At 50.2% G+C, this 115343-nt stretch carries 82 protein-coding genes, 1 tRNA gene and 5 pseudogenes (2 of these 88 cut by a window edge); 61 read left to right on the top strand and 27 right to left on the bottom strand.

The genetic code is table 11. The features are described 5' to 3' along the window. From ACY1JZ_RS16325 to ACY1JZ_RS16280, 10 genes are all read left to right on the top strand, one after another. A protein-coding gene (locus ACY1JZ_RS16325; RefSeq protein WP_462630138.1) for a hypothetical protein crosses the window boundary here: on the top strand, window positions 1-234 show its 3' portion. The gene continues 216 nt to the left of window position 1, outside the view; the window shows 234 of its 450 coding nt (coding positions 217-450); the start codon falls outside the window, past its left edge; its stop codon occupies window positions 232-234. 16 nt (window positions 235-250) lie between these two features. Next, a complete protein-coding gene (locus ACY1JZ_RS16320) occupies window positions 251-1093 on the top strand; it encodes a hypothetical protein (protein WP_462630137.1) in 843 nt (280 codons plus the stop codon). Next, on the top strand, window positions 1090-2322 hold the full coding sequence (locus ACY1JZ_RS16315; RefSeq protein WP_462630136.1) for a WD40 repeat domain-containing protein: 1233 nt from the start codon (window positions 1090-1092) through the stop codon (window positions 2320-2322). Before ACY1JZ_RS16320 ends, ACY1JZ_RS16315 begins: the two co-directional genes overlap by 4 nt. Before the next feature lie 15 nt (window positions 2323-2337). Beyond that, window positions 2338-3573: a WD40 repeat domain-containing protein gene (locus tag ACY1JZ_RS16310; protein WP_462630135.1), complete on the top strand. Its 1236-nt coding sequence runs from the start codon at window positions 2338-2340 to the stop codon at window positions 3571-3573. A gap of 30 nt (window positions 3574-3603) precedes the next feature. Continuing rightward, window positions 3604-5181 (top strand): hypothetical protein, encoded by a 1578-nt coding sequence (locus ACY1JZ_RS16305; RefSeq protein ID WP_462630134.1) that lies wholly within the window; start codon window positions 3604-3606, stop codon window positions 5179-5181. 33 nt (window positions 5182-5214) lie between these two features. After that, the gene (locus tag ACY1JZ_RS16300; protein ID WP_462630133.1) at window positions 5215-7257 is read left to right on the top strand and encodes a DNRLRE domain-containing protein; all 2043 of its coding nucleotides are present in this window, start codon (window positions 5215-5217) and stop codon (window positions 7255-7257) included. A 334-nt stretch (window positions 7258-7591) separates the two neighbouring features. Beyond that, the gene (locus ACY1JZ_RS16295) at window positions 7592-8584 is read left to right on the top strand and encodes a helix-turn-helix domain-containing protein (protein WP_462630132.1); all 993 of its coding nucleotides are present in this window, start codon (window positions 7592-7594) and stop codon (window positions 8582-8584) included. Window positions 8585-8761: 177 nt separating this feature from the next. Further along, window positions 8762-9178 carry a hypothetical protein gene (locus ACY1JZ_RS16290; RefSeq protein WP_462630131.1) on the top strand — a complete coding sequence of 139 codons (417 nt, stop codon included), beginning with the start codon at window positions 8762-8764 and terminating at the stop codon, window positions 9176-9178. Between the two features lies 1 nt (window position 9179). Continuing rightward, on the top strand, window positions 9180-11027 hold the full coding sequence (locus ACY1JZ_RS16285; RefSeq protein WP_462630130.1) for an ABC transporter ATP-binding protein: 1848 nt from the start codon (window positions 9180-9182) through the stop codon (window positions 11025-11027). After that, window positions 11020-12762, top strand: coding sequence for an ABC transporter ATP-binding protein (locus ACY1JZ_RS16280; RefSeq protein WP_462630128.1), 1743 nt, complete (start codon window positions 11020-11022; stop codon window positions 12760-12762). Before ACY1JZ_RS16285 ends, ACY1JZ_RS16280 begins: the two co-directional genes overlap by 8 nt. A 101-nt stretch (window positions 12763-12863) precedes the next feature. Here the strand turns inward: ACY1JZ_RS16280 and ACY1JZ_RS16275 are convergent, their stop codons facing one another. Both ACY1JZ_RS16275 and ACY1JZ_RS16270 read right to left on the bottom strand, forming a co-directional pair. Further along, window positions 12864-13628: an ABC transporter ATP-binding protein gene (locus tag ACY1JZ_RS16275; protein ID WP_270169799.1), complete on the bottom strand. Its 765-nt coding sequence runs from the start codon at window positions 13626-13628 to the stop codon at window positions 12864-12866. A gap of 2 nt (window positions 13629-13630) precedes the next feature. Further along, the gene (locus ACY1JZ_RS16270) at window positions 13631-14734 is read right to left on the bottom strand and encodes a FecCD family ABC transporter permease (RefSeq protein ID WP_270169800.1); all 1104 of its coding nucleotides are present in this window, start codon (window positions 14732-14734) and stop codon (window positions 13631-13633) included. A gap of 183 nt (window positions 14735-14917) precedes the next feature. Here ACY1JZ_RS16270 and ACY1JZ_RS16265 point away from each other — a divergent pair, with 183 nt between their 5' ends. After that, window positions 14918-15997, top strand: a complete 1080-nt coding sequence (locus tag ACY1JZ_RS16265; protein ID WP_462630127.1) for an ABC transporter substrate-binding protein — start codon at window positions 14918-14920, stop codon at window positions 15995-15997. 357 nt (window positions 15998-16354) lie between these two features. Then, complete coding sequence (locus tag ACY1JZ_RS16260; RefSeq protein WP_462630126.1) at window positions 16355-17518, top strand: DUF4317 domain-containing protein; 1164 nt, start codon at window positions 16355-16357, stop codon at window positions 17516-17518. Between the two features lie 218 nt (window positions 17519-17736). On the opposite strand, the gene ACY1JZ_RS16255 is transcribed toward ACY1JZ_RS16260, so the two are convergent. Both ACY1JZ_RS16255 and ACY1JZ_RS16250 read right to left on the bottom strand, forming a co-directional pair. Further along, window positions 17737-19158, bottom strand: a complete 1422-nt coding sequence (locus ACY1JZ_RS16255) for a family 43 glycosylhydrolase (RefSeq protein ID WP_462630125.1) — start codon at window positions 19156-19158, stop codon at window positions 17737-17739. Between the two features lie 131 nt (window positions 19159-19289). Further along, complete coding sequence (locus ACY1JZ_RS16250; protein ID WP_462630124.1) at window positions 19290-21365, bottom strand: sugar-binding protein; 2076 nt, start codon at window positions 21363-21365, stop codon at window positions 19290-19292. Between the two features lie 202 nt (window positions 21366-21567). Between ACY1JZ_RS16250 and ACY1JZ_RS16245 the strand changes: the two genes are divergently transcribed. The 6 genes from ACY1JZ_RS16245 (at window position 21568) to ACY1JZ_RS16220 (ending at window position 27115) form a co-directional block, all read left to right on the top strand. Next, window positions 21568-22605: a LacI family DNA-binding transcriptional regulator gene (locus ACY1JZ_RS16245; RefSeq protein ID WP_462630123.1), complete on the top strand. Its 1038-nt coding sequence runs from the start codon at window positions 21568-21570 to the stop codon at window positions 22603-22605. A 175-nt stretch (window positions 22606-22780) separates the two neighbouring features. After that, a complete protein-coding gene (locus tag ACY1JZ_RS16240) occupies window positions 22781-23221 on the top strand; it encodes a hypothetical protein (RefSeq protein WP_462630121.1) in 441 nt (146 codons plus the stop codon). Window positions 23222-23651: 430 nt separating this feature from the next. After that, window positions 23652-23727: transfer RNA gene (locus tag ACY1JZ_RS16235), tRNA-Ala, on the top strand. Window positions 23728-24167: 440 nt separating this feature from the next. Further along, window positions 24168-24719: a hypothetical protein gene (locus ACY1JZ_RS16230; protein ID WP_462630120.1), complete on the top strand. Its 552-nt coding sequence runs from the start codon at window positions 24168-24170 to the stop codon at window positions 24717-24719. A 239-nt stretch (window positions 24720-24958) separates the two neighbouring features. Beyond that, a complete protein-coding gene (locus tag ACY1JZ_RS16225) occupies window positions 24959-26548 on the top strand; it encodes a stalk domain-containing protein (protein WP_462630119.1) in 1590 nt (529 codons plus the stop codon). 165 nt (window positions 26549-26713) lie between these two features. Beyond that, window positions 26714-27115: a hypothetical protein gene (locus ACY1JZ_RS16220; protein WP_462630118.1), complete on the top strand. Its 402-nt coding sequence runs from the start codon at window positions 26714-26716 to the stop codon at window positions 27113-27115. Window positions 27116-27153: 38 nt separating this feature from the next. Here ACY1JZ_RS16220 and ACY1JZ_RS16215 read toward each other — a convergent pair whose 3' ends face one another. Then, window positions 27154-28050 (bottom strand): IS3 family transposase, encoded by an 897-nt coding sequence (locus tag ACY1JZ_RS16215; protein ID WP_462630210.1) that lies wholly within the window; start codon window positions 28048-28050, stop codon window positions 27154-27156. Between the two features lie 35 nt (window positions 28051-28085). Continuing rightward, window positions 28086-28412, bottom strand: coding sequence for a transposase (locus ACY1JZ_RS16210; RefSeq protein ID WP_462630117.1), 327 nt, complete (start codon window positions 28410-28412; stop codon window positions 28086-28088). Between the two features lie 457 nt (window positions 28413-28869). Here ACY1JZ_RS16210 and ACY1JZ_RS16205 point away from each other — a divergent pair. The 11 genes and pseudogenes from ACY1JZ_RS16205 to ACY1JZ_RS16155 form a co-directional block, all read left to right on the top strand. Beyond that, window positions 28870-29055: pseudogene (locus ACY1JZ_RS16205) on the top strand (hypothetical protein); the annotation flags it as partial. A gap of 18 nt (window positions 29056-29073) precedes the next feature. Next, the gene (locus ACY1JZ_RS16200) at window positions 29074-29424 is read left to right on the top strand and encodes a hypothetical protein (RefSeq protein WP_462630116.1); all 351 of its coding nucleotides are present in this window, start codon (window positions 29074-29076) and stop codon (window positions 29422-29424) included. A 121-nt stretch (window positions 29425-29545) separates the two neighbouring features. Further along, window positions 29546-31015, top strand: coding sequence for a DUF8370 family protein (locus ACY1JZ_RS16195; protein ID WP_462630115.1), 1470 nt, complete (start codon window positions 29546-29548; stop codon window positions 31013-31015). A 279-nt stretch (window positions 31016-31294) separates the two neighbouring features. Then, window positions 31295-32839 (top strand): hypothetical protein, encoded by a 1545-nt coding sequence (locus tag ACY1JZ_RS16190; RefSeq protein ID WP_462630114.1) that lies wholly within the window; start codon window positions 31295-31297, stop codon window positions 32837-32839. Window positions 32840-32856: 17 nt separating this feature from the next. Beyond that, window positions 32857-33891, top strand: a complete 1035-nt coding sequence (locus tag ACY1JZ_RS16185; protein WP_462630112.1) for a hypothetical protein — start codon at window positions 32857-32859, stop codon at window positions 33889-33891. 2 nt (window positions 33892-33893) lie between these two features. Then, window positions 33894-34064 (top strand): annotated as a pseudogene (locus tag ACY1JZ_RS16180) (YkgJ family cysteine cluster protein); the annotation flags it as partial. Window positions 34065-34154: 90 nt separating this feature from the next. After that, window positions 34155-34595 (top strand): hypothetical protein, encoded by a 441-nt coding sequence (locus ACY1JZ_RS16175; protein ID WP_462630213.1) that lies wholly within the window; start codon window positions 34155-34157, stop codon window positions 34593-34595. 80 nt (window positions 34596-34675) lie between these two features. Then, window positions 34676-34882 carry a hypothetical protein gene (locus ACY1JZ_RS16170; protein ID WP_462630111.1) on the top strand — a complete coding sequence of 69 codons (207 nt, stop codon included), beginning with the start codon at window positions 34676-34678 and terminating at the stop codon, window positions 34880-34882. A 258-nt stretch (window positions 34883-35140) separates the two neighbouring features. After that, window positions 35141-36331, top strand: coding sequence for an IS110 family RNA-guided transposase (locus ACY1JZ_RS16165; protein WP_462630110.1), 1191 nt, complete (start codon window positions 35141-35143; stop codon window positions 36329-36331). Window positions 36332-36922: 591 nt separating this feature from the next. After that, complete coding sequence (locus tag ACY1JZ_RS16160; RefSeq protein ID WP_462630109.1) at window positions 36923-37540, top strand: TetR/AcrR family transcriptional regulator; 618 nt, start codon at window positions 36923-36925, stop codon at window positions 37538-37540. Window positions 37541-37618: 78 nt separating this feature from the next. Continuing rightward, complete coding sequence (locus ACY1JZ_RS16155) at window positions 37619-39451, top strand: alpha/beta fold hydrolase (protein WP_462630108.1); 1833 nt, start codon at window positions 37619-37621, stop codon at window positions 39449-39451. Window positions 39452-40168: 717 nt separating this feature from the next. On the opposite strand, the gene ACY1JZ_RS16150 is transcribed toward ACY1JZ_RS16155, so the two are convergent. The 4 genes from ACY1JZ_RS16150 to ACY1JZ_RS16135 form a co-directional block, all read right to left on the bottom strand. After that, on the bottom strand, window positions 40169-41017 hold the full coding sequence (locus tag ACY1JZ_RS16150) for an Rpn family recombination-promoting nuclease/putative transposase (RefSeq protein WP_270169817.1): 849 nt from the start codon (window positions 41015-41017) through the stop codon (window positions 40169-40171). A gap of 168 nt (window positions 41018-41185) precedes the next feature. Continuing rightward, window positions 41186-44797, bottom strand: a complete 3612-nt coding sequence (locus tag ACY1JZ_RS16145; RefSeq protein ID WP_462630106.1) for an S-layer homology domain-containing protein — start codon at window positions 44795-44797, stop codon at window positions 41186-41188. A gap of 224 nt (window positions 44798-45021) precedes the next feature. Then, entirely contained in the window at window positions 45022-45552 is a 531-nt protein-coding gene (locus tag ACY1JZ_RS16140) for a hypothetical protein (protein ID WP_462630105.1), read from the bottom strand. A gap of 73 nt (window positions 45553-45625) precedes the next feature. Continuing rightward, the gene (locus tag ACY1JZ_RS16135; RefSeq protein WP_462630104.1) at window positions 45626-46456 is read right to left on the bottom strand and encodes a hypothetical protein; all 831 of its coding nucleotides are present in this window, start codon (window positions 46454-46456) and stop codon (window positions 45626-45628) included. A gap of 635 nt (window positions 46457-47091) precedes the next feature. Between ACY1JZ_RS16135 and ACY1JZ_RS16125 the strand changes: the two genes are divergently transcribed. From ACY1JZ_RS16125 to ACY1JZ_RS16090, 8 genes and pseudogenes are all read left to right on the top strand, one after another. Continuing rightward, complete coding sequence (locus ACY1JZ_RS16125; RefSeq protein ID WP_462630102.1) at window positions 47092-48882, top strand: sensor histidine kinase; 1791 nt, start codon at window positions 47092-47094, stop codon at window positions 48880-48882. A gap of 14 nt (window positions 48883-48896) precedes the next feature. Beyond that, window positions 48897-49760, top strand: a pseudogene (locus tag ACY1JZ_RS16120) (response regulator); the annotation flags it as partial. A 207-nt stretch (window positions 49761-49967) separates the two neighbouring features. Then, entirely contained in the window at window positions 49968-50510 is a 543-nt protein-coding gene (locus ACY1JZ_RS16115) for a helix-turn-helix transcriptional regulator (RefSeq protein ID WP_462630209.1), read from the top strand. A 233-nt stretch (window positions 50511-50743) separates the two neighbouring features. Beyond that, a complete protein-coding gene (locus ACY1JZ_RS16110) occupies window positions 50744-52093 on the top strand; it encodes an ABC transporter substrate-binding protein (RefSeq protein ID WP_270169831.1) in 1350 nt (449 codons plus the stop codon). A gap of 91 nt (window positions 52094-52184) precedes the next feature. Further along, a complete protein-coding gene (locus ACY1JZ_RS16105) occupies window positions 52185-53072 on the top strand; it encodes a carbohydrate ABC transporter permease (RefSeq protein ID WP_270169833.1) in 888 nt (295 codons plus the stop codon). Window positions 53073-53085: 13 nt separating this feature from the next. Next, complete coding sequence (locus tag ACY1JZ_RS16100) at window positions 53086-53898, top strand: carbohydrate ABC transporter permease (RefSeq protein ID WP_270169836.1); 813 nt, start codon at window positions 53086-53088, stop codon at window positions 53896-53898. A gap of 151 nt (window positions 53899-54049) precedes the next feature. Further along, a complete protein-coding gene (locus tag ACY1JZ_RS16095) occupies window positions 54050-59167 on the top strand; it encodes a DUF4972 domain-containing protein (protein WP_462630101.1) in 5118 nt (1705 codons plus the stop codon). Window positions 59168-59281: 114 nt separating this feature from the next. Next, the gene (locus tag ACY1JZ_RS16090; protein WP_462630100.1) at window positions 59282-60310 is read left to right on the top strand and encodes an S-layer homology domain-containing protein; all 1029 of its coding nucleotides are present in this window, start codon (window positions 59282-59284) and stop codon (window positions 60308-60310) included. 200 nt (window positions 60311-60510) lie between these two features. On the opposite strand, the gene ACY1JZ_RS16085 is transcribed toward ACY1JZ_RS16090, so the two are convergent. The 3 genes from ACY1JZ_RS16085 to ACY1JZ_RS16075 all read right to left on the bottom strand — a co-directional run bounded on the left by ACY1JZ_RS16085 (window position 60511) and on the right by ACY1JZ_RS16075 (window position 65310). After that, entirely contained in the window at window positions 60511-62295 is a 1785-nt protein-coding gene (locus tag ACY1JZ_RS16085; RefSeq protein WP_462630099.1) for an IS1182 family transposase, read from the bottom strand. Between the two features lie 180 nt (window positions 62296-62475). Beyond that, a complete protein-coding gene (locus tag ACY1JZ_RS16080; protein WP_462630098.1) occupies window positions 62476-64440 on the bottom strand; it encodes a cellulase family glycosylhydrolase in 1965 nt (654 codons plus the stop codon). A 390-nt stretch (window positions 64441-64830) separates the two neighbouring features. After that, window positions 64831-65310, bottom strand: coding sequence for a hypothetical protein (locus ACY1JZ_RS16075; protein ID WP_462630097.1), 480 nt, complete (start codon window positions 65308-65310; stop codon window positions 64831-64833). Window positions 65311-65684: 374 nt separating this feature from the next. Here ACY1JZ_RS16075 and ACY1JZ_RS16070 point away from each other — a divergent pair, with 374 nt between their 5' ends. After that, window positions 65685-66494: an alpha/beta hydrolase gene (locus ACY1JZ_RS16070; RefSeq protein ID WP_462630096.1), complete on the top strand. Its 810-nt coding sequence runs from the start codon at window positions 65685-65687 to the stop codon at window positions 66492-66494. A gap of 46 nt (window positions 66495-66540) precedes the next feature. Continuing rightward, complete coding sequence (locus ACY1JZ_RS16065; RefSeq protein ID WP_462630095.1) at window positions 66541-67056, top strand: MarR family winged helix-turn-helix transcriptional regulator; 516 nt, start codon at window positions 66541-66543, stop codon at window positions 67054-67056. A gap of 264 nt (window positions 67057-67320) precedes the next feature. Here ACY1JZ_RS16065 and ACY1JZ_RS16060 read toward each other — a convergent pair. Continuing rightward, a pseudogene (locus ACY1JZ_RS16060) lies at window positions 67321-67866 on the bottom strand (Rpn family recombination-promoting nuclease/putative transposase); the annotation flags it as partial. A gap of 99 nt (window positions 67867-67965) precedes the next feature. On the opposite strand from ACY1JZ_RS16060, the gene ACY1JZ_RS16055 reads away from it, so the two are divergent. Further along, window positions 67966-68769 carry an HNH endonuclease gene (locus ACY1JZ_RS16055; protein WP_462630094.1) on the top strand — a complete coding sequence of 268 codons (804 nt, stop codon included), beginning with the start codon at window positions 67966-67968 and terminating at the stop codon, window positions 68767-68769. A gap of 125 nt (window positions 68770-68894) precedes the next feature. Here ACY1JZ_RS16055 and ACY1JZ_RS16050 read toward each other — a convergent pair whose 3' ends face one another. Continuing rightward, complete coding sequence (locus ACY1JZ_RS16050; RefSeq protein ID WP_462630093.1) at window positions 68895-69101, bottom strand: helix-turn-helix transcriptional regulator; 207 nt, start codon at window positions 69099-69101, stop codon at window positions 68895-68897. Continuing rightward, window positions 69094-69549, bottom strand: coding sequence for a hypothetical protein (locus tag ACY1JZ_RS16045; RefSeq protein ID WP_462630092.1), 456 nt, complete (start codon window positions 69547-69549; stop codon window positions 69094-69096). The genes ACY1JZ_RS16050 and ACY1JZ_RS16045 overlap by 8 nt, the downstream gene beginning before the upstream one ends. A gap of 408 nt (window positions 69550-69957) precedes the next feature. Here ACY1JZ_RS16045 and ACY1JZ_RS16040 point away from each other — a divergent pair, with 408 nt between their 5' ends. The 3 genes and pseudogenes from ACY1JZ_RS16040 to ACY1JZ_RS16030 form a co-directional block, all read left to right on the top strand. Then, on the top strand, window positions 69958-78519 hold the full coding sequence (locus ACY1JZ_RS16040; RefSeq protein ID WP_462630091.1) for a non-ribosomal peptide synthetase: 8562 nt from the start codon (window positions 69958-69960) through the stop codon (window positions 78517-78519). 18 nt (window positions 78520-78537) lie between these two features. Continuing rightward, on the top strand, window positions 78538-79428 hold the full coding sequence (locus ACY1JZ_RS16035) for a glycosyltransferase family 17 protein (protein ID WP_462630089.1): 891 nt from the start codon (window positions 78538-78540) through the stop codon (window positions 79426-79428). A gap of 65 nt (window positions 79429-79493) precedes the next feature. Then, window positions 79494-82823: pseudogene (locus tag ACY1JZ_RS16030) on the top strand (amino acid adenylation domain-containing protein); the annotation flags it as partial. A 79-nt stretch (window positions 82824-82902) separates the two neighbouring features. On the opposite strand, the gene ACY1JZ_RS16025 reads toward ACY1JZ_RS16030, so the two are convergent. Further along, window positions 82903-83823, bottom strand: coding sequence for an NAD(P)-dependent oxidoreductase (locus ACY1JZ_RS16025; protein ID WP_462630087.1), 921 nt, complete (start codon window positions 83821-83823; stop codon window positions 82903-82905). A gap of 123 nt (window positions 83824-83946) precedes the next feature. On the opposite strand from ACY1JZ_RS16025, the gene ACY1JZ_RS16020 reads away from it, so the two are divergent. The 3 genes from ACY1JZ_RS16020 to ACY1JZ_RS16010 all read left to right on the top strand — a co-directional run bounded on the left by ACY1JZ_RS16020 (window position 83947) and on the right by ACY1JZ_RS16010 (window position 85737). After that, window positions 83947-84909: a helix-turn-helix transcriptional regulator gene (locus ACY1JZ_RS16020; protein ID WP_462630085.1), complete on the top strand. Its 963-nt coding sequence runs from the start codon at window positions 83947-83949 to the stop codon at window positions 84907-84909. 115 nt (window positions 84910-85024) lie between these two features. Further along, window positions 85025-85381, top strand: a complete 357-nt coding sequence (locus tag ACY1JZ_RS16015) for a HesB/IscA family protein (RefSeq protein ID WP_462630084.1) — start codon at window positions 85025-85027, stop codon at window positions 85379-85381. Between the two features lie 71 nt (window positions 85382-85452). Beyond that, window positions 85453-85737 carry a HesB/YadR/YfhF family protein gene (locus ACY1JZ_RS16010; RefSeq protein WP_462630083.1) on the top strand — a complete coding sequence of 95 codons (285 nt, stop codon included), beginning with the start codon at window positions 85453-85455 and terminating at the stop codon, window positions 85735-85737. Window positions 85738-85896: 159 nt separating this feature from the next. Here the strand turns inward: ACY1JZ_RS16010 and ACY1JZ_RS16005 are convergent, their stop codons facing one another. Both ACY1JZ_RS16005 and ACY1JZ_RS16000 read right to left on the bottom strand, forming a co-directional pair. Beyond that, complete coding sequence (locus ACY1JZ_RS16005; protein ID WP_462630082.1) at window positions 85897-87174, bottom strand: MFS transporter; 1278 nt, start codon at window positions 87172-87174, stop codon at window positions 85897-85899. After that, a complete protein-coding gene (locus tag ACY1JZ_RS16000; RefSeq protein WP_462630081.1) occupies window positions 87171-87890 on the bottom strand; it encodes a TetR/AcrR family transcriptional regulator in 720 nt (239 codons plus the stop codon). Before ACY1JZ_RS16000 ends, ACY1JZ_RS16005 begins: the two co-directional genes overlap by 4 nt. Before the next feature lie 243 nt (window positions 87891-88133). Here ACY1JZ_RS16000 and bglS point away from each other — a divergent pair, with 243 nt between their 5' ends. Together bglS and ACY1JZ_RS15990 are read left to right on the top strand one after the other, a co-directional pair. After that, window positions 88134-88844, top strand: a complete 711-nt coding sequence (bglS, locus tag ACY1JZ_RS15995; protein WP_462630079.1) for a beta-glucanase — start codon at window positions 88134-88136, stop codon at window positions 88842-88844. Window positions 88845-89086: 242 nt separating this feature from the next. Next, a complete protein-coding gene (locus ACY1JZ_RS15990; RefSeq protein WP_462630078.1) occupies window positions 89087-90832 on the top strand; it encodes an extracellular solute-binding protein in 1746 nt (581 codons plus the stop codon). 101 nt (window positions 90833-90933) lie between these two features. On the opposite strand, the gene ACY1JZ_RS15985 is transcribed toward ACY1JZ_RS15990, so the two are convergent. Both ACY1JZ_RS15985 and ACY1JZ_RS15980 read right to left on the bottom strand, forming a co-directional pair. After that, complete coding sequence (locus ACY1JZ_RS15985; protein WP_462630076.1) at window positions 90934-92553, bottom strand: response regulator; 1620 nt, start codon at window positions 92551-92553, stop codon at window positions 90934-90936. Window positions 92554-92562: 9 nt separating this feature from the next. Further along, window positions 92563-94275 (bottom strand): sensor histidine kinase, encoded by a 1713-nt coding sequence (locus tag ACY1JZ_RS15980; protein WP_462630075.1) that lies wholly within the window; start codon window positions 94273-94275, stop codon window positions 92563-92565. A gap of 131 nt (window positions 94276-94406) precedes the next feature. On the opposite strand from ACY1JZ_RS15980, the gene ACY1JZ_RS15975 reads away from it, so the two are divergent. From ACY1JZ_RS15975 to ACY1JZ_RS15965, 3 genes are read left to right on the top strand one after another with little or no spacing between them, the layout of a single operon-like run. Next, entirely contained in the window at window positions 94407-95375 is a 969-nt protein-coding gene (locus ACY1JZ_RS15975; RefSeq protein ID WP_442954875.1) for an ABC transporter permease, read from the top strand. A gap of 15 nt (window positions 95376-95390) precedes the next feature. Further along, window positions 95391-96269 (top strand): carbohydrate ABC transporter permease, encoded by an 879-nt coding sequence (locus ACY1JZ_RS15970; protein WP_270169881.1) that lies wholly within the window; start codon window positions 95391-95393, stop codon window positions 96267-96269. A gap of 44 nt (window positions 96270-96313) precedes the next feature. Continuing rightward, window positions 96314-100711 carry a carbohydrate binding domain-containing protein gene (locus ACY1JZ_RS15965; RefSeq protein ID WP_462630073.1) on the top strand — a complete coding sequence of 1466 codons (4398 nt, stop codon included), beginning with the start codon at window positions 96314-96316 and terminating at the stop codon, window positions 100709-100711. Window positions 100712-100938: 227 nt separating this feature from the next. On the opposite strand, the gene ACY1JZ_RS15960 is transcribed toward ACY1JZ_RS15965, so the two are convergent. Together ACY1JZ_RS15960 and ACY1JZ_RS15955 are read right to left on the bottom strand one after the other, a co-directional pair. Next, window positions 100939-101514 carry a hypothetical protein gene (locus ACY1JZ_RS15960; RefSeq protein ID WP_270169883.1) on the bottom strand — a complete coding sequence of 192 codons (576 nt, stop codon included), beginning with the start codon at window positions 101512-101514 and terminating at the stop codon, window positions 100939-100941. Between the two features lie 15 nt (window positions 101515-101529). Next, window positions 101530-102063 (bottom strand): MauE/DoxX family redox-associated membrane protein, encoded by a 534-nt coding sequence (locus tag ACY1JZ_RS15955; protein WP_462630072.1) that lies wholly within the window; start codon window positions 102061-102063, stop codon window positions 101530-101532. A gap of 801 nt (window positions 102064-102864) precedes the next feature. Here ACY1JZ_RS15955 and ACY1JZ_RS15950 point away from each other — a divergent pair. After that, window positions 102865-104397: an ABC transporter ATP-binding protein gene (locus ACY1JZ_RS15950; RefSeq protein WP_462630070.1), complete on the top strand. Its 1533-nt coding sequence runs from the start codon at window positions 102865-102867 to the stop codon at window positions 104395-104397. A gap of 142 nt (window positions 104398-104539) precedes the next feature. On the opposite strand, the gene ACY1JZ_RS15945 is transcribed toward ACY1JZ_RS15950, so the two are convergent. Further along, window positions 104540-105031, bottom strand: coding sequence for an RNA polymerase sigma factor (locus tag ACY1JZ_RS15945; protein WP_462630069.1), 492 nt, complete (start codon window positions 105029-105031; stop codon window positions 104540-104542). Between the two features lie 290 nt (window positions 105032-105321). On the opposite strand from ACY1JZ_RS15945, the gene ACY1JZ_RS15940 reads away from it, so the two are divergent. The 7 genes from ACY1JZ_RS15940 (at window position 105322) to ACY1JZ_RS15910 (ending at window position 112332) form a co-directional block, all read left to right on the top strand. After that, the gene (locus tag ACY1JZ_RS15940) at window positions 105322-106041 is read left to right on the top strand and encodes an SDR family NAD(P)-dependent oxidoreductase (RefSeq protein WP_270169887.1); all 720 of its coding nucleotides are present in this window, start codon (window positions 105322-105324) and stop codon (window positions 106039-106041) included. Between the two features lie 221 nt (window positions 106042-106262). Further along, entirely contained in the window at window positions 106263-106967 is a 705-nt protein-coding gene (locus ACY1JZ_RS15935) for a DNA alkylation repair protein (RefSeq protein WP_462630067.1), read from the top strand. A gap of 227 nt (window positions 106968-107194) precedes the next feature. Further along, window positions 107195-107524, top strand: a complete 330-nt coding sequence (locus ACY1JZ_RS15930; protein ID WP_270169891.1) for an ArsR/SmtB family transcription factor — start codon at window positions 107195-107197, stop codon at window positions 107522-107524. Next, entirely contained in the window at window positions 107521-107937 is a 417-nt protein-coding gene (locus ACY1JZ_RS15925) for an SRPBCC family protein (RefSeq protein ID WP_462630066.1), read from the top strand. Before ACY1JZ_RS15930 ends, ACY1JZ_RS15925 begins: the two co-directional genes overlap by 4 nt. A gap of 71 nt (window positions 107938-108008) precedes the next feature. Then, window positions 108009-108482: a DUF8821 family protein gene (locus ACY1JZ_RS15920; RefSeq protein ID WP_270169895.1), complete on the top strand. Its 474-nt coding sequence runs from the start codon at window positions 108009-108011 to the stop codon at window positions 108480-108482. 183 nt (window positions 108483-108665) lie between these two features. Further along, window positions 108666-110522 carry an ABC transporter ATP-binding protein gene (locus tag ACY1JZ_RS15915; RefSeq protein ID WP_462630065.1) on the top strand — a complete coding sequence of 619 codons (1857 nt, stop codon included), beginning with the start codon at window positions 108666-108668 and terminating at the stop codon, window positions 110520-110522. Then, window positions 110512-112332: an ABC transporter ATP-binding protein gene (locus tag ACY1JZ_RS15910; protein ID WP_462630064.1), complete on the top strand. Its 1821-nt coding sequence runs from the start codon at window positions 110512-110514 to the stop codon at window positions 112330-112332. The genes ACY1JZ_RS15915 and ACY1JZ_RS15910 overlap by 11 nt, the downstream gene beginning before the upstream one ends. 156 nt (window positions 112333-112488) lie before the next feature. Here the strand turns inward: ACY1JZ_RS15910 and ACY1JZ_RS15905 are convergent, their stop codons facing one another. The 3 genes from ACY1JZ_RS15905 to ACY1JZ_RS15895 are packed head-to-tail and all read right to left on the bottom strand — an operon-like array spanning window position 112489 to window position 114416. After that, window positions 112489-113169, bottom strand: a complete 681-nt coding sequence (locus ACY1JZ_RS15905) for a hypothetical protein (protein ID WP_462630063.1) — start codon at window positions 113167-113169, stop codon at window positions 112489-112491. Then, the gene (locus tag ACY1JZ_RS15900; protein WP_462630062.1) at window positions 113147-114040 is read right to left on the bottom strand and encodes an ATP-binding cassette domain-containing protein; all 894 of its coding nucleotides are present in this window, start codon (window positions 114038-114040) and stop codon (window positions 113147-113149) included. The genes ACY1JZ_RS15905 and ACY1JZ_RS15900 overlap by 23 nt, the downstream gene beginning before the upstream one ends. 7 nt (window positions 114041-114047) lie before the next feature. Beyond that, window positions 114048-114416 carry a GntR family transcriptional regulator gene (locus tag ACY1JZ_RS15895; protein WP_462630060.1) on the bottom strand — a complete coding sequence of 123 codons (369 nt, stop codon included), beginning with the start codon at window positions 114414-114416 and terminating at the stop codon, window positions 114048-114050. A gap of 188 nt (window positions 114417-114604) precedes the next feature. On the opposite strand from ACY1JZ_RS15895, the gene ACY1JZ_RS15890 reads away from it, so the two are divergent. Both ACY1JZ_RS15890 and ACY1JZ_RS15885 read left to right on the top strand, forming a co-directional pair. Further along, window positions 114605-115309, top strand: coding sequence for an ABC transporter ATP-binding protein (locus ACY1JZ_RS15890; protein WP_270169907.1), 705 nt, complete (start codon window positions 114605-114607; stop codon window positions 115307-115309). Between the two features lie 2 nt (window positions 115310-115311). Then, window positions 115312-115343, top strand: partial view of an ABC transporter permease gene (locus ACY1JZ_RS15885; protein WP_462630058.1) — the 5' end (the start) only. 2293 nt of this gene lie beyond the right edge of the window; 32 of the gene's 2325 nt are visible here — the first part of the coding sequence; it begins with the start codon at window positions 115312-115314; its stop codon lies off the right edge, out of view.

Here is a 115343-nt window from a genome sequence, read left to right as displayed (position 1 = left end):
AGGTCATACGAGCTAAGGGTACCGCCGGGGAGCTACCATACGGAATATGTACAGAACCGTTCGGAGCTCGTGGAGAAGCTGCAGGAGCTGGCGCAGGGGGCGGCGCTTCCGGTGGATTTCCGTGTCGGGGGATACCACCAGGATGAGAAATACAATGTCATTGTGCTGCAAATGCAGGGTGGTGAGACATTGACAGGGTTGTCGGGCACATTTGCCGAGGCGTGGATGGTGTAGAGAGGAGGGAATGGCTATGGCGGAAGTGCGGGAGCTCGGGCTGGAGCTGGATTTGAGCAGGGGGACATTTTACAGGACGGAGTACCGGGATGGAGCATTGCAACTGGCTCAGGTGGGCGTCAGCGATGCCGGGCATGAGATTTATTATGAGTCTGGCTACTGGGAGTCGGAGGATTCGTTCTTGAAGGACCGGGTAGCGTCATTTAGCAAGGTAAGCAAGAGCAGTGTCGTGGTCCAAAACGGAACGTTCAAGGTGATGACCGCCTCCTCCCCTGATCGGGTGACATGGACGGAATGGCAGGAGGTTGCTGCGGATACCGGAGAGATCCAGTCGCCTGTGAACACGTATGCTAAGGTGCGCATCGAGCTGCGGTCTGCGAAGACGGTGGAGAGCTTTACGGTGGATGATTTCAAGGATGCGGCGAAGTATAGCAACCCCTATCTGGACTATTCCAATGGAAGCTTGAGCTCGAAAAGGGAATATCCATCCACCATGAATGTAGATTCAAGCTGGACGGGCAGTGGCAAGGTCTATCGCGGGAGTGTAGACAGAGTGAATCTGAGTAGAGTGGATCGATTAGCCGTGGATACGGATGGAATGCGTCACTTCATTAAGGTGGATGGGCAATACATCTCGTATAAGGATGGGGTGAAGCAAATAGTGGCAAGCCCGTCCCAGGCGGATTATATGAATATGGGGATGGATGACTTGAGTGTGCTGGATCGGAAACGCACGGTGATGGAATTTGCGATGAGCAGTGACGGGAGCGTTGGAAATGGGAGGGTGTTTAGGAGGACGGTGGATTTAGGTGAGTTTTTGCAGATTAAACATATGAAGATATTGGGGGGAGGGCGATGAGTAGTTTTAAGATAGAAAAATTAAATGATCCATCTACATTACCGACTGGAGTAGGAAGAAGTTGCTCTTTTTCTCCTGATGGGGTTTATTTAGCAGTCGGTCATCAAAATAGTCCTTATATTGCGATTTATAAACGCTCAGGAGATATGTTTACTAGGTTGTCTACCCCAACAACTTTACCAGTATCCAAGGTTACAAGCTGCTCTTTCTCACCAGATGGAGTTTATCTTGCAGTTGCTGACAGTTTGCTAACGATCTATAAGCGTAGCGGTGATACATTCACTAAACTACCTAATCCGTCAACATTGCCACCAGAAAGCAGTTTGAGCTGTTCTTTCTCGCCAGATGGAGTGTACTTGGCAATAGGGAGTAACAGAAGTCCCTATATAACAATATATAAGAGGAATGGAGATACATTTACCAAGTTAAGTAATCCAACATCATTACCTACAAATAGTTGTTTGGACTGCTGCTTTTCACCAGATGGAAACTATTTAGCTGTGGCTCATTATTCGAGTCCTTTTATAACGATTTATAAAAGAACTGGAGATGTTTTTGCTAAATTATCCAATCCGACATCGCTACCTACAGGGGGAGGCAGGGGGTGTTCTTTTTCTTCTGATGGTAATTATTTAGCAGTTGCGTATGAGAGTTCCCCTTATATAACGATATATAAACGTTCAGGGGATATATTCACTAAATTGCCCGATCTTGTAGATTTACCCACATCAATAGGCATAGACAGTTCCTTTTCACTAGATGGAAATTATTTGGTAGTTACACAGAATAATTCACCTTTCATCACAATCTATAAACGCTCAGGTGATGGTTTTAGTAAGTTAAATAATCCTAGTATTTTGCCAAGTGGTACAGGTTACGGTTGTTCCTTTTCACCAGATGGAACGTATTTAGCCGTTGCTCATGCTTTTAATCCCTTTATCACGATATATAAAATTCAGTACAGTGAGACTAAAATTTTACTTTCATCCATAGATGGAACAGAAATTTACTCAATTGATACTACGAATGGACAAATTATTAAATTGAAAAATGGTTCAGAGGCGAATTTTTTAAACTACGGTATTGATAATGAAACAGAAATTGATTTAACACAGGCATTTCAAGAAGTCGTAATGATTGCTCAATCGTCAGTAAACCTTGGTTCAGGAAGAATATACGAGCATGAATTAGATATATCAAAAAGAAGAGTGGGGAAAATAAAATTATAGAAAGGAGAGTATATATTGGGGAAACTAGAGGTAGATCAGTTGAGTGATCCGAGTAGTTTACCGATTGGAGCAGGATTCAGTTGTTCCTTTTCACCAGATGGAAATTATTTGGCTGTAACTCATGGTACAAGTCCTTATATAACTATTTATAAAAGATCAGGAGATACGTTTACTAAGTTATCTAATCCGAGCAGTTTGCCTACGGGGTCAGGGTTGGGCTGTTCCTTTTCACCAGATGGAAATTATCTGGCTATAGTTCACTCAACCTCCCCTTATATAACCATTTATAAAAGAAGTGGAGATATATTTACTAAGTTGGTTAACCCAAGTATTTCAATTGCGAGTACAGGAAGAGGTTGTTCCTTTTCACCAGATGGATATTATTTAGCAGTTACTCATAGTGGTAGTCCTTATTTAACTACTTATGAACGTAATGGAGATACATTTACTCAGTTAGAAAATAAGGATATTTTACTTAAGAGTGTAGCTTATGGTTGTTCCTTTTCGCCAGATGGAAATTATTTGGCCGTAGCTCATGGTACAAGTCCTTATATAACTATTTATAAAAGATCAGGAGATACGTTTACTCAGTTATCTAATCCAAATAGCTTCCCTACAGGTACAAGCAGAGGCTGTTCTTTTTCACCAGATGGAAATTATTTGGCCATAGCTCATGGTACAAGTCCTAATATAACTATTTATAAAAGATCAGGAAATACATTTATTAAGTTAAGTGACCCGAACAGTTTGCCTACGGGTTCAGGATTAGGTTGTTCTTTTTCACCAGATGGAAATTATTTAGCTGTAGCTCATAATACAAGTCCTTATATAACTATTTATAAAAGATCAGGAGATACATTTACTAAGTTAGCCAATCCGAGTAGTTTACCTACAGGTCAGGGAAATGGTTGCTCATTTTCTCCTGATGGAAATTATCTAGTTGTCGTTTATACTACCTCACCGTATATCACAATCTATAAGTGTTCTTATATCAATAATAAATTCTTACTTATCTCTAGTGACAACAAAGTATACTCAATAGAAAATCAAGAGTTAAAAGAATTGTCATCAGTAGATGAATCTATTTATTTAACTTATGGTATGGAACAAGGTATCACCATTGATTTGAACTCACCGTTGACGACTCGCACATTTATAACGCAGGATTCAGTGACATTAGGTTCAGGCAAGGTGCTAAAACAAAAAATAGATACATCTAAAATAAAGATAAAAAGTGTAAAAATACAATGAAAGACTAGATGAGAAAGGCGGGTGAGAACAATGATTAAAGTTTTGATTTTGCATAATGGTCAGTATAAAAGATACGTATCGGATTCATGGATAACTGTGACAAGTGGAGCACCTACAGAAACAGATTATTCTAATGGGAATACTTTAGAAGAAATCACAAATATTTTAGAATCAGAATGGTCAATATTAGATGGAGAGATTGAATTTTGCTATTACAGTGATGATAGTGAAATAACTAATTTGACTGTAAAAATCGGAACGGATTCATTCTTATTAGAAGATGTTCTTAAAGATGATACAATAAATATTCGAGAGTATTCTAATGATATAACACAGACAACTTCTGTAGTTACAGTGGACAGTGAACCATTCCTGATTTATGACGAACTTGGCAATAGTATGAATGTTTTATACTACACAGATGATGCGAGTGTAACTAGTCCAAGTTTAGAAGTCACTACGAATCACTCTTTATTGGATAGCATAGAAGATAGTTACCAATTGTACAGTTGGTCTAGTGATGATAGTATTGACAATCCATTATTGACTACTACAGGCATTCCAGTTAAACAGGCACTGTTTCAGCCAAAAGAATTTGAATTACATGGAGATTTGGCAAATATTATTGCTAATCAGACGGGCAGCTTAGGCAAATTCAGAACTGTCATCTCATTTGACGATGGAAATACATGGGAAGCTTTCAAGTGGGATGAGTGGATCACTATAAACCTATCTAATCTTGCTGATGTTAGAAGCAAAGGAATGTCTGCTTATGATTTGTCTAAGTTGACTAAAGAAGTGTTTTTGGATAAAGGAGAACGGCTAAAGCTTGCTTATTATCTAGAAGACAGTATTCATACAGATGAAAAAATTCAAATAGCCGATGTCAAACTTGAAATTAATTCTCCGATAGGAAATGTGAAATTTCACACTTTAGCTTTTTACATCTTAAATACAACAGCCACGATTTCAGTAACATTTGCAGGGAATAAATTAAAAGGTGAAATTGACGATGATGACAAAGGAAAAGTTCAATACAGAGTTATTTTAAACGGCGATCCTTATTTCCCTATTGATGGTTCCTACACTGCGCTTTCTCGAACGCCGATTGATATTAATGTAAGTGTTGATGAAAGAAGTGTCCTCATTAATCAAAATAACACCCTCAGAGTTGAATTTAAAGACGCCTGGGGCGTAGAGGATGCTTGGGAAACGGTCTTTGTTGGGTCGTACTCTGGATTGATGTTTAAAAATTCGACTGGAGATTATCTAACCAACTCCCTAGGCGAGCTGCTCAAGCATCTGGATTTTGGCGTGGTGATCGCGGGTCAGACGACGCTGGAGCAGCAGGTAGTGGTAAGGAATCAGCTTGGTGAACGGGTGCAAAATCTCCAACTGGAGGTGGCGCAGGACAAGCTGTCTGAGGGGGTCGCCGTACAGCTCTCCCGCACAGCCTCGCCATTCCGCGCGGAGAAGTCGCTGCTGTTCAATCAGATCGTGGAGCCGGAGGAGGAGCTGACCTTCTATGTCCGGCTGTCCACCCAAATACATGCGCCGGCGGCACCCGCCGGGCAGTTCGAGATTCGGGCCAATGCCGATGCATTATAACTCTCAATGCAATGAGACAGGATGTGAGGAAGGATGGAGCAAACGGAGGAGCTTCAGAGTACATTAACGGTGAAAACCGCCAGAGCCAACCGGATGCAAGGAGCCTTTGTCTTGTATCGACCGGGACTGGAGGAGCAGGAGGCGGAGGTCACTGTCCGTCAGCTTAACACAGGCAGCCTGCAAGCACAGCTCGCTGTCCGAACGTTCCGTTCGCAGGAGTGGGTAGCGACACTAGGGGTCAACTACCGCGGGCAGAGCAGCCTGCAAGCGAAGCTTACGGCGATGCCGCTGGCTCAACTGGATGCGAGTCTGGAGGTTCGGCCGCATAACCGGATGCTGGGCTCCTTCGAGCTGCTGGAGGCGCCACGCAAGGAGGCTGCTGTAACCGCGATTGCGGATGCCAGCACGCGGAGTCTGGAGCGGCTGCGGACGATCAACTATGGCGATGCCCGCAGTATGCTGACAGGCCGCAATACGGATGAGGCGTTTGAGGCATTTGTACGATTTGCCGATCTGGATACGGTGATCCCGGATATTCATGTGATCGAGCAAGCGGTGCTGCGCCTCTACTACGTGCAGTTCCCGGCAGGGAGTCGGCTGGAGCTGCATCAGCCAGATGCGTTATGGCGGGAGATGGGCATCACGGATGCCAATAAGCCGCTCTCCAGCGAGCTGCTGACGCATGAATACCATGTCCATCCCGCAGAGCGGTGCGTGGATATAGATGTGCTGGCGATCGTTCAGCGCTGGCGGTCTGGAGAGCTGCCGAACCTGGGTGTGATCATCCGAACATCGGATGACCGTACCCTTAGCTTCTATACGCGCGAGTCGGGTTACCCGCCGCAGCTACGCATTTCCTATGTGACGTCTCAAGTATACAGCATTGGCCGCGAGTGGCTAAGCGGAGGAATGTTCGTCTATGGGAAAGGTCGCAAGGATGTGTCAGCTCAACTGACTGTACACAGTGATGTCGGCTTCTCCTGGCGGTCTGCTGGCCTCTATGTGCATCGCGCGGAAGATCCGCTGCTTGTTGAGCGCGCGGGTGAATTGACTGTATCTCGTCCGACACTTGATGGACAGATGGTGGTGTACCGGAGACAGGAGGAGGATAAGGGAGCTGTATTGACAGTACGGCATGAGGATCAGACCTCTCCTGCTGCCAGCCTTGGCGCCCAGCGTCCAGTGCTCCATGCACGCCTGACGGTTGATCCGCGAAGCTCTCTGCGCTCTGAATTGACGGTCAGGGTAGAGGGGGGCGAGAGTACGGCGGGGCAGCTTCATGTATCCAGACCAGACGCAAGCGGTCAACTGGAGGTCTCCCCGTACACTCGGAGCCAGGGCGCGATAGAAGCGCTGCTTGAGGTGCGGACGCATCGGGAGCAGGTGTGGGAAGGTAGCATTCACGCGAGCAGACCGGATCTGTCAGGCCGGCTCCATCCGCGAATCCCGGATAGTGCTGCGATTATCGCTTTCCTGCAGGTGCCCGGCTATAACGATACGTCAGCCAAGCTTGCTATCTCTCATCCCGACTTGGAGGGGCGTGTGCAGGCAAGAGCGAATGGGCAGGATGAGCGGGCTTGTCTGCTGCAGGTCATCGGCTACGACTATCGGATGGCGCAGATGAAGGTAAGCCGCCCCGATCTCCCGGCAGCGCTGCGCATCTACCGGATGTATGCAGAAGCGGGCAGAGACGGCTTGCTCATGGTTCCGCATTATGAGGAGCGAGCGGCAACGTTGACGAGCAGTCGCCCAGACCTCCCGGCGATCGTGAAGGTGAAATACACTTCAGAGGCGGCTGGCGAGCTAGGGGTGAAGGAGCGTGCACTCGTCCAAGGCGAGCTGGATGTGCGCCAGATCGCGGAGGCGGCAGGCGAGCTGCTGGTGAAGCAGATCGAGGAGCAAGCCGCCTGGCTGGGCGTGCATCGTCCACAGCTTGCAGCAGTGCTTCATCCCCGGGTGCCCGGTATGGCTGAATGGGCAGCGAGGATGGAGATTCGCAAGCGTGATGCCGCCGACCTGAGCAGTCTGCTGTCTGTTAAGGGCACGGGCAATCGAGGGTATGCTTTTATCATGTAATGTAATGAAACGAGAGGCAACGTCTATAACGAAAAGTATCATCTCCCCCCAGGCAATCCGGCAGCGTGCAGGAGGCTTGCTCAGGCTGGTGGTTGCCATGGCCATATAGTTATTTGTCCTGCTGGTTGCCTGGGGGAGAGTAAGAAAAAAGCAGCGTCCTGTCCATATGCGGGCAGGGCGTGTTATGATGACATCGACCATGAACGGAGCTCGTGTGGACACGGGAGATGCGCCAGGGAATCATGCTTGTTTTTGGTTGACATTGAGAATAATTATCATTTATCATGAGGAGAGATCATCTATTTCAGGCTCCATGTAAAGGGTTGTGATCGAAGTGAATGAACCTGTGCGCTGCGACAATGATATTTTCGAGCTGATGCGCAGCAAGCGGTATTTCTACAGGATGGAGAGCCTCACAGGGGGGCAACTCTATCGTCTGTCTGATCATTATGGGGAAGGCAGCATTCTGAGAAAACACGTTGGAGAGGGGATCGTATATTATGCGACGACTTACGAGCGGGCGAGCTACAAAATGTCTGATAAGCTGCTTCTCTCCAGGTCTACGTTCGAGCTGATCCTGGTTATGGAGGGCACGTGCCATATGCGGGTTTTACCTTCTGAGGAATGGCAGGAGTTCGCCAAGGGCGATCTTATCTTGTTCCAGAGCACGCCGGAGATATCCATCATTGAAGCTCGCGCCACTCGTTTCTCCTCCATAAGTCTGGAGATGGATCTCACTATTCCTGATCTGCATGATGAATGGAAGGAGCCGCTCCAGCGTCATCTGTCTTCCTGCCTGAATGGCGGCTATATGACGGTGCTGAAAGCGCCCGAGCGGGTCATCTCTATGTTCCGTCAGATTGCGACGATGACGGGTCTGGAGAAGGCTGACCGTTATTTTCAATGGAAGGGACTGTCTTATCTCATCTTCTCCGAATGTCTGGAATGGGCGGCGCGGTCAGGGGGGCAAGCGAAGTCGCGTATTGTGTTGACGGAGGCGGATCAGTTGGCGCTTCTGCATATTCGGGATCAGCTTGCGAGCGAGCCGGATCAGGTTCCTACGCTGGCTGAGCTGTCCAGGCAGTGCTGCATGAATACAACCAAGCTGAAGCAAGGATTCAAGCAGCTTTTCCAGACGAGCATCTCATCCTATATGCTGGAGCTTAAAGTGGCCGAGGGCAAGCGGCAATTGCAGGAGACGAGCAAGAGCATCACCCATATCGCGCTTGAGCTGGGTTATAGCAATCCGAGCAAGTTCTCAGCGTTGTTCAAAAAAATGGAGGGGATGACTCCACGGGAGTGGAGGCGTCGTTACGATCGTAATTGAGATGATGCCAGGCGAGGCCTATTCGTGAACGGACCCATAGGGGTCCTTTTTTTGTTGTGTCGTCAGCGGAGAAGCGGTGGAACGATCAGGGGGGAAATTACTTCCGGCAGGGGTTGAGAACCATTATCAAAAAAGGCTAGGATGGAGCTAATTATAACTGCATATGGAGGAATAGCAATGAATGTTGATGAAGCGCAATGGCCGCTCGTGCGTATCGAGATGAATGAGGCATTTACTGCCGAGACGGTCGCAGCCTATATCCAGTTGTGGGAGCAATGTCTGCTGCGCAAGCAGCGGTTCGGTCTGCTGATGATACAGCCCGGAGATAGTGCCAAGCGTCCGAATCGCGAGGTGACGGCGACTTACGTGGACTGGTGCAAGGCGCATAGAGCACAGATTGCGCAGTATTGCGCCGGGATCGCAGTGGTGCTTCCTTCGAGCAAGCTGCTGCTGCTCTACAAGCCTGTCACCGCTCTGTCCACCCGCAAGATGTATGGCTGCCCAGGTCAGGCCTTCCCTCATGAAGCTGAAGCTGCGGAGTGGCTGAAGGGCTTGCTGTCGGAAGCCGATGGTACAGCCGGGACGGGGGGATAAGATGAACGGTCAATCGGATTTGTCCAAGCTATTGCGTCTTGCCGGCGAGAAGAAGGCGTTGCTGGTGGCGGCTTCGATTCTCTCTGCGCTCTCCAGCCTGTTGCAGCTCGTGCCTTTCGTGTCCGTGTATCGAATTGTGGAGGAGCTGATGCTGCATGCGCGAACGCCAGCGGCAATCGACGGCGGTCTGATCGTGAGGTGGGGGTGGATCGCGCTGGGCGGACTGGGTATCAATCTGATCACCCTATATATCAGCGGCATGTGCTCACATATCGCTGCCTTCCATATTCTCTATCAGCTCAGAATACGGCTCGCCGATCATATCAGCAAGGTGCCGATGGGCTATCACACGAAGACGGCAACCGGCGAGCTCAAGAAGATCATCGAGATTAGTGTAGAAAAGATCGAGTCCTTCATTGCCCACCAACTGCCGGATATGGTTAGCGCGATTATAATGCCGCTAGTGCTGCTTGGCTACTTGTTCTGGGTCGACTGGCGAATGTCGCTGATTCTGCTGCTGCCTATCGTCATCGGGCTGTGGCTGCAGGCGCGGGTGTTCTCGGGAGAACGCGGCAAGCAAGCCTATCGGGAGTATCAGTACGCGATGGAGGAGATGAATGCGACCGGCGTCGAGTATATCCGGGGGATACAGGCGGTGAAGCTGTTTGGCATCAAGGCGGACTCATTTCTGACCTTCAGGCAAGCGGTAACTCGATATAAGGATATTGCTCTGGGGATCACGATGATGTGCAAAACCCCCTACAGTTTGTTTTTTGTGCTGGTCTCTTCGCTCGTAACGTTCGTCGTGCCGGTAGCTCTGCTGCTCATAGGCGGCGATACGGGCAACCAGGCGTTTGCGATTACCTTCGCGATCTTCCTCATCATCGCCCCGAGTCTGTCCGCCCCGTTGATGAAGCTGATGTATCTGGGAGGAGGGCTGCGGGAGATCGTGGAGGGAAATCGTCGCATCGATGCCGTGCTCTCGGAGAAGACGACGACTGAGCCGGATGCGCCGCAGATGCCCGCTAGCTTCGATATCGCCTTCGAGCGGGTATCATTTGCCTATGAACAGGACAGCAGCAAGGATTATAAGCCTGTGCTGACAGAGATTGATCTGGTGGCGAAGGCAGGCGAGATGACAGCGCTGGTCGGCCCGTCAGGCGGCGGCAAATCAACAATCGCCAGTCTGCTGCTTCGCTTCTGGGATGTTCAGGAGGGTAGGATTACAATTGGCGACGTGCCGATCCGTGAGATGGGCACCGAGAATCTGATGCGCGTCATTTCTTTTGTGTTCCAGGACGTCCATCTGTTCTACGATACAATCGAAGCCAATATCCGTATGGGCAATACGACTGCTGCGAGGGAGGAGGTCATCGCGGCAGCGAAGGCAGCCTGCTGTCATGAGTTCATCGAGAAGCTGCCGCAGGGATATAGTACGAAGATTGGCGAGGGCGGTACGAATCTGTCCGGCGGCGAAGCCCAGCGCATCGCGATCGCCCGGGCCTTGCTCAAGAATGCGCCGATCCTTGTGCTCGATGAAGCGACGGCCTATGCAGATGCAGCTAATGAGTACCAGATTCAGCAGGCGATCAGCAAGCTCGTCAAGGGCAAGACGGTGCTGATCATCGCGCATCGCTTGTCAACGATCCAGGCGGCGAACCAGATTCTGGTTATCGAGCAGGGACGAATCGCAGAGCGCGGCACTCATGAGGAGCTGCGGGCAAGGGATGGGCTCTATGAGCGCATGTGGCAAGCGCATAGCCGGGCGCATGGGTGGAGACTCGGTCGCGTGCACAATAAGCAAGCTGATGACGACTATGCAAGGAGGAAGGAGGGGCTCCATGCTTAACTACATCAATAATATTACTGGGGGCAAGCCACGGAGCCTGCTGCCGGCAGCGTCAGCAGCATTGTTGGATGGGATCGGCAAGATCCTCCCCGCAGCGCTGATGATCGAGCTGATTCATATCCTCTACCGTGCCTTTGCCGACCCGAGTATCGGCTTGAATACCGGACGGATGTGGCTGGTAGCCGGCTCGCTGTTTGTGTGCCTTGCTCTGCAGTATGTGACCTATACGTTGCTATACGACAAAACGTACCGCGCAGCTTATGAGTTATCGGCAACGGGACGACTGCGACTGGCGGATCATGTGAGACAGCTCTCGCTCGGCGTGATCGGAGGTCGAGATCCTGGTGACTTGACCAATCTGCTGTTGTCCGACTATGGACGGGTAGAGAATACGATCTCCCACAGTGTGCCGCAGCTTATCAGTGCAATTCTGATGCCTGTGCTTGCCTGCATCGGTTTGTTCTGGCTCGACTGGAGGATGGCGCTGGCGATGCTCATCGCCGTTCCTGTGGGCGCGCTGTTGCTCCGGTTGACGGATAGCTTGCAGCAGCGTCTGAGTGAGGAGCATATAAAAGCCAAAAACGATGCCGCAAGCCGCTTGCAGGAGTACTTGGCGGGCATGCGGGAGATCAAGGCGCATCATATGGGCGGTACCCGCTTCGAGCGACTGCGACAGTCCTATGAACGACTGAGACGGGCCTCTATTCGACTGGAGGGGGTTATCGGGCCAATCGTCATGGGCGCGCTGCTGCTGACCCGCTCCGGGATGGCGCTGATGATCGGACTAGGCAGCTATCTGCTTGTCGGCGGCTCGCTTTCCTTGTCTATCTTTCTGCTATTTCTGATGGTGGGCACCAAGCTGTACGAGCCGTTAACTGTCGTCTTGACTAACTATGGCGAGCTTCGCTACTCGGCCTACAGCGCGCAGCGCATCATGGATGTTGAGCAGGAGCTGCCACTGCCTGGGACGGAGGCGGTGCCCATCGATAAGACGATCGAGTTCGACGGGGTGGGGTTCGGCTATGATCCGGGCAAGCCGGTGCTGCGCGAGCTGTCCTTCACGATTCGTCCCCGCACGATCAATGCGCTGGTCGGTCCGTCGGGCAGCGGCAAGAGCACAGTGATGCAATTGATTGCACGCTTTCGGGAAATTCAGGAGGGCAGCATACGCATCGGCGGCCGATCCATCAGACAGCTCGATCCAGAACGGCTGCTTGAGGAGATATCGATGGTGTTTCAGGATGTGTATCTGTTCCAGGATACGATCGGCAACAACATCCGCATTGGCAAGCTCGATGCGACACAGGAGGAGATCGAGCTGGCGGCGAAGCGGGCCTGCTGTCACGACTTCATCATGCGCCTCCCGCAAGGCTATGATACCTTGGTGGGAGAAGGGGGCTCTACCTTGTCCGGTGGGGAGAAGCAGCGCATCTCGATTGCCCGGGCTCTGCTCAAGGACGCTTCAATCGTGTTGCTTGACGAAGCGACCGCGGCGCTCGATCCAGAGAATGAGGCAGCGGTGCAGCAGGCGATCAACGCGCTGGTTGCTGACAAGACGGTCATTCTCATCGCTCATCGTCTCAAGACGATCCAGGATGCCGATCAGATTCTGGTGTTCAACCAGGGCAGGCTGGTCGAGCAAGGGACGCATGAGCAGTTGCTGAAGGAGAAGAAGCTGTATGCAAAGCTGTGGGACATCCAGCAGCAGGTGCAGGGCTGGTCGCTTCAGATGTAGGCGCTGGAGTTGAGAGAGCGGATGAGAGCGGTGCCGGGCAGGCGTTCACTGATGCGCTGGCATCCGTTCTCAAAGTACTCGATCAGCATGGCATTCCACCGCTAATTGTGATAATAAGCAATGCCCAAATCATGCGTAACCGGATTGCGGTAAATTTCGCATTCCACCTCAAACACCTCGCGAATCAGCTCCTTGTTTAACACCTCTTCAGGCTTGCCGCTGGCGAATACCTGTCCCTTCTTCATCACATACAAATAATCGCAATATTTGGCCGCGAGCGTTAAGTCGTGCAATGCCGACAATAAGCCAATATTTAGCTGCTTCACAATCTGCAAAATTTGCAGTTGATATTTGATGTCTAGGTGATTGGTGGGCTCGTCCAAAACCATAAATTGCGGCTGCTGCGCCAGGGCGCGCGCCAGGATCACGCGTTGCTTCTCGCCGCCGGATAAGGAATTGTAGCTGCGCTCGGCGTAGCTCTCCAGATTAACCTTGCGCAGCGCCTCCCGCACAATTTCATGATCCCTGGAATGGTCGGCTTCAAGCAGGCCTTTATGCGGGGTTCTCCCCATCATGACCATCTCGGCAGCGGTGAAGTCAAAGCTCAGCTCATTGAATTGGCCAACAACGCCGAGCTGCTTCGAGACGACCTTTGGAGGGGAGCGCAGTACGTCCAGCTCGGAGAGCAATACTTCTCCTTGTGTAGGTTTAATGATTTTGTAGATGCTCTTAAGCAATGTGGATTTGCCGCAGCCGTTCGGCCCGATCAAGCCGACAAATTGCTTGCTCGCGACCTTCAAAGCAACATCTTGCACGATGGCGTGATTGCCGATTGAGACGGATAAGTCGTTTACCGTAAGCTCCATGGCTATTTACCTCCGAATGAATACCCTTTTTTAATAAGCATGTACATAAACATCGGCGCGCCGATCATAGCTGTAATGATGCCAATAGGCAGTTCCACCGATGGAACGATTGTACGAGCCAGAACATCTGCCCATACAAGGAAGATAGCGCCGACCAATACCGTGATCGGCAATAACCTGCGGTGGTCGGAGCCGACCATGCCCCGCACGATATGAGGAATAATCAAGCCGACAAAGCCGATCATCCCGCAGCTTGCGACAATGACGCCCGTAATAAGCGCAGTGGCAAGCAGGTATAATTTTCGGAAGGAGCTTAAATTTATTCCCAGTGTTACAGCCGCTTCATCACCTACAAGCATCGTATTCAGGATACGGGTCTGGATAAGGAAAAACAGGATGGCAAGCGCAACGACAATGGAAATGAGCGGCAGCTTGTTCCAGGTAGCCGTAGCCAGGCTGCCCATCGTCCAGAAGGTAACCGTTCGAATCCCCTCGGCATTATTGGCGAAATAGACGATAAAGTTGGAAAACGCCATGCATAACGCATTGATGACCATGCCTGACAAGACAAGCTTGACGGAGGTCATTTTCCCCCCTAGTCCTGCCAATGTCAAGACGAGCAACGACGCTCCAAACGCGCCGACGAAGGCGCCAAATGCCAAGCTGTATTGCGCCAGCATGCCGACTGCGCCAAACCCGACTAAAATCGCGAAGGTTGCGCCGAGCGACGCGCCGGAGGAAATGCCCAGAATATAGGGGTCAGCCAATGGATTCTGAACCGTGGCCTGCATAACCATGCCGCATAGAGATAGCCCTGCTCCAACTAATAGTGCAAGCAGCACGCGCGGAAAGCGAATACTCCAAATAATATCCGTATAAGAGCCCGACACAACCCCGCTGGGATCTCCGATCATGAAACCCGTTAATTTGTAGAGCAAAATGCGATAGGTCTGCCCAAGCGGAATATCGACTTGCCCGAGAGAGACGGATACTCCTATAGAAAATAGAGCGAGAATCAACAAAAGGAACACGAAGACGTAGAAGCCCGCTTTCGAGTAGATGAGCGCGGCAGGCCTGGAGCCTTGCGGCGAGGATGAAGCTTGCATTGGAATTAACCCCTCTATGATTTGATTTTACGGACTATTAGTATTGTAAGATATTTGATAATGATTTTCAATACAGTGATAAATATTCTCATTTACACTGATCTGCATTTCTTGTATACTGGTCAATGACGATTTGAGGCAATGGTAAACCAGACAATAATGAATTAAAGGGAGATGTTATACGTGTCACAATGGGGTAAAAAGGGAAGGTTTCTATGTGTAATCGCTGCGGTCGTGGTTATGCTCGCGGCCTGCTCCAGTACGAATGGCAACGGCGCAGCCAACAATAACGCTCAGCAGCCTGCGAAGAACAGCGCCGCGAATGCGTCGGCGGATGAGAAAAATACGGATCGGGATGCTCAAGGCGCGACCCAAACCACATACCCAGTGACCGTTGCAAACTATACAATGGAGAACGGAGCCTGGACTGCCAAGGAGCAAACCTTCAGTCAGGCGCCTGACAGAGTGGTTGCGAACACACAGGGCGCAGCCGAGCTATTAATCCGGCTTGGCCTGACTGACAAAATCGCTGGCGTTGCTGCGGTATACGGACATGTGCCCGAAGATATTGCCGATGAATTCAGCAAAATTCCCGTGCTGACCGAAGGCTATGTGGGCAAAGAATTAACGATAGGCGCTTCGCCAGAGCTTGTTGTGGGGCGCGGCGATCTGTTCCAGGATGCCGACTGGGGTGTGGGCACAGTAGACAGCTTGAATGAGCTGGGGGTTAAAACGTATGTTCAGGGGACGAGTGTGACAGGCGCTTCGTTGAACAATCTATACCAGGATATTACGGAGCTTGGGAAAATCTTCAACGTGCAAGCCAATGCCGCAGCTTATATCGAGCGGCTCAAAACACGTGAAGCTGCGTTGGCGGCTCGGGCAAGCTCTGAAGCTATCAACTACGCTTCCATATTTGACAATGGCGACGGCACCGTCGGTATTTATAACGGGAATACGGATACTTTTATTGAAAGCGCCGTGTCATTGATCAATATGCACAATATGCTTATTCATGAAACAGGCACGATCAGTCTGGAGCAGCTAGTCGAGATGAATCCGGATGCGCTGGTCATCTCCAAATATACCGGCGGCATCGATCCGGAGCAAACGATTGCCATGCTGCTGGCCAATGAGCAGGTGCAGAGCATGAACGCCATTAAAAACAAAAAAATCTTTGTCATCGACTTCAACAACTTCTGGGGCTACGGTGATTCCATCTTCACAGGCGTGGAGGCGCTAGCCGACGACTTAGGCTTGTAAGCGTCAGAAAAGCGTCAGAAGCTGTACCCATGGGTGGAGCGCATTTTAATAGAGGCGTGAGGTGCTTGTGTCTCACGGCAGGGATGAGATAGGGGTTGGGAGCCCCTGGGATCGATAACGAAAACAGCCTTTAAACACAACGGTTCCGAGTGTTTGAAGGCTGTTTCTATGTGTAATAGCTGATTTACATAGCGGGAATAGGGTCTTGAAGGATAATCCCGTAATAATATCGTATCTGGTTAATACGGCGCTTTTCATTTCCTTGTTGGGCGTGTAGGGGGTATAATCAAGCAGGGATGGCTCAGGGCCATCGGCTCGATCAAAGCTATCATATGGTTAGGAGGTGTCTGACGCACGATGATCAAAAAAGAAGTCGCCCATATTCGCAAGCAATTCAAGCTTGACCATGAGATGCTCCATCTTCACGATATTCTGAATGTCTATATCATGAAAGGAAGCGAAGAAATCTATCATTATGAGTGCCAGCCGTTCGCACTGGTCGACCGGGAGAAGCAGGAGCTGTATATGCTCAATTTCAAAAAACTGCTGACAGGCGAGCTTGATCAGAAGCTGTTCGAGCTGAAGTTCCAGGAGGAGGCGGAGGATCCGACCCGCGTGCTGCTCCACCAGGGTATGGTGACCGGCGACCCGGAAGAATGGATGAACCTGATGCTGCACCTGGTAGAGAAGATGCTGACTGACTACACGTATGAGCGCGATACGGTGGTCACATTTGTCCGCGGCCATTATTACCGTCCGACCAAAAGCCGCAACGACGAAGCCGAAGCGAGCGAGAAGGACGAGATGTTCTCGCATCCGTTCATCCTGTGCACTGTGAATTCGACAGAGCAGCAGCGCAAATCGCTCTTGTTTGATTATGTCGAGCGGGAGTTCAAATACAATGTGAACGTCGATCCGATCATCAAGCTGAGCACGCCGGAGCAAGGGTTCCTCTATCCGAGTGTGACGGATAACGTATCGGATGTGAACCGCGTGCTGTATTGCGCTGGCAAGATCAACGAACCGGACGTCCGATTTATCGCCCAGGTTCTGAATGCCGAGCGCACGGTGACGGCGCTGGAGGAGCGGGAAATTTTCGAGGAGATCGTAAGAGAGGTAGCGGGCGAGCAGCTCGATGCCGCCACGCTGGCTTATGTCTATGAGGAAATCCACCAGGTCATCGAGAATCATGAGGAGGAGGAGCCGCCCAAGCTGGATTATCGGGATATGGAGCAGTTGTTGACCGCCAGCGGCGTGGAGAATGTGACGACAGAGAAAGTGGAGGAAGCGTTCCGCGCCGTCGCGGATGACAAAAACTACGAGCTGAAAGCGAGCAGCGTCATCCCCAAGTTCAACTCGAAATCGATCAAAATCCAGACGAAGGTCGCCTCGATCGCTGTCAGCCCGCAGGATCTGAAGTATGTGAAGCAGGTCAACTATCGAGGCAAACGCTGCATCCTCATCGAGGTGGATGAGGATGTGATCATTGAAGGATTTACGTTGAATACCGAGACGCTGTAGGACGAGACGCGGGCTTTAGACGTACTATACGTCACATGACCTACAATTCCCCCTCTACCACAAATGCTGCGTCCCGTCCTCTCCTCTTGCGAGAGGGCGGGACGACCTGCTTCCCGGAGACAAGCGCCTCGCATTGGGGGGGGAGACTGTGCCGCGAAGGCGAGCCTTCATCTGTTCGCCACGGCGCTTCGCTACCAGTTGGAGGCGACGCATATGTACTACGTCTCCAGTGTAAATGAAGCCAGGCTGGCGTTGCCAATCCCCTTATACTGGAAGTATAAGGAATGAACCCCGTCCGGGATGGCGATGTCGGCGGCGTAGGTCGTCCAGACGTTGGTGAACTCGACAGGGATCGAGCCTAGCGAAGGGCCGTCCCATGCAGTCTTCACCTCGAAGGCGCCGCGGGCGTAGCCTCTGGCCTTGATCTTGACACGCCGCACGCCGCTGCACTGAAAATATTTGAACCCGGCCTGAGCGTTATTCTGCAGGTTCGCGATGTAGCCCGGCTCCTCTTCGCCGTCCCGGCCATCCTGCGTAATCTTGGGGAAACGACCATCCATCCAGGCGCCGTGCGTGCCTGAATAGGGCTCATCGTGGTCGGTGAACAGGTGGCAGGCGAGATGTGCAGGGTACTCGCCTTCTCCGATGAGCGGCGCGCCGTTGGGGCCGCTGGTGGTAATCTCTACCTGAGGGATGCGCCCATCCTCCAGGATGACGATCGGCTCGATGCAGCCCTGTCGGCAGAAGCTCGTACCGTTCGTATGACGATGGTAGAAGATGTACCATTGGCCTCGGAGCTCGACCATGCCGCCATGGTTGTTGCCGCCGTAGTAGGCAGGCTTGTCCGCTGGCTTGTACGTGTCGATATGGGTATCGTTGTTGCTGACGATGACGCCCCGATAGGTGAAGCCCTTCGTCGGATGCTTGCTGGTCGCATAGCATAGCTCATGCATCGCTACCGAGGAGTAGACGAAATAGTACGTATCGCCAACCTTGCGGATCGAAGGCGCTTCGAAAAACTCGAAGCCCTCGTAGCCGCTCCCTGCGCTATAGGGCTGGCTCGGCATAATAAAGACCGGCTCTTCGACAATCGTCAGCATATCCGCCCCAAGCACCGTAGCCATAGCCCCCTTGCGCGAGCGATCGCCGATGGCGCAGAAGCCGGTATACAGGTAGGTGCGGTCGCCCTCCGTTAAGACGGCAGGGTCGAACTGCGGCTGATCGCCCTCGCGTTCGCCCAGGCGCCGCCCGTCCGTATCATGCACGTAGCCGTAGAAGGTATATTTGCCAGCCGGCGTATCGCAGACCGCGACCGAGACGACAGACACCTTGTCGAGAACATAGTATAGATAATACCGCCCGTCGGGGCCAACGGTAACATCAGGCGCATAGAGGCACATGTGAGCGTCGGGATTGAGCGGATCATCGGTCTTCTCATAGATGACGCCCTCGTAGCGCCAGTCGCTCAGATCGTCCACTGGAGCCGAGTAGCACACGTAGTCGTTCAGACAGAAGACATGCCCATTGAACCGATCATGGGAGCCATACACATAGACTCGGTCTCCGAACACATGCGGCTCGCCGTCCGGGACATATTCCCAGGAGGGCATGTACGGATTGACTGCTTGTTTCTTGCTCATATCGATTCACGATTCCTTTCGTTGCCGGATAATAGAGGAAGAGGGGGTCAACCGCCATATATCAGACCGTGCGTGTAGATTATATCCAAGAGGCTCAGGCGATGGCCTGAGCCTCTTGGTCGAGTATGGATTTATTTGTGAAAAAGGTCAGGCAGGATGTTGTAGATATACTGGTTCTGCCAGCCCCAAGCATGTGTTCCGCCTTCGGCTTCGAGGAAGTAGAAATTGCCTTTGCTCGGATTCGACGAGTAGATGAAGGCATCGGTCAGTTGCTTCATGGCATCGACCTGAGGCTTGAGATTGGCGTATGCGATATCCAGATCGCCTGTCGCGCTGAAGATATAGTAGTCAAGTGGCTTGTAGCCGGATTTTCGGGCTACGTTGGCCAGATATTCAGCCGTTTCCTTCGGCTTCAGCCCGCCTCCTCGCAGCTCGATGACCCAACTGTCGCCGCTGAGCGGGATGAAGTGCTTGAAGTAATCCAGAGCGTTAATATAGGCGAACCATGTGGTGACTGACCCTTGCGAGAAGCCGCCAATCGCCCGATGGGCGCGGGAAGCCTTCAAGTCCGCCAGGCTGCCAGATTTGGCATACGTGTTGAACTGGGTCTCCACCGTCGGGATGATCTTCCCGAGCAGCTCCTCATGGAAGAGCGAGACATCCTTCTTGCCCCCGTTAAAGGTTGGCGTGACGACAATCAGCGGTTCGATGTCGCCATTGGCGATCATATGGTCGAGGATGCGCTTCAGCTCTCTGTCCTGGCCCGGCCCGCCGAAGAGGAGGTCCTCGTTCTCGCCGCCGCCGTGCAGCATATAGAGCACGTTGTATTTTTTGTCGGCCGCCTTGGCGTCATAGCCGTAAGGAAGATAGACGTGCATTTTTTTGTCATCGAGGCCGTTCTCGGTGTTAGGCGTCTTGTAGTGCAAGGTTTGGATGACACCCGGCTTATCGCTAGGCAATCGATAGCCGTCCGGGAGCGGCTGGAAGTATTTCTCGTTGGCGGCCTCCTCGGTCATAACCAGCTTGTCGATGGCAGCTTGGAGCGCGGCGTACTGCTGATCGAGCTGCTTCTGGGTGATGGTGCTTCCACCGAGCACATTCTCGGTCATGACGTTCGTGAGCGTATCCGAGACGATGCTGGCATTGGTATAACGCTTCAGATCGAGCTTGAGTGTACGCTTAATCAGGTTCAGCAGATCGTATGGATTCTTGCCGCTGACGTCATGGGCGGATTTGCCGGCGAGCACGATTGCTCCGAATGTGGACGGGTCATGCCATGCGGTGCCAGTGCCGTCGAATGCATTGATGCTGCCGATTCGCTCGGTGCCCTTCGCATCATTGACCTGCAGCTCGATGCCGAATACGGTGCCATTTTCCGGCTTCGTCTTCAGTGCAATTCTCGACTCGACGAGATAGCCGTCCTTTGTTCGCTTGGCAGCACTATAATACATGTCGGGGTTCCCGTTATCGATCGTCATTTTGTTCTCGTAATTAATGCGGATATGCAGATCGTCGGGGCCGTATTCCTTTGTCTTGTCATTGCGCTCGTCCAGGAAGATTTCTACAGAATCCTGCATATGCGGCGTGCTGGATTGAACGGACAGCTCCTTGTCCTTGACCTCGGCGAGGATATAGAGCGCCTGATCATCCCACAGTGCCCGGAAGGAGACGGAGGCATCCGTCTTCGGCGAGATATGCTGCGGCACGATCGGCTGCGCCGTCGCCCAGACCGGATCGACGGTGCCATCGATGACTGGCGAGCCGAAGTAGGCGACCATTCGACCTTGAGCATCGACTCCGTTCTTATCTACCTTAATCTTGCCAGGTCCCGGATTCATGGTTTTCTCCTTTACGATGACTTTGGCGGCGAGTGTATGCTTCTTGTTGTCCACCGTGATGACACAGCTAATGGTTGCCGTGCCAGCGCTGACAGCCTGCACCTGGCCGTTCTGATCGACGGTAGCCACCGCCTTGCGGTCGCTGCTCCATACAGACGTAGCATTCTTCGGATACTTGGCAATCTCAAACGTATGTGTGTCGCCGATGGATAAGGTGATCGGACCCTTCTGCTTAAGGTGAGGGATCGACGGGGCAGCGCTAGCATAGGTGAGGCTGAATGGCCCCATAATCGTCATGAGCATCAGGGAAAAAATGGACATGAATACGGTTACATAACGTTGCAATGCGCGGCTTCCTTTTCTCAACATGAATTCCTCCTCTGGATTAAAGGTTTATAGCATTTGCATTTTCGTTTTAGCTTTCGTATGAATCGTAACGCGAGTTGAATAAAATGTCAATCCATATATTGGCTGGTCAGATAACCTGCTAGTGGTGTATTGTACAGCATCCTTGCTTGACAAGGGGAGGTGTATTCCGTCTTAATAAAAGAAAATGGGGAGGCATGGACGGATGAGTATGACAACAATTAAGGACATCGCTGAACGAACCAACCTCTCGGTCGGAACGGTATCGATCGTGCTTAACGGGCGCGGCGACGAGATGCGAATTTCGAAAAGAACACAGCAGCGGATCATGGAAGCTGCGCAAGGTCTAGGTTATCTGCCGAACGTATCGGCTCGACGGCTAAGGCAGATCCATGCCCGCAACATGCCGGTCATCGCGACCTTCTGGCCATCGGATCTCTCGGCAGATCTGCTGGGACGATTCATCATGGGGGCTCAGAGCTGTGTGTTGGCGCAGGAGGCCGAGTTCGAGATGACGATTCATCCTTACCATCGCAATGATATCGACAGAATCCGAGCGATCTGCGGCAGCGGCAGCTATCACGGAGCGATATTAACGGGACTGTTGGCAGATGAGCAGCAGGAGCTGGAGGAGAACAGGCTCAGTGTACCGACTGTTCTGTTCAATCGGTTGAGCAGCGTCTACAGTTGTGCCTACGTCGATACATATGAGATCGGCCGCAAATCGGCGGAGCTGTTCGCCAGTCGCGGCCATAAGCGAGTCGGTACGATCGTCCCCGAATATCTCGTGGATACGATGAAGAATCTCCGCTTCAAGGGCTTCGTCGAGTCCTGCACGAAGTATGGACTCGAGCTGGAGCCGCATCATATCCAGGCTGCCACGATGACGATGGCTGGCGGGAATGCGGCAACGAAGCGGATTCTCGAAGGCGGAGAACCGCTGCCGACAGCGATGTACTTCCCGCTCGGACCGATGGCCGTCGCTGCGCTGCCGGTGTTCCATCGGGCAGGGATCGTGATTCCTGACCAGATGGAGATTCTGACCTACGGCGATCATGAGGCGGAGTTGTACAGCGTGCCGTCGCTCTCGACAGTCAAGCTGCCTGTCGAGGAGATGGCCGAGGAGTGCATTCGCCTGGTCATGGCGCGTATTCTCGATGCTTCGGCCGAGCCGACTGCTGTCCAGTTCGAGACGCCGTTTGTCTTCCGTGAGTCCTGCGGGGGCTTCGGCAGCATGCGATAGCGGGCGGGAGCCGATTAGTCGGTTAGACGTCCGTTCGGGTCACTCACTCGCCCCGTGTTATGACGGTCGTCACATCATGTTGGGACAGGCGCTGCATGGGGGTGGCGGGATGCAACTATTCCTGTTGCTGCAACGTTTATTGTTATGATGAACGAGAGAAAAGGAGCGTTGCCCATTGTTAGTCGCCACACATATGGCCGCCGCTGCGGCTCTATATCGACTCAGCTCGGTTCGGTCGCTGCCGCGTCCGGCGAGATGGGGCGCGATGCCCGCAGTGCTTGCGCTATGCTTTGCTTCCCATTTTGCCCTGGATGCGATTCCGCATCGCGAGCTGCAGATGCCCGGCAATACGATCCTTGGCTTGCTGATCATCGCGTATCTGCTCTACATCGCTTGGCGTGACGGGGACATCCTGCTGCTGGCGGCCGGGTTTCTCGGCGCGCTGCCGGATGTGATGTGGGTGCTTGATGTGAGCTCGTCGTTTAATCAGTTCCACTCGTCGCTGCATTTCTACGGTGTACGTGTCCCGTTTTATATCCTGTTCGTGGAGCTGGCAGGGCTGCTGGCGCTTACTGTGATCATCCACCTGAAGTCCGGGCTCCGACGAGAATGTTAGATCAAGAGCATGATGTCGATAGCTGTGCTAGCGGGGTTCTGGCTGTAGGCAGAGCAGAATAATCTCCGGTTCGCTGAAGCGCTATTCTACGTTCCTGCACCATAGCGATTCTTCGGCAGCCAGAGGCTGTTACTGCACGTTAGGTTGAGCGGATCGGCCCGGCGGTGGAGTCTGGAAGCCCTGGCCGGGCTTCCGGGGTTCCTCTCGCGCTTGTAGCGGAGAGCCTGAGAAAAAATATCCAAAGAAGTGTTGACAGGATGGACAGTATCATGATAATATCTATTTTGTGCCCGACAAACTTAGTAACCATGGATCACAAGCTCCTGTTACATAAGATGTAGGAATACGGGGCCTTAGCTCAGCTGGGAGAGCACCAATACCAGTTTAGCACCCAAAGAAGATTAGGTGAATTTCCATAATTGGAAAATATGGGGCCATAGCTCAGCTGGGAGAGCGCATCGCTGGCAGCGATGAGGTCAGGGGTTCGATCCCCCTTGGCTCCACCAACATCTAACACAAAGGGCAGAGATGCCGTTTTTTTTTATTGTATAGAGACTTGCTCGATAATGAATCCAATTGCGTCAATAAAGTAAATAATCTAAGGTGATCCTTCACAGGGGATCACCTTTTTTTATTTGCTGACTTCGAGGAAAATTTCGCCATTGCAATACGAATATTTGTTCGGGATATGAGTGTATTAGACAATAGGAACGAATGTTCTCTTTGGTGGTGAGAACTTTCGCGCAGCTATGGAGAAATCCTAGAGCTGCTATTTGTTTTGAAGATAAATTTCAAATCCATACCTGAAAACACTTGAACGGTTTAAACAAGTACGCTAGAATACACGAATGAATTTACATTATTTACAAAACCTTTCGTCGTAAATGCTTTCCGTATGCTAAATTATTTCGTTCGAGATTATAGATCAACCGCAGGAGGTGATATAATGCAGAGATATTTTATTGCAGATCCACATTTCAGACATGAAGGCGTTATTCGTATGAACAATCGCCCTTTTTCATCAGTTAACGAGATGGATCAAGTTATTATCGAAAACTGGAATAGTGTGGTTCAATCGGAAGATGAAGTTTATCTCATCGGGGATTTTATGTTTAGGTCGCGGCAAACACCACACTATTATTTAGATCAGCTTAAAGGTCGTAAGCATCTTGTCCTCGGTAACCATGAAAGATGGACAAATCAGGTCAAATTATCGGATTATTTTGAGAGTGTAAGCCAAATCAAAGAGATAACTGATATGGATTGCCATTTGGTTCTTTGTCACTTCCCGCTGGCAGAATGGGCGAGGTATTTCAGAGGCAGCATGCACATCTTTGGTCATATCCACAATACCCGCACTTCACCGGCATATCAATTTTACCTGAATCAGCCTAATATGCTTAACGCTGGAGTGGACATTAATCATTTCATTCCGGTAACGCTCCCACAGTTAATCGAAAATAATGAGGCGTTTAGGCGTTTAGAGGTTGAAGAATGAGTGAGTTCCTTTTATAAGTTTCAGCAGCAATTACTTTAACGCTCACTTGGGTATTTCATTCACTTGATTGGAGAATGTTCAAAGATGATTAAATATTTCGGACCAACGGATCGCCTTAACGATAATCAGGCGATCCGTTTTATTTTGTTCTAAATTTTCATGAAACTTTAGCACTCGATTCCAGAGAAAAATTATAACTAGATATAAGTAGTAAATCGATTAAGAGAGGAATGAGAGGAATGAGTCGAATGGTTAAAAAGACAGGAAAACGCATCATAAACGATGAGACCCATGTTCATATGACCTCAGTTTATGCTAGAAAGAAGTCTGCCGAGCGAACTTTCAGCTTCGTCATAAAGAGTATGTTGATTAGTTCTGTATTGCTCGGAGCAGTCGTCCTCAATGGGGGTAACGTGACTTCAGCAGCATCATCCCACCCGTCCACCCAACCAGTCGCCGAGGTGCAGCAACTGAGTGTGAGTTTTCAAGATGAGCAAGCATTGATTAACAATTTGAAGCTTGCTGTGAAGGTAATAGAGGAAAAAGGGTTCAACATAAATGCTATCTCTAACATTTTAGATGGGCTTAATACAGTTGATGAGAAGCTTTCCTCGGGCGATTTTGTAGATAAAACTGAGTTGAAGCCAGTGATCCTCGATGTGGAGGAAATCTTTGCTAAATACGGTTCTGATGGGTTATTAACGCTCCGCAATGATCAAACTACGCTTGCTAGAATAAAACAACAACTCGGTATGACGGATAGCCTCAATTATGCTTCTTATTCGCCAGTTAGTAAAAACAACGAGGTAAAGATTCTCTCAGCGGGTGTTCTCATTCCGTCCGTTGTGATTGATGGGGTGAAGCAGTCATATCCGCAGTCACCAGTCATCCAAAACGGAAGCACACTTGTCCCACTTCGAGGAATCTTCGAGTCATTAGGTGCTACGGTTAGTTGGTCGAACGCAACAGAAACTGTTTCTGCAACAAAGGGTTCAACAGAAGTCTCTCTGAAGGTCGGCAGTGAGGTCGCCTACGTAAATGGGAAACAGGTTAAGCTAACGGCTCCTTCAACTAAGATCAATGGATTTACGATGGTTCCATTACGGTTAATTGCTGAAGCTTTAGGGGGAACGGTTAAGTGGGACAACGAAACACAAACTGCCTACATTGAATCAACAAAGAGCCCGACAAGTTCAACGGGACAAATGGTAGGTGGAATCAAGGTCTTATATGGGAAACACACATACGATAGTGCAAACCAAAATGAGTACAACAAGGTGATGGAGATTGTCAACGGAGCTATTCAAGGGGTTGACACTGTTGTATTCGGCGGGGAAAAGTATTCGGAGTGTTATTCTGACTACCTAAATGGAGCAAGATGGTCGGGAAATACAAATACTACGGATCACAAAGAACAGGAAAGGAATAAAGGACTAAAATCTGCTGAGAACAAAATCGGTCCGCTTGTCGAAGAAGGCTTAAGTAAAGATGAGATTATCAAGGTCTACAAAATAGTAAATGTTGCGCTTAACCTGTTACAGGGAAAAGCAGATCCAGGAGACGGTTCTCCTTCGTCGGCAGCAGATAATTTATTATATAACAGAAGCGATTGTGACGCTGAAGCCCAGGTTTATTCTGTTGTTTTTGACTCAATGGGTTACAACACCGCTATTATTGGTGGAACAAACCATGCACAGATAATAATTAAGTTAGGAGGTTCATGGTTTACAACAGCGGCTGGAGCTTTTGAAAAGGTCGATTTGCAAAAAGCTTTGAAGAGTGGTTCAGCTATTGTAGTCGATCCTACACTAGGTAGATCAACATTATAAAACTTATTGTTGGGTTTTTATGCGGTGTCTTTCGGGGCATCGCTTTTTGTTTTGATGAATTCTGTTCCAATTTCAGCACCTGATAACAGAGATAAAACACAGTATTCAAGGATAGTTTTTGAATCCTAATTGTAAGCACACTAACAATATCAGGAGGAACAGTAAATGAAGAAGCTACCCATAGTAATGAAGAGGTTATTCATTGGAACCTTTGCCTTATCTTCAGTCCTTGTAGCATCCTCAGTTTCGGCAGCTGAGGATCAACCGCAGCCAATCGTAGAACAAGTTCAGATTGAAGCTCCAACAGATTCTGTAGAAACACCCCTTTCGATCTCAAATGAAATGGTTCAGCCGCCGCCGACTATCGTCAATACTACAAGGGTAGTAAAAGACGGTATCCATTTGGATGTTCTGTATAATGCTCAAGCGTTTATCCCTGAGTTTACATTAGAGCTTTGGTCAGTAACAGAGGATAAGCCGATCAGTTCTGCAGTTGGTAACAGCAAGAACTATCGGTTTAACCCCCGAATAATGGACAACGCACCTCTTATTCAATTGATTGCATAGAATTGCTTGGGTTTGCTTCGATTTTCGTTTTCATCGTCTCACACTTTTATTTCCTTAGGCTTCGCAATGCCAAGCTTAATCACATCCATATATTCGTATGGTGACATATCGTAGATGCTGCCATGAATGCGATTATGGTTGTAGTTGTGGATAAAGCCGATCACGACTTCATAAGCATGTTGATAGTTCTCAAATTCGTGCCGCTGGTAGCACTCGGATTCTAGAATGGCATGGAAAGACTCGATATGAGCATTCTTATTCGGCATCTTGGGTGGTATGCGCTCGTGAACCATTTCGAATTGTTCGCAGGCCTCTGCAAATCGATGACTTATGAACTGCGGTCCATTGTCTGATCGCATGACTGGCCGATTCGCTTTGCCAAAGAGTTGGCGCTTCATAAGCGCCTCTTGCGTGATCTGAACAAGGTCCTTGGCTTCGCAGGATAAGCCGAGGTGATACGTAACGATGCCCCGGTCGAACACGTCAATGATGCTCATCAGAAAGAAGAAACGATGTTCACCTGCAATCCAGCCATACTTAATATCCGTCTCCCACAACGGATTGGAACCGGTAATCGTTCTATTGTTCGCCAGCCTCTTAGGATACTTGATTTTGAGCGTTCGCTGAGGCCGCAGCACATTCATCTTCTTGCACAGTCGGTAGACTTTCTTCTTGTTGATTACAAGCCCGTGCTGGCGCCTTAACAGCTTTGTCAGCTTACGGTATCCATAAACGGACGTGTACTCGTCGGCTAATAACTCCATGATCCACTCACAGATTTGTTCGTCGCTAATCCGTTTGTTGTCTTGCGTATATGAGTATCCAGGCGCGGGGCGACCGCTCCTGTGGTATTGTTCGGGTTGCTGATTTGTTCGATCCACATGTGAATAATACGTGGATCGCTCTACCTCCAAAATGCGCAGCACAAGGCTGATCGAATGTCCTTGGAAGATAAATTTCTGGGCAATCTCTATTTTATCCGCAAGTGCGGGTTCGTTTTTTTTAACAGGTCACGGAGGATCTCCCTCTCTAGCGCCTGCTCTGCGTAGAGCTTCTTGAGCTTCTCATGTTCCTTCTCTAGGGCAGCATAGTCGGCTGCTGAGGGAATGAACGTTGGCTGCTTCGAAGCTGAATCGTCTAGTTGATCAAGATCCTTGCGCTCAAGTTGTCTCGCCCAGCGTAGTACCATCTTCGGATCGAGTTCATGTTGTCGTGCTGCTGCTGTCATATTGCCAATCTCTTTTCCCTTGGCTACAACCATCTTCTTGAAATTCAGATCATACCTTCTTCTCTCCATTGCCTTCCCCTCCGACTAATTTCATTGTATCGGAATAAGGGGTGTACTGTCCAAGTTCATTTGGGGGCTAAATAGAGAGGATCAGCTGGTGGTTCAGCCGATTGCTCCTTGACCTCCGGTCTTATGAGGGGTTCTCCTTCATCGAAGTCCTCTACCTCTGCGACAAGTTAGAAGACATTTCGAACCAATCGCTAGAAGACATCGCTCGTTTCAAGGAGTTGTTCCCAAAAGTAAGGGATTACGTAGCCAAGCGTTGCCCACCAGAAAGTGAGGAGTTAACTCAGTTTGCCAGAGTATGGGTTGGAATCAGAAGTTTAGACCCGTTAGAAGAAATGGATTAGTAACGAAGGAGTTGTCCACATGAACGTAATCGACACAATCATTGAGAAGAAGCATCTCCTGATGGATACTTTCGCTGCCCGTCATGGGGTATTAGCTTTGAAGCTACGGTTCTTTCCTCAATAGAACAGAAACCGACAACAGTGATATTGACTTCCTAGCAGTATTCGATCCCCACACCGAGTACGACCCTTTTGCTAGTATCGAGGTAGCGAACGAACTATCACTTGTATTTGACCGGAAGGTGAGCGTACTTGATAGCAGAAGAATTCCTGAAGTTTTTCATCCACAAATTTACAATGACCCTGTGGAGATCATGACTTTGGAAGCCGGTAAGCAATACAGCATCACCCCCAAGTCGAGCAAGCTGTATTTCGTCATGTTGGACAGGCTGTTCAAAGAGTATGATTATGATTTTGAATCTTCAGGGTTTGCCCATACGGTTTATGCTTCCTTGGCTGACCGTTTGAGTTGGTGGTTAAGCAGGTTGATCCGATTAGAAGATAACGATTTAAAGTCTTATGAGGGGTTCGATTTCACAGAGGTTCTTTATCTTTGCGACAAGATATACGATGAGCTTTTTGACCAATCACCTGAAGACATTGAGCGATTTAAGGAGTTGTTCCCTGCAATCAAGGAGTATGTCGCGGCGCGGCTCCTCTTGTATGAGTGAAGGGTAAGATGGGGAAGGGAAGACTTGCTTAGAGGAACGTTTATACAAAGAAGGATTATGTCACACATTGGCGAATTATACCATTGTATGAGCGTTGTAATGGCTAGGGGGTAACAGTATTATGCAACTTAAAGTGTATTTCTCGGACTTCTTTGAGATTGATCCAACAGTACTTGAAGAACATGGGGCATTTGACGTTTCTCTTATAAATGATTTGCCTTTATTCATTGACCCTTTTCTTTTGTTCAACAGCACCAAAAAGGAATATCAGATCTTGCATAATGGAGTACTTAAGTATTTAAGATTTTTAAGGGACAAGGCTCAAGGAAATCGCATTTCAGATGGGCTGTTAAAGGCTTGGTATATGTTTCCTGAGATAAAGCAGAACTGGTTTGGATTTTGCCAAAATGGTAATGGAGGCAGCGGCTTAGGAAGGGAATTTGCTATAGCCCTGCACGAAAATTTGGGCAGTCTTTTTTCTGATTTTGGTCAGGAGCAAATTACGGAGAGCAGCCACCTTGAAAAGCTTTGTATTATCAAGGATAAAGTTGGTAGAGATAATATAAGTGATTTCACAACAAGGTTGATTCATGAATTTCTTCTGAACTATACTCAGACTTTTGCAAATAAGTATTTAAAACCACAGTTCACGAAGAATGTGCCAGTTCAAAATGTAAGGTTCAACTATTCAACCGAGACTTGGGAAAGGGGTAATTTCACCTTACCCTTTATAAATGGTGATTATGTCTTACTGACTCCGGTTGATATATTGACCAAAGACGACACATGGATAAATAAGACAGACATTGTAAAAGATTTCTCATCTATTCCTGATTGCATTGATAATGACCAACTCCGTGCCCAGATAAATAATTACTTTTACTCGGCATTGCCGAAGAAAGCAACTGCAAAAGATCGGAGTTATGCAGTTAGCAAAGTAGTTGCTGAATTTCCTCAGTTCATTGACTATTATATTAAGTATAAAGAACAGAACGGTGATAAAGCAGAGGCTAGTAGTATTGAGAAGGTAAGAGAATCTGCTTTGTTATATGTTGAGCAATTTAAACAATTGATTCAGTTACTTAAAGAAGAGACAGAGTTCTATAATACATCGGTCGACACATTCGAGGAATCCATGTCTAGGGTTTTATTTATGAAGCATGTAATAGAGAATAACGATGGTTACAGAATTTTTTATTCAAATGGCATCGCTATAAAAAAGGAAGAGGACTTACAACTGCTTTATCGCTTGACCTGGTTCGCTTCGGTATCGGATGTGAATAGGGAAGTAAATAACGGAAGAGGTCCAGTTGATTATAAGGTCTCACGAGGAAATAAAGATAAGACTTTGATTGAGTTTAAACTTGCCAGTAATACTCAGTTAAAAAAGAACTTGCAGAACCAAGTGGCGATATACGAAAAAGCTAATGAAACGAATAAGTCTATAAAGGTTATAATGTATTTTTCTGAAAGTGAGTATAAAAAGGTTAACAAGATATTGAATGAGCTTAGCCTACATGACTACAAGAACATCGTCCTTATTGATGCAAGAAGTGACAATAAGCCTTCGGCTTCAAAAGCCGGAGCGTAGAGCTGCCGCGAAAAACGGCAGCTTTTTCTTTATGGTCGAAGGATAATCCTAGGCGAGCAAAGTGAACACTTTTTTGATGCTTGTGATCACAAGATGTAATAACCGGAACGTACATTCCCTGACAATATAGTGTCACAATGTAACTATATAATTTGAATATAAATGAACTAACAGATCAGCTGGATAAAGAGGGTTTTATTGGAACATGTCGAATTAGTCCGTTATACCCAGAACTATTCTGGCTAAGACCTACTTATAAATGGATGTGATCCTCTTTAAATGGGTGATAAAGAAAAGAAAAAAGGTCACAGCGGTCTTATTGATTCGACAATAGGAGCCGCAACAACCGAGAATGTCGAAAGATTTGGTAGAGCGGCATCAGAGTATGTCAAGGGGTATAAAGGCTATGTCGATGCCGATGGTGACATCATTAGGAAAGGACTCAAACAGGTTTCCGAATCCAAAGTCCATCCTGATTTTGAATACCAAAATATTAAGCAACAGGCTGGCTTCTCCGCTGAAATCCACTATGTCGACAAAACCAATGCCGAGAATATCATCAATAACAGCGGTAGTCGTATACATCGGTCTAACGATATTGGCAGGGGTAATGATCCGCAATTCGACATTTTGTCAGTAGATGATTCGGGCAACCCAACTTGGGGAGCCCAAATGAAGTTCTATGGTAAGTTCGAGACTCCAGAAGAGATAAAGAAGAGTTCAGAAGAATTAGTAAGGAAAATGACAAAGGATGATTGGGAGAGGTATCGTGGAAATGATGTATTAATCCCAAAAGAGCAATATGAAATTGCTAAGAAATATGCGGAGGACAAAGCAAGGGAATTATCCGAGCAAGCTGAGAAACTGAGAACCCAAGGACAATTCGATAAGGCTGATCTTCTGGATCAAAACGCAGATAAATATCGTCAAGTATCGAAGGATTTGAAGGATAGTGGGATAACTACGAAAGAAGCCATCTTCCTCCGTGAACACCCTCAATTGGCAACTGCGAAGTACGTTTTAGAGACAGCCCATCGTTCGGGTATCGAAAGCGCCAAAAGCGCAGCTGTGATTTCTGCGGTGATTTCTACTGCCCAAAACGTAACCAGTCTAATTCTAGGCGAAAAGACTGCCGTTGAAGCCCTAAAGGGCGTTGGTAAAGACACAGCTTCTGGTGCCGTAACAGCGTATATCATCGGAGCAGGTGATACAGCGATTAGGGGGTTCATGGCAGCGAGTTCGGACAGTGTTTTTGTTAACATATCGAAGACTAACATGCCTGCTATGATTGCAACTGCTACTGTTCAAGTCGGGAAGTCCCTAATTCGGTATGCTAGGGGCGAGATCGACAGTCTTGAGCTCGTTGAGGAGCTAGGTGAAAAGGGAACCGGCATGATGGCAGCAAGCTTTGGTGCAGCCGTTGGAACAGCAATATTCCCAGGCGTTGGAACTGTCATTGGTGGTATGGTTGGCTATTTGACAAGCTCATCTGTATACAAGGCATGCATGCAAACTCTTCGCGAGGAACGCCTTTCAGAAGAACGTAGATATAGAATACATGCAATCGCTGCCGCGGCAATGGAAGCTATGGACAAACAGGGCGAAGAATTGCTTAGTATGATTGAGAAATTCTACGCCCGTAGACAACAAGTCTTTACCGAGGCACTCTCCATAATAAATTTGGCAAGTAGTAACCAAAATATTGAGTTATTCACCCAAGGACTGAACAATATCGCTATTGAGATGGGTGGAGCCTTACAATTTAAGAACTTTTCGGAGTTTGACAACTTCATGCTGGATAAGAATGCAGCACTAGAATTTTAATTATTGGAGGGGTAACAATGCCTTTACCGTTAATACCTGCACTCGTTGCAGGAATCGCAGCAATCACAGCAGCCGCTGGTGTAAAAAAGGGTTTAGATGGCAAGCGAGATATGAATAAAGCAAAAGCCTTGAATCAGACATCGCAAGATATAGCGAAAGAAGCTGAAGAATTTATTCAGATGGCTAAGGGAAAAGCAAATGAAGCAATTACTGAGCTGGGCGAGGAAAAGATTAGAATCCTGACTACATCTATTAACGATTTTGTGGTGAACTTCGAAAAGATCAAGAACATTAACTTAAACAGTAGTCAAGGTATCGAGGAACTGAAGGACTTCAACCCGACTAGTAAAAGCTTTTTACAGTTAAAAGAAGCGTCCTTTGAAGCGAAACAGATTGCCATTAACGGCATAGCAGCAATTGGTTCCGGTGCTTTACTTGCATTTGGAACGTATAGTGTCGTAATGAGCGGTTTAGGCGGACTACTGGTGACTGCAACAACAGGTACGGCACTTTCGACGCTGTCAGGAGTAGCAGCTACCAATGCGACACTGGCTTGGCTCGGAGGCGGAGCTTTAACTGCTGGGGGTCTTGGAATGGCAGGCGGCATGGTTGTTTTAGGGGGTCTTGTGGCTGGACCTGCTCTGGCAATTGGTGGAGCTATCTTTGCAAGTCAAGCTAAAAGTGCCTTGAATGATGCTTATGGGAATTATGATAAGGCTAAAGCCTTCAAGAAACAGGCTAGTAATATCGGTATCACATTGAAAGGGATCTATACCCGAGCAATTCAACTCACTGAGTTATTACAAAAATTGGATCTCTACTTGGCTCATCAAGTAAAGACTTTGATATCAATCATCGATACAAAAGGGGTAGACTGGCAGAATTACTCCCGATCCGAACAAGAAGATATCTATATGTGCGTTCAGCTTGCTAAAACGATAAAGGTTGTTTTGGACACTTCCCTGCTGAAACAAGAAGGACAACTTGATGAAGCTTCCGAAAAGGTGCTTGAGGATGGCAACAGATTTTTAGAAATGATGACTAAAGCATAGAAATGTTTAACTGCGACCAGTGTGGCTTATGTTGCAAAAAAGTAGGTATCACAGAGCAATATATGCATTTAGACAGGGGCGATGGGGTATGTCGTCATTTTGATGATGATACCAACCTGTGTAGCATCTATGCTGACCGCCCCCTAATTTGCAGAGTTAAGGAATCGTATGAACATTTCTATAAGGATCAAATGACACTAGAGGAATTCTATGAGGTAAATTACAGAGCATGCGACATGCTAAAGGACATGGAGGCACAGACAGTGAGTGATCTTAAATCAGCACTAATCGAAAAATTTGAAGATATCTTCGGGTATAGACCAGGCGACGATTACGAACCAAGGGTAAGAAATGCCCTTGAAATTATGTGTCAAGGTCAATATAAAAAGGATCAAATCATTGATATTACCGACATGAGCATCTCAAGTAACGGCAAATCGGGATTAGTATTGACCGTTGATTCTGTATGTGTCAAAGATGCGGGAAACTCCACTTCTAGGTTTATCGCAAAATATGAAGACATCGATTATACATACATGAAGGAAGAAAGATTTCTCGGCATGGATATCTCTGCTCTTGAGCTGAACATGAAATATGGGACACAGTACAGGATCAGCATAGATAAGATCAACAAAGACAAATTGATGGATTTTATAGACTACGCGATGTCGCTATACGAAGATGACGATAAACTTGAATGGTAATCTCAGTTCATGGAAGGAGCCAGATGCATTGTGCATCTGGTTTTTTAGCAGGAAAAATTGTTCAAACAAGGAGTGCTAACATGATGAGAGCTTCACAAGATTTTATAAAACAATTGGAGCTTCTGTATGAAGCCTACGAACAAGAGGTAACAGAGAAGCTGAAAGCCGGTATCCTCGAAGAAAAGACCGCCAAGACTTATCTTCGCCATTCATCTACCTTTGTAAGATGGTGTCGTAATGATTTTGAGCCCGGAGTAAGAAAGATCACAAAACAGCCGCCGCGCTAATGCTGCTTCTATCTTTCGTATTATGAGGTCAGCCAGATATTACTGGTTGGCCTATTCTTCATGGTCATTCTATGATGGCGGTAGCCGGGAGAACGTGACAGCCCCTGGGGGACAACCCCGTACACAAAAACTGTTCTCCCCCTACCACCGACCATCACGATTGAGCTGGTTGAGGCGTTGACCTCGTATCACAAGCGAAGCTGTGAAGTTGGAACCATTGTGGGGAGCGGACCGGCCATTTTTTGAAGGGAGAACGCCATGAAACCTGTTATTGGTATTGATGTCGCAAAAGGAAAGTCGGTTGCCCAGTGTTTTCTTAAACGAAACCGTCCTGTGGGACGAGCAGAAACCATTCTTCATACCCCAACAGGATTTGAGCGGCTGAAGGTGTTACTGGCCGATCTGGAGCAACTGACAGGGGAAAAACCGTCCATTATTCTGGAGCCAACGGGACACTATCATCGTGTGCTTGTCCAGTTTTTACAGCAGGAAGGGTTTCAAGTGATCTTAGTCAACCCTTTGCAAGCACAAAGGGCAAGAAGGGTAGGTTTGCGCAAGGTAAAAACGGATGAATCCGATGCCTGGCACCTGGGAGATTTATATTATCAGGAAGAAGATTGGCTTGCCCATCCCATACGGAAGGAGGCTTTTACAGACCTTCAATTCTTAACCCGCCAACAGGAGTTCGTGACAAGCCTGTATGTCCAGACAAGACTTCATATGCGCGCCTTACTTGATCAAGTCCTTCCAGGTTACGAAGTGGTTTTTACGGATCTATTCTCGAAAACATCCTTAAATCTGCTAGAAGTGTATCTGACATCCGATGAACCACAGGAAGAAAACTGGTTTGAGGCCATAAAAAAGGCATCCAGAGGTTGCCGCTCGGATAATTGGGTGAACGGGAAGGCTCAATTCATGCACACGATAAGTCAGATGAATCCGGTCACCACCATTGGTTTCGGGTTGAAACAATCCCTACTGATGATGCTGAAGGTGCTCCGTGAGCTTCAGGAGCAGCTTGCCCACGTAGAGCGAGTCATTCATGACGTGTCCCAAACGATCCCACAGGTGCAATTGCTTGAATCCATTCCAGGAGTCAGTACGAAACTGGCTACGGCAATCGTAGCGGAAATCGGGGATGGATCGCAGTTTAGTCATCCCAAGCAAGTTGTGGCGATGGCGGGACTAGATCCAAGCGTATTTAGCTCAGGAAAGTTTACAGCTAGTGAAAACCGAATTACAAAACGGGGCTCAAAACGCTTGAGACGAGCTGCTTATCTCGCGGTGATCTGCGGATTAAGGAAGGATCTTAATTCACGCCTACGAGCGTATTATGACAAGAAAAGAAGCGAAGGGAAGCCCCATAAAGTAGCCGTGATTGCTTGCGCCAACAAGGTATTACATCACGTCTACGCTATGCTAAAAAAAGGGCAACCGTTCGCTACTTAAACATCTTCATCCCATAAACTTCCATAAAGTGGAGGTTTATTTCTCATGCGTCAAATTCAGTATACCAAAAACCGTTGTCCAATAAAACAGCCTATTGACAAAGTATTAGCTGGTTTTTTTATTGCCCAGGAGGTGAGAACCCCGAACAGGGGGTTCGCCCGCGCGGACGGAGCGAAGCGGAGGAGTACGGCGTCTGAATCTACCGCTAAAAGTCCTCGTGAAGTTATCTTCGTCAGCCTATAATCGGGATTCGGACATCCCCCTAGGCTCCATACTTAAAGAACCCGCTAAACAGAAGGATTTCCGAGTGTTTGGCGGGTTTTTGCTATGCCTAGATAGGGATGAGTTGAGGGCGTGGTCACACGTTTGGTCACAGTGTTGATTTTTTGGAGTAATATATTTACATTAATGCAATAATATCCCATTGACTACCTTAGGATTGATATTGCGACTTAACATTAATGTGGCTCCACCATCAATAAACCATCAAGCACGCCAATCCGGCGTGTTTTTTGATGCGGCATTGTGGTTGGCTTCACAGCGACCCCCATAATGCTCGAGCATCATTTCCAATCACATCCAGGGTTTGACATGCAATTTATAGTACTGTATAGTAGTAATATGACAAGCAAAAGATCAAGCATTTCAAACAAAGATATCGTCCTGCAGACCGCATCGACCTTATTTCTTACCAAAGGGTATCAAGTGACAAGCATGGACGAAATTGTTGCCCTCAGCAAGGTTTCAAAGACCAACATTTATTACCACTATAAAAGCAAGGAGGAGCTTTTGGTAGCAATTGTCGACCAATTGATCTCGCGGTATGAAGAACGAATATCCCGTGTCTTGACGCAAGACATGTCCATTCCTGCAAAGCTGGAGCGATTATTTCGAATCCTCACGGAGGATAATGAACAAATCGATTATGTTGGCGGATGTCCGTTCCTGACACTGTATACGCAGACCTCCCATTCCTCTTCGGAAGCGAGAGCTAAAATAAAAGCATTCTTCGATCAACAACTACAGGTTGTTGAGAAGCTGCTGGAGGAAGGCGTGGCAAAGAACGAATTGAGCCGGAATCTGCCCGTCCATGAGACAGCGACATTGATTGTCACCTCCATCGAAGGAGCTCTATTCCTAGCCAAGGCCACCAACAATCCAATGCTAACTCAGAATCTTATTCAAGCTTTTGCTTTGATGCTTAAGTAATTCGTTACTTAAGTCATTTTTTTGCACCAATTAGCACTACTTAGTACTATTAAATGAATCGAAAGGCAGATGATTTAAGTGAACATATTCCTGACTGGCGGGACAGGTTATATCGGTAGTCATATTCTTGCGGAGTTAATATCCAAGCGTCACGACATTATTGTACTCGTGCGAAGTCTGGATCGCTTTCAACATACCCTCCGGCAGTTACATTTGACTGAGGCGCAACACGTTACTGCAGTAATAGGAGATTTGTCAAAACCGAAATTAGGGCTATCCGCGAACGATTACAACCGAGTACAAAATTCCGACATCATCATTCATGCGGGCGGTCCCATGAATATTGAGTTAAGCCAGACTGAGGCAGAGCAAGCTTTTCTTAATCCTGCCATCGAATTGGCCGAACTTTCCGAAAAAATCCATATGAACAAAGGATTGAAGCAATTCATTCATGTTGTAGGCTATATGAGTCCATATAACGAGCAAAATGCTATTGACAATTTGGATGCCGTTCTTGAGGAAGCTCCCCCGTATGAGAAGATGAAATTTCAAGCGGACTCCTATATACGAAAAGCACTAAAACCGTTAGGCATTCCGTTGTCCACGGTTAATCCCAGTACCGTCATCGGCCATTCTTACTCGGGAATTACGGAGCAGATTGGCGGTCTTAGTATACTGGTAGATGCTGTGAGAAGGAATCTGATGCCACTCGTTCCAGGAGGCAAGGACTACTGGCTGCCGATGGTGCATATTGATCATGTCGCATCATTCATTGTTAACTTAGTGCAGACCAAGGAGCTTGCGAGTAATACGTATTATTTGTTGGACCCCAAGCAGGATAGTCCGTCGATCCGTTCATTGATCAGGCAAATTGCGATCGAGATGCGAATTGCGCCGCCTTTGGGCACAGTTCCGCTTGCTTTGTTGAAGTTTTTATTAAGACTTGGCGTTGGTAAGCGATTGGGAATTCCCGAAGAATCGATGAGTTTTCTCGTGAAATCGGAATTCCCGGTTGCCTCGAAGCTTGAACTTGAGCGCAAGAACGGGGCACAGACATCCGTTGTTCCGACCACGCTTCCTTACGTCATCGCTGATCTTGATTTCCGGTTAAGCCACCCCTCATCCGAGCACCACGAAGGGTTCGTGCAACGCAGAAGATCCCAACTGATCTCGTTGGAAAAAGAGAATCCCGGTACACCGGTTATTTTCCTGCACGGAACATTCAGCGGGGCCGACTGTTTCGTTCCCATCGCGAAACAATTGGATGATGTCAATACTTGGCTGGTGGACCTCCCCGGATTCGGTCATTCGCCGCGTCATCATCATCCTTCTCTGATGGACGGCTATGTAGAGGCTGTGGTCGAAATGATTCACGAGCTGAATCGCCCTGTTATTTTGATTGGTCATTCGTTCGGCGGACTTATCGCTGCTAAGGTCATGGAAAGAATGGAGCCGCAGATCAGGCAACTCTTGCTATTGCAGCCCGTACTGCATCCCATTCATGCCAAATATAAATATGCAGGTGTTACCAGGGCGATTACAAAGCATATATCTCGCTCCGCGTTCAGAAAAACACTGCTGAAAGCCAATGACTTTATCGCGGACGGCGAACGACTGGATCACTACTCGAGCTACGTCATTGATGATCTGAGGTCAGCCCGCATTCGTTCTACCAATGCAATGGTCATGTCAGCGTTGACGCAAGCCCAGTCTTTCGAGCTAAAGCCTGAATTATGGAATGCCCAAAAAGTGCGAATCCATTGGGGTGACCGGGATGCAGCACATCATATTCCGGAACGATTCAAGCACATCGATACAACCTTCATCCCCTATGGTCATCAATACCCTTTGGAGGCTCCGCATCAGGTGGCTGAGTGGCTTCGTCAAGTTTTGGATCTTGAGTTGTCATAGAAGCATATTCTTCGGATGGCCATTCAATATGTCAAGTATAAATTCGATTGAAATTTGGGGCAGTGAAACTCGACCAATGCGGGAGAGCGCATCGTTGGCAGAGCAGAAGTCAACTGAATAATGATTGTATAGCGTGGGGGAGTAGCTCAGGTAGGAGAGCGCTTGCATGGCATGTTCTAGAAGAGGGAAACACGTAAGCTAATCTGTCACGTAGCTGAAGTAGCTGTGGTTATTACTCGGATTCTTGATATCAGTAATTCAAGATTTATTCAATTAATTGTCCCTAAGGTCATCAATTAAAGAATCAGTTAATTCAACAAACTTCCAAAGCTCTTGAAGATTCAAGTATAATATAAACTACGTATAGCTTTAGGGATTATTACGGTAACAATCCGGTAACACGCTAATAATGCCCCATTAACACCGAATACCAGAGATGACAAAGATACCCCAAAAGCCATACAAGATGTGGCTTTTGGGATGTTTTAATAACCAGAAATAACAAGCGGCGGATACTGGCAGCGATGAGGTCAGGGGTTCGCCCGCACGGACGGAGCAAAGCGGAGCGGCGTACTGAATCTACCGCCAGGTTCTGCTTCGTCGGGGAGGCTTCGATAGCCAATTAGATCGGAATTCATACATCCCCGAGGCTCCATACTAAAAGGAGGGGCGTTCAGCAGTCAGTCTACACTGACTTTCTGGACGCCCCTAAAGCATTCAATGTGTTCGTTTCAGTTTGCTCAGTTGCTCGGTGGGAAGTCCCGTTAGCTCTGCTATAGTTGTAACGTCCATGCCTTTATCCAGCATGTTCTTCGCAACTTCTAGCTTTTCTTTAGAGCGGCCAATGGACTCGCCTTCTGCTCTAGCACCTTCCAACATAGACGCTTCGTCATGCAGTGCTTTTTGTCTTATCTCATACATGCGACGTGCTTCTGCATCTTGGCTTAGATATTCCAATGCGGTCATTGCTTTGCCCAGGGTTGGTTCGTTCACCTTCAACACCTCCCAGTTGGTTGTATCTTCGCTTTTCAGGAACAGCAGCCAGTTGAGCAGGCCGCCTTCATTTGGTATTATTTGTTCATTCAGCTTTGATAGTTCAATGATGTGTATTTCAATATCATCTATTAACATTATGCCGCTGTGATCTTCGCGTAAATGGAAGACGTTATGATAACGCTCATTAGGCAAGATTGTGAAGTTGAGAATATTGATCGTCACACATTTCTTGAGCTTCTTGTAGGACTGTCCTTCTTCCAAATGTCCCGAATATTGCTTGCTCCAGTAGTACAGTGTGCGCTTCTCATTATCGTACTTGTTGAATAATTGCATCTCCACGTTGATGAGCTTGCCCTCAGCCGTCTTGGCCTGAATGTCAAAGATGGATTGCTTGTCACGCGGTGAATCCTTGTCCGTGTATGGGTTCATCAGGACGATCTCGGTCAGAGGCGGCTCCCCAGCTTCCATAAAGGTTCTGTTAAGGAAAGCCAACAAAATATCTTTATTCTCTTCGCTGCCGAAGATGCGTTTGAATACGAAATCAATCTTGGGGTCAAGCAGATCATGCATCCCAATCAACTCCAATCCTTATCATTGTTATTATACCATGATTTCCAGGTCTATTGCATAGTGATGTGCTGCGCCTCTCATGGTCGCGTCTTCAAAGGAATAGGAAAGAGACACTCCCGGCTGGATATTGCCCAGCCAGAAGTGTCCGACATTCTTCTGTATACGCTTTTACTTAGCCAGATATTCGACGAAGCGAACAAAGCTGCTGGCTGCCTCGCCGCGGGTGACCGTGGCCTTGGGGGTCAAGAAATTGTCCGGCTCTGGCTTGCCGAATCCAATGCCGATGCCCGGCAGCGCCTGAACGGCCTTCAACGCCCATGAGCTGATCTCGCTCTCGTCCGCGAAGGACATAGGGTCGCTTTCAGCTATCTCATAGCCCTTGTGCTTCATGTAGTTGAACAGGATCACCAGCATCTGCTCGCGAGTCATCGGTGAATGGGGGGCAAACAGGTCTGCGTTCATACCGTTGACGATGCCATGTTCAGCCGCCCATTCGATTGCCGCCGTGTACCATTGCCCGTCCGTCACATCGCTAAAGCGGGAGCTCGTGTAGCCGGAGAGGTCTACGTTCTCCAGATTGGCCAGTACCTGCACGAACATTGCGCGCGTCATGGAGGCGCCCGGTGAGAAGGTCGTGGATGTCGTGCCGTTGAACAGACCGTATGTGTAGGCGAGGTTTACGTGGTTGTACAACGAGCTGTCCTTGGTGACATCCCTGAAAGGAATGCCCGACTTCACGAGGAAGCCCAGCGGGGTGCCGTTATCAACCGCAAGCTCCGTACCCTCATGGATGTTCAGCGACATGCCGTTGTCTAAGCGGGCTCTCGCGCCGCCAGATCCTACCACAATCGCGCCGTTGCTCTGTATCTTCGATCCGCCGCGGATATCCACCTGGTTGCCGTTCGTCAGGCCTACATGTGCGTCTCCGCTGCCTACTGTGATCGTACCATCGCCCGCGATCGTCGAGCCGCCCGGAAGGGTCACTGTGCTGTTGCCGTCAGGTAGTGACACCTTGGCGTTCTTGTTCGCCGGAAGGGTTACCGTATCATTGGAGTCTATCGTTGTACCTTCGGGCGCCTTAATCTTCATGCCGCCCTTGGTCTCAATCTCGCCGCCGCCTGGCAGGGTGGTGGTACCGCCGTTATCTGTGAGCGCAGGCTTATCCTTCGGTGTATTCACTGTGTAGGGCGACTTCGACGCTCCAGCGTCTGTCCCGGTGCCCGTACTGCCTGTATTTCCCGTACTGTCGGTATTGCCCGTATTGCTGGTGTTGCTGCCAGAAGGATAATACATCGGCGGCGTCGTCGGTGTCGCCGTCGCACTCCTCTCCGCGCTGTCGCCCTTCGCATTCATCGCAACGACCTTGAAGGTGTAGGCTTGGCCGTTTGTCAGGTTCTTGAAGGTATATCCGGTTGCCGTCGCACCCAGTGTGACGGGTGCCACGTTGCCATACCAGATCTTGTAGCCCAATATCGCGCTACCACCGTCGTCAGTCGGAGCCGTCCAGCTCAATGTGACCTGTCTGTTGCCCGAGGTCGCCTTGAAGCCGACAGGGGCACCCGGTACGACCGTTTTTCTCTGGGAGAACATCCAATCAAAGACGTCTGTGTAGTCATTATTCCAAGCCGGCAGGCTGGAGGACTGCGCCGTCGGAGCGATGCTCCAGGTTCCCATAGTTATCTGGTTGTAAAGAACCGCCGCCTCAACTTCGTGCGCGATATAATCCGCCAGGGCAGGTGTGTTGGCCGGATTCGGTCTCTGACTCGGCTGGTCAAATTGATTATAGGGCCATGTAAGCGCCTCATTGCTCTCAAAGCGCGAAGCCCTCGCGTTGGTCATTTTCGGCATATTGGTGTTGATGAAGTTAGTGAGGTTCGTCTGGTATATGCCAACGTTATGAGCATTGATAAACATCCAGTAGGCCAGGTTGCTGTGAAGAGCGTTGGTGCTCGCATTCGGTGAGCCGCTCACCGGGGACATCGGCGCAGCGGCTGCGAAGAAGCCGGGGTAGGTGTTAACTAAGGTGTTCGTATACTGGCCGCCCCAAGAGAAGCCCGCTGCGTATATACGATTCGGGTTGACTGCGCCGCTGGCTACCAGCTCGTCTATAACTCTTTTAACATTGTCTGTGGAAGGCGTAGATGTGCCATTATAGGAAATATTCAATATATGGCTGGCGTATTTGGCAGGGTTTTCTTCCATTTTCTTCATCAGCGCAACGGAGCCGTTGGCGGATTTCATGGCCGCTTTTTGGTCTGTCGCTGAGCTTGTGCCGCCCCGTGACATGCCATGGGTATAGACATAGAGCGGCAAGCCTTGCACTACTTCACCGTTGTTATCCTTGTGAAGATAGAGCGAGCGATTGACCGAATGGCCTGTAGGTGTTGTAAACTTGTCCAGGATCGGATTCACAACCTTTTCCTGTTCAAAAACTACCCCTCGAAGCGGGCTGCCTTCAGTCAGTACGATCTCGTCGTTTTGGACAAGGGTGTAAACCTGCTTGGTCGAGTTACTGTTGCCATCCAGCGTTGTACTGCCGCCGCTTGCTGAATAAAACTCGGTCTCAACGACGATGTAACGGCCGCTTGCCAGTCCGTCCTGATAATCTGGTGAATGGCTTACCGTCCCCATATAGCCGCGTACCTTCGGCTCGTCATTGGCGTACACTCTTGTGATCTTGCGCGTCCCTTCCACGGTGACTGCTTCGCCGTTCAGGGTCGTGTTCCTAGCGGACAAGGTGAACAAGCCCGGATGAAGCTCGGAGCCTACCGCCGCCTTTCCCTCGCCCAGGTCAATGATGACAGCCGTCGTGTACTCGCCTCTGGCGAAGTTATCATTCCATACGATAAAGGGAAGCAGCCCGGCGTCCGGGTCGTTTTTGAATGTCGCGTGAATAGTATGATCAGCCGTAATATTCGCAAGGGTATACGTGTCCGCAGATAGAGTCACGCTCTCCCCGTCTACCGTTACCGTATCGACCATTTTGCCATGATCGGGAGTGAACGTAAATTCTCTGCTTGAGCCCTTATCTACTCTCAGAACATTGCCGGGCGGGTTCGGCGTTATTCGGCCGCCCTGTCCTGCAGTGGCGGTAATTGAAAATCTGCTGTCCACTTCACTGGCTACAGTGAGCTGAAGACTGTCTGTAAATGAAGACGAGCTGCTATAACCGGCATCCGGGTCTCCGAAGCAGGAAACGACTTCATAGCGGTCACCGCCCTTTTCCGTCGAGTTATTGATATAGACGTCAAAGGTAAGCTTGCCCTCCTCCAAGGTCAACGTTCTTTTGGGTATTCTCATCTCCACAATATATCCGCTCTCCGTGATCTGGGTCCATGCAGCTCTGCCCGGAGCGGCCTGCCCTGAGAATACGCCCGTTGCGCTGACGCGCCATTGGTTGGAGCCTCCGCTTCCAGTGCCGACATAGAACTCCAGGCTGTCGTACTGGTGATTATCGCCAGCTCCCTGATACAGATTACTGTCATTGACAGCTACGCGGGCATACAGGTAGTCATGATCCCAGAGGATTCTGGCTGTTCCTGTGGCATGGGGTCTGGGGTCGGCGGGCACCGTGCTTTTGTTGATGAGATGCTCCATTGTCTGTTTCCAGAGTGGATCGTTTGAGCCGAGCTCGGGCGTTCCAAACATGGCGGTTGGTGTTTCATTCGCGTCTGCATTCTCGATGTTGTCCGTGCCTTGGGCATAGCTTGCAGGCATTGAATGCGCTACCATTACTAAGCAGCAGAGGAACGCGAGCATTCTGATCAATCGTTTTCGCATAAAATGAAAAGCCTCCTTGTTTTTCGATCCGGTGCACCTGCGGCTTGACCGGCATCGTAGTTGGACAGCTTGACAATAGGACAAGCGTCCAACTATATATATTATGTGTGTCGGGGGCTCAATCCTTTAATTTGGAAATCAAATTTGAGAAATTTTTGAAAATGATCATGATTCAATTTAATTCAACTAAATGCTGTTATTCAAATGCTCAACAATAGTCGTTGCTACTCAGAGACATGTGATTCTTGCCGTTCCTTGATTAGCGTGAACACATCGTCCATGTCGAGGGAGAACATAACGCTGTCGCTCGTTATCGGCTGGAAGTGGAATTCTAGCTTTTCTTTGCCGAATTGCCTCTCCAGCTCCGCCCATTGCTCTGTTGACAATAATAGAAATGCTAACGTATCGCTGCCCAGAGACGCCATAAACCATCGAATCTCATAATGGGGAGCGATCATCTCCTGCATAGACCGAATGGCGCTGTCCCGATCCGTCTTATCATCGGCGAACGGAATCGTCAGCTTGCGATCCGCCGAGCTTAACACGATATCAACGCCCCTCGGTTTGTCGATCTCGATCATTTCGCACTTGATCTGGTGAGCTTCCGGCAGTTGATTGTTAAAGTATTGGATGACGTCCTCCTCATCTTCTCTCCAATCCACCCAGATTAACGACTCATGCTCGACAAACTCCTCCACAACGGCTTCATCGGACGAATGCTGTAAGACATGAATAATCGGTTGAAGTGTGCTCATTATCAATCCCATCCTTTTCATTAAGTCATTCCTGCAAACATAGAGTTATAGCTGCATATCCACCTGCTGTTTATTACCCTCCAAAGGACGAAAGCAATCCAGGCCAAACCTGCATTCTGGCGCCGCATGATGGACAATTCATTTCCCCGGCCAAATACGGCAATTGATTCAAAAAAGAGGAATAGCTAAGTTGCTCGGCTCGTTCAGCCAGTATGCGATGCTCCGCTTCAACGAATGCCTCAACGGGAGTGACTTCATGCGCCGTCTGAAGGGGCTCGAAGACCGGGTCCTCCGCGAATGCTTGTATACGCCCGGTCTCTTCGTTCGGCCACAAATAAGCCTCTTGCTCGCATGCTTCGCAAACGGCCACATATTCATCGCCAGCCGTAAAATTCAGAAACAGGTTTGCCACGCCCTGGGATTCCCGATAAGCCGCGTCGGCAATGAGAACATATCTTTTTTCGGTATCGCTGGTTAATTCTTGTCTGGCGTAGGCCGACACCTCTGTAACCAGCAGAGCAAGCTCCGCTATAGCCTTTAAGTAAGATTGGTACAGCTCTGTGCAAACCTCGTCTCCCGCCTCGGCGGCGAGTTCTCTCCAATCCGAGGGATACGGCTCTGAGCTTGTTTTGTCATGACACGACTCGATAATTCCGCAGGTGACGTAGATTTCATGGCGCACGTTCATAGATGTTGAGGCAAGAGCAAGCTTGGCCAGATACGGTACAGTGGCGTATGTGACGGTATAGATCGTATTTTGGTGATATAAGTGTTCCTGGAATAGCTCCTCGAAAACTTCTTTGTCGAAATCAAGCATCAGACGCTCCAACAGCTCAGGTACCTGTTCGCCCGACTCGTAGGGACCGGTTAGCTTGCCCCACAGCTCGCTGGTTAATTGTAACAAGAGGAATCACTCCCATCCCTAATTCAAGTTGATCTATGTTCTATATTATCCTATAAGATCGGCATTCCCAAATAGGGCAGCGGGTGCACTTCCTCTGCGGGAATCGGGCTATAAGCCTAGTACGATTCCCCTTAATTACGCATCAAGCTCTCATACGAATACCGCGGAAAGTGTTCAACATACGGAAATCGGGTTGCATCACAGCCCATCATACCTCAGGGAGATTTTCGCGCAGCAGCTTCTCGATCCCGCGGCAGGAGTAAACCTTTTGCGGGTAGCCATAGAGGATCGCCTTCAGCATGGCCATATAATCCGTAGCTAGAGCTTGCTTTCAAATGATAGCTCTAAGTGTAGCTTCCGTGACGGCGCCGCTTGATTGGCTGGAGAAGCGAGGGTGGGCCTCACGCGAGCAAGCTGCATCGGACGATAGAGGAGGTGTGGGACGCTAATTTTTTTGGATAAATCATTAGATAGAAGGAATAATTGCCTAGGGTGTCGAAATGTTCACGGAAATCTAGCAGCGGCAAATGTAAGTATTCAGTATTATTGAGCGTGATTTCAAAAATAATGAAAGCGTTTTATAGTTGACGCTGTATTCGCTGAGTCTATCGCAGTCTGGAAGAGAGGTATCGTGCATGAATTATCAATCTTATTTCAAAAGCATCTCCATTAAAAATAAAATCTTCGCAACCATGATTATTATTGTTTTTGTGTTAATTACAGTGATTGCTTATTTTGCTAATACTATTTCTCAGAAAGCGATTATAGATAAAGCAGTGAATAATTCGTTACGGGAGCTAGTTCTCATTAATAATAATATTGCGACTTTGGTTACTTCTGTCGAGGATTACTCCAAAATGCTGGCGACGGATTATCGTCTACAGGAGGTTCTATACAATGATATGTCAATGAAAAAGCCGGAAGGCGGGCTTGAAAGTTTAATCACGAGTAAGAAAATATCGGAGATCATCAGCAACTTCGTGGAACCCAATACGAAGGTTAAAGCCGCCAGTGTCTTATCTTCGCGGATGCAGTGGGCTGATGTCGGTTATGCGAATAATAACTACGCAACACATATATTCGGCTCTCAACCTGTAGCTATGGAACTTGCCAATAACAATAAACCGATCTGGACAGGACTGGTTCCCTTTAAGTTTCGGTATGATTCATCAGAAAGCAATGTCTTTGCAGTGTCCAAAGCGGTTGTGCATAAAGAATTGGGAAGCACGATTGGAATGGTCGCTCTCTATGTAAAAGAATCTGTGATTGCAGCGATTTATGAAAACAGTTTAAATTATCAAGGCGGTGAGTTCTATATCCTTGATGATTCGCAACGTATTATCTCATCTCGTAATAAGTCTCTCTTACATAAAGATTTTACAGATAAGACCTCGATCTCCCTCCCCAATCTGGATGAAGGTGAAATGAGTTTTATTCTCGGCAAGGAGGAGGAGAAGCTGCTCGTATCCACGCAGCGGTTTGAACCCCTGAATTGGACCATTATAAGTGTGATTCCACTTGAAGTCATAACGATGGAGAATAAGGAAATTTATCAGCTTATTATTCGTACAGGTATGCTGTGCCTCGTGTTTGCGCTGGGGATATCTTTTTTTCTGTCCCGTTCTATAACGAAACCGTTGCTCATCCTGGCCAGCACAATGAGGAAAATAAGAAACGGGCAGATGAATGTTCGAAGCACTTACAAATCAACGGATGAAATTGGACATTTAAGTGATGGATTCAATAGTCTCATGGATCGCATCGAAGCGCTTGTTGCCAAAAATGCAGAAGAGGAAAGGACGAAGGGAGAAATTGAATTCAAGCTGCTTCAGTCTCAAGTCAAACCACATTTTTTATATAACACGGTTGAAACCATCATCTCGTTGATTAAGCTGAATATGAAATCGGAAGCGATTGCAGCAGCAAAGTATATGGCGAATTTTTATAATATTTCATTGAGCCGAGGAAATGATGTGATCTCCATCCGGGAAGAAATGAAATTAACGGAAAGTTATCTGGAAATCCAGAAGCTTCGATATGTGGAGTATATGGACTATAAGATGGATATAGACGAAGACATTATGTGCTACGCAACCCCCAAGCTGATGCTTCAGCCGATTGTTGAGAACGCGATTTATCATGGACTAAAGCGGAAGAAGGAGAAGGGAAGTTTGCACATCGTTGGTTACCAACAGAAGGGCCATATCATCATTGAAGTATTGGACAACGGTGTTGGGATGGACAAGCAGCAAATTGAGCAACTGTTGGAACCTACGGTGGAGGATAAAAGAAATGTAAGCTTCGGCGCTCGAAGTGTGAACCGTCGAATCAAAATGCTGTATGGCGACCGGTTTGGATTAGAAGTAGAAAGCGTCTGTGGTTCCTATACAAAAGTTATCATTCGTCTTCCGCTCAAAGAGCTTTAGAAAGGGGCCGCGTCATGTATAAAGTGCTAATTGTTGATGATGAATATTACTTTAGACAAGCTATCAAAATTTCATTGCCTTGGGAGGAATTGGATCTTCAACTGATAGGGGAAGCGAAGAATGGCGAGGATGGTCTTGAACAAATGAGAATTCTGCATCCAGATATCATCATGGTAGATATCAATATGCCGATCATGGACGGCTTAACATTCATTGCGGAGGCAAGGTCAGAAGGCTTCAACGCCAAATTTATTGTTCTTACCGGCCATAGCGAATTTGCTTATGCGAAGCATGCGATTCAGCTTGGCGTGCATAATTATGTGTTGAAACCTATTGACACAGAAGAAGTTCAAAACTCGTTATGTGAAATGAAGAAATTGATCAAGGATGAGAGAAATGCAAAACTAGAGCTCGATGACTTGAAAAAGCAGGCAGTGGAGAAAGCATCGTTGCTGAGAACCCAGGTATTAAATGATTGGCTGCTTGGAAACATAGGGTCTGAGGATAAAGAAAACCGCTTGCTGAGGATGGGAGTTGACATCGACTCAACGGATTATATGACGGCGGTGATCGATATAGGGGCGGGTGATGGACACCCGCATTCCAATGCGCAGGATAAAACCACCATCAGGAGTAACATTCCAACCCTTGTCGAACAGGCAGTGCATCATTTGTTTTCGTATGAGGGCTTCTTTAATGAAAAAGGTCAATATGTGCTCATTTTTGGTTCGAGAGACAACAATTTTGACGAAATTGAAGCGCTTTGTGAATCTATCCTCACCAAGATGGCGGCAAGCAACGAATTTACCTATACGATTGGGCTAGGAAATGGACATATAGGTTTTGAGGCAGTGTCTGCTTCTTATAAGGAAGCGCTTTATGCACTGAAGCATCGATATCTTCTTGGTGGCAATCGTGTTATTTTATATTCCAAGGTGACTCAATCCGCAATGAAAGTCAGTTTGTATTCGATTAGTAAGCGAAGCCAATTTCTAATGAGTATGAGAACAGGAAATGCCTCAGAGGTAGAGGAATGGCTGACCGAATTTTTTTACAATGCCCGTTTGAACAATGCCTCGTTAGAAATGCTCCTGGTTGCTGGCTTTGAAATCTTCTCCACATGCATGGAATTTTTGGAGGAAACTTCTCAAGATATACATGAGATCGTCCAGAGTCAATCTGAGCCCGATTTGTTTGGGCTCATCGAACGAATGAATTCCTTCAGTGAATTTGAAGATTGGATACGTGGTCTGATCCGAAAGATTATGGTTCATGTTCATGTGAAGAAGTCCAGTCGATCTGCAATCATTGTAGAGGAAGTCAAGTCATTTATTAAGGTGAACTATGTAAATGAAGCATTGAAAATTGAAGACATTGCTAGAGGTGTTCATATGAATTACAACCATCTATGCTATGTGTTTAAGAAGGAGACCTCAACCACAATTAATGATTATTTAACCCAAATCAGAATGCAAAAGGCGAAGGAGCTCTTTGACCAGGGCTGCCTCGTCGTTCAGGACGTTGCGAGCAGGGTCGGGTATTCAGATGCGAATTATTTTGGGAAATGCTTCAAAAAGTATTCAGGAATTACGCCTAGTAAATATATAAGCAACATCAGCAATGGATAGGGATCATAGAAAATATATCGCCGTCTGTTAGGTGGTCGAACCAGATCCTCTGACAGACGGCTACGGCTGATACATAATGACCAGCAGTTGATGGCGTAAGTTGCCAACAATATTCCTCCCCGACCTAGAATCGTCTCTGTTCAAGGCTAGGTCTGCTCGCTAAAATAAAACTTGTAAATGAAAACGCTTTCTCGGGTTGGTAATCACCCTACAAAAAACAGGAGGTCAGAATATTGAAACCAAATACCAGAATTCTTTTACCTGCTTTGCTTGCGTGCACCGTGATGGCTGCAACAGCTTGTTCGTCTACCAACACGCCTGCGCCCTCCCCGACGCCTTCCTCGACTACTTCAGAGCAGAGCAATGGCGGGAAAACGAAAGAGGAAAAAATCAAACTTCGTGTCATGACCATTACGACGGATGAAAACCGCAATAACATCATGGAGAAGTTTATTAAACCCAACATTTCAAAGGAGTTTCCTAACCTGGAAGTTGAATTCGAGCCAGGCGGTGGCGGCGAGGATATGGCCAACAAGGTTAAAACCTATAATGCCTCCGGGGATATGCCGGATGTATTCTGGAATGATGCCGGTTTCTTTACTTCTTTGAATCAAGCAGGCAATATTATGGATTTAACCCCCTATATTACAAAAGACGGTTTTTTGAACAAATACAAAGTTCCCGAGGCACTAAAGCACTTTGATGGAAAGATTTACAGCTTGTCCTCAGGGGCTGATACGTATTTCACACCGGTTATTTTCTATCACAAGGACCTCTTCGAAAAAGCGGGAGCGAAAGTACCGCAAACCTTCGATGAGCTGATTGAGGTATCCAAGAAACTAAAGGATAGTGGCGTTGTTCCGGTAGCGACTCCAGGCAAAGACGGTTGGGCACCTAAATTGTTTATGCTTCAGCAAATGGTTCAAATCGGAAACCCGCAGGCGATGAACAGCCTGGTCCTCAACAAGACGGATTTCAATGATCCATCCGTCATTGCAGGGGTAGAACGAATTGAACGATTGGCTAAGGAAGGTGTCTTTGCAGAAGGTATCGCCAATCTGGATTATGGTCCGGCGATGGAAATGTTTACCTCGAAGCGGTCAGCCATGCTTTGGATGTTCACTTGGGAATTGCCGAATCTGGCGAAAATCGATAGCGTCGATTTCTTCCCATTCCCAAGCGCAGGCCCTGATTATGATCAGAACAAAGTCGTCCAATTCTGGGGTTCCCCATTGAATGGATATGCCGTTAGCGCAAAAACAGCACATCCTGATGAGGCTGTGAAATTGGCAGAGTTCCTGGCTATGCAGGATGCTTTGTACTTTGAATCTGTCGGTTCTGCGATCGCGTTGGAGACAGGCAATCCTGCATCGGATCTGGAACCGTTAATGGAGAAGTTTTTGACTTGGTACAATGGCGCTGAAGTGATGATTCCTTCATTAGCGCTGAACTCAGTAGATGCACGGATGTCTTCAGAGCTGTCGACACAGGGTGCCAGACTTTTGACGGGCGAATATTCGGCAGCCGATTTTATTAAAGTCATCAGCAAGGAGTGGCAAGATAATACGTGGTTTAATAATTAATGGCTCAACATGGAATAGAGAAAAGGCATCCCGCTGGACTCCAGTCTGGCGGGTTCATGCCTGCGATATAACTATGGACGGTGGAGAGTGAATGATGAACAAGTATTTTAGCACGAAGATGTCGATAACAGTTTTTGCTGCTCCCGCTTTAGTGCTTTTTACCCTTTTCTGTGTCTATCCCTTGCTGCCTCAATTATGGATGAGTTTTCATAATCATAACGGTTTTAAGAATTTGGGATTCGTTGGACTGGATAATTACTGGAGTGTCATCCAGCAATCCTCATTCTGGGTCGCTCACAAGAATACGTATTTAGTTGTTGGTATGTCAATTTTGATCGGTCTGCCGCTTTCCATGATATTGGCACTTTTTATTGATGCCCAGACACCGAAGCTGCGGAGGTTTTTCAAGACAGCTGCAATGTTCCCCGCGATCCTGTCCGTCATCGTCATTTCCCAGATCTGGGTGGCCTTCTACGAACCAAGCTGGGGCTTGTTCAACACGATTTTAAGATCTGTGGGACTGGATAGTCTGACCCGTTCCTGGCTCACCAACTCGAACACGGTCATGGTCAGTATCGGCTTGACATTCCTTTGGCAATATATCGGCTTGAACGCGATCTTATTATATACGGGGATCAAAACCATTCCCAAAAATTATTATGAGGCTGCCTTGATTGATGGCGCTAATTTCTTTCAAGTCAGCACGCGCATTACGATTCCATTGCTGCAAGATGTGATTAAATATGTTCTCATCCTCTCGACTTTAGGCTCTATGGCTTTCTACGCTCATGTCCGAGTCATGACAGCCGGCGGCCCGGGTGATTTATCAAGAACCGTGATCTATCAAATGTACTACACGGCCTTCGATACCTCTCAATTTGGTAAGGGAACAGCCATTGCCGTCATTTTTGTCCTGCAATGTCTCCTGATTTCCTTCCTTATTCAGCGCTTCGTCGCCAGAGAAAAAGTAGAGTTTTAGGAGGCATGGGACATTGAAGTATTTATTTCGCGTCTTTTGGATTGTTATCGGTTGCTCCTTTCTGTTCCCGTTGTACTGGATGATCACAACGTCGTTGAAGTCCAGGTCGGAAGCTTATGAGAATCAGTTCGGCTTGCCACAGTCCTGGGAATGGCAGAACTACAGCGATGTTTTATCAAAATATGATTTTCTGCTGTACTTTAAGAACAGCTTCATTTATACGGGCGGAACCATCGTGATTACGCTGTTGGCGGGGACGATGCTCGCTTATTGCTTGAGCCGTATGGTGTGGAAGTGGAATGGCATGGCTCTATTCTATATCTCTCTAGGACTGATTGTTCCGATTGAGGTCGTTGTCATTCCGTTGTTTCAGTTGGTTAAATCGTTGAACATCAATGACACGTATTTTGCTCTTATCTTGCCTTATACCGGCTTCTCTCTGGCGGCCTGTGTACTTATGCTCTATGCCTTCCTTCGTTCCCTGCCCAAGGAGCTGGAAGAGGCGGCCTGTATCGATGGTACTAATGTGTACCAAGCGTTCTTTCGAATTATCCTGCCGATTGTCATGCCGGCGCTCATGACGCAGACCGTCCTGATCTTCATGCGGGTATGGAACGAATTCCCGTTAGCCTTCATTCTTGGAGCAAGGGATCAATTTCGACCACTCACAGTAGGCTTGCACAGCTTTTTTGTCAGTGTTGGCGTGTCCCACTGGGGTCTTATCGGAGCAGCGATGCTGATGACAAGCTTGCCTACGATGATCATCTATATGATCGGCAATGAGAAGATCGAGAATGCCTTAACCGCTGGTGCAATCCTAAAATAACGTCGAATATCATTCGATTGTGAGGGGGGTGATTGAGAATGTAGAAAATAACGCGATGATGAAAGCGTTTTATACGTCGCGTTATAGATTCATACCGCTTGAGCGGCAATCAGTGTAGAAGTTCACTTAGATCCGGGGAGGTTTTTAGAACGTGAGAAAAAAGGCATTCATTTGGATAATGACTTTGAGCATGATAGTTTCTATGCTACCCTTTTCATCATCGGCTGTTTCGGCTGACAGCGTGACAAGTGTGACAAGTAAAACGATCTATGTTGCTACAAATGGCAATGATAACACAGGTGACGGAACACAAGACAAGCCGTACAAAACGGTCGCCAAGGCGAAAGAAGTCGTAAAGACGCTGCCTAAGACCGGCGGTGATATCGTCGTTCAAATTGCGGATGGATTTTATTCGCTGGATGAAACGCTGGTTTTTAACAAGGATGACTCCGGAAGTGCAAGCAGCACGGTTCGCTATGAGGCGGCACCAGGTGCAAAGCCTGTCATTAGCGCTGGTGAAATGCTGGAAAAAGGGGTATGGACAGAAGCGGTTGGTCTGACCCAGACGGGTGGCTTAAAGGCCTATAAAACGACCCTTAAACGGAACGATAAGCTGCGCGCCATCTATGTAAATGATAAAATCGCCAACATGACGCTGAGCTCGCCGATCGTTTCGGCCAACAGAACTGTCAACGGCACCCCCACAGTCAGCTTTACCGCTGCCGATAACGATTGGGCGTGGCGGGACGGCAACAATATCCGGGCGGGGATCGTATTCGATGCCAGCGTAGGTCTGACGACGGGAACGAAAAATCCTCAAAACATCGAAGCCGAAAGCGTAGGCGGCTCCACTGCCAGATGGGCCAGGCCTTTTGTCACCTTCGCGTCGATCGAACCAGCGCCGGCTGCCAGCAACAAGCCTGATGGCGTCATGCTTCGGTTCCAGATGCCGTATGGAGCGATTTCACAGTCTCTGAGCAATAACACGCAATACAATCCAGGTAACAATCAAGTCATTCGTAATGCTTTCGAGTTCTTCAACAAACGCGGAGATTTCTATTTTGACCAGGCGGAGAGCACGCTGTATTACATCCCGCTTGAAGGCGAAGATATTAATAAAGCCGACGTGGTCATTCCAAAGCTGGAGACGGTTCTGGACATCAGAGGCATTCCTGTAGGCGATCGGTTGAATCCTATTGCAGGCTCGGATGATGGACGTGTCAAACACATCACGTTCAAGGGGCTGAAGTTTGCTCATACCGACTACAAACTGTTTGAACTGACGGGAACCTATACACTTAGCGACGGTTCTGGCAAAGTAACGACTACCTCCCGCGGCTACGCGTCCGTTCAGGGCTCGATCGTGAACACGGTGTACTTCCCTAGCAGCATCAACTGGCATGAGACGTTCTACCGCGGGTATGACATCCCTCCGGCTGCGATCATGATCAACGCAGCGAGGAATATCAAAGTGCTGAATGGCGAGATCATGCTGACCGGATTTAATGGCATCCATGTGGAGAACGATGTCAAGGATATTGAGGTCACAGGCAACTATATCGCAGATACGCTTGCTTCAGGCATTGTCATCGGACATCCGCACCATATCTATGAAAACGATGTGCCGATTAAGCATGAATCCAGCGTTCAGGTCTCTGGCACGCCAATCAGAAGCTGGGCTGGAGTGGATAAGGAAAAGTTCAAGGCGGGTACGGAAGCCGTGCCGGAGAATATTTATATCACGAATAACTTTTTCTTCAGAAACTGCTACGGATTCCCGGGGGCCAATACATTAGCCTCTTTCTACACAACGAATATGCAGGTTCTGCACAACTACTTTTATGACTCTACTTACGGCGCCTTGAGCATCGGCTGGGGCTGGGACGAGTACGATGGATTCGGCTTTACCGCCCAAGGCACCAACAAGACGGGCGGCCCTTACCATGGTACGCATGAAACGAGTGTTGCGAGGTCTCCAGAGATCAGTACGACTTCCAGGAATAACAAAATCAACTATAACCGGGTAGAGGAAATTTGTACGATCGTTAACGACTCCGGAGCCATTTACTCTCTGGGACGGCAGGGAGATCCAGGTACGTTGCCGGGTGGAGGGACATGGGACACCGTCAGCACGTTGACCAACAACCCTGTCACCGACAAGACTAGCAACTGGCATTCTGATAACTGGACGAATTACACCGAGATGAACTACAACTTCCTTGACCCGAATCCAACTGGAAAACCGACGACCTCCAACAACTGGACGAACGGGTTCCATCCCGACGAAGGCAGTACGTTCATTAAGATGATCGGCAACGTTGTACAGTCCAAGCTCTCCCACGCCCCTGGACAGAGCCGACTGTTCGAATTCAACAACTGGAAGCGCAAAAGCGACATGATTGCCATCGAAGGTTATGTGGACGGAGATAACAACCAGAATGGCGGCCCTAGGATTACTTATGACAACTACAAAAGCGAAGCACGCATCTGGCCGGTTAAGGGCAACGAGATCGTTTTGAATTCGGGTCTTACCGACGAATACACGCATATGATCCCAAGGAGTCTCATTGCCGATACCGAATTTGAGCTGGCTTCCAACGTTATCGTGGGTGTAGGCGGTGAAAAGGTGAGCCGCAGAGGTCTGCTCAAAGCGGAAGACACCGTCTGGCTTGCGCCCGCGAACACGACTGTCTTTGAAGAAGGCCCTACGATGACAAAAGCAGCCGGCAACGCGAAGAGCATCAACACGCCAGCTGCCGCGGGACAATACAAATTGTATATCGTCTATGGAGACGGCAGAGCAACCGCCACTTCCAAGTATACGGCTTATGTCGATGCGAGCGAGTCCACAACCAATGTGGAAAATGGGAAAAGCTACGAGGTTTCAGCAGTACGGCCGCTGAAACTGACTTTGAGTAATGACTACATCTTTACGCTTAACGGCACGCCTGTGGCGGATGGGCACGAAATCAATACCGCAGGAAGCTGGACCTTGGTAGGCAGCACTTCGACGCCTGCAATAACCATCCAATTCAGCACTACAGTATCGGTGGCAAACAAGCTGCTCACGTCTGATGTGACAGTAGTTCCTGGCGGGACAGTCAGGTTCAAGCATGATTTGGACGACGCAACCCAAAAAATATGGATTTCCTCGTCGAGCGGCGGACATTTTGATGGCGGCGACGATGAAACGGTAGCTTCTGGAGACGCGCTCGGGATGAAAGCACCTATGTTGCCTGGACCATACATTATTTATGTACTGGCGGCAGACGGCGAAGTACTCAGTCAATCGGACGCTCGTGTTATCGTGAGCGAGACGGCGTCTGTCGACACAGCGGCTGACAAAGCCCTGTTGAGCGTCTTGATCGAAGGCGCTACAGACAAGGACTCCAAGCTTTATACAAGACCAACATGGAAAGCATTTGAACGCGCATTAAGTGATGCCAAAACGGCTGCCTCTAATGCTGAGATCGGGCAGACAGCAGCAGACAATGCCTATTACGCGCTGCGTAACGCGATCAAAGAGCTTCAACTCGTTGGAAAACAGCTCGTGGAAGTGTTCAAGGAAGATTTCGAATCAGGAACGTTGGACCCCGGAAAATGGAAAGGTCAAAACAATCAGGTTTCCGTAACCGATTCTAAAGTAATGCAGTTTGCTCCAACAGCAAACAGCAATGTTAGAGCCCAGACAGTCGAAGAATTTGGCGATATGGAAATGACCTTTGATTTCAACGTGAACTCGGGAACAGGCGATCAAGGATTCTATATCTACTTCAGAACAACGGATCGTACTGTTCCTGCTAATCTGTCCAATCGCAATGGATTCGAACTGGCAATCGGGCCTGGATTCAACCCTAATCTGAGAATTTTTGAGCATGTAAGCAACAACGCTGCCTACCAATTGTCAGGCGGCAGCACGGCTATCCAGCGAGATAGCTGGTACAAAGCCAAGATCGTTATTGAGGAAGGCATGTTGTATACGAAGTTTTGGCCAAGAGACAGTGAAGAACCGACACAATGGACTATGTCCGGTGCCATAAGCAACGGCGCTAAAGAAAGAGGAAAAGGACATGTCAGCTTCGAGTTTTACGGAAATCAGCGCTCAGGCATGATTGATAATGTTGTCATTAAAGAATTCCGTGAGCCTGTATTGACTGAAGAGTATGCAGAAATTAACGGTCCATCTGCGGTTATCGCCGGACATCCGGTTCAACTGTCCATTGGTATCGATAATCTGGTCAAGGGGATCGACGCATTCTCGGTCGAAGTGAATTATGATCCAGCGAAATTCGCGTTCGAAACCCTAACTGATGCAGACGGAGTGGTCAGTCTGGCCGACAGTGCAATAACGAATGTGCATCCTGATTTGAATATTCTTGCTACAGCAGTCAAGCAACAAACAGGAAAGATCCTCATTATTGCTTCAACGAAAGGTAGCCTGTACCAAAATAGTGGTGAGCTGTTTGTGCTGAATGGCAGAGCTGCAAGTAGTGCATCTGCGGGCGGTACGAGCGTGTCCCTCTCTGACTTCGTTGTGACAGCACAAGCCGATGCTCGTAACATCAGCACAGAGGAAGCAGTTCTGGACATCCAAGTGAGAATAACGGATAACTCGGCGCTTGCAGCAGTTATTGAACAAGCTGAAGAATTGCTGAGCAGATCGAAAGAAGGTTCACAACCTGGGCAATATCCGGTTGGCTCCAAAGCCGTATTGCAAGGTGCGGTTCAATCTGCGATTCTTGTCCGGGATAACAATGCTGCAACGGAAAGTGACATCGCGCAAGCGATCACAGCGCTCAAGCAAGCCATCTCTGTGTTCAGAAACAGTGTGATGTCTTATCCTGATGTAAGTAAAACAGAATTGACCAAAGCAATTGAAGCTGCGAAATTGAGGCTGGATACAGCAGAGAAGGGTAACAAAATTGGTCAATATACCTCCGCTGCGATAAGTGCGCTGGATGAAGCAATCCAGCAGGCAGTGGCAGTGAAGAATGATGGTTTAGCTTCACAGTCTACAGTTAACCAAGCCGTTACTGCTCTTCATGAAGCGGTAGGTGTCTTCGCTACTCGAATCGTTACATTTGTACCTGGTCAAACCGCAGTAACCATTCTTGACCTGTCGTACTTGGCGAAATACTACGGTACGAAATCAAGCGATTCGGATTGGATCAAGGTTGAACCGGCCAACCTCTTTGATAGCGGAGAAATTACCATTCGTGAATTGTCAGCCGTTGCCAGAATGATTGTTGAAAACTGGTTGTCGGAGTAATCTTAACCACTCGGAGGCCGGCATGATGCCGACCTCCGTTTTCAAAATCATTAGTTTCTCAAGGAACGAGGCATCTCTGCTCCTCTAAACTCACAGAAAAGGATGAATCCTGCTATGAGACGTAAAGTCCTATTCCTATGTCTATCTCTGATGCTATCGTTATCTTTCATTTCACATACCGCGCTTGCTAAGGATGTTTTCTTTTCCTTGACTGTAGACAATGAACGCCCTGCAGTCGGACAGAAAATCCAGGTTATCGTGACTGGGGACAACTTGACCGATATGTATGGCTATGAAATAAACCTGACTTTTGATACACGCCTCTTGCGTTATGTTAAAGCAGAAAGTTCGTTATCGGGCTTCTCCGTGCCGATGGCGCCAAAGGGCGGAAAACTTGTATTTGCCCATACGAAGGTTAGCAAAGTGGCCGGTGAAAACGGAAAGGCAGTTCTGGCTACGATTACGTTTGAGGTTATAGGGGCAAGCAATAAGCCAACCGCAATCGGTCTTACCGGGGTGGAGCTTGTGAAGAGCGATTTGACCACTACGAATCATGTAACGAACGTAAAGCTGAACGTGATACCGACCGGTAATCCACTGGTGATTTTTAGTGATCTTGCCGACCACTGGGCAAAACAGGAGATCGAGAGGGCTGCCGGACTCGGTTTCGTTAACGGTTATCCCGACGGCACCTTCCGCCCGCAGAACCAAGTAACGCGAGCGGAGTTTATCGTGATGATCGCCCGGGCAATGGAGCTTACGTCCAAAGGCGGCGCAGCGTTCGATTTTACCGATCAGGAGGCGATTCTGGACTGGGCTAGGCCGTTTATCGCTGAAGCTCAATTAGCCGGCGTTATTAGTGGTTACGAGGATGGAAGCTTGCGCCCGAACAGTCTGATTAACCGTAGTGAAATGGCTGGCATGGTTATGCGGGCATTAGATATTGCGCCTGACCAAGGATTGAAGCCGACATTCGCCGATACCGACAGCATTGCAGCTTGGGCTCAGCCCTACGTTGCGGCGGCTGCTGAAGCGGGCCTGATCAACGGTAGAGGCAATAACCGGTTTGTGCCTGCGGCTAATGCAACACGTGCAGAGGCGGTAGTCTTAATTCTGAGAATGCTTGACCTCGATCCGGTCTAACACGATATCAAACACCCTAATCGAATTAGACATATAGGGCCCCACCGGCCGATGCAGGAAACCTTACAACGAGTAGAAGCCCCCGGCGATTGGAGACAGGCAGTCTTTAGCAAAACCGCCGCATCGGGAGGATTCGGGATTTCAAGCTTTGATAAGTCGTGACTCAGTAATAGAGCTACTGTATTAGAATATGTTCCCGATCATAAGAAGGGGCTGTCCAAAAAGCCCCCAAATAAAAAAGTTGGGCGGAGAAACGTAATGTTTTCCGTCCAACTTTTTTGGTTCTTTTGCTTCTGTTGGAAAGTGGCGAAGCGGATGCCCGCCACCTTCAGTAGATTGTGCGCTAGAGCCACAATCCCAAACTCGGTGTGAACCTTCTCCAGTCCTCGCAAGGAGAACCTTCGGAACGACCGGTTGCCCTTGATGTGACCAAATACGCTCTCAACCTCGACTTTACGCCGAGCATAGATCGCAGATTTCTCGTCATCCTCAAGGGCTCTTTTGGCCTTTGCTTTCAGTTCTTCCCATATCGTATTCCAGTGTACCTGACGGTTTCCTTTCGCCTTGGTGCATGCAGGCTTGAAGGGGCAGTTGCTGCAATCTTCACATTCATAGATCTTGAAGCTTTGCTCCAGACCCGATGCATTTTTCTTGGTTTGGTATTTCTTAAAGCGAATATAGCGGCCATTCGGGCATACAAACTGATCATCGTGCGCTTCATACGTCCAGTTTGAGGCATGTCGGATGTCCTTTTTGTAACGACGTGTTTTCTCCTTCATATAGCTGCCGTAAGGCAGGAGCACATCAAAACGCGGTTCTTTTTCTTCTCCTAGCGCATACAAATAGTTTTCCTCACTTCCATAGCCTGCGTCGGCGATCACCGTTTTGGGCATCGGCAAAGAAGACGCTGCGTGGCGCTTCATATGGGGGATGAAGCAGCGCGTATCAGTAGGGCGTTGGTGTAGGCTGTAGAACAGAATGAACTGGTTTTCGGTCGCCATCTGCACATTGTAGCCCGGCTTCAATTGACCGTTTTTCATGTGATCTTCCTTCATCCGCATAAACGTAGCATCTGGGTCGGTTTTGGAGTAACTGTTACGATCACCAAAGATGGTTTTCTGTTGCTCATACTTAGCCAATCGAGGGAGAAAGTCCTCCTGTATTTGTTTCAGCGGTTGCCTCCATGCGCTTCTTTTTCGGCGTAGCTCTTTCCTGTCTTCGCTCCTGCTTGCCTGTGCGATCTGTTCGGTGAAATCCTCGACCTTCTCTTCTAACATGGCGGCTGCTTTTTTAAGCTGGGCAGGGAGTTCCTCAGCGCCTACTGCCGTGTATTCGCCAGCTTCCTGCTCGGCGAGTGCATGAATATGTGCCAGGGTCGCCTGCACCTTTTCCTTGAGCTTCTCTTCGAAGCGCAGTGTGGATTTTTTCCACACAAATGAATACTTGTTCGCGTCAGCTTCGATCTTTGTGCCGTCGAGGAAGTAGTTGTCCATGGTGATGTACTTGTCCGCAATAAGCTTGTGAATCATCGTTTCAAACAGCTCATCCATAAGGGCTTTCATGCGCACACCGCGGAAATCGTTCAACGTGCGGAAATCCGGTTGTTGCATCGCCGCCAGCCACATTGCCGGAATGTTTTCGCGCAGAAGTTTCTCGATGCCCCGGCAGGAGTAGACCTTTTGCGAGTATGCGTAAAGAATGACCTTGAGCATCATTTTCGGATGGTAGGAGCTGCGACCTCCTCCCGTATAATAAGCAAATAACTGCTGGTCAGGGATGGCTTCAATCATCTCATCCATAACACGAGCCACATGATGGTTAGGAATAAGCATCTCCAAATCCAGAATCATCTGAGCTTGTTTGTTGTCGTAGGATTTGAATGTAGGGGCAAGAGGTTGCTTCGCTACGGCCTGCTCTGCGATTTCCTGTAGAGGAAGTGTCAGTTGCATGGTATACTGTTCTGTAGTAGTCATTTGATTACGCAAAGAAATCGTCCTTTCCTAAATGGGTGTGTGGTAACTTCCATTTTACAAGAAAGGACGATTTTTTTGTTCACATTTTTAACATTCAACAAATGGGGGGCCAACAGTCAGTTTTGACTGACTTTCTGGACAGCCCCTTCCGGGATCATATGAGCTTACCAAGCCAACTCAATAGAGCCTGCCTTACGGTTCGATGCCCCATTGCAGTACGCCATTGATATAGGCAGTGACTTTGTTCCAATCGACATACGTTGTATCCGTTGCGTCGAAGGAGTAGTCATTGGTCTGGGTATACGAGCTCCAGTCGTTTTTGGATATACGCAGTTGAATTTCAATAGATTGACCAGCGCCAAGCGAGCCGGCTCCGCTTGTAAATGCGAGCTCAGAATAATAATCTGCGCCCGTTTGTGCAGTCGGGAGCTTCGTGAAGGTGTGCGTAATGTTAGCGCATCCCGCACTGGACCAGTCGCAGAAGAAGCTTTGCGGAAGCTCGCCGTCAATGGTGTAGTAGTATCTCGTTTTGATACTGGACAACGGAATAGCAGTAGTGCCCGTGTTGACGATTTTGATGCGCGGATTGAGCGTGCTTGTTACGGCTGTCGTATTGCCATTGAACATCTGTACTTTGATCGTACCGCTACCGGATGAAGTCGAATCTATAACCGAAATTGCAAGCGTGGCAGCGCTTCCAGCACTGAAGTTGAACGTAAGCGTCGTCGTGCCAACGGGCCGCGCAGCCAGATAGGCTTTTTTGATGGTTACTGTAGAGCCCGATACGGTATAATCGGTGCCGGGAACAAGTGTAGCCGTTCCATTTTTGATGCTGGATAACGTATTGCCGTTCAAGGTCATCGCAACTTGAATGTCGGCCTGGTTCGCCGTTTTCTTATCAAATGTAGAGGTCGTTGGGGTAAGGGTGGAGTTGTTCGTTGTCGAGCCGCCCATGCCGCTCATAATCGCATTAATAATGCCTTGCTGGGTGATCGTATTCGTGTACCTATCGAACAATCCGAAGCCGAACTGTCCGTTAAAGCCGTTATCCCAATACACCGGCACAGAGCCATATTTCTTGGACGTTGCAGTTAATGCCTTGGCATAGATTGCACGATACGTATTATTCGTTGCATCGAAGTTGCTTTTATCAATGGAGCCAAATTCGCCGATCACAGCAGGATACCCTTGCACGACGAATTTATCGTAGACGGACTTCAATTGCGATTCCATATAATCCTCTTGACCCCAGGTTGATTTTTTGGAGGGGTTGGTCGCAGTTGCGCCCCATTGCGTAATCGTGCCTGATTCCTCGCCGGCGTAGTCCCAGGGAGAATAATAATGGACGGAGATCATAATTCTTTTCTCAGAGCTCGGAATCGTAGACGAACGGTATGAATCCGTTGGCATGACGAATCCATAATTGCCGACCGTATAATCAATGGTCGTATTCCAGCCGGGAACGAGGAGCCATCTCGCGCTGTTATTGCTGCCGGTCTGTCTCACCGTATCCACGAAAATCTGGTTATAGGCATTCAGGTTAGAATAATAAGACAGGTTGGGCGAATTGTAATTGCCGTCGAACACCTCGTTCATGGATTCAAAGATCAAGCGCTCATCATAATTCGCAAATGTATTGGCGATTTGCTCCCACACCTTTTGATATTTGGCCCGAATGGTGGCTTGATTGCTTGAATTGACGAGCAGCCAGGCGCCATTGACGGAATTGAAGCCGTCTCCATGAATGTTGATAATGACATACAAGCCTTCGTTGTAGGCATAGTCGACAACCGTTTTTATTCTGTTCAACCAGGCAGCGTTGATGGTGTAATTGGGTGCGCTTCCAATTAGATTCAGATACGACACCGGGATACGGATGGTTTTGAAGCCGGCTGCTTTTACCGTTTGGATGAGTGCTGGCGTTATCGTCGGGTTATTCCATGCGGTTTCACTGGGGATGCCATTGACGCTGGCTTCGAGCTGGTTGCCGAGATTCCAGCCTGCACCCATCTCGGCTACGATCTGGGAAGCGTTCAACTGTCTGAAATCGGCTGTCGGCGCGGCCGACGCTGTTGAACTCCAGCCGGAAGCGGCTGCTGAAATGGCTAGAACTGCAGCTAACATATACAATTGGATCACTTTCACTTTTAACCTCATCGGATATACCTCCTTATTTTCTACAACTGAGCACAACGAATACCGGGAACGATGTTCCAACTCCTTTCTATTTGTTCGATTGAATTTTTCTGCATGAAGTAGGAGAGCTATAATGTATCTTGATTATATATAAATTAACATATTTTTCAAACTATTATTTTATTTAGCTTTCAAAGAAGTGGCTACCTAGAGAAATGCCGCGGACCAGCCCGCTTAAGGGTATCCTTCACCGCCTTTTCGCCCCGTGCTGCATTACTTTCTCTTGACGTATCCCGGTACGCCGTGCGAGCAAGCGCCTTGCCCGGAACGAAAATTCGGCAACATCTGCTCCCGTCGGAGTTTGAAGACGCATCCTAGTAACTCTATCCTAATTTCGCCCGCCTATCACCTTTACTTCTTCTTAGCAGGTCTCCATTTAAAGCCGCAATTCATACAGCCGTTTACAATATCGTTTCTTCCAGCAAACCCAACTATAATTCCTAATGGCAGCGATAGAAATAGGGATAACATCCCCAATGAGCTGAATACTTGGAGCAGTGCGTATAAACGGTCGCTTGTACTGGAGACAAAGGCGAAGCCGGTCAAGACAATAGGCAAAATACCGAGCAGAATCATAATCGCAAGCGTCTTGAACATATTGGCGAAGCTGTACCCCCGTTTATTCGCTACGACCTGCTGTGACTTGCATTTGCGGCACAGAACGGCATGAACATGATGGGCAGGCTGAGGCTGACCGGCCGCTCTCCCTGCTTGGCTGACGGCTTGTGGGCTAACGACTCTTGCTTGCCCGCTAGCCGTTCTGTTAGCCTGTTGGGCCGGCATTGACCTATTGGGCGGATTGAGAGTCGTTCTTTTGGTATCGCGTTGCATTTCTTTTGTACCCTCCTAATGGATGTTTGTAGGCAAATAGTACGATTCGACAAATCCTTCCAAAATCCTCCTTGATGCCTTTATAAGGCTAGCCGCATTCTCATTCACAGTAGATAACAAGGCTGCTGCTATGGATAGCGTAGTCGTGCAAGCTCAGCAGAGCACGTACCCTATATTTTTATGTAAACGCTTCAAATTCATCGTGGACAAATCGCAAAACGGATGTTATATTATTTCTACAGGAAACAATATTATTTTCAGTGAATACGAAATTCATTGAGAATAAGGTGTAGCGCCAAACATACTACATGCGCTCAACGCAACAGGCTTCGCGCCTGATGGACGCTTGGGCATAGCGAAAGGGATGGTAACCTATGAATTTCATCGAGACTACGCTTGAATCCTTTGATGGCACCAAGCTTTATTACAGCAAAAATATTGTCCAGGATGCGAAGGGGGCAGTGGTCATTGTTCATGGCCTGTGTGAGCATGCCGGGCGTTATGATTATGTGACGGATAAGCTGAATGCGCGTGGACTCAACGTATTCCGCTTCGATCATCGCGGTCATGGAAGATCGGAAGGGAAGAAGGTCTATTACAGTGATTTCCATCAGATGATTGATGACGTTAATACAGTTGTCGAGTCGGCTCTGCAAGAGAGCGGCGAGCTCCCGTTGTTTGTCATCGGGCACAGTATGGGTGGGTTCGCGACGACTTCCTTCGCGACCAAATATCCAGGAAAGGTCAGAGGGATTGTCCTGTCTGGAGCATTGACCCGCTACAATACCAAGGTGGCTGGCGAATTGCCGATGGATCTTCCTCCGGGTACCTACTTCCCGAATGAACTGGGCGACGGTGTATGCAGTGTTCCTGAGGTTGTGACCGCTTACGCGAATGATCCGCTGGTGGAGAAGGAAATTTCTGTAGACTTGTTTAATTGCCTGGGCTACGGCGTGGAGTGGTTGAAGGAGCATGCCAAGCAATTTGTAGAGCCGGTTCTTGTCCTGCATGGAGCGAACGATGGGCTGGTAAGTGAACTCGACTCACGTGAATTCTACGGCGAGATTGCTTCCACAGATAAGACGCTGAAGATTTACGCGCATCTCATGCATGAGATTTTCAATGAAACGGCTCGTGATGAGGTCATTGAGGATTCCATTACCTGGATTGAAAAACATCTCTAATTTCGGTACATTAGAATAGAGATTATGAGGATGAAAGGGATTACCGATGAAATTGGATTGGATGGGCAACCATCGGGCTTTAATTGAGAAAATTATCAAGTATGGCAACGCCTATTCCAACACGTACAAGCTGCAGCGCAGTTACGGCACGGACGTTATGTTCTCCGCCGCGCAGATTCAGACGCTGGAATATATTTTGGAAGCTGAGGATCAGGACGAGAAGATGTCGGAGATGGCGGCTCGTCTTGGGGTCAGTCGCAGCACCTTCTCCAAGAATGTAAAAAATCTAATGGAGAAGGGATTGCTTGAGAAATATCATCTAAGCGGCAACCGCAAGGACATTTACGTTAAGCCTTCGGCAAAAGGGCGCGAGGTGTATGCCAACTACACGGCATTTGTACGTGAGCTTTGCTTTGATGAAGTTTTCAAGTATGCAGACACCATCTCCGAGGCGGACAAGGAAAGCTTTACTCGTATTATGGATGTTCTAGCAGATGCGCTCGTCTGGTACGGTGAGAAGGAGCAAGGCCCGCGCAAGCTGATCAAGATCAACGAAGACTAGGTCGTGTCTGAAACCCCGTTCAAGGGCATCTCTCCCCGCCTTTTCGCCCCATGCTGCGTTGCTTTTTCTTGACGTACCCCCGGTACGCCTGCGAAAAAGCGCCTTGCCTGGAACGAAAATTCGGCCAGATCTGTTCCGTTCAGAGTGTTCAGACACGCCCTAGCTCTTCCATACAGTAATAGCCGCTAATCACAAGGGGTTCCCCAGTGTTTAGCGGCTTTGCTATGTCTTCCATGGGAGCTATTCAGGTGGGAGGATAGACAGCTATTCAACGGACTTCAACGATCTGACTTCAGACTCAGATAACCCACTTGCCTTAACGATAACCTCGATCTCCACGCCCATGGCAAGCAGGCTCCTCGCCATCTCAATGGCCTTGTTTCGCTCCCCCTTGGCTAAGCCTTCGGATAGCCCTCTCTCCAACCCTTTCTTCATCCCACGTTCTGTTGCCCATTCAATCATGGAGGCTTCGTCATGCAAATATTTTTGCCGCTCTTCATACAGACGGCGGGCTTCCTGATCCTGACTTAGAAACTCCAGCGTATCCATTGCTTTCTTTAATGTAGGCTCGTTCATTTGAAGCACCTCCCAATTTGACTTGTCGGCTCCTTTCAAGAACATTAACCAGTTGATCAACCCGCCTTCCATCGGCAGTGTATGATTATCCAGCTTGGTTAACTCCAAGAAATGGATTTCAATATCGTCGCTCAATTCGATTCCCGTATGGTCTTCCCTCAGATGAAACACATTATGATAACGGTCGTTCGTAATAAAAGAATAGTTCAGAATATTGATTGTGACGCACTTCTTTTTATTTTATCATGCTTTTCATCTCAAGTTGTATCTAGACGTCTTTTTCCGACTAACGCTAAGGAAGTCAAATTCCTGACGGCGTGGTATACTATAGGTATGATGCGTAAACAAACAACAGGGGAGCCTGCCGCAGGACACAAGATTTGTATTGCATGCGGGCAGGCCAAACCTATACCTCATTTTCTCAGACGAAGCGGCGGCAAGCGTCGCGGCACATGCCGGGACTGCCGCCGCCTGAACTCAATAGAAGCATCGCTGCAGAGCGTCCATGTGGAGCCGCCCTTGAGCAGAGGGGATGAAGCTGCGCCACCGGAGCCTGCCGAGCGGCTCTCCGTATCAAGCTTAGAGCAGGGCGGTACAGCCGTATCTGAGCCTCAGCGCAAGCGCAAGCGGAAACGGAAGCGGAGAAGCAAGCGAGCCACCCCATCCGACAAGGCCAAGCCACAGCAGCCGCTAGCGACACGCAGCGTGCGCAGAGCTGGACAGCACAGCCAGGCGCTTCCGCCATTAGCGGAGCACAAGGAGGCGGATGCGTCTGGCCTTAGACCAACTCGCGGCGGTTTTATTCGCATGCGCGGCAAGACGGATAACGGTCGCAGTTGGTATCAGGAGATCGAGCTGGAGCTGGCTGCAATTCTTGTCCGAGAGCGTGCCGCGGTCATGGTCAATCCCCATACGATCAGGAGAATCTATGCGAACAAGGAGTTCCGGCGGCTGATTCTGGAGCGTGATGCTTACACCTGCTACTTCTGCGGTCAATATGGCGATACGATCGACCACCTGGTTCCCCGCGCCAAGGGCGGACATACCACACCGCTTAACATTGTCTGTGCCTGCAATGAATGCAATCAATCGAAGGCGGATCAGGATCTGGACGTATTCACCAGCAAGAACGAATGAGTGGCATGTAGCTCAGTAAATCCAACAATTGAAGCAGCCGGAGGGCTGCTTTTTTGACTCCATACGAGATGCCCCGATGTGGATGACAGCAGGACGGGATGCCGCAAGCGGCATCCCGTCCTATGTTACTTCAGAATAAATAATTCCTCGACCGAAACTCCTAAAACCTTTGCCATCTTAATGGCTAGTACTGTACTTGGTATGAACTTGCCATTCTCAATCGTGTTCACCGTCTTGCGGGTCACCCCGATCAATTCTGCGAGCTGTTCCTGCGTCAGCTTCAGCCTGGCTCGCTGCACCTTGATTGTATTCTCCAGAAGTTCCTCACTCATCGTCGAGAACCTCATCCTTGTCCACAATCAAGTATCCGGCTAGCGCGCCGATGACCCCAATGACGAGCAATACATGCAGCACAAGCCGGGGATTCAATTCAACGTATAAGCCGAGTACAAGGGAAACTCCGATCGCCACGAGCAATATCCAAAAGCCTGCTGCAAAGCTCTTCAATCGGAGCAATTGATAGTACTCATTGTTCAATGACATGGCCAGTTGACGCTGCTTTTGCATGCGAACAGATAACAGGACAATCTTTACAAGGTAATATGCCCATACTATCGCACCAATAAGTGAAATCGTGGTCACGATGATGGTGATGAACTCAAGGGTGAATACATGCAGATAGTGGAACAAATAGGCTAGCTGCCATACTGCAAAACCGATCAGACTTCTTTTGATGAATTGTCCCCTGTTCTTCTCCAACTGTGTAACTTCAGATGCCAACTTCATCCCCTCCTTCAATATGTAACCTATGCTACTCATATTATCACCTTAGAGTTACATATTCAAGTTAGATTTACGAAGCGCGGTTGGTATTGGATGAGGATAGCTTCGCCTCACATCATAGCTTGCTCTCTCAATATCTTAGATCGTATATGGAATAAGCAGTGTTCGAACGAAAGTTCTGATAGGATTATGTTCTCTGTAATGGTATAATTTTCATTAATACTTATTTTTTTCATATCAATAGAAGGGGGTTGAATAGTGACTGTACCTGCAAAAAACACTCGGCATGGTCTGTCTGAAGCTGTCGAAGTTAGTAGGAGAGGCTTGCCGCCATCGTCCATGAATGAGGAACCAGATCAATGTCAGAGTGAGCGTGCCGAATTGAGCTTTCGCTTGGAGGCAAGCATGGTCTCGGCTATAACAGCACTTATCCGCCAACATGAGCTGTGTATGGCTTCATTTCTGACGACGGTGTGGTCTGTCCTGCATGCTCATTATGTTCATGATGATGAGATAGCCGTCTGGCATTGTATGTTACCAAATGTAGCAGAGGCGGCCTGTACTCAGCATGATCCGATTCTACTATCCATACACCGTGAAGATCAGTGCTATGAGTTGGTTCATCGAGTGAAGACGCAGATGGATGATAGAAATAGTGCTGAAGCATGTTCCGTAGACACGCTAGACACGCTAGACACACTAAGCACGATGAGCAAGATAGACACAACAGAGGCGATCGACGCGATGCTGTCAGAGGGAGGCTGCCTTGCTGGTCTCGTACAAGCGCGCTGGAGTCCATTCAGCAGCCTCGCCGGGGGCGAGCTGAGCCAGCCGATGATCCAATTCGTGTATGAGTACCGCCAGGGCGAGCTGGGGTATACGATTCTGTATGATCGAAGAAATGTCGATGAAGCGCAGATCGCTGCGCTCGGGGGACAATTCCGAGTTCTGTTGAGCGGTATAGTACGCGACCCGGAGAAGCCAGTGCTGTCGCATCCGTTCCTGACGGCAAGTGAAGGTGAGCAGCTCCTGAGATGGCTGGAGACGGACAAGGCCTACGCCAGGCACAAGACCGTTCATCAATTCATCGAGGAACAGGCGGCCCATACGCCGGAGGCCATCGCCTTGGAGTTCCGTGAGCAGAAGCTTAGTTACGCGGAGCTGAACCGTAGGGCGAACCGTGTTGCCCGTATAATCAGGGATACGCTCCTGGCGGTTGGGGGGCTGGAGCAACTGCAAGCAATCCCGGTAACCCTGGTTATGGACCGAAGCGCAGATGTGCTGCCCGCCATACTCGGCGTGATGAAGGCCGGGGGCGCTTATCTGCCAGTGGACCCCGCCTACCCTGAGGAACGGATTCGGTTCATTCTGGAGGATGCACAATCGCAAGTAATTCTGACCACTCGTCGATTAGCAGCGATGCTGCTGCCGATGATCCATCAGATCGGACAGGCGCAGTCGCAGATAATATGTGTTGACGAGTGTCTTGCACAGTATGGAGGATTAGATGAGAATGTGGGCGTTCAGGTTCAGCCAAGCGATCTGGCCTATGTCATCTATACGTCCGGCTCCACAGGGAAGCCAAAGGGAGTGTTGATTGAACATCAGGGGCTTGTTGCATTAATACCCTATTTGATTGACGGGCTTAGTCTGACTCCGAATACAAGGATGACGCAATTTGCTTCGATGAGCTTCGACGCCTCGGTTTTTGAGTGGCTCGGAACGTTAGCGAGCGGTGCAACAGTCGTGGCGCTGGCGGATGACGAGCTTCCGCCTTATGCCGATATGACGGAAATACTGGCGCACAAAAATATCCATGTTACGTTTTTGCTGCCCTCCATCATCAAGACGATGACCAAGCGGGATTTACCTGCCCTGCGACTGATCATCTCAGGAGGAGAGGCTTGCTCGCCTGATCTTGTGATGGCGTGGGGCCGGGAGCGGTTGTTCATGAATGCATATGGCCCGACGGAAGCGACCATTATTAGTGCGGTTGCGACTTGCAAGCCAGGCGTAGAGGTGACAATCGGCAGGCCTGTATCCAACCGACATCTGTTCGTACTGAATCCTGCCGGGAATCCTGTTCCGGTCGGCGTTCCCGGTGAATTATGGGTGGGCGGCATCGGGCTGGCCCGAGGCTACTTGAACCGGGAAGAGCTGACGAAGGAGCGCTTCGTACACAAGGAGCTTGTGATGGGGGACGGTCTTGTTCCCCGGAGTCAGAGGCTTTACAGAACCGGGGACATCGTGAGATGGACGGCGGACGGGGAGCTCATCTATCTGGGTCGCAGTGATGATCAGGTCAAGATCCGAGGCTATCGCATAGAGCTTGGAGAGATCGAGAATCAGCTTCGGAGCTATCCGGGAATCGGGCAATGCCTGGTCATGGCGTGGCACGACGGACAGCATCAGAAGCTTGCGGCTTACTACACATCCGTTGCCGAGCTCAAGGAGAGCGCATTGATCCAGCATCTGACCACCGTCCTGCCAGCTTATATGGTTCCTGCTTCCTTTTGCCGGCTTGAGGCTTTCCCCTTGAATACCAGCGGCAAAATAGACCGGCTCGCGCTTCCGCATCCGATGGCGATGGAGGAAATGGCAGCGCAGACGGAGATCGAAGAGGGAGCAGACGAGCTGGAGCAGCGGCTGCTGGAGGTTTGGCGGCAGTTGCTTAAACGGCAAAATATCGGCGTCCGCGAACACTTTTATGCGGTCGGGGGAGATTCGATCCTTGCTATTCAGTTGGTGTCTATGGCGAGAGAGCAGGGTATCCTCATCACCCCCAGACACCTGGCGGAGCATCCGAGCGTCAGGAAGCTAGCGGCTGTAGCCGTCTGGCAGAGCGATCATGAGCCGAAGGAGCAGGATGATGATCGGGAGGGCGAATTCGGGCTGACGCCGATCCAGCATTGGTTCTTCGAGCAGCGGCTTGAGGAGCCGCATTATTTCAATCAGTCCCATATGCTGGTGCTCAGCCATTGTGACGCTGCAAGACTGGAGTTTGCTGTTAATCAGTTGATCCGGTGGCACCCGGAGCTGGCGATACAATTCCTGCGAAGCGGGGATACGTATGTGCAGCGATACCGGAGAGATGTCAGTGTGGAGGTAGCCTCCTACACGATTCGCGAGGCTGAGGAAGCGGATACGGAGATTGCCGCCATCTGCGCACGGTGGCACAGGGAGCTGGACTACGAGTCGGGTACGATGATACGTGTCGGAAGAATCGAGGGACATCCTGACGGTCGGCTCCGTCTGTTTCTGACGGTTCATCATCTCGTCATCGACGGGGTGTCCTGGCGCATCCTGCTGCAAGACCTGGCTCAGCTCTATTATGGCGCCGGGCTGCCTCCGGTTCCAGGCTCCTTCAAGCAGTGGCAGGCAGCCATCATGGAGTATGCATCCAGGGAAGCAACGACCCGCCATGTGGCGTACTGGATGGAGGTGCTGAGGCAAGCGGACGCCTTCTCGTTGCCGGTCGATTATAGGGCAGGCCGCAGCAGTTGCTCGGAATCGGCGGAGCTCGTGGCAACGCTGTCCGCAAGCGATACCCACCGTCTGCTGCATCAGTGCGCTCATGCTTACCATACCCGAATCAACGACCTGCTGCTTACAGCATGGACGCTCATGCTGTCCGCCTGGTCGGGGCTGGATACGGTTGCCTTTCGGCTGGAGGGGCATGGACGGGAGCACTGTGTATCGGATCGGGACATCACGAGAACGGTGGGCTGGTTTACGTCGATGTTTCCTGTCTGTATCCAGATGCCGACAGACCGTTCGTTAGGCAATATGATCCGATCCGTCAAGGAGCAGCTACGCCGAATCCCTGACCATGGCATCTCTTACGGTGCTCTGCGGTATTGCCATTCCTCGGAGCAGGTGCGAGCCTCGCTGACAGGTGCCGAGCCGCAGGCGTTATTCAACTATCTCGGTCAGTTCGATTCTGCGGAATCAGGGGGAGATGAGGAAGCTGGCCAGTGGCTCCGCTTCACAAGGGATGCCGCACAGGATCATAGCTCTCCCGAAAATCACGGCACCAGTCTGTTGGAGCTGAACTGCTCCATCATTCAGGGCAAGCTGAATCTGTATGTGAAATATGCTAAGCGCCATTACGAGGAAGCGACGATTGCCCGCCTGACCGAAAGCTTCATCTCATATCTGCTGCTGGTCACTGAGCACTGTGCGAGCCAAGAGATGGCAGGGTATACGCCAAGCGATTTCCCGTTCGTGTCGCTGAATCAACAATCGCTGGCTCAGATCGTACACAATCACGGGCTCCATGGTCTGAATCAGGTGCTGCCGTTAAGTCCGATGCAGCAAGGGCTCTTGTTCCATTATCTCGATCATGTGTCCTCTGACCAATATGTCGTGCAATGCAGTTGGAAATACAAGGGGCAGCTCGATGCCGATCGTTACCTGGAAGCGTGGCAGCGCGTCATGGATGAGAATGATTGCTTGCGTACTTGCTTTGTCTGGGAAGGGCTGGATGAGCCGGTTCAGTGCATCGTTCAGCACGCCAAGCTAAGCTGGACAGTGGAGGACATCAGCTCGCTCACGCAGGAGCAGCAGCATGCCTGCTACGAGCGGTGGATGACGCAGGATCGTGCTCGCCGCTTCGATCTGCGGCAGCCTGCGCACCGCCTTGCGCTCCAGCGGAATAGTGCGGAGGAGTGGACGGTGGTCTGGAGCTACCATCATATCGTGCTAGACGGATGGAGCCTTCCGCTGCTGCTGAACCGTGTTCATGACCTGTATGCCTGCTCCGAGCAAGCGATAGCGCCTCAGCGTAATCCCTCCCTCTCCTTCGAGCCCTATATACGGTGGCTGATCTCGAAGGATCGAACAGAGGCCGAAGAGTTCTGGCGAACCTACCTGGCCGAGCTCACCGAGCCGACACCGCTGCCCATGGACAGCAGCGGCCAGAGCTTCGATGCGCACCAGCCGATCCGCACACAGCAGGTGGAGACGCTGCAACTGGACGCAGATTTTACCGGACGCATCGCGGCGTATGTGCGTCAAGCGCAAATAACGCTCAATACATTGGTGCAGTTCGCCTGGGGAAAGGTGCTGCAGGTGCTTCATGATGTGGAGGTGACGGTATTCGGCATGGTTGTGTCCGGTCGTGGCTCGGACCTGCCTGCAGCGGATCGGATCACCGGACTGCTCATTAACACGCTCCCGCTGGTTATGAAGTGGGACACTGAGCTCTCTGTCACTCGCTATGTCCAGGAGCTTCATCATACGATTCACAAGCTGAACGATTACTGCTATGTGAATCTGACGGAATTGAAGAGCTGGAGTGCCCTGCAGAGCTCCACGCTGTTTCACAGTATCGTAGCCTTCGAGAATTATGTGAACGACTATCGCCAGCCTGCAGGTGAGCTTCACATGATGGGGATGGAGGAGAGTGAGAAAACGAATTATCCGCTCACAATCACCATTGCCAGCGATGGAGAGCAAGTAACGATCAAGCTGATCTATGATGCAGAGCGAATGGAGCAAGACGCGGTTCGCAGGCTGACAGCCTATCTGCATCACGTGCTGTATGCTGCGGTCGAGCATCCTGATGGCGCGGTCTGCGACATCTCGCTACTGTCCGAGGACGACCACAGGCGTATCGTCTACGATTGGAACCGTACCTTCACCGAATATCCGCGGGAGAGCTCCGTAGCCGAGCTGTTCGAGGAGCAGGCTCAGCTACGCTCGAACCAGCCTGCCGTCATCGCTTATGATCAGACGCTCACGTATGAGAGCTTGAGCCGATTATCCCGGCATGCGGCACGCCTCCTTGTGGAGGCGGGAGTGGATCACGGTCAATATGTTGGTGTCTATCTGCCGCGTTCTCTCGAATTTATCGTTGCCATTCTCGGTATCCTGAAGTCCGGCTGTGCTTATGTGCCGATAGACCCCGATGTCCCGATAGAACGTACTCGTGATCTGATCCGGGATGCGGGGCTGGAGACGATCATCACTCTGCGCAGCGAGACGGAACGTGTGATCGAGGCGGGACAAGGTCATCGCTTGAAGCTGATCTATGCGGAGGCTTTCGCCGTTGACGCTCCTGTGGAGCAAGAGCACGAGGACAACAGCGCTGCACGAGCGACTGCCGCTGATCTGGCCTACCTGATGTACACGTCAGGTTCAACAGGCAGACCGAAGGGGGTGATGGTGGAGCATCGCAGCATTATCCGTCTGGTGAAGAATACGAACTATTACCCGTTTGCCGAGCATATGAGGCTGCTCTATACCGGTTCGCCCGTATTTGACGCTTCAACCTTCGAGATATGGGGCACGCTGCTGAACGGGGGGCGCTTGTTTGTCGTATCCAAGGATGATCTATTGAATCTCCTTCTGTTGAAGCAGCGGATGAGGACATGGGACATCAACACGTTATGGCTCAGCACGGCCTTATGCCATCAGTGGATTGAGGAGGATGTCACGATGTTTGCCGGGCTTCGCTCGCTGCTCGTAGGCGGAGAGACGCTATCGGTCAAGCTGATCTGGCGTCTGCGTCTCGCACACCCTGCGCTGCGCATTCTGCATGTCTATGGCCCGACGGAGAACACGACCTTCTCGACCAGCTATCTGCTTGAGTATCCTGACAATGGGGCCCAAGGCAAGGAGCAACAAGGCAGTGAGCATCCCGAGATGGAGCAGCGTGGCAATGAGCATCGCGGGTTCGAGCTCCCTGCAGAGCGTCATATCCCGATCGGCAGACCGATCAGCAATACGACCTGCTATATTCTAAATGCCAAGGGGGATGCTCTGCCTATCGGCGCTGTCGGTGAAATCTGCGTAGGAGGAGATGGCGTCGCACGCGGCTACTGGAGACAGGAGGAGCTGACGCGCGAGGTATTTGTTCCGAACAAGTATGCCTCTGCTGAGGATCGGGATAAGGGGAGGAACCTGGTTCTGTACCGGACAGGCGACCGCGGTAGATGGCTGGCGGACGGTAATATCGAATATATCGGGCGGAGAGATGGCCAGTTGAAGCTTCGGGGCAATCGGATCGAGCTTGGGGAGATCGAGTACCGGCTTAACAACTCGCCTGCAGTCAAGCAAGGGGTTGTACTCGCCCGAGAGATGCTGGGAGAGCTTCGCTTGATTGCCTACTATACATCTGAAGCGAAGGAGCAGGGGGATGCCATCTCGGCCTATATGGCCAGACATCTCCCGGCCTATATGCTGCCTTACCGGTATGTGGAGCTGGCTTCCTTCCCGCTGACGGTCAATGGCAAGGTAGATCGGAGGCAGCTTCCGCTGCCGGAGGCGCAACAACTCCGCGACGGAGCTGATCCTGCTCCTGAAGTCATGACAGACCTGGAGCAAGAGCTGGAGCTGATCTTGCGCCATGTATTGAAGCTTGCTTCCATACGCAAGGATGAGGAATTTTATGCGCTTGGCGGGCATTCGCTCCATGCGCTGCGTATCGTCAGCATGCTGCACAAGAACGGGCATGCGGTGACGGTCAATCAGATTATGCGGGAGCAGACAATCGAACGGCTGGCTCGCTCCTTGAGCGAGGCGCCAGCAGAGTCGCCGGGCGCCGGCGTTATCGTTACAGATGCCCAACGAGGGTCATCGGAGCTGAGGACGTACCCCCATGATGGATTCCCGCTATCGGCCGTGCAAAGACGGTTCTTCACCCGAGACTTGAAGGAGCGCAACCTGTTCAATTTCCCTTACATGGGACTGCTCAAGCGACCCATGACCCGCGAAGAGCTGAGCCGGGCCTTGCAGCTTCTGGTGCAGCGACATGCGGCCTTGCGGCTGACCTTCGCCCGCTCGGAGCAGGGGGAGTGGTACCAATACGAACAGGAGCTTGACAGCGATCAGTTGTTGACCTGCATCGATCTGCGGGAGGAGACTTCTCATGATACAGTGATCTCCAATTGCTGTGTCCGTCTTCAGCAAGAGCTCAACCTGGAGAGCGGTCCATTGTGGAGAGCGGTATTGTTTGACCATTACGGGAGTGGATGCGGACAAGTATTGCTGCTCCTGTTCCATCATTCGATCTGTGACGGCATGTCATTGAAGATTATTCTGGAGGATCTGGCACTATTCAATGGATCGGGACGGGAGCATGAGGGAGCACAGCATGAGGCAGCACATCTTGGGGAAGCAGATGCAGGCAGCAGCTACCGCGATTGGTGCGAGGCGCTGACGCACTATGCAGCTAGTGGCATTCCAGGCGATGTGGAGGCCTACTGGAGAGAGGTCGTTGCGGGCGGAGAACTGCTGCGAACCGACCGGGATACGGAGGCATGGCCTCTTCACAGTCAGATGGCCACGATCACCGTGGAGCTGCTGGAGGGCAGCGAGCAAGTCAGAGCCTTAAAGGAATATGCGGCTGAACAGCAGACGAGTCCTCTTGGGGTGCTGCTCGCGGTATGGGCACAGACCTGCTATGACCTGACAGGGCAATCGGATCTGCTGCTGCATCTGATGTCCTACCAGCGCGAATCCTTCCTGCCGAAGCTATCGTTATTCCGCACAGTCGGATTTTTCGCAGGTGCATACCCGGTGCGCCTCCGCATCGGAGAGCGGGAGCTTGCAGGTGACGAGGCGGCGGTGCTGGAGCAGGTCAGAGCGATGCTGCAACAGATTCCGCATGGTGGAATGGACTACCTGGCCTTGCGGTATATCGTACCGCAGCTTCACCCGGAGGCGGAGCCGCTCGCCGATAGCAGCCGCATGCTGTTCCATTATCAATCCGAGGAAATCGCGTGGCAAGCCGATGACTTCCATGAGCCGTTAAGCTTGCCTTATGGCCATACCAATGCGCCCGATAATCCTTCAGCCTATTGGTTGAATATGACGGTTTGCTTGAGGAGGGACAGCCTGAGCCTGACCTGTTATTACAGCACGCTGCACTACGGGGAGGCAACGGCGGCAGAGCTGATGCGCCGATACGCGGCACATTTGCGCCAGTGCATCCATGCCTCAAGGTTCATTCACTCACAACGATAAGAGAAGGGAGCTTCGAGCATGAAAATCTATGAATATTGCCCGTTCTTCAACGAGAATCGGGTGGCGGAGATCAAATTGAGGGAGAATGCAAGGTGGATCGACGAGCTGCATGTCATGGAAGCGAATAAAACCTACAGCTATGCGGACAAGCCGTGGAACTTCGACCCGGCGAATGTCGGTTCGAAGGTGGTGTACCATACGCTTCATGCCGACCCTGTGTTTCGCCAGCCGGAACGGCATGCCTTGTATTTCAACCGGGAGACATGCCAGGCGGCGAACTTTGATCGCTGGTACTGGCGCTTGCTGAGCTACAACAGCGCATTTTATAACGAGGCGTACCAGCGGAGCCGGTGCTCGGAGATTTTGCGCGAGCAGATTGAGGATGACGATGTCATTATTTTGGCGGATTTCGATGAGATCATCGACAGCCGGATGGCAGACCGGATCGTCTCGGAGGTGAAGCGGCGTCAGATTATTACGATTAAAATGCACTATTCTGTCTTTTATCTGAATCTGTTCTGCCGTTCCAATCACGGTGCGCCGCATTGGAGCTATCGGGTGTTTGCGATGACCGGACGATTCTTCCGCAGCATGCCCTTCTCGGGGGACTATCTCAGGAAGAAGGGAATTGCGGAGGGGCTTTATCACGACATCTATTGTCTGGAGGAGCCAGCCGGGTTCCACCATTCATGGCTCGACTATCAACAGACCGCGCTCCCCAAGCTCCAGGCGTTCGCTGCTAATGTCAAGGACAAGAGCATCGTGAATGAGTCGTACATCCAGCAGTGTCTGGAGCATAAGAAGCTGTACTATCTCGATACGGAGCTGTATGTGGACAACGACAAGCCATTCCTGCCCGCGCTGCAAGATATTCCATCAGCGGAGCTGTTGTACTGGAGGTCTTCCTAATGGAGATCAATGCTCATGTGTCGAATCCGCTTGGCATCCAGCAGCGGAACTCATCCATCTGTCACCTGTTCGAGGAGCAGGTGGAACGCCGATCAGGTCATCTGGCCGTCGTGCTCGGGGAACAGCAGTTGACCTATGGCGAGCTGAATGAGCGCGCTAACAAGCTGGCGCGGACTCTCCGGGCGGAGGGCGTCCAGCCGGATCAACCGGTCGGCATTATGGCAGACCGTTCGCTGGCTATGATCGTGGGCCTCCTGGCGATCCTGAAGGCCGGGGGGGCATACATGCCGATTGATCCTGGCTATCCCGAGGCTCGCATCCACTATATGCTGGAGGATTCCGGAGCGAAGCTATTGCTCACCCAGGATCATCTGGGGTACCCGGCCTTCCTCGGGAATACGCTGAATCTGAATGACAGCCGGGTCTACCACAGGGATGGTTCGAATCTAGAGTCAGTCGCGGGTACGCATGATTTGGCCTATGTCATCTATACCTCAGGCTCGACCGGCATGCCTAAGGGTGTGATGGTTGAGCACCGGAATGTGATTGGGCTGGTGAAAAATTGTAACTATATTGCCCTGGATGAAACGACGCGCATATTACAGACAGGAGCTGTCGTGTTCGATGCCTCCACCTTCGAGATATGGGGAGCGCTGCTCAATGGTGGGCGGCTATGTCTGGTGAACCACGAGGCTCTATTGAACCCGGAGCAGTTGAAGGAGACGATCGACGCTTACGGCATTACAACGATGTTCCTTACGACACCGCTCTACAATCAATTGACCCAGCAGGACAGCAGGCTGTTCAGTGGCTTGAAGACGCTGCTAGTCGGGGGAGAGACGCTATCGGTCAAGCTGATCAATCGCGTGCTACGCAATCTTCCTGACCTGGAGCTGATGAGCGTATATGGCCCGACAGAGAATACAACATTCTCGACTGCCTATCGGATCGAAGGCGAGCAGAGCGGCTCCATTCCGATCGGGCGTCCGATCAACGGTTCAGCGGTGTATGTGGTTGACCCAGGAATGAACATTGTCCATGCCGGGGGATGGGGTGAATTGCTCCTTGGCGGAGAAGGAGTAGCGCGCGGGTACTTGAATCAGCCGAAGCTGACTGCCGAGCGGTTTATTGCGAGTCCGTTCCGCTCAGGAGAGCGCTGCTACAGGACAGGAGACTGGGGGCGTTGGCGGACAGATGGTACGCTGGAATTCAAGGGGCGAATCGACAGGCAAGTGAAAATGAACGGCTATCGAATCGAGCTGGAGGAGATTGAGGCGCAGCTTGCGGCAGTGGAGAGTGTGCGAGAGGCGGTAGCGCTTGTCAGGGAGGAGCGCGGAGAGAAGCAGCTATGCGCCTACTACGTGGCGGATCGCGAATTGACAGCTAGCCAGCTGCGGGCTGCACTGGAGCATCAGATGCCCGCTTATATGATGCCCTCTTATCTTGTGCAACTGGAGAAGCTCCCCCTGACGATTAATGGCAAGGTGGATCGCGAGGCGCTGCCATTACCAGAGGAGAGCTGGCAGACCGCGGCAGAGCCAGATACGCCCGCGACGGAGCTGGAGGCCAGGCTGGTGAACATATGGCAGGAGGTATTGGCTGTCCCCAGCCTGAGTGTTCTGGACAGGTTCTTGGACCTTGGCGGTCACTCTCTCAAGGCGTTGACACTAATGTCGAGGATGAAACGGGCAGGCTGTCCGGTGACCTTATCCGAGATTTATCACTATCAGTCGATTCGGGCGCTTGCTGCTCATCTTCAATCCGTGCAGCAGGAGGAAGAGGCGGGGCTCATAGAATCGAAGGAAATGCTCCTGTCCTGGCTGCGGCGGGAAACGAAGGGCAAGTACGAGCTATCCTCCTATCCGGTCCGTGATGTATTCGGAGAGACGAATCATTGGCATGTCCTGTACAGTGATGATGTGGAGCGCGATCGCGTGGATCGTCTCGTTCAGATGATGAGAGGGAGGGTGGCCAAGCATCTCCTGCCTCACTATATCGTGTCGCTGCAACGGCAATTCGAGGCTGATCCGGGTGAAACGATGGATGAGGATGCCTTGTGCCGGCATCTAGGTGTGGAGGAGGTCGATGCAGAAGAGGTCAATGCGATTCGCGCGCGGCTAGAGGCAGACTATGAACAAGTCGACCGGCAGATTCGATCAGGAGAGGTGACGCAGGAATATCCGCTTGGGGCGATCCAGCAGATGCAGATCCGCTTCCATACGCAGCCCTCCATCGTATCCTTCAAGCTGGATGAGTATGTGGATGTCGAGCTGCTCGACCAGTCCTATGCGCGGCTAGTGGAGCAGCAAGGGCTGTTGAGAAGCGTTGCTGTCCAAGGGGAGGTATGCCTGAATTGGCGGGAGTACGCCTTCCCTGCCGCCTCTATGCCGAGGCTTTGTCTGATCGATGTATCGGAGTCCGGCTCCTACGGTCTATTTATGGGCATGCTGCAGGATGTTCTTCAACATACGCGTTACCATCCTGAGCGCATCTTGCATCAGATGTTTGTCATCAAGCGGAACCTGCGCGAGCATGTGGTGATCGGAATGCTGCATCATGCGATCTGTGACCGGGTGACCACCGAGATCGTCGAGCGGCAACTGATCTCCTGCTACAGACATCTGCTGCTTCACCAAGCCCGGCCTTCTGAAGAGGTGAAGCCCTTTGCTGACTATGTGAGGCAGGTACAGCGAGGCCCGCAGCGTATTAGCGAGCAGGAATTAATATCAACCTATGAGCTGGGAGCCTTTCACCGGAGCAAGCAGGATGCCCTGCAGCGGCTGGCACATCGGACGAGTGATGAATCGCTCTCGTTCAGCGTGGCGCTTCCGACCAGGGAGCAATCTATGGGTCATGCGCTATCAATCTATACGAAGGGACTGCAGACCTACCTGGGGATGGAGCATTTTCCGTTGCTGTTCTTATACGATGGGCGGAGATATGAACAATACACGTACTATAATACCGTTGGAGAATGTATTGATTTTGTACCGCTCTTTATGGACGCAGGGTGGCAGCCGGATCAGATTATGCGCTCTGCCAATGCTCGGCTGGAGCTGTTGAAGGAGCGCAACCTTAATTTCATGCATCTGCTCATTGATCCGACTTGTCGATATGACTGGTCTGGGGTCAAGCGGTATGTTCAGTTCGGGGAGCAGTTTGAGCATCTGGACATGTTCATGTTTAATTATATGGGCAATCGTGTGAAGGGGGCGGTGCAGGACAACTACGACGATACCGTCGTGCAGCAGCCGAATCCGCTGCCGCTCCAATCGTTGTTTAACTGTATTGCAGCGTCTTATGAGGACGGGTTTATATTCTCCTTCAGATGCAGCTACACGATTGATGTGGAAGAAGTCAGGAAGGCATTCCTCAAGGCGGCGTGTGAGATATAAGATGGAAGGATAGCTTGAAGGAACCGCCCAGGAATGTTGTTATAGCATTCTTGGGCTGTTCCAGTTGCGGCAGTCCTACTTAAAACTCGCTGGTCGGACAGTTTTTTGACAGGTATCTTCTGTTCCGGCAGCAGGTGCTAGCGCACACCTTCACAAGTGCGGCCACATCCTGCTTGCCGAGGCCTGCCTGAAGGGCTTGATGGAACAGGTCCTGAAGGAATGCAGGGAACTGGTTGTTCATCCCCTGTTCCCGCGCCTGCTCCATGAGCAGATTAACCGTCACCATCGACATTTCGATCGAGCTTTGTGGGCTGTCGTAGTTGGAATGCTGAATGATCTCACTCTCGTATTGCAGCACGGCGCCCATCATAGGGGAGACTTGGGCCATCATGGAGCCGAAGTCATCCACGCGAAGGCCATCCGACTCGAGGATGCGAGCGGCATGAAAGAAGCCGATATAGGAGCCGAACAGGTAGGAGAGAAACGCCAGATCTACGGAAGCCGCAGCACTAACCTGCTCCCCGTAATAGGGCACATTGCCGGCCAGAGCATGAAGGATCGGTCGGCAGGCATCGAAGGCATGCCGAGCGCCTGAGGTGAATATCGTTGCTTCCGGGCTGCCGATCTGGCCTGGTGATGCGGCGATGGCTCCATCGATATAGCTGGCTCCGTGGGAGCGAGCCCATGCTTCTTGATTCCGCGCCTGCTCTGGACTTCCCGTCGTGAGCTGAAGCAGGGTGCGATCCTGCAGACGGCTCTCCACTTCCGGCGTAGCGAGTATCTCATACGAGCTTTCATAATCCGATACACAGATGATTGAGACGCTGCTGGCGTGAATCGCGGCGGAGGCGGTTGGAGCCAATATAGCTCCTTTGCTAACCAACGGTTCAGCCTTCTCGACGGAGCGATTCCATACCGTTACGGCGTATCCCCGCTCTAGCAAGCTGTGCGCGATGGCGCCTCCCATGGCACCCAGACCGATCAATGTTACGTTATTCATCCCTTGTTCCTCCCAAATGTAATGTGTGGTATAAGTCATCAAGATTGACCTCGACAACAAGCATAAGGGATAATAGTGACAAAGAGTGGCATGATTCAGAAAATATCTAACAAGGGAGCGCTTATGCACAAAGCACAACGACTCGTCCACTTAATCATGTTGGTGAATGAACGCAGGAGATTTACGATCCAGGAGCTGGCCGACGAATGCGGGGTATCCCGGCGGACGATGATACGTGATCTGTCGGAAATAAGCGAGCTTGGTGTTCCGCTATACTCCGAGGTAGGAGCGAAGGGCGGGTATCGAGTGCTGCGGGAGAGGGTGCTGCCGCCTATCAGCTTCACAGAGCATGAGGCCTTGGCTTTGTTTTTTGCTTGCCAATCGTTGAGAAATTACAAGTCGCTGCCCTTTGAGAATGAAGTGGACGGCGCATTGCGCAAGTTCATTCATTATTTGCCCAGTGAGCTGAAGGGGAAGATCGAGCGAATGCAGCATAGACTCTCGTTCTGGGTTCCGCCGCATGAGCTTGAGGTGCCCTTTTTGCGGGAGATGCTGGAAGCGGCATTGGAGCAGCGCTTGATAAGGATAAGCTATGAAGGGGGAACGAGTCGCGAGCGTTTGATTCAGCCACTGGGCATCTACACAAGCAATGGATTATGGTATTGTCAGGCCTACTGCTTCCTTGCGGAGGATTATCGGGTATTCCGGGTTGACCGGGTAGTGGAGCTAGAGCTTGAAGTGGATCAGAGTGGCAGGCTAGATATAGCGGAGGAGAGTATTCAGACATGGATAGCTCGTGACGAGGATGACAAGCCGCTCGTACTTGAGGTTGACTTGACGCCAGAGGGTGTAAGACGATGCCAGTCCGACCTATGGCTCGCGCCAGCGATGGAACGTTATGAAGATGGTTCAGGGAAGATTCGTACCAACATGAGCCTGTCCTATACATCATGGGCCGTTCATTTTTTTCTCAGTCTGGGTACGGATGCTCATGTGCTCCAGCCTCAGCAGGTGCGGGAGCAGATGGCAGGCAAGCTGCGGGAAATGATGCTGCGCTATGCGGATAAATCACTTTTTCAACAATAATGTTGACAAAGTTAGAATCGGAGAGTACCCTTACTTTATAAAGTGAAATGTTTAATAAGTAAGCCGATGCGAGGATCGTCTTGCCTATACGCACTGTAAAATGGAGGGATGAGCTATGATTCAGGTTACCGAAGCAGCAGCAAGGAAAATAACAGAGATTATCGAGGGGGCTGACCTGCCCGGAGCGTTCTTGAGAGTAGGCATCGATGAAGGGGGCTGCAGCGGATTATCCTACTCGCTGACGGTGGATGAGCAGCTAAATACGGAAGACATCATACTAGATCAAGGTGAATTCAGCATCCGTGTGCATGAGGATCGAGTCCGGTTTGTGGAAGGGCTAGTGATCGATTATGCGGATATGGGGATGACAGGCGGCTTCGTCATGAATAATCCCAATGCGAAGGTGTCCTGTGGATGCGGAGCCAGCTTCCGCATAGCCGGCTATCGCGGCGAAGTGAAGAAGTGTGATTAGGTCGTGTCTGAACACCCGTTCAAAGTGTTCAGACACGACCTAGATTGAGAAACAAGGGAGGAGGGTTGGCAATGAAATCATTGGTCGTCTCAGATAAAGCGATTCATTCCTTCAAGCGGGACTGGGATCTGGAGAGTGGGCAGGTCAGAATCTACGGCAAATATGCCGGAGGGGCGCCCGACGCCTTCACCGTGGGCTTAAATGCTCACGCGATCCCGATCGACCCCGTGTGGGAGCATTCCATTGCAGGCATTCGCTTCTTTGTTGAGCGCACGGATGCCTGGATATTGGACAATGCCCTTCTACAGATCGATTGTGATGAGGATGGAATCACGCTCCACAAATCAGCACAGTGAATCGCCGAATCGTAGCCCCGAATATGCAGACCAGACTGTCAGGAACCTCGAGCACACGCACACGAACGGGCGCGGCGTCTTACGACCCTCCTTGCTCCTTGGGCCAGCCAAGCCCTAGTAGAGCAGAGAGGGTCTTTCGATCTTCATCAGGCGCTTGCCCTAATGCCTTGCTTCCACAGCACCCGCCTGCTTGGCCTTGGAACCCGCCGCACCACGGACAAGCGGAGGGAGAAAGGTCAAGTATAAGAAGCTAACCATCATGTTACAGAGCGCCAATGCAATGTGAAGCCAGGTAACGCTAATCCATGCTGGGAAGGCGATCGCGATCGCGCCTAGCGCCATAGAGTGGCCGAGCATCATGACAGGCTCGATGAGCGAGTTCACTCGTCCCATCTGCTGTGGAGGCACCAGCTCTGGCAGCCAGCTTCCCAGCGCAATATTAATCGGGGCGATCACAATCCCTGCTACAAGGACCAGGGTGAAGTAAATCTCCACCTGGCTTGCGGCGCCTAGCCCCGCGATAAGCAGGCTAGACAGGAATAGACCGATGAGCAGGATTGGCGTTCGCGTGAAGCGCCGGATGAGCAGCGGCCCCATGATGCTGCCTGCCAGAAAGCCGATACCCAGAAAGACCGTAATGAGCGAGGAATGGACGACGTACTGGTCAGGACTGAGCTTATATTTCATAGCGAAGATCGGAAGGACAGAGAAGACGCCGTTCACGATGCCGAAGAACAGGAAGCCGCTGATCAGCACCAGCAGCAGTCGATTGTGGGCAATATAGCGAATCCCCTCCCAGAAGTCGCCAAGCACCAGTGAGAAGCGGAGATCGCGAGCCCGGTGCCTCCCATTCGGGGTGCGGGCATGGTCCGGGAAGTCTGCCCAGGAGAGCAGCAGGCCGGATAACACGAAGCTGAACATATCGATGAGGAGCGCTCCCTCAATGCCGATGAAATGATAGGCCGTAGCCCCCAGGCTCATGCCAAACAGCATAAAAATGCTCGTGATGATCTGGTTCAGCCCGGAGGCCTGCACGTATTGCTCGGAGCCAATACTGCCCTGCAGCAGCCCCATCTCGGCCGGACCAAAAAACTTCGAGATCGCGCTGCGCAAAAACAGGATAAGAAAGCAGACGAACAACAGATCATAATGAATCACAAGCAGCAGCAGCAGCGTCAGAAAGGCGCGAATCCAGTCGCTGTAGGCGGCAATATGCTTGCGGTCGAATCGGTCGGCGATGACACCTACAAGCCAGAATACGACCAGAGTGGGCAGCGAGTACATCAGCTCCGCTAGCGTTGCATACGATGGCTGTTCACTGAACCGATCGACCATGTAATAGGCGAAGGCCATCGTGCCGACTACACTTCCAAGCTGTGAGGTAAAGGTGGCGAAGAACAGCTTGCGAAACGTTGGATTGCGAAACAATGCGTTCATTTCGTGCTCTCCTCATCTGTGGGGGTATGCAATGGTGCGGATGCTTGTACAGGTGCAGATGCTTGTACAGGTGCAGATGCTTGTACAGAAGCAGGTGCGAGTACCGGCCGTAGCAGAACGTTCAGATATGCCGTTAACGCATCGAACTGCATTGCGGTCTTGGCGTTGTGCGCTCCGACCGTGATGGCATGCGTCGTGATGCCCTCCTGATAGGAGGCTGCGAGCCTGGAGATGTCCATGACATCCCTAGTCGTAGTGAATTCTCCACGCTCAACCCCTAATTGCAGCAGCCCTGCGAATCGGGCGATTCCCGTCTCATAGCGCTTCATCAGCAATGCACGGCGCCCCTCGTCCCGTGAGCGAACCAGGAAATACTCGTAGAAGGCGGGGTGAAGTCCGGTAAGGGGGTCGTGAAGCAGCTCCTCAAGCTGCTGTGAGTAGAGGGTGGTTATGACCTCCCATATCGATGACGAGGAGTGAATGAGCTCCTCAAGATACTGTTCATACTGCTCATCTTGCAGATCAAGCAGTGCTTCGAAGATTTCCTCCTTGGTCTGGTAATACAGGTAAATCCAGCCCCGGCTCATTCCGGCCTCCTCGACGATGTCCTTCAACGTTGCCGCTCCGTAGCCCTTCTCTGCGAACACTCGCTTGGCTGCCTGAAGAATCTGCACATTTCGCTGCTCCTTCTGATGATCCGATAGCTTGGGTGACATCCTATCTACTCCTTTGATGTAAAATGAACTGCGATTCATTTAATATAAATGACACTCGGTTCATTTTGCAATCTTTTTTTGAGAGAAGTGCTGAATTGTCGTTTTTGCTTAAAAATTGAATATCCTTCCTTTTAAAATTGCTATAGTGAAACCCCTCTCTTATAGCTACAATAGAAGAGTGAAATGAAAGCGTTTTACCGCGGGAGCTCTTTCAGGTCACTTAATTAAATGTGGAGGTGTAGCATGAAAAAGAAAACATGGGTAACACTGGTAACCACCGGTATGCTCTCCTTGCTGCTGGCTGTGAGCGCATCTGCGGCTTACGTGTTCTGGGAGCCACTGACTTACTTTAATTCCGGCACGTGGCATAAGGCCAACGGCTATTCGAATGGGGGCATGTTTAATTGTACGTGGCGTGCAAACAATGTTAACTTTTCCAATGGCACCATGAAGCTCGGGTTGACGAGCTCCGCCTACAATAAATTTGATTGCGGGGAATACCGCTCCAACAATACGTATGGATATGGGCTCTATGAGGTGTCGATGAAGCCAGCGAAAAATACAGGCATTGTCTCCTCCTTCTTCACCTACACCGGCCCTTCCCATGGCACGCAATGGGATGAGATTGATATTGAGTTTCTCGGGAAGGATACGACCAAGGTGCAATTCAACTACTTCACCAATGGGGCAGGAGGCAATGAGAAGATCGTTGATCTCGGCTTTGATGCCTCACAGGGCTTCCACACCTATGCCTTTGACTGGCAGCCAGGATATATCAAATGGTATGTTGACGGGGTGCTGAAGCATACTGCAACGAGGAATATTCCTACGACACCAGGCCACATTATGATGAACATCTGGAATGGAGTAGGCGTGGATAGCTGGCTCGGCTCTTATAACGGAGCGAACCCGCTGTATGCCGAATACGATTGGGTGAAATATACGAGCAACTAGGGCGTAACTGAACACTCTGAACGGATCAGATCTGGTCGAAGACGGGTTTTCAGACACGACCTAGGCATGAGCAGCCGTACAAAGCCGTGCAAAAGCAGCCCCTGGAGGCTGCTTTTGTGTTCCTATACGCATGGAATTAAAGCGATTGCACAAATTAAAGGTAGATATTCAATATCCAACATCCTAAATAAATGCAATAAATGTTGCAATGTTAGTATGGGCAGTTATAGGATGAATTCATTATGATTGTTGTTGTAATCATATTACACGGACTGGGGGAAATGCAGTTGAACGTAACGAAAAAAAGACGGATGGGCGGCATGTTGCTGGCGTGTGTGTTGACCGTATCCGCTGTATTGAGCGGGTGTGGCACTAGCGGTTCGGGAAATGACAAGCCGAACCAGGCGACAAATACAGAGAGCGCCGGCTCGCAAGCGACGATGAAGGATGGCAAGTATGATCCGCCCATTACACTCACGTATCTGAGACCATGGGGGCCGGATGTAAAGTTCAAGTCCGGTGAGGACCAGAACAATAACGTTCATGTGCAATGGGCGAAGGACAAGCTGGGTATTGAGCTGAAGAATCAGTGGATTTCTCCATCCACGAACAATGCATTTGAGAACAAGCTGCGCTTGTCGCTGGCTTCCAATGCGGAGATGCCTGACGTTATCGCTTATCGTGGCGATTTCAATCTGGTACGCGAGCTAATCGAATCCGGCAAGTTTGTAGACGGGGGCGAGCTGTTCGACAAATATGCCAGCGATACATGGAAAGCGGCTATGAATGAGGACCCTACAGTATGGTATCCGAATATGCAGGATGGCAAGCGGATCGGAATTCCGATTCTTGACTATTCCTACAACGGCGACCCTGTCATGTGGATTCGCGAGGACTGGATGAAGAAGTTCAACTTCGAAGCACCGAAGACGCTGGCGGATCTGGAGAAGATTATGGAGGCCTTCACGAATCAGGATCCTGATGGCAACGGCAAGAAGGACACATTTGGTCTGGCGATTGGCTTCAAGAACTTCCTTAACACCTGGATGTCCGATACCGGCTGGGTATTCGGCGCTTATGGCACGATGCCGAACCAGTGGAACAAAACTGCTGATGGACAGCTTGAGTACGGCTCGGTAAGCGAGGGTGCGAAGCAGGCGCTGGGCACACTGCAGAACTGGATGAGCAAGGGCTATATCTCTGCAGAAGCAGGCGTATATGACGAAGCGAAAGCGTCAGAGGACTTCACCGCTGGCCGTGCGGGAATTGTTGTAGGACCGTACTGGATGCCGGCATGGCCTCTGGAGGATGTGAAGAAGAATAACCCGGAAGCGGAGTACAAGGCGTATCCGATCCCTGCCGGTCCGAATGCACAAGCAGGCCGTCGCGGCACGGCTAACGGCAACGGTGTCATTCTAATCAACAAGGATATGAAAAACCCGGAAGCCTTCTTTAAATATCAGAACTACCTGTTCGACAATTTTGCCAATCCGCAGGCAGGCGGCGAGTTCGAGCACGGCCTGGCTGAAGGCTACGACTGGGTGATGGTTGATGGCAAGCCGACAACAGATGCAGCGCATACGGGCGGCTTCGCACCTGAGAAGTACACGATTACCTTTGACGGCGCGCGTATTCCAAGCTTGAATATGACATCGCTGGAGAAGCTTGCCCGTGGCGAAGAGCCTACGACTCCATTCGAGATCAAGCTGGCGAACAGTGTGCCGAAGCCGATGATCGAGGCGTCACAGATCGTTATGGCTCAGAAGGATATTGTCATTGCAAGCATGTTCACCGGTGCTCCGACAGCAACGATGCAGATGAATAACGATATTTTGGACAAGATGGAGAAGGACACCTTCTCACAGATTATTTACGGCAAAGCACCGCTTGATTCGTTCGATGCCTTTGTAGAGAAATGGAAATCCGCAGGCGGAGACCAGATCACGAAGGAAGTTAACGAGTGGTATCAATCGGTAAGCGGCAAATAAACCGTACACACACCATAACAGCAGGCGCTTCTAGAGACATCATGTCCTTGAAGCGCCTGCTGTTTGGTTTGGCAGCGAAGTATGCGTGGTATCACCTGAGCCTACACGGGCAAGCTGTCGCGATATTCCTGCGGCGTCATGTCATAGAACTTCTTGAATACGCGAATGAAGTAGGCCGTGTTGTTGTAGCCGATCAACTCGGCGATCTCGAATACCTTCGCAGCAGAGGTTCGCAGGAAGAAGGCAGCCTTCTCCATCCGCAAGCGATACACATAAGCGGTTAGCGCCTCGCCTGTCTCGGCCTTATACACCTTGGACAGATAGACCGGATGCAGATGCACATGATCGGCGATGGCAGGCAACGAGACATCGCCAGCGAGATTGCGGTCGACGAAGCTCTTGACACTGCGGACGATCGTGCTATGGTTGTCCTTCAGCTCCTGCTCGGTATCCTCCTGAATATGATGGAGGGTACGAATCGACCAATCCAGCAGTTGCTGTGCCGTTGTGTAGCTGGGCGCCTGGAAGTAACGGTAGGACTCGCCTGGGAGCACTGCGGACAATTGCTTGCCGTTTTTATGAATGATGTAGGCGAACACGCCGGCCAGCACATGGTAGACTTCGATCATCTGCTCGGCAATATCATGATGCTCGTTCGAATGCAGCAATTCCTCGAAGATGTGCCGGATTTTTTTCTCCACATCGTCAAAGCGGCCCGCATCGAGCAGGCTCAGCAGTGTTGGCGGCTCATAGAGCGAGCGAATGGTATGTGTCGGCTCGTCCTCCGGCTCATCGGAGGCTGTCACGAACAAGCCTTGCCCCTGTCCCATTTTTTTGCGCATCGACCAGACCGCACGATCGTAGACCTCCCGAATCTGATGGGGGAATCGCCCCCAGCTCCCCACCATCACCGAGATGGCTCCCTTCAGATAGAGCTGGACATTGGTCTGGATCTGGGCAGCATATTGCTCCAGCAGTGTCTTCGTAGGATTGCCCTTGCCAGTAGGTCGCGCCAGCACGATGATGTAATCATGAGCATCCCGCGTGTGCCAGGTATAGAAATGCGGCTGCATCACCTCGCATACAATATTGCAGATGGCATATTCCATCAGCGCCATGTCCTTGTCAGCCATCTCGGATAGATGCTCCTCCATACGGATCATGAGCATGCCGAATGAATCGCCTTCGGCATAAGGCAGCTCCAGCAGCCTCAGCTTGTCCGCGAGGGCGGACTCGGAATAGGTTTTGCCCGTTAGCAGCTTGTTCAGCATGGTAGAGCGAAGCAACGGCAGGTTTTCCTGCAGCGTGTACATCGCCTTCTGATAGGAGGCCGCCGTCTCCCACTTCTCCTGAATGCGTCTGACGAGGCGTGTAACCGAATCGATCACATCCTCATCGCGAACCGGCTTGAGCAGATACTCAAAGGTCCCCTGGGTGATGGCCTGCTTCGCATACTCGAAGTCTGCATAGCCGGAGAGCAGGATCGTCTGCACATGCGGCCATCGCTCCCGAATCGCGGTAATCAGGTTAATCCCGGACATACCGGGCATTCGTATATCTGTCATGACGATGTCGATCGCATGGTTCTCCATCACCTGCAGCGCCATCGTCCCGGACAGCGCCTCATGGACAGCGCCGATCCCGCATTCCTCCCACGGAATCGTCTCGGCCAGTGTCTCCACGACAGAGCGTTCATCGTCAACGATTAATAATTGCAGCATTTCATTCACCTACTCCTTGGTATTATCTTGCCATGTGACGGCGACTTTGACGCCGCCCAGCGAGGACTGGCTATACGTAAGACCCGATTCCTCGCCAAACAGATAGCTCATCCGTTGATGGACATTCCAGGTTCCGCAGCCCATATTCTCATCCAGAGGCTTGCGCAGCTTGAACCTCATCTGCTCCAGTTGCTCCCGGGACATGCCGACACCGCTATCCTCGATATAGATCGTATAGCTGTTGTCCTGGCACTCCGCATAGATCCGGAGCTGGCCGTCCTCCTCCTTCGGCTCCAGGCCATGCAGGATCGCATTCTCTACGATCGGCTGCAGGGTGAGCCGTGGAATCGTCTTATCCAATAGCTCATCGGGAACCTCAATCGAGAAATTCAACCGCTCCAGGCGAAGCGACTGAATCTCCAGGTAATTCGTGATCAGCTTCAACTCCTCGCGCACCGTCGCACAATCATTCTCCGATCGCGTAATATAGCGGAAATATTCGCCCAGATTCAGTGCCATGGCGACGACCGCCTGCTCATTTTTCAAGCGGGCCATATTTTTAATATAGAACAGACAGTTATAGAGAAAATGCGGATTAATCTGCGATTGCAACTGCTTCAGCGTCGCCTCGCGTCGCCTTAGCTTCTCCTCGTATACATTCTCGATCAGCTCCTGGATGCGCTGAGCCATGATGTTGAAGCGGACGAACACCAGATTGAACTCCTTGCTCGCCGAATAGTTCAGGCGCACGGAGAAATCTCCTGTAGACAGGCGGTTGGTTCCCCGTACAAGCTGCAGCAGCGGAAGCTGGACGCTGCGATATAGCGCGAACAGCACAATCGCACTCATGACGACGAGAACAGCGACAGACGCATAGAACAGATTGCGACTGCTCGTAATCGGCTTGAGTATCTGCTGCATCGGCACATAGTCCACATAATACCAATCCAGGCTGCCTGACTTGATATAGGATACGAAGTATTCCGTCGAGCCCACCTTGGCGCGGAAGCCGCCCTTGTCGTCCAATCGCTCCAGTTGCAGTTGCTCGGTTAACCGGGTGGTCAACGCCGCATCGGCCGTGCTGTTGCTGATTAACCCAAGCTTCGGATGAAACAGAAAAGGGTCGCCGTTATTGTTCAGCTTGTTCTGATCAAGCAGCGTCGTCAGATGCTTTACCGGAAAGCTGATGCGAGTAATGAGACGAGCCTTGGTCGGGTCGCTCATCGCTGTTGTTGGCTCAGTAGTGTACCAGACGAAGCTGTCATCGTCATAGAACCATGATTTGGAGAATGGCTGGATGAACTCGTCGTCCCGGTAGGGGATTGACGTGTAATAATCGTTGGAAAGTACTTTATTCATCCGCGGAAAAAACAACGTGATTGTAGAATGCCACTTGCTGGCTGCATTGTAAAGGTTCATCTTTTCCAATATGGCGCTGCTTAACCGGGCACGCTCATACGGACTATCCTTGTAATCAGGGCGTTGATATTCCTGAATGCTGGAATCCTGCCCGATCGTCATGCCATAGAGCGACAGTTGATACAAATTCGACTCCACCGACTCAGAGAAGGTCAGGAGGCGATTCGTCGTATTGGTCTGAATCTCCTGCTCGATGACACGGACACTCTCCAGATTGGAGTAGGTGTACAGAGACAGTACGAACAGAAGCAGCAGCACGAACAACAGCGAAATTTTCGTAAACACATTGAGGCGGGTAAGCACAGTGAAACCTCCAAATCTCGTTAAAATATCAATATCGTTGTTGCAATATTAGGATATAGATCGCTAATCGCCGTTGATATAATCATACTATACAAGGTCTGAACGGCCTAGAAAAGACAAATTTCAAGGACATGGAGGATGTTGGGGTGAAAGGTCATAGTGTAGAACAAAAGAGCAACCCTAGACGATCTCTTGCTGCCAAACAGCGCTGGAACATTCGTCGCAACTGGCCGTTGCACATGATGCTTATTCCGGCAGTCGTACTGGCGATTGTGTTTCAGTATGTGCCGATGGCTGGTATCGTCATTGCTTTTCAGGATTTCAAGCCGTATCTAGGCTTCACGGGGTCCAAATGGGTGGGACTGGACAACTTCCGTTTCTTGTTTCTGTACCCGGATGTAGGTCAGGTGATCTGGAATACACTCGTCATTGCAGGCTTCAAAATTGTAGCCGGGCTGGTCGCGCCATTAACCTTTGCCGTGCTGCTCAATGAGGTGCGTCTGATGGTATTCAAGCGTGTAACCCAGACGCTGGTGTACCTGCCTCACTTTATGTCATGGGTTATTCTCGGGGGCATCCTGCTCGATATTCTCTCTCCGCAGGGCGGCCTGGTCAATCAGCTTATCGTGGCGTTTGGCGGACAACCGATCTTCTTCCTCGGTGACGGAACCTGGTTCCGGGTGACGCTGATTGTCAGCGACGTGTGGAAGGAATTCGGCTTCGGAACGATCGTGTTCCTGGCTTCCCTGTCTGCCATCAATCCGGCGCTGTATGAAGCGGCTGAGGTGGACGGCGCTAATCGCTTGAAGCAGACACTGCACATCACACTGCCGGCGCTCATGCCGATTACGATTGTACTGATGACACTCTCGCTTGGCAATATTCTGAATGCAGGCTTCGACCAGGTGTTCAATCTGTACAATTCACTCGTATACGATAAGGGCGACATTATTGATACCTTCGTCTACCGGATGGGGATTCAGAATGGCAAGATGAGCTTTGCAACGACGGTCGGACTGTTCAAGTCCATCGTGGGCACAGTTCTAATCATTACCTCGTACAGGCTTGCCTACAAGCTGGCTAATTACCGGGTGTTCTAGGAAGGAGATATTCACGTGTATTACAAATCCAAGGGATATAAATTGTTCAGCATCGCGAACTATATTTTTCTCGGCTTGCTGTCTCTGCTCTGTATTTTGCCGCTTGTCCACATATTGGCGGTCTCGTTCAGCAGCATGGCGCCAGCCTCTGCGAATCTGGTCGGCTTCTGGCCGATCGGGTTCACAACAGATGCCTATGTGAAGACATTCGGCAATTCCAACTTTCTGAATTCACTCATGATTTCTGCCCAGCGTACCATTCTGGCTACGGTGATCGGGATGGCGATCGTGCTCGTTACCGCCTTCCCCTTATCGAAGGAGGATAGCATGTTCAAGGGGCGTTCCATCTATACCTGGTTTTTTGTATTCACCATCCTGTTCAGCGGGGGCTTGATTCCGAGCTACATCCTGATTCAGAAGATCGGCCTGATGGACACCATCTGGGCGCTGATCCTCCCCGGAGCCCTGTCGGTATGGAACGTCATCTTGATGATGAATTTCTTCCGCGGTCTGCCTAAGGAGCTGGAGGAGGCGTCCTATCTGGACGGAGCCGGACAGTTCAAAACCTTAGTGCTGGTTTTCATCCCGCTGTCGCTGCCGGCGATTGCGACGCTGTCCCTGTTCACCATGGTGTACCATTGGAACTCCTGGTTTGACGGGATGATCTATATGTCGGACATCAAGGATTACCCGCTGGCTTCGCTGCTTCAGACGATTATCGTTCAGCAGGATTTGAGCAAGATCAATGTAGATCCGAGCATGCTGGAGAACATCTCGCAGCGCACGGTGCGGGCAGCGCAGATCTTTATTGGCGCGCTTCCGATTTTGCTCGTGTACCCATTTTTACAGCGTTTCTTTGTGAAGGGCCTAGTTATTGGTGCAGTAAAAGGATAAGCATGCAAGCATTCGGATGATAGGAATCCTAGGGGGAGAAGACATTGAAGAAATGGTTATCGATGTTAGTGGCAGGTTGTATGACGGTAACGCTGATGAGTCCGATGATCAGCGCAGCCGAGGACGGCCAGGGACGAATGGATTCCGATGAACAGGAGAGCAGCCTGACGGCTGCTACTCTGTTCAAGGATTTGTCCGGGCATTGGTCGCAATCCGCAGTCGCGCAAATGAAAGCGCTCGAATTAATGAATGGCTACGGAGATCAGCAATTCAAGCCGAACCGTACCATTACCCGCGCCGAGCTGGTGGTGGTGCTCGATCGGGCATTCGACTTCGCAGGTGAAGGCAGGGCGACGTTCGCCGATGTGGCGGATCGTGATTGGTATTACTCCGCGCTGATGCGTGCTAATGGCTCAGGAATTATTCAGGGAACGAATGACGGGCATCTGTCGCCGGAGCAGCCCGTGAGCAGAGAGGACGCTGCGGTGATGATTGACCGCGCATTTGGACTGTCGGGGGAGCAGGAGGATGAATCCGGGCTCAAGAAGTTCAGTGATCAGGACAGCATCTCGCCGTATGCAACGAAAGCGCTTGCCTATCTGGTGAATGAACAGGTGCTCCGAGGCTACAATGGCAAATTGCAGCCGAAGGCGCCAATCACGCGCGCGGAGATCGCTGTGCTGCTGTCCTCGATGATTGCCGATATTGTGACCGATCCTGCTCAACAAGTACATAACAAGGTCAAGGGCAATGTCATTATCCGCAGCAATGAGGCGGCGCTCAAGGGCATCGAGGTTGATGGCAATCTGGTGCTGGCCGAGGGCATCCGTGACGGCTCGATCCAGCTCGAAGGGGTGAGCGTAACCGGGAATGTCCTGATCAAGGGCGGTCGTACCGTGAATATCACCGGCTCGAAGCTGAATCAGGTGACGCTGGACAAGCAGGGAACGCCTGCGAAGCTGGTGGTTGCAGACGAGAGCAAGCTGAGCGCCTTGACGGTGCTGCAGCAGGCCGACATCGAGCTATCTGCGAACAGCAGCGCAGGCACGGTGAGACTGACCGGGGGAGCGGAGGGCTCGACGCTGGTTGCCAAGGGTTCCATCACAGAGCTGATCGTGGAGGCGGATAACGTCGTGGTTAATGGCAAGGAAGCGTCGTCTGGATCACATACGTCCATTCAGCCTGAGGGAGACAAGGCCCCTGCTGTGTCGGGCGGCTCGGTCTACGTGCCTGCAACTGGCGGTGACAAGCCTGTAGCTGCAACGACGATACCGGACAATCAATGGGAGCTCGTCTGGAAGGATGAGTTCAACGGGACACAGGTCGACAGCTCCAAGTGGAGTGTCATGGATACCGGGCTGGTGTACAACAACGAGCTGCAATACTATAGCCCGAACAATGTCAGCATCGTCAAGGATCAGCAGCGAAGCGTCCTGCAGATCGAGGCGAAGCGGGGCGGCAAGGAGGGCGAGGATTATACCTCTGGCAAATTAATCTCGATGGGCAAGGGCGACTGGACATACGGCAAGGTTGTCGTGCGCGCGAAGCTGCCTATTCAGCAGGGCATGTGGCCAGCTATCTGGATGATGCCGACGGATGAGGCGCATTATGGCGGCTGGCCGGCATCGGGCGAGATCGATATTATGGAGCTGATTGGTGGCGAGCAGGGCAAGGGTCGCATCTACAGCACCATTCATTACGACAGCATCCAGCCTGACGGCTCGCATGGTCATGAACAGGGCAGCACGACGCTGGCGAATGGCAAGAGCTTTGCCGATGAATATCATGATTTTCAGGTGGAATGGCTGCCGGGCGTGATTCGTTTCTACGTCGATGGCAAGCTGCATCATGAGGTGACCGATTGGCAGACGAAGGCGATCGGACAGCCGGAATACTACACCTATCCAGCGCCGTTCGACCGCCCGTTCTATCTGATTCTGAATCTGGCAGTAGGCGGCGACTGGCCGGGCTCGCCGAACCCGGACTTCGAATCGGAGACGATGAAGGTTGACTTCGTTCGGGTCTACGCCTACAAGAATCTGAAGGATTGGCCGGATGTGACGAACAACCCGCCGAAGCCGGTGCAGCAGCGCGAGCCGCAAGCAGACGGCAATCAGATCTACAACCATACCTTCACTGGAAAAGTGGGAGCTGACGGCGTGCCTAGCCAGTGGCAATTGCTTACGAACGCCGACGGGGCAGGCTCGGTGGAGATAGTGGATGACAAGGATAAGGGCAAGGCGGCCAGAATATCCATCACAAACCAGGGGACGCAGAACTATTCGGTACAGCTCACACAGATGCCGATGTACATGCTCAAAAACAGGAAGTACAAGGTGACCTTCGATGCGAAGGCCTCGGCCAACCGCAACATCATGTCCAAGGTCAATCAGTTCCAGAAGGATTGGAAAAACTACTCGGGCGAGCAAAACTTCGCGCTGACAACCGAGTGGAAGTCCTACGAGTACACGTTCAATATGCGGGCCGGCTCGGATAATAATGCCCGGTTCGAGTTTAACCTGGGATTGAACACCGATACAGTATACCTGGCCAATGTGCGCCTGGTTGACATCGGAGAGGCAGATTCGCTCGTTGTGGAGCGGAAGGCGCTGCCTGATGGCAATCTGATCTACAATGGCACATTCGACCAAGGGAAGCAGCGTCTGGGCTTCTGGACGAGCCGCATCGCACAGGACGCAGCAGCCAGCGTGAGCGTCAACAACTTCCTCAAGTTCCCGATCATGGAGCGCCAGTTGGTGGTTCACGTCACGGACACGAACGGTGCGCCAGACCAGGTGGCTGTGGTGCAGCCAGACGTTCCGCTGGAGGCTAATACGACCTACGGCTTCTCCTTCGATGCCAAGGCGGATGCGCCACGGAGCATGGAGCTGGATGTTGTCAGCAGCGAGGAAAATCTAATTAAAGTCATTAAAGGTAAAGAATTCAATCTAGGAACGGAAATGCGCAGCTTTACTGGAGAAATCACGGTCGGTGATGGTGCCATGGCGCTGGAGTCGGAGCTGAGACTGCTATTTGGCGGAGAGAAGGGAACGGTATATGTCGATAATGTTCGTCTGGTGAAGCGCGGACATCCGATCTCTGTTGACGGATATGCCCATGTAGCGGCGACGGATGCCTGGACGATGCAGGGCTTGCAGGTCGAGGCGTCCAGTGAAGGCGGCAAGCACGTCGGCTATATGGACGAAGGCGATCTGCTGCAATATAAGCTTGACGTGGCACGGGATGCGCAATACATGCTGTCCGCTCGTATGGCGAGCGGCAAGACCAGCTCGACCGTCCGGTTCAGCATGAAGGACGAGCAAGGTCAGACTGTCGTACAGTCAGTGCTCAACCTGGGCGACACCGGAGGCTGGCAGACGTACAAGACCGTATATTTCCCGGCAGCGCTATTGAAGGCGGGTCATAGCTACTATGTTGACTTTGAGGGTATTGACTACAACACACTATGGGTCGACATCTCCGAGAACAAGCTTCAAAATGCCGGCTTTGTCTCCGATCTGGCGCCATGGGCACTGATTCCGGGCAGCCTGCAAGCCGCGCGCTCCGAGCAAGGGGAGCTGCAGATCAGCCTGCCTGAGAAGCAGACGAAGGAAGAGTGGTGGGACAGCCTGCTCCAGCAGGGCAATCTCGGGTTGGAGGCAGGCAAGCACTATCGTCTGGAATTCGATGCCTATGCGTCGGCGGCCCGCTCGCTGCATGTCGCGGTGTCACAGAGCAGCGGCCAGTACACGAAGTATCTGGATCAGCAGCTTCAACTGAGCAAGGACAAGCAGCGTTATTCCTACACCTTCGGCATGGGGAATGAATCGGATGCTGCGGCGGTGCTGGCCATCGGCTTGGGTCAAGGCGAGGAGGCATTAGCCGCTCATACGGTTGCGCTGGACAAGATCACGCTGTTCGAGGTCAATCCGAGCGCAGATCAGGGTGGACAGCCCGTCCATGTGAATCTGATTGCTAACGGTAGCTTTGTCAAAGGAACGGAGGGCTGGTTCAGCTATGTGGCTGGCAATGACCAGAGCCAGCTCAAGATGAACGTTGTGAATGGGCAGCTTCAAGTTAATGTTGGAGATGCAGGGAACAATCCATGGGATCGCCAAGTCATCTATGAGGGCTTTGCGATGAAGCAAGGCTCAAGCTACAAGGTAACCTTCAAGGCGAAGGCGGACAAAGCGAGGAAGCTGGGGCTGGGCATCGGCTGGGTGGATGCAGCAGCCAACTATGAATATCACGGTTACTATGGCGCACAGGTGGATCTGACCGAAGAGGAGCAGGTCTTCACCTTCACGTTCGATGTGACCGCAGACAGCTATCCGAATACACGACTGGCCTTCGATCTGGGGAACATCACGGGAGCCGCCGACGGTCAGACCGTGGTGACGCTATCTGATGTGAGCCTGATCCATCTTGGGCCTGCCCAATAAATATTCACTTGCCGCGGTAATATGATGGGCGTGCCCGTTGCCGCGGCGGGAGCAATGAACATGCGAAAGGTTCTTCCCGCCTGCATCCAGACATCTTGGTGCAGGCAGCGGGAAGAACCTTTCGTGCGTGAGCGTATCTACAGCTCAGGCGAACGAACGACTTGTTCATGCAGTATAGGTGTGGACAGGCGATGAATGATGCCGATGATCGGGTATGAAGAGACGCTCTAACTGACCTTCACGTGACTTGACCCGCCATGGTCATGACCGGGTAGCAGCTCGGCTACAGCCTCCACGGTTTGTACATGCCCTTTATTCAGAATCATGCCTTCATCGGACAGCACATAGCAAAAGGGGAAGGAGTAGGTCGCGAAATTACTCATCTGATGCATCTCGATCCGGTGAATCGGAATGCGCAGCTCATGCTCATCGCGGATCTGATCGATTTCATGCTCCGTTCCAATCATAATGGCAGCCACCTGATAATCCTGAAAGGTCTCGGCAATCTCATTCATATTGGGATATAGCTCGGCACAACTGCTGCAGCCATACACACTAAGCATAAGAATGGTACCCTGAGCCTGGACAGGATAGAGCCGAATCGGTTGGTCGGCGATATCGACCAGATGATCCACAGGGAAAACAAGGTTAAGAGGAAGTGAATTTTTTCGCTGTGGTTCCTGTTGAGGTGCGGATTGAGAGCTGCGCTCCTGCAGCTTACGATACAAGTATAGGGAATTAACTAATAGTACGATAATGAAAAACCATTCCAGAAGTGTGGACAATTGGGCATAATTGATCATCGTGGCATCCTCCGTTTATTCCGGCTTAGAAAACAAGACTCTTATATTCCCGTAGAGAGCAATAATAGCTAGGCTTTGAAGGACGCTAAGCGCGATCGGGTAGACAGATACCTGATTGTCGGCGCTGTAGCCTGATCCCATGATAACGACGAGCACTGTCAGGGCAATGAGGACAAGTGCGCGATGGATCGTGTGATTCCCCAGGTTTTCCGGGATTAAGCTGCCAAAGCAGTTGCAGGTGATTGTTCCCGGCAACTTCTTGGAGCGCATCGCCACCCCGATAAAACAGAGCGACAGCAGCACGATGAGCAAGGAGCCTCCAAGGTATGTTGCATCAAAAAACATAAGAATGCCGGATAGCATCTCGATGGCAATGACACCCGACACCGTAAATGCCGCATTCATCACGACCAGATTCAGTTGCCTGACCGTTAATTGGAACGAGTTGAACGATAGAAGCTTGAGCACGGCTGTTGCTATCATCATGGTCCCCAGAAAAATGCGAATAAAATAGAAGATGTCCACTACTATTCCCTCCGTTTGCTTCATGCCTTCTTTAATTCTCTTATCTAATACAACACATTTATCTGGGAAATATCACAAAAATTAAAAAATATTTTATTTGTGATGATTTGTATTTTCAGGTGTTTAGAGAATAGAGCTGAAGCAAAAGTTCTCGCAATCAATAAAAGGAGGAATATTATACAATGGCAGATAGAAGAACATGCACGTACTATACGAACTGTGAGAGAGATTCCAGCGATCCGAGCTACAGATATTGCGATTATGCCCAATACACTTGTTGTGGATGTAGTAACCCAGACAGTAGCAATGGATACTTGGTTGTAGCAGGTCGGAACCGCTTTGCCTTTAGCGGTCCTACCACCGTTTGTTACACAGGATCTTGCTAATTTAGTTCACAGCATTTCTATATAACGATTCATTCGATCATCTAAAACCAATTGCGAGAACATCAGCTTTAGGAGCTGATAAACGATGCGTTTATCAGCTTCTTCCCATGTTCTTCAATGCTTAGGAGACTGAATCATGGAAAAGGTCCAGCGGTTGCAATTTATTGGTGTTAACCTGTATCGATTAATGAGGCTCTGTTGGAGAGTTAGTCCAATAGAAGTGACTATAATGATGTTAATCCGCCTCTTCCAGGGCATTGTCCCTGGCATACAACTCGTCTTGACGAAATATATGGTTGATAGCGTCAGCGATGTTTTCGCACAACAGAATAGTGTCAATCAAGCTCTCTTGTATCTAGGATTGCAGTCCCTGCTCCTGTTCGTCGTACAATCCGTTCAATTTCTTGACCGATATAACAATAATAAGATGCAGTTTAAGATGGGGTTTACTATCGATGAACAAATAGCGGCCAAAGCAGCCAATATTTCGTTGCGATACTTTGACTCGGGAAGCTTCTATGACATGCTGCAAAGAGCTTCATCCGGTCAAAGCCAACGGGTGATTGAGCTTCTTAATGGTCCCTTACAAATATTCCAAAGTATCATCACGATGATTTCTGTCATTGGCGTACTGCTCAATTTCAGTCCGATCATGGCGATCATTGTCATCGCCATCTCGATTCCTCCTTTTTTCATTAATCACCATATAGGTAATATGAGGCGCAGTCTGCTGATCAAGATGATACCGATTTCCAGACGCATCTCGTATTTTCTTAATTTATTGCGCGGAAGAGAGACGGCGAAGGAGGTTCGAGTCTTTCAACTGCAACATTTTGTACTTGGCAAATGGACCAAGGAGTACAACAAGCAAATGGGCTTTCAATTAGCGTTCGATCGAAAAAGTATTGGCATTCAAAGCGCCAATGATTTATTCAACATCGTTGTGATGACGGCAACCTTAGGACTCTTTATATGGTCAGGCTCCAGAAATGGATACAGCATTGGAGATTATATGGCAGTCTCACAGGCCTTTGTCACGATTCAAGGGGTAGCAACGGCTGTTTCGATGTCGGTTGCAGGAATGTTCGAGAATGTCAAGTTTCTATCCGATATGTTTGCATTTCTTAACATACAAGTGGAGGAAGAGCAGGCAGAGACCGACAGGCCTGCGACAGAGTTCCCTGCACTGAATGAACATGGAATTAGGGTTGAAAATGTATCGTTTGCCTACGACATCGACAACCGATTGAGGCTGAAGAACGTGTCGTTCCATATTAAGCCAGGCCAGAGAGTGGCGATTGTGGGGGATAACGGGGCAGGGAAGAGCACCTTGATCAAATGTCTCCTTGGCCTCTATCGCAACTATACAGGCCATATTTATTACGAGCATACCGATCTGAAGCATATGAGTGCCAAGCTTGTCTTCCAGCATGTCGGCGCTGTATTTCAAGACTATTCCAAATACGATTTTTCGGTAAAAGAAAATATTGGTATCGGCGATATTGAGCGTCTGGATGATGAGGAGGGAATTCGAGCAGCAGCAGAGAGAAGCGGCGCGCATGAATTTATTGCGAAGCTGGAGCATCAATACGAGACGGATGTGGGCAATACATTTGGCGGCGCAGTCGATCTGTCGGGGGGGCAATGGCAGAAGATCGCAATCAGCCGCTCCTTCTTCTCCAAGGCCAATCTTCTCGTCTTCGACGAGCCGGCAGCCTCCTTGGACCCGTTCGCGGAGCTGGCGTTGTATCAATCTCTGGCTAGTCTCTCCGAGGGGAAAATAGCGATCATGATCTCCCATCGATTGAGCAGTTGTGTGAATGCGGATCTGATCCTGGTGATGCGCGACGGGGAGATCGTGGAGCAAGGCGCACACGAGGAGCTGATAGCCAGTAACGGGTATTATGCGAGCATGTTCCTTAGCCAGCTCAGCAGCTATCAGAAGAAGACGGCGGTCGCCCAATCAGGTTGATGATGAGTGTGAGAAGGCAAGAAGATGGCTGTGGAGGAGGACGGGTGAACGATAGCAGGCAGATCAAGCGGCTTGCGAGGAAAGAAGAAGGTATGTCGGTGATGAGCGTGCAGGCCCGACGTACCTTCTTCTGGAGTACAGCTCATAGGATCTTTTCATTTCTCAACATCATATCGTCCTTGAGTATCTTGCGCGCGCGGTACAGGCATTGGCGGACGCTTCCTTCTGAAATGTGAAGCTTCTCGGAAATATGCCGATAGGATAGATTCTCGAAGCAATACAGATACAGAATCTGCTTGAGCCTCTGTGGCAGCTTAGCAATGCTGCTGAGCAATGCCGCATAATATTGTTCCCTCTCAAAGGATTGCTCTAGCGTCTCGTGAAACAGGCCTTGCTGATGTAGCAATATCTCGTTCTCAAAGGTGGACGGAATCATACGCTTATGCTTGCGCAGATGATTAATCGCCCCGTTCTTTGCAAGAGTCCTAAGCCAGATACAGATTTTGCTTCTGTCCAATTGATGTGGGGGCGAAGTAAACGCCTTGATAAATACCTCCTGAACGATGTCTTGAGCGGAATAATGATTCTTCACATAGGAAAAAATCAGCTTGTACACGAGTTGATTAAATGCCAAATATACCTCTTTCTGGACAGCAGCATCGAGCGCTTTGAACGACGGATCGAAAATTAACATTAATCTGTTCGTTACGGTCATTTGCCTTAAATAATTTCCCTCCAGTCCACTTTTGATTTGCTATTTTAGTATAGCACATTTTTTGTAATGAAATGTTAAAAATAATAAAATATTACAACTAAAACAAATTCATATACCTCTTCGTGACCGCTCCCTTGGACTCTCTGCCTATATAGAGTACAATTGATAATAAATAGTATAAAAAGTTGAGTAAGGGAGAGGGACATCGATTGAGAAACTATCTTATCTTTGGCGCTAGCAAAGGGTTAGGAGATGCCTTTGTAAAGGGATTGCCTGAGCAGGGCGATCGGGTGTGGATCGTCTCCAGGAGCAAGCCGGCCAGTCTGGAGCTGCAGGATGGTGTTACGCGCACATGGATCGCTGCCGATCTGTCGCAACCAACTGCTGCTCAAGTCATAGCGGGGAGCATCCAGGCGGAGAAGATCGATGTACTTATCTATAACGTCGGTATCTGGGAACGTGAAGGGTTCGAGGAGCACTATACCTTCGACAAGGATGAGCCCAGCGACATCGCCAACATGATCCATGTCAATATGACCTCTACGATCACTTGTATCCAGGCGGTACTGCCCCAGTTGAGACGGTCGGAAGCAGGCAAAATCATTCTGATCGGCTCGACAGCCGGGCTGGAGCATACGAATAATGCCCAGGTGACCTTTGTCGCCTCCAAGTTCGGCCTGCGCGGCATTGCTCACGCCCTGCGTGAGCACGTTCGCAAGGATGGCATCGCCGTCACTTGCGTAAATCCGGGGGAGCTGGCGGCAGAAGTTCCTTATGAGGAGGGTGCGGAGAGAGCGATTGAAGAATATAACGGCACCAGAATTCCTGTCCAGGACATCGTCTCGGTCGTGCGCTGCATCGTGAGTCTATCCAAGGTTTCCTGCGTGAAGGAGATTCATATCCCGGCCATAACCGACTTGAATGCGTAAGAAACGCGCCATGAACGGACGAGGGGGCTAAGCAAGCGTACAGGCTAGGCGAATTCCTTGCAGATAAGGGCATCGATGGGATCGTCTGAATTTTTCGACGGGAGAGACCCTATTCATCGAATCGGGGCATCCTAATTTATGTTCGCTGGCAAGGATGACCAAGGGGATGTGCGGGGGATGGAGCACAGCCTTGAACGAATGATGAAGGAGCATGGATGCCGATGAATGTGGATGAAGTGATGCAGGAGCTTGAGACGTTAGGTAAGGAACGGACGAAGAAGCAGTATCTATCCAATGGAGCACATGAGCCGCTGTTCGGTGTCGCGACAGGAGCGATGAAGCCGCTAGCCCGGATGATTAAGAGGAACCAGCCGCTGGCTGAGCAGCTATATGCGACGGGCAATTATGACGCGATGTACTTCGCGGGTGTGATTGCCGATCCGAAAGCGATGACAGCGGCCGACTTCGACCGGTGGATCGAGGGCGCGTACTTCTATATGATCTCGGATTATATCGTCGCTGTCACGCTAGCTGAGACCGAGATTGCCCAGGAGGTAGCCGACAAGTGGATTGCAAGCGGCGAGGACTTGCGCATGTCGGCGGGCTGGAGCTGTTATTGCTGGCTGCTCGGCAGCCGGCCGGATAGGGAGTTTTCCGAGGACAAGCTGAGCACCATGCTGGATAAGGTGCAAGCGGCGATTCATGATGCTCCTGAACGTACCCGCTATGCCATGAACAACTTCGTCTATACCGTGGCCATATCCTACGTGCCCTTGCATGACAAGGCCGTGGAGACCGCAAGAGCAATTGGTCCTGTTGAGGTGAAGGACAAGACCAAGAGCAAGCAGTTGAATGCCGCCCACAATATTAACAAGGCGCTGGACAGAGGACAGCTAGGCTTCAAACGCAAATATGTAAGATGTTAGCCGGTTGTTGCTATCAGCACAGATGCTTTCGCACCGCGCGCTGCTCCCAGTGCGCGGTGCATTGCTGCAGGACAGCGTTCGATCGAACTACCTACGACTCGTATGCAATGGTTTGAGTATATTGACAGGACACCATACGGTGTCCTATAATCAGATGAGACACTATATGGTGTCCTATTACAATAATAATGCGAAAGCAAGCGACAAGATGTCAGGCAGGAGGAGGCATGAATACCAATCTTCCAATGCGAGATGTGTTTGACGCCATAGCCGATCCAAGCAGGCGCCAGCTTATTCATTTGCTGGCTGAAGCAGGGGAGCTGCCGCTCCATGCGCTAACGGAGCAGTTCCCGATGGGACGTACTGCTGTATCCAAGCATCTGGCTGTGCTCAAGGAGGCCAGACTGGTTCATGATCGCAAGGTCGGCAGAGAGACAAGATACCGTCTGAATGCCGAACCGCTTAGAGAGGTTCAAGATTGGGCAGCATTCTATAGTAAGTTCTGGCGTGCGAATATGCTGCGCTTAAACCAACTGTTAGAGGAGGAAGAAGAGTGAGCTTGACCCTGACGATGGACTTTCAGTTCACCACCTCAATCGACAAGCTGTGGTCGGCCTTAACGGACGCCGGCAAGCTGAGCAAGTGGGTGGCCAATATCCATACCGGCGAAGGGATGGACAATAACTTTAAACCTGTGGTGGGACATCATTTTCAGTTCCGAACGCAGCCGACCGAATATTGGAGTGGGATCATCGAAGGAGAGGTGCTCGTCGTCGATGCACCAAGCAAGCTGTCTTATACGTGGGAGAGCGGGGAGAAGCATCTGATTACCTGGACGCTGAGCGATCTGGGCGACGGACGGGTCAACCTTCATCTCGAGCAAAGCGGCATCTCGAATGAGCAAGCACTAGGCGGCGCCAAGTACGGATGGGGAAAATGGTGCGCTATGCTGGACACCGTGCTGCAATGAGCTGTCGCTCTGAGCAAGCAAGGCCCCGGTTGATTCATCACAGCTAAGAAGACAGATAAGGAGAGATGAACATGGCCAACATCGTAGACTTCAAACAGGTATCGACTGCTGGAGTCGATACCTCGCCTGTAGCTGAGGCGCTGGCGGGCTTGCGTGCGAATGAAGCCCGATACTTCATGAACAAATACAAGCATGAATTCGCAGTTGTCCCGGCTAGTGAGAGCCAAGAAACACTGGACTATGTGCACCGGATTTTGAAGGAGGAGCGGCAGATTGAGTTTGCGAGCAGGCCGCTGGAGACCTCGCGTTTTCAGGTGGAAAACATTCAGTGGGCGTTCGTATTTTATGAAGATGGCCTGGAGGTGAACGTACTGTACACCGTGGATGATCCGAAGAAACGTGCGGTCGGCTTCAAGCTGTCCGAGGGAATGGAGGTGCCTCAGGAGCTGGAGGGCAAGTTCAAGTTTGCGAGGCAAAAGTCCAAGCTGGCTGGCACCATTCGCGGTTCGTTTTTCGTCATCAAAGGGGAATATGGATCGAATTGATCGCTCGCAAAAGGCGCAGGCATTCGGGATGATACCCGAAGAAGCCTGCGCTTTTTTATTGAAAAATAATATTTTTAAGGAAATATCTATAAAATATAAGGTTGTTTTTCATTCCATAATATAGTAGATTCTTCTAATATGTCTCCTCGCAGCACTAGATCAGAGAGAAGGAAGGGGATCATCTTGGGGAAGATCGGTGACATGCTGCTCCGCGCCAGATCCAATCTGGCGAACAACCTGTTCGTATTTCGGTTAGTATGGGATATGCAGCGGCAACGGGTCATTGCGGATTTTGCCGTGCAGGCCGGCCGACAATTTGTAAACGTTTTTTTCGCTGTTTTTTTTATGAAGTACATCATCGAAGCGATGACCACTGGCAGAGACTTTGAGCATATCGTCTATTTTATTGCAGGTACGCTGGCTCTGCTGCTCGTACTCAGCTTGCTGGACAACTGGTATATGCAGCGCTTCTTGCCGTCCAGCAATCTGTATCTGTATGAACAGCTTTATCTGGTGCTATTTCGCAAGGCGGCCACGGTCGAGCTGCGCTGCTTCGAGGATCACCAGTTCTACAACAAGTATACGAAGGCAATTCAGGAGGCCGACCAGCGGGTCACGGCGGTGCTGGACAGCTTGTCCGGCCTGGTATTCTCTGTCCTGGCGACGATCAGCATCTTCGCGGTCATGTATTCCATCGATCCTTGGGTCGTGCTGTTTGCCTTGCTCCCGATCGTTGGCAATTTTGTGTTTGGCAAGAAGCTCAATGCCATTCAGTTCCAGCAATATGAGGAGGGTGTCCCCTACCAGCGCAAGATGAACTACGTCAATCGAGTCATCTATTTGTCTCACTATGCCAAGGAAATTCGCCTGTCCCAGATCTTCGCCGTGCTGGTCAATACGTATAAGGAAGGATATGACGGCGTGATTGCGCTTGTTCACAAGTATCGCGTCAAGGCAGGTATTATCTCGTTCTTCAAAATTTTTCTCACCTTTACCCTGATATTTCAAGGCGTGCTGTTGTATGGCGCATATCTGGCGATGGTCAAGCAGTCGATCTCGATCAGCTCCTTCATCGTCCTCGGCACCGCTATGGTCAGCGGGGCGTGGTCGCTCATCCGCATGTCCGACAGTATTGTCGAGCTGAACAAAAATGGCATGTACATCGAGAATCTGCGAGCCTTTCTACGCTATGAATCAGAGATACCCGAGCATGCGGAGGAGAGGCGCAGCGAGCCGCCTCCGCTGCGAGAGCTGACGTTCCGGGAGGTAGGATTCACATACGATGGTGCGAAGACTCCTTCCCTGCGAAGCATTACGCTTGAGGTGGCCAGACAGGAGAAGATTGCTCTTGTCGGGCATAACGGCGCAGGCAAGTCGACGCTGATCAAGCTCATGATGCGTCTGTATGATCCGGTGGAGGGAGCCATCGAGTGGAACGGGCAGAACATCCAGGACTTCGATGTGCGAGCCTATCGTTCGCAATTCGGCACCGTATTCCAGGACTTCAGGATGTTCTCGATGACCATCGCTGAGAATGTGCTGATGCGCGAGGTGGAGGGAGAGGCCGACCGCCAGCTCGTCATTGAGGCGCTCACCAAGAGCCGGGTGTACGACAAGGTGGCTTCTCTGCCGGATGGCATCGATACGATGCTGACGATGGAGTTTGATGAGAAGGGCGTGGTGCTGTCTGGAGGAGAATACCAGAAGATCGCAATCGCCCGCATCTTTGCCCAGCCAGCCCAGTTGCTCATTCTGGATGAGCCGACGAGCGCCCTTGACCCGATTGCGGAATACGAGATATTTGAGAATATGATGGAGGCCTGTGAGGATAAGGCCGTGGTTATTATTTCCCATCGGCTGTCGTCTGCGATGCTGGCAGACCGCATCTATTTCCTGGAGGAAGGCACGGTCGTGGAGACGGGCACGCATAGCGAGCTGATGCAGCGACAGGGCAAGTATGCCGAGCTGTTCATGAAGCAGGCAGAGAAATATATGGAGCAGGAAGAGCTGGCGAGGGTGGTGAATCGACATGAAGGCTGAGAAGCACGGCTTTTCCGAGGTGATCAGGAATAATTGGTTTATACTCAAGTATGGGCTGCGCTATTCGCGAGCCTACATTATATTTACCTGCTTGTATGCGTGCTTGCAGGAGATCGAGATTTTCCTTGAGCATGTCATTTTGATCAAATTTGTATTTGACAGTGTACAGTATGGCACCTCCTTCTCGACGGTGGCGCTGTACATTGGATTGCTGGTAGCTTTCATTGCGGTCTGCTTCGTACTCGACAGCATCTACTTCCAGAGTGTGGAGCCCAAGGGGAAGGAGCTGCTCTACAAGCAGATTCGGATGGAGCTATATGAGAAGGCTGTCCGCACCGATCTGGCGAATTATGACAATCCCGCCTACTACAATGAATATGTGTGGAGTGCGAATGACGCGCATAACCGGATCAATGCCACGATCGAGAACATCCGTAAGCTGTGCCGATCGGCCACGATCATTATTGCCTCTGTTAGCTTCTTCCTGTTCGTGGACAAGCTGGGGCTGGTGTTCGTGCTGGTCTCCTTTGTCGCCTCGCTGCTGATCAATCTGCTGACCAACAAGCTAAGGTACAAGATGAACATGGAGCTCAACGAGCAGGATCGCAAGCGAATCTATCTGAAGCGGCTGTTCTATCTGGCGGATTATGCGAAGGAGATGCGGTTGTACAACATTAAGAGCCGGTTTTTTCGCGACTTCTCGGAGACGAATCAGACCATGCGCGGCACCGTTCGCAAATATTCAGGGAAGCAGTTCTGGCTTCATTTCACCTCGGATTTCTTATTCAATGAGCTGATCTTGGGCGGGCTGTACGTGATCTATATCGTGTTTATGACGCTGGTCAAGGGAACGCTCAGCTATGGCAGCGCAGTGACGCTGCTGAATTCCTCCTGGCGGCTCAAAGGGAATATGCAATATATGACCAGGCTGATCAGCGAGATGCAGGAGAACAGCCTGTATATCGGCAAGCTGCGGCGATTTCTGGATCAGGACAACATGATTCGGGAGAGCAATACGCCTGCGCAGGTGCCTGATCGCTTCGGCGGGCTGGAGCTGCGACAGGTGTCATTCCGCTATCAGCCAGACAGCAGCAGCATACTCGATCAGGTCGATCTCAGCTTGAAGCCGGGAGAGAAGATCGCGATTGTCGGCTATAATGGCGCGGGCAAGACGACACTCACCAAGCTGATTATGCGGCTCTATGACGTCAGCCAGGGGGAGATTCGTCTCAATGGGACGAACATCGATCAGTATAAGCTGGATGATTACCGGATGAAGATCAGCTCCGTCTTCCAGGATCATCAACTGTTCGCCGCTCTGCTCGGTGAGAACGTCAGCATGCGTCCCGCAGGCTCCAGTGACCCGCTCGTCATCCGGGAGGCACTGGAGCGCAGCGGCTTCGGCGATCGGCTCCATGGTCTGCCGCTAGGGCTGGACACTCCGATTACGAAGGAATTCGACGATGCGGGCATCGAGCTGTCAGGAGGCGAGGGGCAGAAGGTGGCGATCTCCCGCGTGTTCGCGAAGCCGACGCTGCTCATGATTCTGGACGAGCCGTCCAGCGCGCTCGATCCGATGAGCGAATACCATCTCAATCAGGTGATGCTGGAGCAGGCCGAGGAGCGGCCGATTATCTTCATCTCCCATCGCTTGTCTACGACGAAGATGGTGGATCGCATCTATATGATGGAGCACGGCAAAATCATTGAGCAGGGCTCCCATGACGAGCTGATGAAGCTGGATGGGCAATATGCCCGCATGTTCAACCTGCAAGCCTCCCGCTACCGCATGGTGGTAGGCGCAGAGTAAGGTGCAATCGTAAGGCGCAACAGGAAGCGGCGACAGTCCATGATTAGCCGCGCATGATCAGACAAGCAAGCGAAGAACCTTCCATACCGCCATTTGCTTTGCGCAAGTGTTGGGGGAAGGTTCTTTTGCTGTGCCGCTTACTTATTGTGTTTTACTTTAATGCGTTCTTCTTCTGGTGAACAGCCAGCCGCCTGCTACGAATGCGGCATATAGCAGCAGATTAAAGCCAACTCCGACCACCAGCGAGTCATTGAATAGCAGTGTCTCGAAGAAATCGACGACATGAGCTCGCAATGAAGGAATTGCCGTTCCGACCGGAATCGCTGCAATAACAAGCGCCCATAGGAGCCAGCCGACAGGAGACGAATAACCGGAGACCAGCAGGCTGATGAACGCCATGGCCATCATGTAGAAGGCAAGCTGGTACAGAAACGAGCCCACCAGACCGAATTGATCCCACTGAAAGGCCTCAACAAGATCAATCGTAGCCGTGTACTGCCGGAGCACCTTTACTTCCAATACGAACCATAACGAATTGATGAGCGCGATGACTGCGGCCCAGGCGGCATACACGAATTGAAGCCCCATGTAATAGTGCTCGCGGCTGGCGCCAAGATGGATAATCCGCTTGTAGTACACGAGCGGCAGGAGGATGGACATGAAGATTAAGATCAGAATCAATAGATTACCGTCTGACAGGCGAGTGCTGTGATCATTGCCTAGACTGAGGGTGACGATCAGATCAGCAAGCCTCCCAAGCAGGATCATCAGGATGACACCCCACACATATATTCTCGACTGCTGATAGGTTGCTTTAAAGTGAACGGCCAGACCCACGAGTGGAACCTCCTTCGATCAGATACAGGAAGAACTTCTGAAGCGATAGCTGTTCAATGGCGATGTCCAGCTCACGTGCCTGTTGTACATCCCGTTCCTCCAGTGTGTCATATAGTGCAGCAATGATGCCATGTCCATAGGCTTCCTGGTATAGAACGCGCTTATTGGCTGTGAACAGCGATACCGCCTCCGCATGGCCCCTAATTCGAAGCGCAGCCTTGCGTATGTGATCCATCTCCTCATGAAGCAGGATCGAACCGGCCTCGATAATGCAGATTCGTTCGGCCACGGGTGCAATCTCATCTACTAAATGCGTAGATAGTAATATGGTGCGGGGATGATGGGCATAGTCCTCCATCAGCGCTCTGTAGAACCGCTCCCGCATCAGGACATCGAGTCCAAGCACCGGCTCATCGAACAGCGTGAGCGAGGCGCGGCTTGCCAACCCGATGAGATTGCCTACGAGTGATGCTGTACCGCGTGAGAGCTGCCTGATCTTCTTGTCCGGATCGAGCCGGAATCGTTCCATCAGCTCACCCGCGAATGTCCAGTCCCATCCAGGATGAAAGCTTGCAGCATACCGTAGCGTATCGCTGATCCGCGCGCCTCCGAACAGAGCACTCGTCTCGCGGACATAGCAGAAGTCATCTGGGGGCTGCCCGGGGCGAAGCGTATTTCCTTTAACCTTGATGGTGCCGCCAGTGGGGAAGATTCCGCCCGCGATCATGTTCAGCAATGTCGTCTTGCCAGCTCCATTTTGCCCCAGCAATCCATGGATGACGTTCTCCTCCAGTTGCAAATTCAGATTCCGCACAGCGAATTCAGGGCCAAATTTCTTGTTCAAATCGCTGCATGTTAAGGCGGTGCCCACGGTTCATTCATTCCCCTCTCCACTGTCTGATCATGTCGATAATTTCTTCAGTCCGCAGCCCAAGCTTGTCTGCTTCATTGAGCAGATTGGATAACAGCTCCTTATGGAAACGTTCCTTCCGCTTGTCCTGTATTTTCAGCTTCGCATCCGTTGCAACAAACATGCCCAGTCCTCGTTTTTTGTACAGGATGCCCTCATTAACGAGCAGAGCAATGCCCTTCACGACGGTGGCCGGATTAATCTGGAACAGTTGAGAGAACTGCGCCACAGAGAGAATCTGCTCATCCACGCGGAAGGTGCCCTTTAGAATATCATCCTCAATTAGGTCAGCGACCTGCTGAAAGATCGGTTGCTTATCGTCGAAAGTGACGTTCATTGTTTCACCATTCATCCGTTTAGTATGTTGCCCTTCTAGCATACCATAATGGATGAGTCATCCCTTGTCAATATCACGAACATGTGATCCATCATTGACAGGGGAAGACGATGCGTATTATAGTATGCTACATGAGTGATATACTAACATACTAGACATGAATTGACTTGTCGAAGGAGAGGCTGCTCGTGAATACGTTCATTGAATTTACACAAGTAACAAAGGAATACAGCATCGGAGAGGTACACATCAAGGCGCTGGATGGCGTCGATTTCTCCATATCAGAAGGGGAATTCGTTGTTATACTAGGCGCAAGCGGTGCGGGGAAAAGCACGATATTGAATATACTCGGCGGCATGGATACCGCAACCTCAGGCCAGGTTCGGGTGGGAGATCAGGATATTACACGGCTGAATGACAGAAAGCTCACTCAATATCGCGCGGAGCATATCGGCTTTGTCTTTCAATTTTATAACTTGATACCGAATCTGACTGCACTGGAGAATGTTGAATTCGCCACCGAAGTATGTGCCAACCATCTGGAACCAAGACAGGTGCTGGATCAAGTGGGATTGACTCATCGAGTGGGCAACTTTCCCTCCCAGCTCTCTGGAGGCGAGCAGCAACGGGTGGCGATTGCCCGAGCAGTTGCCAAAAATCCGCTGCTGCTGCTCTGCGACGAGCCGACGGGCGCTCTCGATTATGTGACAGGAAAGTCGGTCTTGAAGCTCCTTCAGGATGTGAACAGGGATATGAACAAATGTGTCGTGCTGGTCACCCATAATACGGCCATTGCGCCGATGGCGGACAAAGTGATTCAAGTGAAAAGCGGAAAAATCGAAAGTGTGACGATCAATATGGACAAGCAAAGTGTGGAAGGGATCGAGTGGTGAGGATGAACCTATGGCTAAAACTGATAAGGGATGT

The organism is Paenibacillus sp. J5 (assembly GCF_054955055.1).
Note: the sequence above shows the minus strand (reverse complement) of the source record. Positions and strands in the feature narration are given on the sequence as shown.

What these genes read in the sequence shown, in the direction of transcription:
- ACY1JZ_RS16320 (WP_462630137.1), top strand. Translation starts at nt 251, where the DNA reads ATGGCGGAAGTGCGGGAGCTCGGGCTGGAGCTGGATTTGAGCAGGGGG.
- ACY1JZ_RS16315 (WP_462630136.1), top strand. Translation starts at nt 1,090, where the DNA reads ATGAGTAGTTTTAAGATAGAAAAATTAAATGATCCATCTACATTACCG.
- ACY1JZ_RS16305 (WP_462630134.1), top strand. Translation starts at nt 3,604, where the DNA reads ATGATTAAAGTTTTGATTTTGCATAATGGTCAGTATAAAAGATACGTA.
- ACY1JZ_RS16300 (WP_462630133.1), top strand. Translation starts at nt 5,215, where the DNA reads ATGGAGCAAACGGAGGAGCTTCAGAGTACATTAACGGTGAAAACCGCC.
- ACY1JZ_RS16290 (WP_462630131.1), top strand. Translation starts at nt 8,762, where the DNA reads ATGAATGTTGATGAAGCGCAATGGCCGCTCGTGCGTATCGAGATGAAT.
- ACY1JZ_RS16285 (WP_462630130.1), top strand. Translation starts at nt 9,180, where the DNA reads ATGAACGGTCAATCGGATTTGTCCAAGCTATTGCGTCTTGCCGGCGAG.
- ACY1JZ_RS16280 (WP_462630128.1), top strand. Translation starts at nt 11,020, where the DNA reads ATGCTTAACTACATCAATAATATTACTGGGGGCAAGCCACGGAGCCTG.
- ACY1JZ_RS16275 (WP_270169799.1), bottom strand. Translation starts at nt 13,628, where the DNA reads ATGGAGCTTACGGTAAACGACTTATCCGTCTCAATCGGCAATCACGCC.
- ACY1JZ_RS16270 (WP_270169800.1), bottom strand. Translation starts at nt 14,734, where the DNA reads ATGCAAGCTTCATCCTCGCCGCAAGGCTCCAGGCCTGCCGCGCTCATC.
- ACY1JZ_RS16260 (WP_462630126.1), top strand. Translation starts at nt 16,355, where the DNA reads ATGATCAAAAAAGAAGTCGCCCATATTCGCAAGCAATTCAAGCTTGAC.
- ACY1JZ_RS16255 (WP_462630125.1), bottom strand. Translation starts at nt 19,158, where the DNA reads ATGAGCAAGAAACAAGCAGTCAATCCGTACATGCCCTCCTGGGAATAT.
- ACY1JZ_RS16250 (WP_462630124.1), bottom strand. Translation starts at nt 21,365, where the DNA reads ATGTTGAGAAAAGGAAGCCGCGCATTGCAACGTTATGTAACCGTATTC.
- ACY1JZ_RS16245 (WP_462630123.1), top strand. Translation starts at nt 21,568, where the DNA reads ATGAGTATGACAACAATTAAGGACATCGCTGAACGAACCAACCTCTCG.
- ACY1JZ_RS16230 (WP_462630120.1), top strand. Translation starts at nt 24,168, where the DNA reads ATGCAGAGATATTTTATTGCAGATCCACATTTCAGACATGAAGGCGTT.
- ACY1JZ_RS16225 (WP_462630119.1), top strand. Translation starts at nt 24,959, where the DNA reads ATGAGTCGAATGGTTAAAAAGACAGGAAAACGCATCATAAACGATGAG.
- ACY1JZ_RS16220 (WP_462630118.1), top strand. Translation starts at nt 26,714, where the DNA reads ATGAAGAAGCTACCCATAGTAATGAAGAGGTTATTCATTGGAACCTTT.
- ACY1JZ_RS16210 (WP_462630117.1), bottom strand. Translation starts at nt 28,412, where the DNA reads ATGGAGAGAAGAAGGTATGATCTGAATTTCAAGAAGATGGTTGTAGCC.
- ACY1JZ_RS16195 (WP_462630115.1), top strand. Translation starts at nt 29,546, where the DNA reads ATGCAACTTAAAGTGTATTTCTCGGACTTCTTTGAGATTGATCCAACA.
- ACY1JZ_RS16190 (WP_462630114.1), top strand. Translation starts at nt 31,295, where the DNA reads ATGGGTGATAAAGAAAAGAAAAAAGGTCACAGCGGTCTTATTGATTCG.
- ACY1JZ_RS16185 (WP_462630112.1), top strand. Translation starts at nt 32,857, where the DNA reads ATGCCTTTACCGTTAATACCTGCACTCGTTGCAGGAATCGCAGCAATC.
- ACY1JZ_RS16170 (WP_462630111.1), top strand. Translation starts at nt 34,676, where the DNA reads ATGATGAGAGCTTCACAAGATTTTATAAAACAATTGGAGCTTCTGTAT.
- ACY1JZ_RS16165 (WP_462630110.1), top strand. Translation starts at nt 35,141, where the DNA reads ATGAAACCTGTTATTGGTATTGATGTCGCAAAAGGAAAGTCGGTTGCC.
- ACY1JZ_RS16160 (WP_462630109.1), top strand. Translation starts at nt 36,923, where the DNA reads ATGCAATTTATAGTACTGTATAGTAGTAATATGACAAGCAAAAGATCA.
- ACY1JZ_RS16150 (WP_270169817.1), bottom strand. Translation starts at nt 41,017, where the DNA reads ATGCATGATCTGCTTGACCCCAAGATTGATTTCGTATTCAAACGCATC.
- ACY1JZ_RS16145 (WP_462630106.1), bottom strand. Translation starts at nt 44,797, where the DNA reads ATGCGAAAACGATTGATCAGAATGCTCGCGTTCCTCTGCTGCTTAGTA.
- ACY1JZ_RS16140 (WP_462630105.1), bottom strand. Translation starts at nt 45,552, where the DNA reads ATGAGCACACTTCAACCGATTATTCATGTCTTACAGCATTCGTCCGAT.
- ACY1JZ_RS16125 (WP_462630102.1), top strand. Translation starts at nt 47,092, where the DNA reads ATGAATTATCAATCTTATTTCAAAAGCATCTCCATTAAAAATAAAATC.
- ACY1JZ_RS16115 (WP_462630209.1), top strand. Translation starts at nt 49,968, where the DNA reads ATGCTCCTGGTTGCTGGCTTTGAAATCTTCTCCACATGCATGGAATTT.
- ACY1JZ_RS16105 (WP_270169833.1), top strand. Translation starts at nt 52,185, where the DNA reads ATGATGAACAAGTATTTTAGCACGAAGATGTCGATAACAGTTTTTGCT.
- ACY1JZ_RS16090 (WP_462630100.1), top strand. Translation starts at nt 59,282, where the DNA reads ATGAGACGTAAAGTCCTATTCCTATGTCTATCTCTGATGCTATCGTTA.
- ACY1JZ_RS16080 (WP_462630098.1), bottom strand. Translation starts at nt 64,440, where the DNA reads ATGAGGTTAAAAGTGAAAGTGATCCAATTGTATATGTTAGCTGCAGTT.
- ACY1JZ_RS16075 (WP_462630097.1), bottom strand. Translation starts at nt 65,310, where the DNA reads ATGCAACGCGATACCAAAAGAACGACTCTCAATCCGCCCAATAGGTCA.
- ACY1JZ_RS16070 (WP_462630096.1), top strand. Translation starts at nt 65,685, where the DNA reads ATGAATTTCATCGAGACTACGCTTGAATCCTTTGATGGCACCAAGCTT.
- ACY1JZ_RS16065 (WP_462630095.1), top strand. Translation starts at nt 66,541, where the DNA reads ATGAAATTGGATTGGATGGGCAACCATCGGGCTTTAATTGAGAAAATT.
- ACY1JZ_RS16055 (WP_462630094.1), top strand. Translation starts at nt 67,966, where the DNA reads ATGATGCGTAAACAAACAACAGGGGAGCCTGCCGCAGGACACAAGATT.
- ACY1JZ_RS16050 (WP_462630093.1), bottom strand. Translation starts at nt 69,101, where the DNA reads ATGAGTGAGGAACTTCTGGAGAATACAATCAAGGTGCAGCGAGCCAGG.
- ACY1JZ_RS16040 (WP_462630091.1), top strand. Translation starts at nt 69,958, where the DNA reads ATGGTCTCGGCTATAACAGCACTTATCCGCCAACATGAGCTGTGTATG.
- ACY1JZ_RS16035 (WP_462630089.1), top strand. Translation starts at nt 78,538, where the DNA reads ATGAAAATCTATGAATATTGCCCGTTCTTCAACGAGAATCGGGTGGCG.
- ACY1JZ_RS16025 (WP_462630087.1), bottom strand. Translation starts at nt 83,823, where the DNA reads ATGAATAACGTAACATTGATCGGTCTGGGTGCCATGGGAGGCGCCATC.
- ACY1JZ_RS16020 (WP_462630085.1), top strand. Translation starts at nt 83,947, where the DNA reads ATGCACAAAGCACAACGACTCGTCCACTTAATCATGTTGGTGAATGAA.
- ACY1JZ_RS16015 (WP_462630084.1), top strand. Translation starts at nt 85,025, where the DNA reads ATGATTCAGGTTACCGAAGCAGCAGCAAGGAAAATAACAGAGATTATC.
- ACY1JZ_RS16010 (WP_462630083.1), top strand. Translation starts at nt 85,453, where the DNA reads ATGAAATCATTGGTCGTCTCAGATAAAGCGATTCATTCCTTCAAGCGG.
- ACY1JZ_RS16005 (WP_462630082.1), bottom strand. Translation starts at nt 87,174, where the DNA reads ATGAACGCATTGTTTCGCAATCCAACGTTTCGCAAGCTGTTCTTCGCC.
- ACY1JZ_RS16000 (WP_462630081.1), bottom strand. Translation starts at nt 87,890, where the DNA reads ATGTCACCCAAGCTATCGGATCATCAGAAGGAGCAGCGAAATGTGCAG.
- bglS (WP_462630079.1), top strand. Translation starts at nt 88,134, where the DNA reads ATGAAAAAGAAAACATGGGTAACACTGGTAACCACCGGTATGCTCTCC.
- ACY1JZ_RS15990 (WP_462630078.1), top strand. Translation starts at nt 89,087, where the DNA reads ATGATTGTTGTTGTAATCATATTACACGGACTGGGGGAAATGCAGTTG.
- ACY1JZ_RS15985 (WP_462630076.1), bottom strand. Translation starts at nt 92,553, where the DNA reads ATGCTGCAATTATTAATCGTTGACGATGAACGCTCTGTCGTGGAGACA.
- ACY1JZ_RS15975 (WP_442954875.1), top strand. Translation starts at nt 94,407, where the DNA reads ATGGAGGATGTTGGGGTGAAAGGTCATAGTGTAGAACAAAAGAGCAAC.
- ACY1JZ_RS15960 (WP_270169883.1), bottom strand. Translation starts at nt 101,514, where the DNA reads ATGATCAATTATGCCCAATTGTCCACACTTCTGGAATGGTTTTTCATT.
- ACY1JZ_RS15955 (WP_462630072.1), bottom strand. Translation starts at nt 102,063, where the DNA reads ATGAAGCAAACGGAGGGAATAGTAGTGGACATCTTCTATTTTATTCGC.
- ACY1JZ_RS15950 (WP_462630070.1), top strand. Translation starts at nt 102,865, where the DNA reads ATGGGGTTTACTATCGATGAACAAATAGCGGCCAAAGCAGCCAATATT.
- ACY1JZ_RS15935 (WP_462630067.1), top strand. Translation starts at nt 106,263, where the DNA reads ATGAATGTGGATGAAGTGATGCAGGAGCTTGAGACGTTAGGTAAGGAA.
- ACY1JZ_RS15930 (WP_270169891.1), top strand. Translation starts at nt 107,195, where the DNA reads ATGAATACCAATCTTCCAATGCGAGATGTGTTTGACGCCATAGCCGAT.
- ACY1JZ_RS15920 (WP_270169895.1), top strand. Translation starts at nt 108,009, where the DNA reads ATGGCCAACATCGTAGACTTCAAACAGGTATCGACTGCTGGAGTCGAT.
- ACY1JZ_RS15910 (WP_462630064.1), top strand. Translation starts at nt 110,512, where the DNA reads ATGAAGGCTGAGAAGCACGGCTTTTCCGAGGTGATCAGGAATAATTGG.
- ACY1JZ_RS15895 (WP_462630060.1), bottom strand. Translation starts at nt 114,416, where the DNA reads ATGAACGTCACTTTCGACGATAAGCAACCGATCTTTCAGCAGGTCGCT.